Genomic DNA, 113,238 nt, shown 5'->3' on the forward strand with positions numbered 1-113,238 from the left:
TGTCCGGCTCGGCGGCGTAGGTGCGGCCGAAGGTAGTGGTGCCAACGTCGGGCAAAGCGCCCACCTGATCGGAACCGGAGGCTTGCATGCCGAACATCCGCATATCCGCACCGTCGACGATGGGGAATATGGAGCGGGACACCGACACGCGTGGGGTCCAATCGTGACCGACTTCCTTCCACACGGCACGGTAGCGGCGTATCTGGTCAGCCTGGATCTCGCCCAGAGTCGCAGCAGTGGTTTCGGAGACCAGGGTGGAAGACATCAGGTTCAGCCCGTCTTTCGCAGTCTGCTCCGCAGACGCGTGGGTGCCCGAGCCGTAGAAGATGTGCCTGCGCAGCGCGGGTGCCATGGGGAAGACGGGCAGGGCCGAGCCGGGCTGGAACATGTTGGGGTACTGACGCTCCAGCGGTGCGGCGATGGCGAACCCGGCGCCGTCGACAGCAGCCATGAAGGTCTCAAGATGGGCGCGCGCCACGTCAGCGCCGTTGGGGGCCTCGCCCTTGTAGCCGAAGACCTCCCAGCCGCGCTCGGCAACCTCGGGCGCGCCGCGAGAGACTCCCAAGGCCACACGTCCGCCAGAGAGCTGATACAGGGAGGCGGCCTCTTCGGCGAGGTAGAGCGGATTTTCGTAGCGCATGTCAATCACGCCGGTGCCCACCTCGATTTGCTTGGTGGTGGCGGCAACCGCACCAAGCAGTGGCATCGGCGCGGAAGCCTGTTGCACGAAGTGGTGGACGCGGAAGGAGGCATTGTTCACGCCGATCTCGTCCGCAGCCTGGGCGATCTCCAAGTGGATCTTGGCAATCTTCTCCGCAGATGGCCCGCGCTGGCCGCCGACGGCATAATGCCCGAAGCTCAAGAAACCGAACGCCTTCATTGCATAACCCTTCTTTTAGTGATGCGTCACCAAAGAGGGTAGCATTTCGGGTTAAGCGACATAATGTGTGCTTTTTTGGATATGGATTCCCGGTCCTGCCTGGGCCTACGGCGGGAGAGTGCTCGTTGAATCGGGATTCCCGACCGTGGACCGGAAGGTCCACCACTTCAGGCGTTGGATGTGCTATGACAGCAAGCTGTTAAACCAGCTGCATGCCAACTCAACACAGGAAGAGAAAACACAACAGGCCCCTATGCCCGGCATGCGATCACACCGCCACGAAAATGGGCACCACCTCCAGCGGAAAACAGCGATGGCGCTGTACACACTGCGGGCACACCTTCACCAACCCGAACACGGCTAAGACCAGCGCATATCGGTTTGCCATCTTCATCGACTGGATCACCGGCCAGCGTCCCCTCGACGCTGTGGCTGCTGCACACAACGTCTCCAGGCGCACATTGATCCGCTGGTTCACCTACTTCTGGTTCATCATCGTCCCATGCAAACCAGACCCGTACCGCGTCTACGACCAGCTGTTTATTGACGGCACCTACTTCCACAAAAAATGCCTGCTTGTCGCTGCAACCAGCGAACACGTCGTTGCCTGGCACTGGTGCACACGAGAAACCGCCTACGACTACGCCAAACTCTTCGACCTGATCGCCGAACCCCTAGTCGTGACCACAGACGGCTCCGGTGGCGCAAACAAGGCCATCAAGCAATGCTGGCCAAACGCCTCCATCCAACGCTGCCTCGTCCACGTACGCCGCGACACCATCAAAGACACCACACGCCAACCAACAATCACCGCGCACAAAGTACTCCTTCGCCTCGGCAACCAGCTAACCCACATCACCACCCGTGACCAGGCAATTACCTGGGTACTTCGCCTCAACCGCTTCCATGACCTCTACGGTGACTGGCTCAAACAACGCGCCTACCGCAACCAAGTCGCCCCAGAAGAGATCCCAAAACGCATCCGCGACAACCAGCAATGGTGGTACACCCACCCCAGAGCCCGCAGAGCCTACCGCCGGTTCGAGCGTCTCTACCAACAAGGCCACCTCTTCGTCTGGCTCAACCCACCACACCGCACCACAACCGAGCTGAAGACCACCACAAACAGCCTGGAAGGCGGCGTGAACGCACAGCTGAAACACCTTGCCCGAGCCCACCGCGGCGCATTTGACGAACATCAACGAATCATCATGGACTGGTGGCTCTACCTGCACACCCAACACCACGATGACCCGCTGGCGCTAGCAATCGAGCAAGACTTCGGCCGCAAAGGCTACGCACACGCCCGCCAGGCACACATGCGTGAACGCGACCAAGCCAACTCACCCGACGGCCGGCCGAAAGTCTACGACACAGGCATCGACACCGACTTCAACCCCTCCTGGGCCATCCGACACGGCTGGGCAGGACGCTCATAACCCCAGCACAGCACCCCGGGCCCGGCCCATTCCAACCCCCGAAAAGCACACATTTTGTCACTTAAATCGACACGCCGAGAAAAGCACACATTTTGTCGCTTAACCCAGCATTTCGCTTTGAATTGTCACGGGACGTGACGGGTTAAGTCGCTGGTCAAAAGCCCGCTGCAGACGCTTCTCAACGCTCGAATGTGCTGGCACGTTGCTGCCCCCAAGATGGTGCCAAAAGAGCTCAGACCGATCTATAGGACACTACGACACGACTGTCTCGCTGTACGCAGGCGGAATGAATGACAGTGCCTCTCCTTATCTGGTCCACGTGAGCAAAGCTCAAGCTAGGCCAGAAAAACCAAAACCGCCTCACCCGAACGGGCGAGGCGGTGATGAATGCAGCAGGGCTGTCTTACGGCTTGATGAACTTCTGGCCGAAAGCGAACAGGGTGCCCAGCAGACCAATGACGGCGGTAACCACGGCGATCCAGTCCTGGATCTCCTTCGGGCTCATGTCCTTCGCGGAGGACCCTTCGTCCTTCTTCTGGTTGGTCGTGTTGTTCGGCTGGTTTTGCTTTTGCGGGGTAGGAGTCGGAGTAGTTGGCTGAGTGGTGCCTTTCTTCGTTTCCTCTGCGACAGCAACGGAAACTCCGGAGGTCAGAACAGCTGCGGCGGTAGCGGCAGCGACGATGCCCTTACGGAACTGCATGCGGAAATCCAATCTTTGACGGATATCTATCGATTATGACGGGGAATATATTAACAGGGTTTGAGAATTTGGCAAGAGGTTTATTTTTCAATAGACCTACCCCTCAACGACGGCGGTTTTAATCCTGACTTCTTCGGCAGGCGCGCCATCCGGGGCACCGCCCTCAACACCCGCTTCGGCGATAGCGTCAAGCGTTTCCAAGCCAGCGTCATCAATCTGGCCGAAGTAGGTGTACAGCGGCGGCAGCACGGACGGGCCGTAGTTCAAGAAGAACTGGGAGCCATTCGTGTCAATGCCAGCGTTTGCCATGGCGATCGTGCCGCGGTCGTAGCGCTGCGGATCCTGCAGCATCATGGAGGCGTACTGGCGCTTCTCCTCATCGCTTGCGTCGTCCGGAATGCCCATCTGCGTCAGGTCAACGCTTTCAAGAGCCTCATCGGTGGGGTACTCGTTCGGGAACTGGAAGCCCGGGCCACCAGCGCCGGTGCCAGACGGGTCACCACACTGCAGCACCTTCAAGCCATCAGAAGTAGTCAAGCGGTGGCAGACGGTGTCATTGAAGTAGCCGTCCTCCGCCAAGTACTCAATAGCGTTGACCGTGCACGGCGACACGGAGCGATCCAGCGTCATGCCAATCGGACCAGCGGAAGTATCCAGGTTCACCTTGACGGTGCCCTCAGTAGACACACCTTCGGCCTGTGGCAGGCCCTTGAAGTACTCATCGCGGTCGTCTTCGGTGTAGACGCAATCCACGGTTGCCGGCAGGGCGGCTGCGCGAGCGGTTGCGACTGCCTCGTAGGAGGTTGGGTCGAACTCTTCAGCTTCCGGTGTGGTCGTTTCCGTCTCAGATGCGGTGGTGTCCACGTCATCGTTGCTTTCCTGGTTGGCCATGAAGTAGATGCCGCCGCCTAACGCTGCGATTACAGCCAGCGAGGCTGCCGCGGTGATCCACGGGCTACGTGCCTGTTTGCGGTCGCGCGCTGCCAGTTCCTTCTCTAGGTTCTGCAGCGCCTGCTTGCCGCGCTCTTCGTTGCTTGCCACCATCGCCTCGTTTCTTGAAAAGAGTAAAAGTTCGCTCAAATCCTAACAGCTCGCACGACAACCCCTAGGATTCGTACGCATGAGCACTTTGCGTATCCAGGGTTTCGCGGCCGGTCCGTACGGCACCAACTGCTACGTCTGCATTAATGAGGCAACCCGCCGCGGGTTTGTTGTAGACCCAGGTATGGGAGCTGCGCCAGTTGTGCGCAAGATGCTGGAGGAGAACAATTCCAAGCTTGAGGCTATCGTGCTAACCCACGGCCACATTGATCACATCCGTGATGCCGCCGAGCTAGGTGCACCCGTCTACATTCACCCGGCGGATGAGTTCATGCTCAGCGAAGGTATCCCGGAGCAGTCGCGGCTGCTTTTCGACGCTCACACGCTCCCCCTCCCAGACACCATCCACCACCTGGAAGACGGGGAAGCAATCACCGTTGCAGGAGAGACGTTTAGCGTACGCCATGCCCCTGGCCATTCACCGGGAAGCGTTTTGGTGGTGGGCGAGGAGTTTGCCTTTAGCGGTGACGTGGTGTTCCGGGGCTCAGTGGGGCGTACTGATCTGGATTATTCGGATGAGAGGGACATGGTGGCGTCGTTACGCGGGTGTGTCTGGGAGCTTGATGATGCACTCACATTGCTGCCGGGGCACGGGCCGGTGACCACCATGGCGCACGAGCGGGCAACCAACCCATTTATCCTGCGGGCGAATGCGGGGCGCTAAGCTCAAAAACCGTGACTGAGCAGAACTCTTTTAAGGCCCTGTCTGCCCCCAAGGGCGTACCCGATTACGTACCCCCGGCATCCGCCACGTTTATTCGCGTGCGTGATGAGTTTGCGCATCAGGCGCGCCAGGCCGGCTACCAGCACATTGAGCTGCCGGTGTTTGAGGACACGACCCTGTTCGCGCGCGGCGTGGGCGAATCCACTGACGTGGTGAGCAAAGAGATGTACACCTTTGCTGACCGCGGTGACCGCTCCGTGACCTTGCGCCCGGAAGGCACCGCAGGTGTCATGCGCGCGGTGATCGAGCACAACTTGGACCGTGGCTACCTGCCAGTAAAGCTGAACTACTACGGCCCGTTCTTCCGTTACGAGCGCCCGCAGGCCGGCCGCTACCGTCAGCTGCAACAGGTGGGCGTAGAGGCCATCGGTGTGGATGACCCGTACCTGGATGCTGAGGTCATCGCGCTTGCAGATCGCTGCTACCGCGCTGTTGGGCTCACCGGCTTCCGTCTGGAGCTGACCAGTTTGGGCTGCCGCGAGTGCCGCCCGGCCTACCGCGAGCAGCTGCAAAGCTTCCTGTTTGCGCTGCCGTTGGATGAGGAGACCCGCCACCGCGCGGAGATCAACCCGCTGCGTGTGCTGGATGACAAGCGTGACAACGTCCGTGCGATGATGGCGGATGCACCCCTAATGCTGGACCACCTGTGTGAGGGCTGCCGCAGCCACTTCGAGGCCGTCACCGGGATGCTCGACAGCATGGGCGTGGAATACGTGATCAACCCACGCATGGTGCGCGGTTTGGATTACTACACCAAGACCACGTTCGAGTTCGTCCACGACGGGCTCGGTGCGCAGTCCGGCATCGGTGGCGGAGGTCGCTACGACGGGCTCATGGCCCAGATCGGCGGCCAGGACCTCTCCGGTATCGGCTTTGGTCTTGGCGTGGATCGTACGGTGCTTGCGCTTGAGGCTGAGGGCGTGGTGCTTGAGGGCGTTGAGCGTCGCGTGGAGGTCTTTGGCGTTGGCATCGGCGAAAAGGCCCAAGAGCGGATGGCGCTGCTGATTAATGAGCTGCGCGCTGCTGGTATCTCCACCGACATGGCCTACGGCGGCCGCGGGCTCAAGGGTGCGATGAAGGGCGCTGACCGCGCTGGCGCCAAGTTTGCGCTGGTGCTGGGGGATCGCGAGCTAGACGCCGGCGAGGTTACCGTGAAGAACCTCGCGGACCACTCCCAGGTGACGGTTGTGCTGAACGCGGAGGCGGTTGCTGCGGCTGTACAGCGGTAGCGCACGTTTAAGTAACAGAAACCTGTAACGTAACTGCTTTTCCTGTTAGGTTTCTGTTGCTAAAATCATGCGCATGAGATACACGCCGACGCCCGTTCGCCGCGGGATGCGAGCGATAGGTGAGCATGTTCGCATTCAACGCAAGCTGCTGGGGCTCACCGGCGGCATGGTTGCTGAGCGTGCTGGCATTTCGCCGACTACGCTGAGCAAGCTGGAAAACGGGCAGGGCGCCGGGTTAGACGCGACGCTTGCGGTCCTCAACGTGTTGGGACTGCTCGACCGCGTGGTCACGGCAAGCGATCCCTATCTCACAGACGTGGGTCGTTTGCGGGCCGCAGAGCAGCTGCCCGAACGGGTTCGAACCCCGAAACCGGATTTCTAGGGGAGAAGGTAGTGGGCGACAGTAAGATTGCGGTTACCACCGTCATTGGCGGCAATGACGTCCTTGCTGGATATATTTACCGCACGCGGGCATCGGCATCGTTTTCGTACGAACCCTCCTTTTTGGCCCGCCCGGACGCCTTTTCCCTGGCTCCAGCGCTTGGCCTTTTCTCAGGGCCACAGCCAATCTTGCCCGTAAACCCGTTTAGCGACTCCGCGCCAGATACATGGGGCCGAAAAGTGCTCATGCGCGCAGCAGGGCGAAATCTGGACGAGGTTTCGCTGCTGCTTGGGGTCAATGACAACGGCAGGCAAGGGGCGACCCGCTTCTGGGTCGATGGAGTTGCGGTCGCAGATGGCGAAGGCGTTCCGGGTGAGCACGAACTTGCAGAGGTTTTGCGCACGGCTGATCAAGTACAGCGCGGTGACAGAGATATTCTCGAGCGCAATGTGAGGAGATTGTTCCGCGCGACTGGTTCGCTTGGCGGTGCGCGCCCCAAAGCCAACGTCCGACGTGGGCAAGAGCTGTGGCTTGCAAAGTTTCCTAAACCCCACGGGGATCAGTGGAATGTTATGGCATGGGAGGCAGCAACGCTAGGGCTGATGCAGCGAGCGGGAATTCAGGTTCCTGCCTATGAAACCCGCACCTTCATTGTCGACGGGGAGGACCGCACAGTATTGTTCCTGCGTCGCTTCGACCGCGACTTTGCAGGGGTACGCATTCCCTACATGTCTGCTATGACCGCGCTGCAAGCCGTTGACGGAGGCGGCGGTGACTGGATCGATCTCATTGAATGGTCCCAATACAGTGGCGCAGATACTACCGAGCAATGGAGACGTGCCGTTTTCGGTGTTCTTGTTGGCAACGTGGACAACCATCTTCGCAACCACGGTTTTCTTCGAAATGGCGGGTCCTGGGTCCTATCACCGGTATTCGATGTCAACCCTACCCCGCCTGCGGACGGCGATGCCTACGAGCTCACACTCGACGGCAAGTCGCAGCTATCCCTCGAGGACTTCACAGAGCCGGCAGTGCTTGACCTCTTCGGCGTATCCCTCGATAGCGAAACCAGCGAATGGCTCCGTCAGGTGCGCAGCGTCTTGGAACAAGCGCCAGCATTAGCCACCGCACATGGTGCGGACGCATTCAGCATAGCGGTCATGGAGGGCCGCTTTACGCACGCAAAAGAGCAAATTGAGCAGGTTACGTAGCTAGCACTCGATGATGTTCACCGGAAGGCCAAGCTGCACCGCGAGGCCGCCCATAGACGTCTCCTTGTACTTCGTCATCATGTCGCGACCAGTAGAGGCCATGGTTTCAACGACGTCGTCGAGGGTGACAATGTTGGTGCCGTCGCCAAGCTTGCCCAAGCGCGCCGCGTTAATGGCTTTCACACCGCCAATGGCATTGCGCTCAATGCAGGGAACCTGCACAAGCCCGCCGACCGGGTCGCAGGTAAGTCCCAAGTTATGCTCGAGTGCGATCTCGGCGGCGTTCTCTACCTGCTGTGGGGTGCCGCCAAGGATGGCGCACATACCAGCCGCAGCCATCGAAGATGCTGAGCCGACCTCGCCCTGGCAGCCAACCTCTGCACCCGAAATCGAGGCGTTGGTTTTAATAATGACGCCGATTGCGCCTGCCGTGAGCAAAAATTCGTGCACGCGGTCGCGGTCAAAATCATCCGTGAAGTCACGGCAATAATGCATCACCGACGGAATGATGCCTGCCGCGCCATTCGTCGGGGCAGTAACCACCTGACCGTGGGCAGCGTTTTCCTCATTCACCGCAAGCGCATACAGGTTGACCCACTCCATCGCGTCAAGCCCGCGTGCCGTTGACGCTTGATACTCCGCAGTCAATAGGCGGTGCAAGCGGTTCGCGCGACGTTTGACGTTGAGACCGCCTGGCAATGTGCCCTCGGTTTTTAGCCCGTGGGCCACACACTCTTGCATCACGTCCCACACAGCGTCCAAGTGCTCCTCGAGTGCGTCCCTGCCGTGCAAGGCCTCCTCGTTTGCCCGCATGACCTGGGCGATGGTTAGACCGTGCGTGGCGCACTGCTCCATGAGCTCCTGGCCGGTGTCAAAGGGGTAGGGCACGGTCTTCTCGTGCGCGACAGCAACCACGCCAGCCTCGTTCTCATGCGCGGACATGCCAGCGCGGTCAAGGATGAACCCACCACCGATGGAGAAGTACGCAACGTTCTCTGCCAGCTGGTTGCCTTGGGCATCCCAAGCGTCAAAGATGAGGCAGTTCGGGTGCTCTGGCACCGGCTGGGGGTTGAACTCCACCTCATACTCCACGCTGCCGGCAGGACCCGAGATGGTGCCGCTTTGCGGGATCTCTTCGCCCGGTTTCGGCGAAATGTCTGCACTGGTTGTCGTCGGCGTGTAGCCGACAAGGCCAAGCAGGACCGCGCGGTCGGTACCGTGGCCAACACCAGTAGCGGCAAGCGAGCCACGAAGTGTGACGCGCACCTTCGCCGGCAACTGCGCCATGGTGCCAACAAACGCCTGGGCTGCGCGCATCGGGCCCACCGTGTGTGAGGAAGACGGGCCGATGCCGATAGAAAACAGATCAAGAACGCTCACGGTGGCAGACTTGGATGGCATTGATACTTCCTCCTCCAGGGTGAGTTAGGTGTGGGCTTAGGTAACGGCAGCAAGTGCCGGAATGTCCGTTGGGCCGACTACGGCAATGGGGCGCTGGTCAGCGTTGCCGTGCTCCGTAATGATTGCCAAACGTGGCAGTGCGCCAGATTTGAGCGGCGTTGTCAACGCCTCGATGGCTGCGGCTGCCGGTGCGGTTCGCGGCAGAAACACCTGGTGGTCGTGTTGCCCGGAGAGTTTGAGCGCTTCGCTGATAGACGTTGAACCGACGGTGTCGTCATCTTGTAAAGCCACTGCAATCCAACGCGCAATGGCATTGGTGGTGAGCAGGCCGACGCACACGCCACCGTCGTAAATCGGAAACTGTGTGTGGCCTGACTCCCGGATCGCATGCAGCGCATCGCGAACCGCATCACCAGGGGAGAAGGTAACCACCTTTTGGTTCTGGCCCACCACCTCTAATGCGGTGACGGGCTTGAGCAACACGTCCCGAAAATGCTCGAGTGCTGCGACGGTTTCAGGCAACGGCTCCGCGATTGGTTTGAAGTCCCGGTACTCGCCGTGGCTGATCGCATTGCGCAGCTCAGCGTATTCCTTCAGGTCAGTGGACTGTTCCCAGGTAATCAACCCACGCTTGGCTGCCTGGGAGCACATCCACCTAAAAGAGTCGCTTTTCTTCGCGCCTAACGCCTCGCGCAGAAACCCCTCCACGTCATTGAACGCGGCGAGGAATGCAACGGCGCGATTTGGTGAATCAGCCATGATCGCGAGCGTACGCGAATTAGTCGTTGTACACGCCTCGGTTGAGGGTGTCGCAGGCAGACATCTTGCCGGTCTGGTAGCCAGCCATAAATGCGGTGCCGCGCTGCTCGGAGGAGCCGTGGGTCCACGCGTCCGGGTCGACCTCGCCGCCGGAGCGACGCTGAATGTTGTCATCACCGATGGACTGCGCGGTTTGGATAGCCTCGTGCAACTGCTCGTCCGAAACAGACTCCAAGCGTCCACCCTGCTGTGCGTAGTGCGCCCACAGTCCTGCATAGCAGTCCGCCTGCAGCTCAATAGCAACCGCAGCGGAGTCCGCGCCAGGGTTCTTGTAGTCGCTCAAACCCAGGGTGCCCTCGATGTGCTGGATGTGGTGGCCCATCTCGTGCGCGGTGGCATATGCCTGAGCCAGGGGACCTGCGCTGCCACCAAGCTGCTGCAGCTGATCGAAGAAGGACACATCCAAATACGCCGTCTCATCGCGCGGGCAGTAGAACGGCCCCGTTGCGGAAGATGCGTAACCACAGCCGGAAGCTACTTCGCCCTTGAAAATGTGCATACCTGCCGGGCGGTACTCCAAGTTGGCCTGCGCTGGCAGTACCTGGGACCACACATCATCAACGGACAGCACCGTCGCGGCGGCAAGGCAGTCGGAGTATTCGTTAGCCGCATTCGGCTGATCACAGTGCTCGAGGTTGTAGCCGCCCTGCGACTGGTACTGGCCCTGCTGGTCACCTCCAAGACCTAGGCCGCCAAGCCCACCGTTGAACAAGAACAACAGCAGCAAAACCAGGATGATGGTCCCGCCACCACCGCCGCCAAGCAACAACGGCAGGGCAAGCAGGCCGCCTGAACCGCCTTGCTGTCCGCCACGGGAACCTGAACTGGTTTGCACACGCCCGCTTGCGCCTTGGCTGGCATCTCCTCTAAACGTCATGGCTTGCATTGTGCCAAACAACCTAAGCGCATGTTGTGAGACGGTCGCGGTAGACTCTTGCGCGATACGTTTTAACGCCTTTTGGAAGGACTAGGAAAACACCGTGCTGCGCACTCACCTTGCGGGGAACCTCAATAAAGACCTCGATGGCCAGACTGTCACCCTCACCGGTTGGGTGGCGCGACGCCGCGACCACGGTGGCGTGATCTTCATCGATCTGCGTGACCGCTCGGGTATCGCTCAGGTTGTCTTCCGCGAATCTGATGTGGCGGAGGCTGCGCACGACCTGCGTAGTGAGTTCGTTGTCAAGGTCACCGGCGTGGTGGAGCCACGTCCGGAAGGCTCTGCAAACCCGAACCTGGCTTCCGGCGAGATCGAGGTCAACGCCACCGAACTGACCGTATTAAATAAGTCGGCGGCGCTGCCGTTCCAGATTGAGGATGCTTCCTCCACCGAGGTCGGTGAAGAGACCCGCCTGAAGTACCGCTACCTGGATTTGCGCCGTGAGCGTCAGGCGAACGCCATGCGTCTGCGTGCAAAAGCAAACCAGGCTGCACGCCGCGTGCTGGACAACCACGATTTCGTAGAGATTGAAACGCCGACGCTGACGCGTTCCACCCCGGAAGGTGCACGCGACTTCCTGGTGCCTGCTCGTTTGAAGCCGGGCTCTTGGTACGCACTGCCGCAGTCGCCGCAGCTATTCAAGCAGCTGCTGATGGTCTCCGGGATGGAGCGCTACTACCAGATCGCTCGCTGTTACCGCGATGAGGATTTCCGCGCTGACCGCCAGCCGGAGTTCACTCAGCTGGACGTTGAAGCCAGCTTTGTGGATCAGGACGACATTATTGAGCTTGCCGAGGAAATCTTGGTGGAGCTGTGGAGGCTCATCGGCTACGACATTCAGACCCCGATTCCGCGTATGACCTACAAGGAAGCGATGGAAAAGTACGGCTCTGACAAGCCGGACCTGCGCTTTGACATCCCGCTGGTGGAGTGCACCGAGTTTTTCAAGGACACTCCGTTCCGCGTGTTCAACGCTGAGTACGTGGGGGCTGTGGTGATGGACGGTGGCGCATCCCAGCCGCGCAGGCAGTTGGATGCCTGGCAGGAGTGGGCGAAGCAGCGTGGCGCGAAGGGCTTAGCCTACATCCTGATTCAGGAGGACGGTGAGCTGACCGGTCCGGTGGCTAAGAACATCACCGACGAGGAAAAGGCTGGTATTGCAGCGCACGTTGGCGCGAAGCCTGGTGACGCAATCTTCTTCGCAGCTGGCGACACAAAGTCCTCTCGCGCGTTGCTTGGCGCTGCTCGTGGGGAGATCGCGCGCAAGCTGGACCTGATCAAGGACGGCGACTGGGCGTTTACCTGGGTTGTGGATGCACCGTTGTTCGAACCGGCTGCAGACGCAACGGCTTCCGGTGACGTAGCACTCGGGCACTCTAAGTGGACGGCTGTGCACCACGCCTTTACCTCCCCGAAGCCTGAGTTCATGGATAACTTTGAGAACAACCCAGGCGAAGCGCTTGCATACGCGTACGACATTGTCTGCAACGGCAATGAGATCGGTGGCGGCTCTATCCGTATCCACCAGCACGATGTGCAAAAGCGCGTCTTTGAGGTCATGGGCATCACCGATGAAGAGGCAGACGAAAAGTTTGGCTTCCTGCTTGACGCCTTCCAGTTCGGCGCTCCTCCACACGGCGGTATCGCCTTCGGGTGGGACCGCATCGTCTCCTTGCTCGGTGGTTTTGAATCCATCCGTGACGTCATTGCCTTCCCGAAGTCCGGTGGCGGTGTTGACCCGTTGACGGATGCCCCGGCGCCGATTCCGGCAGCGCAGCGTGCGGAGACCGGTGTGGATTTCAAGCCGCAGAAGAAAACCGAAAAGGCAGACGGCGACAACGCCTAACGCCGGTAGAGACCAGATATGGATCGCAACACCGTAATTTCCACCGCGGAGAGTGTGCTTACGCGGCGCTACGGAGGTGCCCAAAAGCTCACCGACGTGACCGAGTTGTCTGGCTCAGGTGTGGCCGGGGTATACCGTGCGAAGGTAACTGCCAACCCGTTCCTGCAGCACAGGACTGTGGTGGTGAAGCATTCGCCCGAGACGGGTAACCTGCTCGACGATGCTGCGTTTTTGCGTGAGGTTGTGGCGTATCAGTTCACAACCTCGCTAAGTAGTGAGGTTCGTCCTGGCCCGGTGTTGTTGGGGTATGACGTGGATGCCCGGATGATCATTCTTTCGGACGTTGGCGATGCTGACACGTTGGCAACCATGTTGGAGCGTGCCGATGACATCCAACACGTGCAGATTCTGCGCAACTTGGGCACGGCCCTGGGCAAGATGCACGCCGGCACGGCAGACAAAGAAACGCAGTTCAACGCGTTGTTTGCAAGGATGACGCGATCGCGCATCGGTGCGGAGAAGGTCCAGCAGCTGCGTGATCGGTTGCTGTCTCACCGCATTCGTTTGGGCTTGGCCATTCTTGAGCAGGCTGGCTTCGAGATACCAAATGAAGTAAAGGTGACCGCGTCCAACCTGCAGACTCGCTTGCTGCGAGGCGGTGTGCGTGCGTTTACGCCGTTTGATCTGAGCCCGGACAACGTCATGTACACGGATTCAGGTACGCAGTTTTTGGATTATGAGTGGGCCGGCTTCCGCGACGCTATTTTTGACGTTGCGTTTGTTGTTGCCGGATTCCCGCTGTACATTTCACCGCGCACCTACCATGAGGATGCAATCAGTGCGTTTATTGAGGCCTGGCTGCGAGAAGTTCGTGCCACCTGGCCGCTGCTGAACCACGAGGACACCCTTCAGGCGCGTATCACTGCGGGCATGATCGGGTGGGCACTGTCCAGCCTGACTATGCTCAACCCGGTTGCGCTTGCAGAGGTTGTGGCTTCGGATGAGGACTTGGCTGCAGAGTTCGCGGCCGCAGGCGTGGACGTGAACGAGGAGATTACGGAATCCGCGCTCGGATTCGCGGATGCTGGCATTCCCAGCGGCGACATGCTGCGTCCTGCAAGCGATGGGCCGTTCACTCACGAAGAGCTCATTGTTCGTGAGGATTTGCGGGAGACATTCAACGCCCTTTCTGCCTACGCGGGTACTGGCCGCGACACTGCCTACCTGGTTATTTCCCAGTTTGCCCGTGACGTTGCGCTGCGATTGAAGTAGAGACTGAAGTAGAGACTGAAGTAGGTTGCACGGTGGCGCAGGAGGGTTTGTTTGGGGATGGGGAGGTCGGCGGGGCGTCGATAAGCAATAGAGGCTCCAGCTTTTTTGAAGTTGGGCCGCACGCACCGCTGGCTGCGCGTATGCGCCCGCGCACGATCGATGAGATCGCCGGCCAGCGCCATCTGCTGGGTGAAGGCAAACCGCTGCGCCGTCTGATCGAAGGCTCGGGGGCGGCCAGTGTAATTCTGTACGGGCCACCGGGGACGGGTAAAACCACGATTGCGTCGCTGATTGCGGCGACGATGGGGCAGAACTTCATTGGCCTGTCCGCGCTGACCTCGGGGGTGAAGGAGGTGCGCACGGTGATTGATACCGCGCGGCGTGACCTCACCCGTGGTGAGAAGACGGTGCTTTTCATCGATGAGGTGCATCGGTTTTCCAAAACCCAGCAGGATGCGCTACTTGCGGCGGTGGAGAACCGTACGGTGCTTCTCGTTGCGGCGACGACGGAGAACCCCTCATTTAGCGTGGTTGCCCCGCTGCTTTCGCGCTCGTTGCTGCTGAAACTTGAGCCACTGAGCGATGAGGATATCCGTGAGGTGCTTACTCGCGCTGTGGCTGATGAGCGGGGGCTTGCTAAGAGCATTTCGCTTGATAGCGCCGCGTTGAACCAGCTCACCCTCCTCGCCTCAGGCGACGCACGACGTGCCCTGACCTACCTTGAGGCGGCTGCGGAAGCGGTGCCAGAGGGTGGGGAAGTGACGGAAGAAGTGATCCGCAACAACGTCAACCGTGCAGTGGTACGTTATGACCGCGATGGGGATCAGCACTACGACATCACCAGCGCTTTCATTAAGTCGATTCGCGGCTCGGATGTGGATGCGGCGCTGCACTATTTGGCGCGCATGATTGAGGCCGGTGAGGACCCGCGCTTTATTGCGCGGCGTTTGGTCATTCATGCTTCAGAAGACATTGGCATGGCGGATCCCACAGCCCTGCAGACTGCGAGTGCTGCGGCCCAGGCTGTGCAGTTCATCGGCATGCCGGAGGCGCGTCTGACCCTCGCACAGGCGACGATCCACCTAGCAACTGCGCCGAAATCCAACTCCGTCATCGAAGCGATCTCTGCGGCACAAGCTGATGTGCGCGCGGGCAACGTGGGGCCTGTGCCGCCGCATTTGCGTGACGGTCACTACGAGGGTGCAAAGGCGCTTGGCCACGCCGTGGGCTACAAGTATCCGCACGATGACCCGCGCGGTGTAGTGGAGCAGCAGTACATCCCGGAAGGGTTGGAAGATGCGGTGTACTACCAGCCGACAAACCACGGTGCGGAGAAAAGGATCAGTGAATACCTTGGGCGGCTTCGCAGGATGGTGCGGGGTCGCGGGTAGAGTATTGCCGGACTAAATTTTGCTATGAGATTTTCTCGTTGAAAGGACAGGCACGTCGTGCAGACTCATGAGATTCGCGAGCGGTTTACCAACCACTTCGTGAGGAGCGGACACACTGAGGTGCCCAGCGCCTCACTCATTCTTGATGATCCGACGTTGCTCTTCGTCAACGCCGGCATGGTGCCGTTCAAGCCGTACTTCCTAGGCCAGCAGACACCGCCATTTGAAAACGGCACTGCGACCTCGATTCAGAAGTGCGTGCGTACCCTTGACATCGAAGAAGTGGGTATTACTACCCGCCACAACACGTTCTTCCAGATGGCGGGCAACTTCTCCTTTGGCCAGTACTTCAAGGAAGGTGCCATCACGCATGCGTGGTCGCTGCTGACTGGCGCTGTGGAAGACGGTGGGCTGGGTCTTGACTCGGAGCGTCTGTGGGTAACGGTGTTTACCGAGGACGATGAGGCGGCGCAGATTTGGCAGAACGTTATCGGCGTGCCGTCGCAGCGCATTCAGCGCATGGGCATGGAAGACAACTTCTGGTCCATGGGTGTGCCTGGCCCGTGCGGACCCTGCTCTGAGATCTACTACGACCGCGGCCCGGAATACGGCAAAGAGGGCGGCCCGATTGCGGACGATAACCGTTACATGGAGATCTGGAACTTGGTCTTCATGGAGTCCATCCGCGGCGCTGGTGATAAGAAGGGCGGCTTTGAGATTCTCGGCGAGCTGCCGAATAAAAACATCGATACCGGCCTGGGTATTGAGCGTGTTGCCTGCATCCTGCAGGGCGTGGACAATGTCTACGAGACCGACCTGCTGCGCCCTGTGATTGACATGGCCGAGCAGCTCACCGGCACGAAGTATGACGCTGGCACTCCAGCGGATGACGTTCGCTTCCGTGTGATCGCAGACCACTCGCGTACGTCCATGATGATCATCCTGGATGGTGTTACCCCGTCCAATGAGGGCCGCGGCTACATCTTGCGCCGTCTGCTGCGTCGCATCATCCGCTCCGCACGCCTGTTGGGTGCAACCGGTGCAGTGATGCAGCCGCTGATGGAGACGATCATGGATACGATGACGCCGTCGTATCCGGAGATTGCAGATAACCGCGACCGTATTCTGCGTGTGGCTATGGCTGAGGAGCGCGCGTTTTCCAAGACGCTGGAATCCGGCACCCACCGCTTTGATGAAACTGCCGCCGCACTGAAGTCTGCCGGTAACACCCAGATCTCCGGCGAGCAGGCGTTTGAGCTGCACGACACCTACGGTTTCCCGATTGACCTGACACTGGAGATGGCACGTGAGGCTGGGTTGGACGTGGATATGGACGCATTCCACGCCTCAATGGAGCAGCAGCGCGCTCGTGCCAAGGCTGACAACAAGGCCAAGAAGATGGGCAACCGTGATGACTCGCTCTACCGCGAGTGGGTGGACGCTAACCCGACGCAGTTCGTGGGCTTTGAGGAGCTCACCCACAGCGCCAATGTGATCGGCCTTGTCCGTGACGGTGAGAAGGTCGGCGAGGTCACCGCAGGCGATGAGGTTGAGGTGATCCTGGATGTCACCCCGATGTACGCCGAGGCCGGTGGCCAGATGGCTGACCGTGGTCGCATCGTTGTGGGCGATACCGTGCTCAACGTCAATGACGTGCAAAAGATTGGTAAGAAACTCTGGGTTCACAAGGCAACCGTGCAAAACGGAGGCCTGGACCTTGGCCAGGCGGTCACTGCTGAGGTGGATGAGGCGTGGCGCCACGGTGCCCGCCAGGCACACACCGCAACGCACCTGATCCACGCAGCGCTTCGTGAGGTGCTAGGCCCAACCGCAGTCCAGGCAGGTTCCTTGAATAAGCCGGGTTACCTGCGCTTTGACTTCAACTACACCGAGCAGCTGTCCGATGCGCAGCTGCAAGAGATTGCCACCATTACCAATCAGGCAGTGGACGCGGACTTTGCCGTCAACACCATTGAGACCAGCCTTGAGGAAGCCAAGGCTATGGGTGCAATGGCGCTCTTCGGTGAGAATTACGGCGATCAGGTGCGCGTGGTGGAGATCGGCGGCCCGTTCTCCATCGAACTGTGTGGTGGTACTCACGTCAGCCACTCTTCCCAGATCGGTCCGGTTGCCGTGCTGGGGGAGTCTTCGGTTGGCTCCGGCGCGCGCCGCATTGAGGCCTACTCTGGCCTGGAATCTTTCCGTTACTTCTCCAAGGAAGCAGCGTTGGCATCCGGCCTGGCTGCGGAATTGAAGACCCCGACAGATCAGTTGCCCGAGCGCATTGCTCAGCTGACTGAGCGTTTGCGTGCGGCGGAAAAGGAAGTGGAGAACCTCCACCGGCAGCAGCTTCTTTCCAATACCGGTGCCATTGTTGCTGGCGCGCAGGAGCTGTCTAACGGCCGCAAGCTGGCAGCCGTGCACCTGCCGGAAGGCATTAACACTGGTGACCTGCGCACGATGGCTAGCGACATCCGGGGTAAGTTCGGCGCTGCCGACGCTGTGGTGGTGCTCGCTTCCAAGGCTGGCGCTAAGGCTTCATTCGCCATCGCCGCTACTGAGGCAGCTGTGGACGCTGGCATCAAGGCTGGCGAACTGGTTGCAGCCTTTGGCTCCCACGTGGGAGGCAAGGGCGGTGGCAAGCCGGATCTAGCCCAGGGCTCTGGTAACAATCCGGAGGGTATCGATGCTGGTTTGGCAGCGTTGCGCGAGCAGTTGGACGCCTAAGATAACGAATTGATTACGTGACACGCCGAGCGCTGGGTGCGCTTCGGCGTGTTTTCGCATTAGCGTCGGTAATGCACCAGCAGTGCTTGGAAAAAGTTTTGCGAGAATAAGCACTGCTGGATAGCGCTATGTAAAGACAGTTGAAGGATCATTGCGATGAAGGTAGAGCCAGACACACCTGGTGTGGATGACCCGGGCCCCGGCCGCCGTTTAGGGGTGGATGTAGGCACGGTGCGCATTGGGGTGGCTGTCTCTGACCGTGACGCGCGTATGGCCACGCCACTAGAAACTGTTTCCCGTGTCACTGGCTTCAAAGACCGCGACGGTGAAGATATTGACCGTCTTGTTCAGCTGGCAAACGAGTATGAAGCAGTAGAGGTGGTAGTTGGGCTGCCGCGAGACTTGCAGGGCAACGGCAGCAACAGCGTCAAACACGCCAAAGAGATCGCTTTCCGCATCCGCCGACGCACAGGCCTGCCGGTGCGAATGGCGGATGAGCGGCTCACTACCGTCGTCGCAGCGTCCGCAATGCGCGCTGCTGGCACTTCTGAGAAGCAAGGTCGCAAGTTTATTGACCAAGCTGCCGCCGTGGAGATCCTCCAATCTTGGCTAGATGGGCGCAACAACAACCTGAAGGAGAACGAATCGTGACCACCCGACGAAGCGCACAGCGCAAGACGCGCAGCATCGCCGTGCTTATCGCCTCGATCCTGCTCATCATCGGGCTGATCGCCGTGATCGCAGTGTCACGCGGAAGCGGTTCCAGGGACTTTAGCGGGGAGGGCAATGGCGTGGAAGAGATCGTGGAGATCCCCGAGGGATCTACTATCTCTGCGCTTGGGCCAGAGCTGGAGGAGCGCGGCATTGTAGCCTCCAACAGTGCATTTCAAGCTGCTGCGGCGAACAACCGCGACGCGGACAACATCCACCCAGGTTTCTATCGCTTGCAGGGCGAGATGAGCGCCAAAGCTGCCGTAGCGGCGCTGGTGAATGAAGCCAACAAGATTACCCCGCTGAAGGTGTACGGCGGTGCAACGCTGATGGACATCAACGTCCTTGGTGGGCAGACTCGTTTCGGTATTTTGTCCATGATCCAGGACGTCACTTGCGGTGGTATGAACATAAGCGACTGCGTGGACATTGAGCAGCTGAATAAGGCTGCGGCGGACGCGGATCCTGCCGCGCTTGGCGTGCCGGAGTGGGCACGTGAGCAGGTGGCCCAGCGCGCAGGTGATGCGAAGCGCCTCGAAGGACTTATTGCGCCGGGCGAATACATCATTGACCCGGGTGCAAGCGCGGAAGAGATTCTGACTGAGCTGATTACTCGCTCCGCAAAGGCATACGAGTCAACGGGGATCAAGGACCGCGCTGCGGCAGTTGGCATGTCGCCATATGAGCTGCTGATCGCGGCTTCTCTGGTGGAGCGCGAGGCGCCAGCTGGTGAGTTTGACAAGGTGGCACGCGTGATCTTGAACCGTCTGGATGCGCCGATGCGTCTTGAGTTTGATTCCACTGTGAACTACGGCCTGCCGTCTGTAGAGGTGGCGACCACGGATGAGGACCGCGCTCGTGTGACCCCGTGGAATACCTACGCCAAGGATGGCCTGCCGGAGACGCCGATTGCGTCGCCGTCGATCGAGGCTATTGAAGCGATGGAGAACCCGGCGGAGGGCAACTGGTTGTTCTTTGTCACCGTGGATAAGGACGGGACGACTGTGTTTAACGACACCTTCGAGCAGCACATGGCCGACACGGTTCGCGCTATTGAAAGTGGCGTGCTGGATTCGCAGCGCTAGGTGTGAAGGCGATGAGTATGTTGCGCGCAGCCGTACTTGGCTTTCCTATTGAGCACTCGCTTTCGCCGGTACTGCACTCGGCGGGGTTTAAGGCTGCCGGTTTAGACAATTGGGAGTACACCCGTTTTGAGTGCAAGGCAGAGGACCTGCCACGCATTGTCGGTGGTGTCGATGAGAGTTTCCGCGGTTTCTCGGTGACCATGCCTGCGAAGTTTGCGGCGCTTGAGTTTGCGGATGAGGTGACTGACCGGGCACGTGAGATCGGTTCGGCAAACACGCTTGTGCGTATCGGTGAGCAGTCTTGGCGTGCGGATAACACGGACTGTGAAGGCCTGCTGATCGCTTTGGAAGAGTTGATGCGTGGTACGCCGATTCGCACTGCTGTGGTGGTGGGGGCAGGTGGTACGGCTCGTCCTGCTGTATGGGCGCTACGCCATCTCGGTGCTTCGCAGGTGACTATCTTGAACCGCTCTGACCGCGCAGATGAGTTTGCCGAGTTGACCGCAGGGATGCACGCCGCGTTTGTTCCTTTTGAGGGTGCTGATATAGAGCAGATCACTATGGCGGCGGATGTGGTGGTCTCCACGGTGCCGTCGGCAGGCATCGAGCCCTATGTGCCGGCATTAGCTCACGCCCCGGTGTTGGACGTGATCTATGACCCTTGGCCGACACCCCTTGCGGTCTGCGCCGCTTCCAATGGGTATCACGCCGTGGGCGGGCTTTCCATGCTGGCCGGGCAGTCCTACTCCCAGTTTGAGCAGTTCACCGGGGTTGAGGCTCCGCGTGAGAAAATGCGCAACGCGCTGTTCGCACACATTCAGCGCTGATAGAATCCCCGGCATGGGGATCGGGGTATTTGTTTTATGGTCGCTGGGGCTTTTGCTTATCGACGTCTGGCGTAACACCCTTCCCAACATCCTGACCCTTCCAGCTGCGGCGGTGGCAGTGGGTGCGTGTATTGTGCACCCGCAGTGGGCATGGGGGCTGGTGTGGGGGTTGGGGTATCTGGCGTTTGGGCGTGGCATTGGCGGGGGTGACATCAAACTTGCAGTTCCACTCGGGGTGGCGGTGGCCGCGATGGGTGGTTTCAGCGGGGTTATTGCCGCCATTGCGTTATCGTCGCTGCTTACGGTATGCATTGCGTTTCTTTTGCGGCGTGAAGCGGTGCCGCATGGGCCGTCGATGATTATCTCAACATGGTGTCTTGCAGCAGTCTGTGCGTTTTCGTAGTGCAGATGTGAGACAATGCTGCAATGCTTCGTTGGACTACCGCTGGGGAATCTCATGGACAGGCGCTTGTAGCGCTTATTGAAAACTTGCCGGCTGGGGTGCCGGTGACCAAGGAGGAGATTGGCCATCAGTTAGCCCGCCGCCGTCTCGGCTACGGACGTGGTGCGCGTATGAAATTTGAGGCCGATGAGCTCACCTTGCTCACTGGCGTCGTGCATGGGCGCACGATTGGCAGTCCGATTGCCATCCAGATTGGCAACACCGAGTGGCCGAAGTGGACCACCATTATGAGCGCTGAGCCGGTGGATGAGTCGGATCCGGAAGTTGCGAAGGCACTGGCTTCTGGCCGCGGCGCGAAACTGACGCGCCCGCGCCCGGGTCACGCTGACTTCGCTGGCATGGTGAAGTACGGCTTTGACTCTGCACGCCCGGTACTGGAACGCTCTTCAGCACGTGAGACGGCAGCGCGCGTTGCCGCTGGTGCTGTCGCGCGTAGCTTCCTGCGTGAAACGCTGGGGGTCGAGGTGTTCTCGCACGTAGTCTCTATCGGTGAATCCGCGGCGTATGAGGGGCAGTCTCCCGCGTTTGCGGACATTGAGGCCATTGATGCTTCTCCGGTTCGGGCCTTTACCAAGGACGCGGAGGCTGACATGGTCGCCTGCATTGAGGCGGCGAAGAAGGCTGGCGACACCCTCGGCGGCATTGTTGAGGTGATTGTGGATGGCCTGCCTATCGGTCTTGGCTCCCACATCTCCGGTGAACACCGTTTGGATGCGCAGCTGGCTGGCGCGCTGATGGGCATCCAGAGTGTGAAGGGTGTGGAGATTGGTGATGGCTTTGAGGAAGCTCGCCGTCGCGGCTCCGCAGCGCACGATGAAATGGTTCGTGAGGACGGTCAGTTGCGTCGCCTGTCCAACCGTGCCGGTGGCCTGGAAGGTGGCATGACCAACGGCGAGCAGCTGCGCGTCCGCGCAGCCATGAAACCGATCTCCACGGTGCCGCGTGCACTGAAAACTGTAGACATGTCTTCTGGTGATGCCGCAACGGGTATTCACCAGCGTTCTGACGTGTGTGCAGTGCCAGCAGGCGGTGTCGTAGCTGAAGCTATGGTCGCCTTGGTGCTTGCACGCGCTGTTACCGAGAAGTTTGGGGGAGACAGCCTCGAAGAGGTCAAACGCAATATCGGCTCTTACAAGGAGTACGTGTCTCAGCGCCTTGCATTCGGTGACGTTAAAGAGGGAGAGAACTAGATGTCTGACGCCACGCTCGCGTCGCCGGAGTCGGCGCACGTTGTGAATTCTTCTCCGCGCGTTGTCCTGGTCGGTCCGCCGGGGGCAGGTAAAACCACGATTGGTCGTAGGTTGGGCAGTGCTCTGAATTTGCCAGTGGTGGATTCGGATACGTTGATTGAGCAGGGTGAAGGCAAGTCCTGCGGTGAGATATTCAGCGAGTTGGGAGAAACAGCGTTCCGCGAGGTTGAAGCAGGCTACGTTGCTCGTGCGTTGGCTACGGGCGGCGTGGTCAGCCTTGGCGGTGGAGCGGTGCTGACTGAGTCCACCCGCACCCTGTTGCAGAACCACACGGTGGTGTGGATTGATGTCACCGTAGAGGAGGGGATCCGCCGTACCGCAGAGGACACATCGCGGCCAGTGCTACAGGCGGATGATCCTCATGAGCACTACCGCAACCTGCTAGTTACGCGTGAACCGTTCTATCGTGAGGTAGCGGATCACCGTGTACGGACGGATTCGCGGCCGCCGCAGCGGGTGGTGGCTGAGGTCTTGAGCTTTATCGATACTGAATAGATACAACAAGTACACAAGAGGTTGGGGTTAACGCGATGCCAATGATCCAGGTCACGGGACAAAGCCCGTACAACATCCACATCGGCTATGACATCACCGGCGAGGTTGCCGGAAGAGTGAAAGACATTGGCGCGCGCAAAGTGGCCATTATCCACCAACAGCCGCTCAGCGCGGTTGCTCGCGGTGTAGCCCACGACATTGAGGCGCTTGGCATCGAGGCTGTACTAGCCCCTGTACCCGACGCTGAAGATGCGAAGACGCTCACAGTTGCCGGCGAACTGTGGAACATGCTCGGTTCCCGTGGCTTTTCGCGCCAGGACGCGGTCATCGGTCTTGGCGGCGGCGCGGTGACTGACCTGGCTGGGTTTGTTGCCTCCGCGTGGATGCGTGGCATCAAGGTCATCCAGGTTCCTACCACGCTGCTTGCCATGGTTGACGCAGCAGTCGGTGGCAAGACTGGTATCAACACAGAGGCAGGCAAGAACCTTGTTGGCGCATTCCACGAGCCGGATTCGGTCATCATTGACCTTGAGCGCATGCACACCTTGCCGGAAGAGGAGATCATCTCGGGTTCTGCTGAGCTGATCAAGACTGGCTTTATTGCAGACCCGAAGATTCTTGAGCTTTATCGCGACGGTGCCGACGCGCACTGGGAGGAACTGGTAACCCGTTCCGTGGCGGTTAAAGCCAACGTGGTCAGCCAGGACCTGAAGGAGTCGGGCCTGCGTGAAATCCTCAACTATGGCCACACGCTGGGACACGCGGTTGAGCTGCGAGAAGACTACACGTGGCGCCATGGCAACGCGGTTGCCGTGGGCATGATGTTTGCGGCCAAGCTCGCGCAAAACAGGGGATTGATTGATGAGGCGCTGTTTGCCCTCCACCACGAGATTCTCTCCGCAGTAGGTCTGCCCACCACGTATGACCCTGATGCGTTTGGTGAGTTGTACGAGGCCATGGGCCGTGACAAGAAGAACCGTGACGGACGCATTCGCTTCGTAGTGCTCAACGGCTTGGGCTCGTGCACCAGGCTTGAAGACGCCACGATGGAGGAAATGCGCGCGGCCTACGAGGCAATTACCGCTACAGCGGTAGAGGTAGAGGTAGAGGAGGCATAAACCAATGGCAGACTCGTTGAAGATTGTTGTCCTCAATGGCCCTAACTTGAATCGATTGGGCAAGCGGCAGCCGGAGGTCTACGGAAGGGTGGGACTCGTGGACGTCGAAAAGCAACTAAAAGTTCGTGCTGCCGAACTTGGAGCAGAGATTGACTTTAAGCAGACCAACCACGAAGGCGAGATGATTGAATGGGTCCATCAGGCGGCTGACGATCGGGCGCCGGTGATTATCAACCCAGGAGGCTGGACGCACACGTCAGTGGCATTGCGCGACGCGCTGGCTGAGGTGGCTGACGGTGCAGGGTTCATCGAGGTGCATATCTCCAATGTCCACGCGCGTGAGGCGTTTCGGAACCACTCGTATCTTTCCCCGATTGCTATCGGCGTGATTGCAGGCCTCGGTGTGCACGGCTACACCCTGGCACTGGAACACTTGGTGGCACGGGCAAATAAGGAGGCATAACCATGGGAATGGCAGATACTCGCTTTGAAAAGCGTCGGCGGAAGCTGGCGTCTGAACTTGCGGCCAAGCGGGTGGATGACATGCTGGTCACCCACATCACGCACGTGCGTTACCTTTCCGGGTTCACCGGTTCTAACGCTGCATTGTTGGTTTCCAAAGACCGCAGCGCGGCCATTGCTACGGACGGCCGATACACCACCCAGATTGCCAGCGAAGTGCCCGATATTGAGGCAACGATTACCCGTCAGCTGGCCAAGGAGCTATTGGCCCCGGTAGTGCCGGGCCACCGAGTGGGCTTTGAGGCTGATTACGTCAGTGTGGCGCAGCTGGAGCGCATGAAGGCTGCTTGCCCTGAGGGCGTTGAGTTGGTGCCGGTAACGGGTGTGATTGAGCAGATCCGCTTGACCAAGGACAACTTGGAGCTGACCCGCCTAGCAGAGGCCGCGGAGCTTGCCACCCAGGCGCTGACCGAAATGGTGGAGGCCGGTGGGGTACGAGAAGGCCGCAGCGAGCGCGATATTGCTGCGGACTTGGAATTCCGCATGCGAATGCTCGGTGCTGAGCGCCCAAGCTTTGACACGATCGTGGCCTCGGGCCCGAATTCTGCGATGCCGCACCACTCCGCCGGTGACCGTGTGCTGGCCAAGGGTGACTTGGTCACCATTGACTTTGGTATGCACCGTTTGGGCTTTAACTCAGATATGACGCGTACCTTTGCCATTGGTGAGCCGAGTGCCACGCTGCGCGAGATCTATGAGGTCACGCTCGCTGCACAGCTTGCGGGTGTGAAGGCATCCACGCCGGGCACCGCGCTTGTTGATGTTGACGCTGCTTGCCGCGAGGTGATTACTAACGCTGGCTATGGCGACTATTTCGTGCACTCCACAGGCCACGGAGTGGGTCTTGATGTGCACGAGGCACCGTCCGCCGCAAAGACCGGCGAAGGCGTGCTGCGCGAAGACATGACGCTGACCATTGAGCCGGGCATTTACCTGCCGGGGGAGGGTGGTGTGCGTATTGAAGACACGTTGTTCATCACTTCTGGCGTGCCGCACATTATCACTAGTTACCCCAAGGAATTGATAGTGCTGTAGCATTGCGGTGTTTGATCGCAATGTCCCAAGGAGGCAAAACCCGTGGCAACTACTGCCGATTTTAAGAATGGCCTTGTGCTGAAGGTAGACGGCAAGCTGCAGCAGATCGTCGAGTTCCAGCACGTTAAGCCGGGTAAGGGCCCTGCATTCGTGCGCACCAAGCTCAAGGACGTCGTCTCTGGCAAGACCGTGGACAAGACCTGGAACGCTGGCGTGAAGGTTGACACCGCAACGGTTGACCGTCGTGACATGACCTACCTGTACAACGATGGCACCAGCTTCGTTGTTATGGATGACAAGACCTACGAGCAGTACGAACTGCCGACGGACGCGTTCGGTGACGCTGGTCGTTTCCTGCTGGAGAACATGCGCGTACAGGTGTCCTTCCACGAGGGTGAGGCGCTGTTTGGTGAGCTGCCGATCTCCGTTGACCTGAAGATTGAGCACACCGATCCGGGCCTCCAGGGCGATCGCTCCACTGGCGGCACGAAGCCGGCCACCCTGGAGACGGGCGCTGAGATCCAGGTGCCGCTGTTCCTAGAGACCGGCAACGTGGTGAAGGTTGACACCCGCACGGGCGAGTACCTCTCCCGCGTGAACAACTAATGCCTGATCACAAGCGCCACGGCGCGCGCTATCGTGCGCGTCGCCGTGCAGTAGACATTCTGTTTGAGGCGGAAACCCGCGATATCGACCCGGTGGCGATTGTTGAGGACCGGGTTGAACTGGCACGGAATCCCAACAACGCTGTAGCGCCGGTTGCGCAGTACACGCGCGACATCATCAGCGGTGCCGCTGAGCGTCTGGATGATCTTGATGATCAGATTGAGCGGTTCTTGGACCGCGATTGGGAACTCTACCGCCTGCCAGCGGTAGATCGCCAGATTCTGCGTGTAGCTACGTGGGAAATCCTGTTTAACGACGAGGTTGATGCCGCTATCGCCATCGCCAACGCGTTGGAGATGGCTACGGAGTACTCCGGCAACCAGGCTCCGCCGTACATTCATGCGATGCTGGATGGCATTGTGCAGGCCAACTCCCCGGACGCTCCGGGAGATGCGGCTGAAGACACTGACCAAAGCTAAGGAGAAGCAGTGGCAAAGCTCACCGTTGAGGAAGCAAAATCGCACCTAGTTGGGCCCAACTTTCAACTTGATGACGTTGATCCGGCTTCCACGCCCGGGCTATCAGACTCGGACGATGTGGATGAGGTTTTCAACGACCGAGACGATGAGCTAGATGAGCTGCAAGAGAAGCTCTACGCAAACGGCCGTGCCGGCAATGAGCGGGCCGGGTCAGTGCTTCTCGTGCTTCAGGGCATGGACACCGCGGGCAAGGGCGGCATTGTGCGCCATGTCATTGGCGCAACGATGGACATCCAGGGCGTGCACGTTAAGGCTTTTGGCCGCCCGACCGAAGAGGAAGCGGCACACGATTTCCTGTGGCGCTTTGAGCCGCACCTGCCCAAGCCAGGCCAGATAGCCGTGTTCGACCGCTCGCACTATGAAGATGTATTGGTACAGCGTGTGAAGCAGATGGCGCCGCCTGAGGAGATTGAGCGCCGTTACGGCGCCATCGTGGATTTTGAGGCGGAGCTTGCGGCCCGCGGCACGAAGATTATTAAGATCATGCCGCATATCTCCCGCGATTTTCAGGCTGAAAACCTGCGCAAGCGAATTGAAAACCCGAAGAAGCACTGGAAATACAACCCCGGTGACATCGAAGACCGCAAGTTGTGGTCACAGTTTATGGCGGCCTACCAGATCGCCATGACGCGTACTTCGACCGACGTTGCGCCGTGGTACTGCGTGCCGTCGGACAATAAGAAGTACTGCCGCGCAGTTGTCAAGACCTTGCTTGCAGACGCTCTTGGTTCCTTGGACCTTGAGTGGCCGGAGGCGGACTTCGATCCCGACATTGAACTCAAGCGCCTCGCAGAATCCTAGACACCGTGGACCTTACCTAGGACGGAAAACCAGGTGGGAGGCCAGGCTACTTGATCGGTAAAGAGTGATGCGGATGCCCGGTTTCTGCAATTGAACGGGCAGACTGGGTGGGTGAAAAAAATCTCTCAGCTGTACAAAGTAGCGGCAATGGCGGCCGCGTTGGGTTTGACTTTGGCGGGCTGCTCGTCCACTGGCGGTGCGCCGCTTAATGGTGACGCCAGTGGGGAGACCGCCGGTGGGGTAGACACCCCGCGATATGTTGTGGCGATGGTTACCCATGGTGCGCCGGGTGACACGTATTGGGATCTTGTACGTAAGGGGGCAGAAGACGCGGCGAAGAAAGACAATATTGAGCTGCGTTATTCCTCTGATCCACAGGCGCCCAACCAAGCAAACTTGGTGCGCTCCGCCGTGGACGCAAACGTGGACGGCATTGCCGTTACGTTGCCTAACGCTGAGGCAATCGGGCCAGCGGCTCAGAACGCTGTTGATGCGGGCATTCCTGTTGTCGGCTTAAACGCTGGCATGAACGAATACACCACGTACGGCATGACAGGCTTCTTTGGCCAGGACGAGACTGTTGCAGGTACCGCTGCGGGTGAGCGTCTTAAAGAGGAAGGTAAATCCAAGGTGCTCTGCGTTATTCATGAACAGGGCAATTCTTCCCAGGAGGCGCGCTGCAACGGTGTGAAAGAGGGCCTCGACGGGGAAGTGGAACTGCTCTACGTCAACGGACAAGACCTAACGTCGGTGCAGTCGACGATTAACTCCAAGCTTTCGCAGGACAAGTCCTTTGATACGGTGTTCGCGCTCCAGGCCCCAGTGGCAATGCGCGCAACGGAGGCCATCACCCAGTCCGGTTCTGAAGCGCAGGTGGTCACCTTTGATACCAACGCTGAGCTGGTCGACGCTATCGCAGACGGCCGGGTGGCGTGGGCTGTGGATCAACAGCCGTACCTGCAGGGCTATCTTGCAGTGGATTCGTTGTGGGTGGCTAAGCGCAACGGTGGCACCTTCGGCGGAGGCCAGCCGGTGTATACGGGTCCGAGCTTTGTTGATAAGGACAATGTGGAACAAATCGCTGAGGCTGCAAAGGCAGGTCTTCGATGACCACGGCTATTGAAGATGAGTCGACAGATTCAGGCTCTGATGATCGTCTCCGTAGCCACACTGGGTTTGCCAAACTGATTCGCCGGCCGGAGCTTGCCAGCCTGCTTGGCTTCCTCCTCATTTTGGGTCTGTTCCTCGCCGTCGCCCCAGCGTTTCGCTCCTTCGATGCGATGGCGACCATTTTGTACGCCAGCTCCACGCTGGGCATCGTTGCTCTGGCGGTGGGTTTGCTCATGATTGGTGGAGCGTTTGACCTGTCATCCGGTGTTGCGGTGACCACGGCGGCGTTGGCGGCATCGATGCTCAACTACAACCTGCACTTGAACTCCTGGGTGGGTGCGGGTCTCGCGCTCATCATTGCGCTGGCTATCGGTGCGTTGAACGGCGTCCTGGTCACCCGGACTGGTATCGATAGCTTCCTGATCACCCTGGCGGCGTTTCTGATGCTGCAGGGCTTAAACCTGGCAGTGACCAAGCTGGTGACCGGCCAGGTGGCCACCCCGTCGATTGCGAATATGGAGGGGTTTGCCTCTGCCCGCACCGTTTTCGCGGGAAGCTTCTACATCGGCAGCGTGCGTGTCAGCGTGACTGTTATCTGGTGGTTGCTCTTCGTGGCTATTGCATCTTTCGTGTTGTTCCGTACAAAGTTTGGCAACTGGATCACCGCCGTCGGCGGCGACGAGGAAGCTGCACGCGCTGTGGGTGTTCCTGTGCGCATGGTCAAGATTGTGCTGTTTATGACGGTTGGTTTCGCCGCCTGGTTCGTGGGCATGCACACGCTGTTTGCGTTCGATTCGATCCAGGCGGGCCAAGGTGTGGGCAATGAGTTCCTCTACATCATCGCCGCAGTGATCGGCGGTTGTGCAATGAAGGGCGGCCGTGGCACGGCGATTGGAACGATGATCGGTGCGCTGATCTTCGGCATGACCAATCAAGGCATCGTCTACGCCGGCTGGAATCCAGACTGGTTTAAGTTCTTCCTCGGCGCGATGCTGCTGTTCGCAGTGTTGACTAATACGTCATTCGCAAAGATTACGAAGGGGCGCTAAGCCATGGCCATCATTGAACTGCGCGACATCACCAAGTCCTATGGCACGTTTGACGCACTGCGCGGCGTAAACCTGCGTATTGAACAAGGCGAAGTCACCTGTGTGCTGGGTGACAATGGTGCCGGCAAGTCAACCTTGATCAAGATCCTTGCGGGTCTGCACGCACCAACCAGTGGGCAGCTGCTTATCGACGGCTCGCCGACCACGCTTTCTTCCCCCCGCGACGCCCTCACTGCCGGAATTGCCACTGTGTACCAAAACCTGGCGATTGTAGATGAGCTTAGCGTGTGGCGAAATTTCTTCCTGGGCCAAGAACTGACCGGGCCATTAGGAACGCTGAAGCAAAAAGAAATGCAGCGGATTTGCTCTGAGCAGCTGCTGGAAATGGGCATTGACATCCCTGACGTCAACGTTGAGGCCGGCAACCTTTCTGGCGGTCAGCGCCAGGTTGTGGCGATTGCCAGGGCTGTCTACTTCGGTGCCCGAGTGGTGGTGTTGGATGAACCAACCGCAGCCCTTGGCGTGAAGCAGTCGGGCGTGGTGCTGAAGTTCATCGCCGCTGCCCGCGACAGTGGCGTGGCCGTGGTGCTGGTAACCCATAACCCGCACCACGCCTTCCTCGTGGGGGATCACTTCACCATCTTGAAGTTGGGCCGCCAAGAGCTCGACGCCCCGCGTGAAGCAATCACGGTTGATGAACTCACACGTCAAATGTCGGGTGGAGAGGAACTTGAGGCGCTTCGTCATGAGCTGCGGATGGGTTAGTCCGAGCCTGTTAGTCCGAGCCAGGTGAAGCTTCCATGTCGTTGAGTTCTTCGAAGTGCGTGAGCATGATCTGATGACCGGTGGTGATGGCGTCAACGCCGCGTCGGAAAGCATGTTCAAGCTGCGCATCAGTGAGCCCTCCTGCAACACTAAGTTCATGCTCTGAGCGCACTACCAGGGTGTCAAAGTTGGTGACTACCAGCTGGCGGGCTAGTACGTAGGACGCATTTGCCTGATTCGCGGCCAAAAAGTAGTTGGCCTGGGCGCTTTGGGTGGGCTCATCCGTGGCAAAGTCGCTTCGGATCACCAGCACGGTTTCCAACAGCACGAAAAACAGCGGCATGCCGTTGACGTTGGCCTGAGCGGAACGGCCTGTAATCGCCTCCTCCAGCTCAATGCCGAAGTTTTCCGCGGTGGCAATAATCCGATCTAGCGTGACCTGGGTTGGGGTATTAGTGGTGCTCATTGTGGGTATCCGTCCAATCAACAAGGGTGGGCAGGGACTGCTCGATCTGGGCAAACGTTTCCAGCGTCATCTGGATGGTGCTGATGACAAAGATTTCCAACTGCTCACCAGTGAGTCCTTCCGCAGTATCGACTGTGCGGGTAGCGGAGGTAGCCAACATGCCGTCGGCGGTCTCAAGCATGCGCAGCGTCGGGGCGAAACGCGCCTGGTTGCGCTCATTGATGGTGTACAACAACTGCGGTGCCAGCTCAGGTGGAGCCATGCCGCGCCAGATGGATTCAAACACCAGGCTGTCATCACTGATAGCAAAGAAAATGGTGCAGTTTTCAAAACCTGACATGAGCTTGTCGTCGTCTACCTGGAAGTTGAGGTCACGGTCACGAAACACGTCGGCGACCGCCTCAAGTGTTACGGCGACTGGGGAAGTCGGGGGAGTCGGGGGAGTCGGGGGCGTCACAGCCATATTCTCCTTGGATATTTGGCTTGGGGGTACACATTCTCTGAGGCGATGGTAAACCACCAACCCACCACCGGTAGAGGATGCTACGCTTGGACGCGTCGTTGACACCACCTTTAAATTCCGCACTGTGAGGCGGGGAAGGAGGACCGATGAGCGACGAGAACCGCGCGACGGTTGAGCTGTTGACAGCCTCAGACGTCGGGCGCACGATCGCACGCATCGCGCACCAAATAATTGAGAAAACCGCGCTTGATGGCGAGGACGCACCAACAGTCATGCTGCTTGGGATTCCGTCCGGCGGAGTGCCACTTGCGCATCGTATTGCTGATGCCATCCAAGAGTTTGCTGGCGTAACCGTCCCCGTGGGCAGCCTAGATGTCACGCTGTACCGCGATGATTTGAGGGATAAGCCGCACAGGGCACTGCGGCCCACCAGCATTCCAGCCAACATTGATGGCACCACGGTCATCCTGGTGGATGACGTGCTGTATTCCGGCCGCACCATCCGCGCAGCGTTGGATTCGCTTCGAGATATTGGTCGGCCGAAGGTGATTCAGCTCGCGGTTTTGGTTGACCGTGGGCACCGTGAGCTGCCAATCCGCGCTGACTACGTTGGCAAGAACATCCCAACCGCAATGACGGAGGACGTGACTGTCACGCTCACGCCCATCGATGCCGTTGATGGCGTGACGCTGATAAGAGAGGGCTGAGGCTCAAGCAATGAAGCATTTAATTGACATTGCAGACTTAAGCCGTCAAGAGATTGTTGGCCTGATGGATGAGGCCGACCGCTTCCGTGAGGCGCTTGATGGCCGCGAGATCAAGAAACTGCCTACGCTCCGCGGACGCACCATTTTCACCTTGTTCTACGAGAACTCCACACGCACTAGGTCTTCATTTGAAACTGCCGGCAAGTGGATGAGCGCGGATGTGATTAACGTCTCGGCTGCTAGCTCGAGTGTGAAGAAGGGGGAGTCGCTGAAAGACACGGCGTCCACGATCGCTTCGATCGGCGCAGATGCCGTTGTCATGCGCCATCCGTCATCGGGTGCGCCGAACCTGCTACGCAAGTGGCTGCCGGAGACTTCCATCATCAACGCGGGCGACGGTCAGCACCAGCACCCGACACAGGCACTGTTGGACGCGGTGACCATGCGCCAACACATTGGTGACGTGCAGGGCAAGAAGGTTCTGATCGTCGGCGATATCTTGCACTCGCGCGTGGCCCGCTCCAACGTGGACTTGCTGTCCACCCTGGGAGCTGAGGTGGTGCTGGTCGCACCGCCGACGTTGCTGCCCATGGGCGTTGAGCATTGGTCGGCGCGTGTCTCCTATGACTTTGACGCGGAGGTTGCCCAAGGGGCGGATGTGGTGATGATGCTGCGCGTCCAGGCTGAGCGCATGGACGGCGGCTTTTTCCCCACGCACCGTGAGTACGCCACACTGTTCGGCCTGTCGGCTCAGCGTGCGGACCAGCTGGGGCCGGAAACCCTGATCATGCATCCCGGCCCGATGCTGCGAGGCATGGAAATCAACTTCGATGTGGCTGATCGCGACAACACTGTGGTGCTTAACCAGGTCTCTAACGGTGTCTACACCCGCATGGCGGTGCTGTTTACCCTGTTGAGCTCGGGGGAGGACGCGTTGGAAGGAAAGGTGAAGTAATTGAGTACCACCGCATTGACCACCGCATTGACTAACGTTCGCCCGTACGGTGAGGACGCCACCACGGTGCTGATCCGCGACGGTGTGATTGCGCAGGTCGGACCGGACGTTGACGTCAGCGACGTCGATGAGGTGCTGGACTGCGACGGCCTAGTCTTGTTGCCGGGCCTGGTAGATATGCACGTGCACCTGCGTGAGCCGGGCCGTGAAGATACCGAAACTATTGCCACTGGTTCGGACGCCGCGGCGAAGGGTGGGTTTACCGCCGTGTTCACCATGGCGAACACTAACCCCGTGATTGACCAGCCGTTTATCGCGGACGGTGTCTGGGACAAGGGACAGGCGTACGGCAAGTGTGACGTCTACCCGGTGGGCTCTATTTCCAAGAACCTGGAGGGCAAAGAGCTCACTGAGATTGGTCTGATGAGCCGCGGGCACGTCCGCATGTTTTCTGACGACGGTCGTTGCGTCAATGACCCGCAGCTGATGCGCCGCGCGATTGAGTACGCCAAGGCGTATGACGTGGTGTTGGCGCAGCACGCTGAGGATCACCGCATGACCGTCCACAGCGTTGCCCATGAAGGTGAGCAAGCTGCGCGTCTGGGTCTGACTGGCTGGCCGCGTGTTGCGGAGGAATCCGTTGTTGCACGTGACCTGATCATGACCCGTGACTACGGCGGGCGCTACCACCTGTGCCACGCCTCTACTGCTGGCACGGTTGAGCTGCTGCGCTGGGCGAAGGCGCAGGGGATTGAGATCACCGCCGAGGTGACGCCGCATCACCTGCTGCTCACTGATGAGCTGCTCGCTACTTATGACGGCAACTACCGCGTCAACCCGCCGCTTCGTGAGCACGAGGATGCGGTGGCGCTTCGCGATGCGTTGCTTGAGGGCATCGTGGATGTTGTGGCCACGGATCACGCTCCGCATGGGTCTGAAGATAAATGCGTGGAGTTTGACCACGCGAAGCCGGGCATGCTTGGCCTTGAGACGTCGCTGGCGGCAATCCACCAAGTATTCGTTGAGTCTGGTCTGGCGGATTGGCGTTTTGTGGCCAAGGTGATGAGTGAGCGCCCGGCAGAGATTCTGCGTCTGGAGGACCAGGGGCGCCCGATCGCTGTGGGGGAGCCAGCGAACCTGACACTTGTGAACCCGAATGACCCCTGGACTGCTCGTGGCGCCGATATGGCGTCGAAGGCTTCGAATACTCCCTATGAGGGCATGGAATTTTCCGCCCGCGTTGTTGCCACTTGGCTGCGCGGCACGCCGACCTACACCAACATTTAAGGAACCGATTATGAACGCACGTAAGAAGGCAGAGCTTTTGCTTGCCGACGGCACGTCTTTCCCCGGATACCTCTTCGGCGCAACACCCACCGCAGAGATCTCTGGCGCCGCCACTGTAACCACGAACATGTTCGCCTATCAGCGCGAAATGACTGATCCGGCCCGCAAGGGGCAGGTGCTCATCTTCGCTGCACCGCAGGTTGGCAACGCTGGTTGGAACGATGAGGACATAGCCAACCCAGAAGGCCGCATCACCGTTGGGACCGTAGTGGTGAGGGATCTCACCACCCGAGTTTCTAACTTCCGCTCGGTGCGCTCCTTGGAGGAAGAGATGACCGCGCAAGGCATGAGCGGTATCTACGGGGTGGACACCCGCAAACTGGTCCGACACCTGTCTCAGATGGGCAACGAAAGCGTTGTCGCCACCCTCGTAGTCAAGGAGGAAAACTAAATGAAGCGCGATGATCTCAAGCATGTGATGGTGATCGGTTCTGGCCCGATCGTCATTGGTCAGGCCTGTGAGTTTGACTACTCGGGTACCCAGGCGTGCCGCGTGCTCAAGGATGAGGGCCTGCGTGTAACGCTGGTTAACTCCAACCCGGCGACGATTATGACGGACCCGGAGTTTGCGGACCACACCTATGTGGAGCCGATCGAACCGGCGTACATTGACAAGATTTTGGCGCGCGAGGCAGAAGCCGGACACAAGGTTGACGCAATTTTGCCAACGTTGGGTGGCCAGACTGCACTGAACACCGCGATCAAACTGGATCGCATGGGTATTTTGGCCAAGCACGGTGTGGAGCTGATTGGTGCTGACATCGATGCGATTGAGCGTGGTGAGGACCGCCAGAAGTTCAAGGACATCGTGCAAAAGATCGGCGGCGAGTCCGCTCGTTCCCGCGTTTGCTACACCATGGAAGAAGTCGAAGAGACCGTAGCCGAGCTCGGTTTTCCCTGTGTGGTGCGCCCGTCGTTCACCATGGGTGGATTGGGCTCTGGCCTGGCCTACGACATGGATGACCTGCACCGTATCGCCGGTGATGGTTTGACCGCCAGCCCTGAGGCGAATGTGCTGATCGAGGAGTCCATTCTTGGTTGGAAGGAAATCGAGCTGGAGCTGATCCGCGATAAGGCGGATAACTGCATTACCATCGCCACGATTGAGAACGTCGATGCCATGGGTGTACACACCGGCGATAGCGTGACGGTGGCTCCGGCGTTGACGCTTACGGAACCCGAGGTCACCCGCCTGATTGAGCAGGGTAAGGCCATCATCCGTGAGGTTGGTGTGAAAACGGGTGGTTGCAACATCCAGTTCGCCATCAACCCGAAGGATGGCCGTTTGATCACAATCGAGATGAACCCGCGCGTGTCGCGCTCCTCGGCGCTTGCGTCCAAGGCAACGGGCTACCCGATTGCAAAAGTGGCAACCCTTCTGGCCATTGGCTACACGTTGGATGAAATCTCTAACGACATGACCGGTGGGGCGATTACGGCGCTTGAAGAGCCGACGCTGGACTACATCATTGTCAAGATGCCGCGCTTTGCCTTTGAGAAGTTCCCGGGCTCTGATGAGACGTTGGGTACCTCCATGAAGGCCGTGGGTGAGGCCATGGGTATTGGCCGCAACTACATCCAGGGCCTGAATAAGGTCATGCGTTCCATGGAGGACAAGCCCAACGGTTTCTGGACTCGTCCGGATGAGTATTTTGCAGGCGAGCGCGCAACTGATGTTGCCGCGGTGCTGGAAGATCTGAAGGTACCGACGGACAAGCGCATTTACGACGCTGAGCTGGCGCTGCGTTTGGGTGCGACCGCCGATGAGGTCTACGCCGCATCCGGTATTGACCCGTGGTTCTTGGGAGAGATGGAAACCCTGATTGATTTCCGCAAGGACCTTGAGTCTGCGCCTGTGTTGGATGCGGATCTTCTGCGTAAGGCGAAGGCCTTCGGTCTTTCAGACGCACAGATTGCTGTTCTTCGCCCGGAACTTGCGGGGGAGGACGGTGTGCGTTCCCTGCGTTGGTCGTTGAACATCCACCCGGTATTTAAGACGGTTGATACCTGCGCCGGTATGCACGAAGCAAAGGTGCCGTACCTGTACTCCGCATATGAGCTGGATCCGGATGCGGAATCTGAGGTCGTTGCTTCTTCCGCTTCCTCAGCTTCTGCTTCGAGCGATGGCGAGAAGCAGAAGGTTATCATCCTCGGCTCCGGTCCGAACCGAATTGGCCAGGGCATTGAGTTTGACTACTCCTGTGTGCACGCAGCGCTGGAGCTGTCGCGCGTTGGCTACGAGACGGTCATGGTCAACTGCAACCCGGAGACCGTTTCCACTGACTACGACACCGCAGACCGTCTGTACTTCGAGCCGCTGACTTTTGAAGACGTGATGGAGATCTACCGCGCTGAGGCTGCCTGCGGCACCGTCGCGGGTGTGATTGTCCAGCTTGGTGGACAGACTCCGCTGGGTCTTGCACAGAAGCTTGCAGACGCTGGCGTGCCCGTCGTTGGCACCACCCCTGAGGCCATCGACTCTGCTGAGGACCGTGGTGAGTTTGGCAAGGTGCTTGAGGCGGCTAACCTACCTGCCCCGGCATACGGCACGGCGACCTCCTTTGCGGAGGCACGCGAGGTTGCTAACAACATCGGCTACCCCGTGCTGGTGCGCCCGTCCTACGTATTGGGCGGTCGTGGCATGGAGATTGTGTACGACGAGGTGTCGTTGCACGACTACATTGACCGCGCCACGGAGCTGTCCCCGGATCACCCGGTCCTGGTGGACCGCTTCTTGGACTCCGCCATTGAAATTGACGTAGATGTGCTCTCTGACGGCACCGAGGTCTACCTGGGTGGCGTGATGGAACACATCGAGGAGGCCGGTATCCACTCCGGTGACTCGGCGTGTGCGCTGCCGCCGATGACGCTTGGCCCAGATGACATTGCCAATGTGCGTCGTTCCGCTGAGGCGCTTGCCCACGGCATTGGCGTAAAGGGCTTGATGAACGTGCAGTTCGCGCTGAAAGACGACATCCTCTACGTCATCGAAGCGAACCCGCGTGCGTCGCGTACCGTGCCGTTCGTGTCTAAGGCGACGGGCGTGCACCTGGCGAAGGCAGCAGCCCGCGTGATGCTGGGGGCAACCATTGCACAGCTGCGCGAGGAGGGCCTGATCCCGTCGAATTACGACGGTGGTTCGTTGCCGCTGGAGCACCCGATCGCCGTGAAGGAAGCAGTGCTGCCGTTTAGCCGCTTCCGTACGCCTGAAGGCGCAGTTCTGGACACCATCCTGGGCCCAGAGATGAAATCTACCGGCGAGGTTATGGGCTTGGCTCCATCCTTCGGTGTGGCATACGCCAAGGCGGAATCCGCAGCCTTTGGTGCGCTACCGGTTGAGGGCACGGTGTTCGTCTCCGTAGCTAACCGCGACAAGCGCACCTTGATCTTCCCAATCCAGCGGCTGTCCACTATGGGGTTTCGCGTTTTGGCTACGGAGGGTACGGCGCAGATGCTGCGTCGCAACGGTATCGAGTGCGAGACCGTTCTGAAGGCCTCCGAGGTCCGCGGCGGCGCTGAGGGTAAGTCTGTGGTGGATCGCATCACCGACGGCGAGATTGACCTGGTGCTCAACACCCCGGCCGGCTCCGCTGGTGCGCGCCATGACGGCTACGACATCCGCGCAGCCGCCGTAGCGGCGGGCGTGCCGATCATGACCACTGTGCAGGGCGTAACCGCCGCCGTCCAGGGCATTGAGGCGCTGCGCGCCAAGGAGATCACGGTGATGAGCTTGCAGGAGCTCGACCATAAGGTTGGCAATGGGGTTCGGTAACCGTCTCGTAGAGGCAGGTCGCACGCATGGGCGCCTGTGCGTCGGCATTGACCCCCATGCAGCGCTGCTTGAGCAGTGGGGACTTGCAAACACTGTCGACGGCTTGCGTACCTTCGCCATGACGTGTGTGGAAGCCTTCGGCGGCCACGTAGCGGCGATCAAGCCCCAGGTGGCGTTCTTTGAGCGTTTCGGTGCACAGGGCTTTGCCGTGCTGGAGGAAACCCTTGCAGCGACGCGTGAGCTTGGGACGATCACAATTGCAGACGCCAAACGCGGAGACATTGGGTCCACCATGGCCGGCTACGCCGCCGCATGGCTGGAACCCGGCGCACCCCTGGAGGCAGACGCAATGACATTGACGCCCTACCTCGGAGTGGAATCGCTTGCCCCAGCGATTGAGCTTGCCCAGCAACATGGCAAAGGCGTGTTCGTGATGTCAGCAAACTCCAACCCTGAGGCCGAGCGGTTCCAGACCTCCACATTGAACAGTGGGGTGACCGTTGCGCAGTTCATGGTTGATGAGTGCGCGAAGTTCAACGCGGATGCCGCTTCCCGTGGGCAAGTGGGGGATGTGGGTGTGGTGGTTGGCGCGACCGTGGATAAGCCTCCAGCCCTTGCATCCCTCAATGCTCCGGTGCTGATGCCAGGTGTGGGTGCGCAAGGAGCAAGCTTTGCGGACGTTGACCGCATTGCCGGTACGCGTGCACACCTGGTGTTTCCTAACGTTTCGCGCTCTGTGTTGCGTCATGGGCCGAAAGTCGATGACCTGCGCAATCAGGCCGTCGAGCTGGGGAAACGCACTAATTAGGAGGGGCAATTCACTACCAGGGAGAATCCCTGGTAGTTTATTGGCGTCGATGCGTTGACATGGCTAAATGCGCTAAACCGCAAACCCAAGTCAATACGGCAGCACGTGATGCAGTGCTACACTAGACCGAAGCTGGCGAGTTGCAACGATGCAATTACCCAACCTGGGTATAGAGTGCTTCTCGGCAATAACGCTGAGGACAGTTGAGCAACTGTACCAGTTGAAACTACGAATAAAATTTTGGAGGACCCATGGCACTTCCCGAGTTGACCCCGGAGCAGCGCAAGGCAGCCCTTGAGAAGGCTGCAGAGGCACGTAAGGCACGTGCAGAGCTGAAGGCTTCCCTCAAGCGTGGCGAGATCACCCTGAAGGACGTCCTGGACAAGGCTGACACCGACGAGATTATTGGCAAGACCAAGGTCTCCGCACTGCTCGAGGCTATGCCGAAGGTGGGCAAGGTCAAGGCTCGCGAGATCATGGAGGAACTGGAGATCGCTCAGACCCGCCGCCTGCGTGGTCTTGGTGACCGTCAGCGTCGCGCTCTGCTCGAGCGTTTCGGCTTCGACGCGTAAGAGAATTACGCACCCGTGGATACCGTGAAGAATGATGCAGCGCGTGGCCGGCTGATTGTTCTGGCTGGCCCGTCCGCAGTGGGCAAATCCACTGTGGTTCAGCGCCTTGTTACGGATGTGCCGAATCTGTACTTTTCGGTATCCATGACCACGCGTGCCCCACGCCCCGGTGAGGTCGACGGCAGGGATTATTTCTTCGTCTCTCCGACTGACTTCCAGGAGCGCATCGATGCCGGTGAAATGCTGGAGTGGGCCGACATTCATGGCGGTTTGCAGCGTTCCGGTACGCCGGCTGGCCCTGTGCGTGAAGCACTGGAGGCTGGGCGACCGGTGTTGACTGAAGTCGACCTGGTTGGCGCGCGTGAGATTAAGCGGTTGATGCCTGAGGCGAAGACAGTGTTCCTTGCACCCCCTTCGTGGGAAGTGCTGGTGGAGCGTCTGACTGGTCGTGGGACTGAGACTGAGGACGTGATTAAGCGTCGACTAGAAACCGCCCGAGGCGAACTTGATGCCCAGCATGAGTTTGACTCCATTGTGGTCAACGACGATGTTGACCGGGCAGTTGCCGCCATTGCGGCCCTTTTGACTGATACAACAAATGAGTAGGTGTTGAGTTGAGCAACGTCACTGATGAGCTGTCGACCACGGCCGCCGCGTCTGCGGAGCGTGTGTACGACGAACCGGAGGGCATCACGGCTCCTCCGATCGATGAGCTGCTGACCAAGGTTTCGTCGAAGTACGCATTGGTCATCTTTGCGGCCAAGCGTGCTCGCCAGATCAACAGCTTCTACCAGAACTCTGATGAGGGTGTGTTCGAGTTCATCGGCCCCCTGGTCAACCCGGAGCCAGGTGAGAAGCCGCTTTCCATCGCACTGCGTGAGATCCAGGCGGGTCTTCTGGAGCACGAAGAGGGCAACTAAGCTTTCGCACACAAGGTTCTGTAGCCGCGCACTTCGCCATATGCTGGCAGGTGTGCGGTTTTTGCGTTGCGTAGACTTTGAGCCTATGAGCAAAAGCAACGTAGTGATCGGTATTGCTGGTGGCATCGCGGCCTACAAGGCAGTCGGGCTGATTCGAGAGTTCACGGAGACTGGGGACAACGTGAAGGTGGTGCCGACACAGAACGCGCTACGCTTTGTGGGTGCCGCAACGCTTGAGGCGCTGTCTGGAAACCCTGTTGACACTGAGGTGTTTAGCCGCGTAGATGAGGTCCAGCACGTTCGCATTGGTCAGGAGGCTGGCCTGATTGTCATTGCTCCCGCAACGGCTGACTTGATTGCGCGCCTAGCTGCGGGGCGTGCTGATGATCTGTTGACTTCGACGGTGCTGGTAGCAACGTGTCCCGTTGTGTTGGCGCCTGCGATGCACACGGAGATGTGGCTTAACCCGGCCACACAGGAGAATGTGGCAACGCTGCGTCGCCGAGGGGTGACGGTGTTGGAGCCGGCACACGGCAGGCTAACTGGTAAGGACACTGGCCCAGGGCGGATGCTGGAGCCTGTGCAGATTGCGCAGCTTGCGCGCACGGTGTTAGCAACCGGCCCGATTACGCGCAGCCTGGAGGGCAAGCGCGTACTGATTAGTGCCGGCGGTACGCAGGAGAATATTGACCCGGTGCGTTTCATTGGTAACCGTTCCTCGGGCAAGCAGGGCTTTGCGCTTGCAGACGTTGCGGTGCACCGCGGAGCCGACGTCACCATTATTGCTGCCAATACTGATGCGTTGGATACGCCTGCCGGTGCCGAGGTTGTGCGCGTGCGTTCAACTAGAGAGCTGGAGGAAGCCATGAACGAACACGCTGCGCAGGCGGACGTGGTGATCATGGCCGCCGCCGTTGCTGATTATCGCCCGGAGCAGGAAGCGACGAGCAAGCTGAAGAAGGGCCAAGCCGATGACTCGCTGTCCACGCTGCACTTGGTGGAAAATCCCGATGTGCTGCGTGGGCTGGTTGAGCGCCGCCAGGCGGGCGAGACGGACGCTGTCATTGTTGGATTTGCCGCTGAGACCGATAACCCATTGGAGTTTGGGCGTGCGAAGCTCAAGCGCAAGGGTGCGGATCTGCTGATGGTCAATGCGGTCACGGGCGGCAAAGTGTTCGGTGAGTCCCACAATGAGGGTTGGATTCTTGGCGCTGATGGCTCACAAACCGAAGTGGCGCAGGGCTCAAAGCACGAGGTGGCGGTAGCAATTTGGAATGCGATTGAGGCCTACTGAAATTAATGGACCGCCCAGCTTTGCCAACTTAGACCGCTTGGTCTAGTGTGTTGGGCATGTCTGAACAGCACGAGGGAACGTTCCACCGCCTCTTCACCAGTGAGTCCGTGACTGAAGGCCACCCCGATAAGATCTGCGACTCTATCTCGGATGCCATCTTGGATGACATGCTTGCCCAAGACCCGAAGTCGCGCGTAGCGGTTGAAACCCTCGTGACCACCGGACAGGTCCACGTGGTGGGAGAGGTGCGAACCAGCGCCTATTCCAACATTGCCAAGATTGTGCGTGACCGCCTGGTGGAGATCGGCTTTACTTCCTCTGAGGTTGGCTTTGACGGACACACCTGTGGTGTCAATGTTGCAATTGGTGATCAGTCGGAGGAAATCTCCGCGGGAGTGACCACGTCCCAGGAGGTGCGTGAGCACGCCTCCAAGGAGGAGCTTGCGCAGTCCGGTGCAGGCGACCAAGGCCTGATGTTTGGCTACGCAACGGATGAAACTCCGGAGTATATGCCGCTGCCAATCGCTACGGCACACCACTTGAGCCGCCGCCTGGCTCAGGTGCGCCACAAAGGCATTGTGAGCGGGCTTCGCCCGGACGGTAAGACTCAGGTCACCTTTGCTTATGACGGGGAGACCCCGGTGCACTTGGATACCGTGGTGATTTCCACCCAGCACGACCCGGACTTCACTGGCGATGAGCTTGCCGCGGCAATGCGTAAACACGTGCTTGAGTGGGTAGTTGAAGACGCTGATCTGGGCGCCTTCTACAACGAAGACACGAAGCTTTTGGTTAACCCGTCCGGATCTTTCGTCCTGGGTGGCCCGATGGGTGATGCGGGATTGACTGGCCGCAAGATCATTGTGGATACCTATGGCGGCATGGCTCGTCACGGTGGCGGCGCGTTTTCCGGCAAAGATCCCTCAAAGGTGGACCGCTCCGCGGCTTATGCCATGCGCTGGGTTGCAAAGAACATTGTCGCCGCAGGCTTGGCCAAGCGCGTTGAGGTCCAGGTGGCCTACGCTATTGGCCGCGCGAACCCGGTGGGCTTGTACGTGGAAACCTTTGGTACGGCGGTTGACGGACAGAGCAGTGAGTCCATTCAACAGGCTGTACAGAAGGTCTTTGACCTGCGCCCAGATGCGATCATTCAGGAGCTCGACCTGCTTCGCCCGATCTACGCTCAGACGGCAACCTATGGCCACTTTGGACGTACGGATATTGACCTCCCGTGGGAGCGCCTAGACAAGGTTGAGGAGCTCAAGCGCGCAGCGGGAATCTAGGACTCCTGCTCCTCCCACTTCGCTTTTTCGGCGTCGGACTTCTTCTTGTTGCGTAACGCGACGACGCCGATGACAATGCCGATGAGTACGGGGACCCAGATTTTCGAGTACTCCAAAAGCCAAGCCACCCAGTAGGGCAGGTCCGGCAGGTCCGGCAAGGCAATATTCGGCGTTGGCAACCTCACCTGTGGAAGCTGTGGTACTGGCAAGTCAACGTGGGGTAGCCGGATCTGCGGCAGGGTGAAGTCCGGCAGATCAATATCTGGCAGGTGCTGCGCAATCCAAGCAAGAAAACGCCCGATGACAGGCGGAAGCAGCAACACAGCCAGCGCCCAACCACCTTTTCCGATGCCCTGTGCGATGGGGAAGAAGGTGCGCTTGATGTTGCTGGATTCCATAGCTTGGCGGCGGCGCGCGCCCCGCGATCCTTCCGGCGGATCAAACTCCACTACGGTTTTGCCCTCGCGGTAATCCACCTCCAGCAGTTCTTTGAATATGTTGAAAGTGAGGTTGAGATGCGGTTTCGCGCGGTCAACGCCGAAGTGCGTCATTATTTTCAGTGCATCTTTAGGGCCTTGGCCGAATAGAGGGATTCGCCCGGAATCTAGCTCCTCGTACTGTGTTTGCACCTCACCGTTAACGCGGACTTCCAGCCGCGTCGGCGGCCTGCCAAATCCCGCACGCAGTCGTTCTGCCACGCTGCCGTTTGCGGGTATGTGCTTGATCAATTCGGGATGCTCGACGAATCGCTCTGGCAGCTCACCTGGCCACGAGGGGTCGGTTTCCAAAAACTCGGTATCGTAGCCTATACGCACTTCGATCAGGCCGTGTTCGGGATGGTTGAGGCTCCAGGTTTCCACAGGTGTCCTTTCCTGGCTACTTTTGGCGCTACTTTTTGGCGCCAGCGCTTACGCGGCCACCGATCACGCCACCGAGCCAGCTGCACAGTCCAGCGATGACAACGCAACCAATGCCATACACAAAGGTTCCCTCGTTGAGGTAGAGCACCTTGGCAAGCCAAAAGCCAACCCCGCACAGTAAGGGGATGGAATACGTGGGGCGGAACAACGTGGCGTCGATAAGCGAAACAAGCCCTGCAGTGCCAAAGAGAAACGCAATCATGGCCGCGGGCGCGCTGCTGCCGGCAGCAGGAATGAGCGCGAGTGGAACCACGATATACGCTGCAAGAAGGAGATACGGCATGGCTTTAAGCCAGCCGCGGCGTGTTTGTTCCTCAGTTTCAGCCATGCGTCACAGTCTATTGGGCACTCTACGGGTGCTGCGAGTACACGCGACCCGCCTGGGGCGAAGTAATCATCTGGTCCAGCGAGACAGGGCGCAGCCCCTTGGCGCGCAGGCCATCAATCACGCACGGCACTGCGTCCACTGTGGGGCCGTGGATGTCATGCATCAACACCACAGAGCCTGGGCGCGAATTCTGCACGGCAACCGCGCACGTCTTGGTCGCGTTGCGGTGCTTCCAGTCAAGCGTGTCTACGTTCCACAGCGCGACAGCCATGCCGCGGCTTTGAGCCGCAGCGGTCACGCGCGCGTCATACTCGCCGTAGGGTGGGCGCAACCATCGAGGGGATTGGCCAGTGGTGTCGTTGATGGCCGCATTTGCCCGGTCGAGCTGGTGGTTGATGCCGTTGTGAGATAAACGTGGCAGCTCGCGGTGGTCCGCGGTGTGGTTGCCAATGGTGTGGCCGCCATTGCGGATGCGTTGCATGGTTGCTGGATATTTGCGGGCGTTGTTACCCATCACGAAAAAGGACGCTTTGACGTTCTTCTTATCCAGGATGTCCAGCAGTCGCTCGGTCTCGGGGGCTGGGCCGTCATCAAAGGTCAACGCCACGCAATTGGCACAGGAATCCGGCGCAGGTTTCGGCTCCTGGGTGCTTTCACGTTCCGGTTCCGCAGGGGGCACTGGGTACGAAGGCAGAGCTGGTTCGTACGGGCGAAGCTCGTTCGGAATCGCATTGCGTACCTGTGGGGGTAGGGCGTTGAAGCCTTGCCGCCATGCGTTGTTAACCGCCTGTGAACTGCGCACACCTAAATCGCTCGCCCCAGAGGACAGGGCATCGAACGAGGAGGCCGAAGCCTGGATCTCAGCGGTAGGTACAACAAGGGCCAGGCAGCACAATGCAGCCGCAACGGCGCGCGAAACACGATTCATCTTTAGGGCAAACTCATAGGGATAACTAACGATTTCTATCGCTCACGAGTATGCGCCTGCAACCTACTGATAGCCAATCGGAGGCAGTGCTTGAGATTCATTAGAATTTCACAGCATGTCACAAAACCAAGCCGTCTCCCAGCCCGTGGTTCGGGTGTTGCCGCTGCTTGGTTTGGCGCACCTGGACAGGGAATTTGATTACCTGGTTTCTGAGGCTGATTCGGCGTCCGTGCGCCCGGGAGTCAAGGTGCGCATCCGCTTCGCCGGCCGCCTGGTGGATGCGCTGGTGTTGGAACGTGCCTCCACCTCCACACATGAGGGCAAGTTGCGGTTCATCGAGCGGGTCATCTCTCCGGAGGTAGTGGCTCCCAGGGAGCTTCGTTTGCTTATCGACGCCCTTGCCAACCGCTACGGCGCCACCCGCTCGGACCTCTACCGTGCTGCGATCCCGGCGCGCCACGCGAAGGCCGAGGAGACGGATACCTCCACACCGTGGCCGGAGTTGGGACAGGCGCAGGAGCCGGATTTGTCGGCGTGGAGTGCCTATGAGTTCGGTGAGTCCTTTGTGGATGCGGTGTTGGGCGGCGCGGTGGCGCGTGCCGCCTGGCAGGTGGCGCCGGGGGATGATTGGGCGGCAGCTGTTGCGGCGCTTGTGGTGAAGGTGGCGCTTGAGGGTTTCTCTGCGCTGGTGGTGGTGCCGGATCAGCGTGATGTGGACTTGGTTGAGGCGGCGTTGCGGGAGTTAGTGTCGGCGAAGCAGGTGACAACGCTGACGGCGTCCCAAGGCCCGCAGGCGCGCTACTCGCGGTATCTGTCTGTTATCCATGGGCAGGCGCGGATTGTAGTGGGCACGCGTTCGGCGGCATTTGCGCCGATGCAGAATTTGCGGCTGATGGTGGTGATGTTTGACGGGGATGATTCGCTGGTTGATCCCCGCGAGCCCTATTTTCATGCGCGTGAGGTGTTGACAACGCGCTCGGGGATCGAGCATGCGTCATTGATCATTGGCGGGCATACTCGTACCGCGGAGACGCAGCTGTTGGTGGAGAGCGGTTGGATGCACAGCCTGGTGGCTCCCCGTGAGGCGTTGCGTGCGCGGATGCCACGTATTCATGCAGCGGGCGATTCTGATTTTGAGCTGGAGCGCGACCCGCGTGCACGCCAGGCGCGACTGCCGTCGGTGGCCTTTCAAGCCGCGGCACGGGCGTTGGAGCGCGACCAGCCGGTGCTGTTCCAGGTGCCGCGCACGGGGTATATCCAAACGTTGGCGTGTGGCACGTGTCGCACACCGTCGAGGTGCCGTTGGTGTATGGGCCCGCTTGGATTGCCGTCGAGTGGTGAGGCAGCGGCGCCGACATGTCGCTGGTGTGGGCGAATAGATGCGCAGCATGTGTGCCCGTCGTGCGGATCGCGCAAGGTGCGTGCCGTGGTGGTGGGTACGGAACGCACTGCCGAAGAGTTGGGACGCGCATTTGCCAAGTACCGGGTGGTCACCTCCTGGGGCGAGAAGGTGCGCGACACTGTGCCAGACAAGGCGGCGATTGTGGTGGCTACGCCTGGCGCGGAGCCGCGCGCAGGTTACGGTGCTGCGGTGTTGCTGGATACGTGGGCCCTGTTGCAGCGCCCGGATCTGCGCGCTGTGGAGGATGCGTTTGCTCGCTGGGCTGCGGCTGCCACCCTTGTGCGCCACGAAGGGGAAGTGGTGGTGGTTGCAGATCCCGCCCTGCCTGCGGTGCAGCACCTGATCCGCTGGGATATGCCTGGGTTTGCTGCCCTTGAGCTTGCGCAGCGTCGCGACGCCCGCTTCCCGCCCGCAGTGCACATTGCGCTTGTCGACGCCCCGCGGGCCGCCCTCGACGACTTCTTCAACAATCTGGACCTGCCCGCCCATGCCGAGTTGCTTGGGCCCGTGGACCTGCCGCCTGGCGAGCATTTGCCGGGCGAGTGGGACGTTGCCCAGTTTGGGCCAGCGCAGCGGATGCTGGTGCGCGCGCCGCTGGCTGGGCGAAACGCGTTGGGGATCGCGCTTCGCGCAGGTTTGGTGAGCCGTGGTGCCCGCCGGGCGGACCTGCCGTTGAGGGTGCAGGTCAATCCGATCAACATCGGATAAGTTGAAGCGCATGGTACACCGCCCTGTTCGTTTGTTGGGAGACCCCGTGCTATCAGACCCCGCGCTATCAGTCGCTGCGTCCAGCACGAGAGCGATCACCTAGACGGGGTACTGTTCCTTACACGTATGCAACCGGCAGTATGCGCGGCCGCAATGGCTGAGATTCGCGCCGCTGAATGGTCATAAAAGCAGGTTAGAGAAAGAGAAAGGCAAGAGATGCGCTTGGTATTTGCCGGCACGCCGGAGCCTGCGGTGGAGTCGTTGAGGCAGCTGATCGAATCGCAGCACGAGGTGGTTGCGGTGCTCACCCGACCGGATGCGAGGAAAGGCCGTGGCCGCACGCTGCACCCCTCGCCGGTCAAAGAGCTCGCACTGGAACATGGCATTGAGGTGCTTACCCCGGTCACGCTGAAGGACAACGAAGAGATCCGCCAGCGTTTGCGCGAGCTTGCACCTGACTGCATCCCGGTTGTGGCCTACGGCAACCTGATTCCAGAGGACATGCTGGACATCGCTCAGCACGGCTGGGTGAACCTGCACTTTTCGCTTCTGCCGCAGTGGCGTGGCGCAGCACCCGTACAGCACTCGATTTTAGGCGGTGAGACAGAAACGGGGGCGACGGTTTTCCGTATCGACCAGGGCTTGGACACCGGCGAAATCCTCAACGTGCTACCGGATGAGATTGCGTCGGACGATACGTCTGACGCGCTGCTTGCTCGCCTTGCACGCCGCGGCGCCGCAACTTTGGTGGAGACTATGGACGGGCTTGAAAACGGCACGATTACTCCGCGTCCTCAAAAGGGCGAGGCCAGCTACGCCGCCAAGATCATGGTGGATGATGCGCGTATCAACTGGGCGCACACCGCTGAGGAGATCGATCGCGCTATCCGCGCCTACACGTCTGCGCCCGGTGCGTGGACCACGCTCGGTGGGCAGCGGGTCAAGGTGGAGCCGGTAGTGCCTTCAGATACGGACTCGCTGGCACCGGGGGAGGTTGCGGCTACCAAGAAGGAGGTACGCGTAGGCACTGGCACTGCGGACCTAATATTGACGCGCATCCAGCCTCCAGGAAAGAAAATGATGAACGCGGCTGACTGGGCGCGCGGTCTTCGCGCAGATGAGCAGGTGGTGTTCGAGTGAGCGGCGGATTTCGCTCCCGTGCTGCGGGGCGCAGGCAGGAGCCGAAGCGGCCTACTGGGTTTGCAGAGCAACAAAAGCAGCAAAAATTGCAGCGTCAACAGAAACAGCAACAGCAACAGAAACAGGAGCCGAGTCCGGAAGGCACTGGTAGGCAGCGCTACAGCGTGAAATCCCGCCCAGCGTCTATCGGTGATGCGCCGCGTGAAGCAGCGTTTGAAACGGTGTTGCGCGTGACCCGTGACGGCGCATTTGCCAACCTCACGCTGCCCGGCCTGCTGCGTGAGCGCAAGATTACTGGCCGCGACGCCGCCTTTGCCACGGAGCTGACCTACGGCACCCTACGCACCATGGGTGTGTTGGATGCGGTCATTGGTGCGAACTCCTCGCGCCCACTCGATCAGATTAACCCTGAGGTGTTGGCAGCGCTTCGCCTTGGCGCCTACCAGGTGCTCTACACACGCGTGGAAAACCACGCGGCGGTGGATACCTCGGTTCGCCTGGTGGAGGCCGCGAACCAGGAGAAAGCGAAGGGCTTTGCCAACGGTGTGCTGCGCTCCATCACCCGCACTCCGGTTCAGGAGTGGCTGGCCAAGTTTGACCGCAACCATGCGCATCCGGAGTGGATTGTAAAAAGCTTTGAAGCCGCGTTGGGGGAGGCGGCCGATACTGAGCTGGACGCTGCGCTGAAGGCGGATTCGGAGCGCCCAATCGTGCACCTAGTTGCGCGCCCAGGCGAGATCACCGCTGAAGAATTGGCGCTGACCACCGGCGGAAGCCAGGGCAAGTACTCGCCGTACGCCGTCTACTTGGAAGAGGGTGACCCGGGCCAGCTGCAGGAGGTCCGCGACGGTCTTGCGGGTGTGCAGGACGAAGGCTCGCAACTCATCGCCCGCGCGCTGGCGGAAGTGCCTGTGGACAACGATCAAGGCCGCTGGCTTGATTTGTGTGCAGGCCCGGGCGGCAAAGCGGCGCTGACCGGCGCGATTGCCGCGATTGACGGTGCGCACGTTGACGCAATCGAGGTCGCCCCTCACCGCGCTGAGCTGATTCGCAAGGCGGTTGGCAACCTGCCGGTGACGGTGAAAGTTGCAGATGGTCGCGACCCGGGGCTGGAAGCCGGCAGCTATGACCGGGTACTGGTCGATGCCCCGTGTTCGGGCCTTGGTGCGCTACGTCGTCGCCCGGAAGCCCGTTGGGTGAAAGCGGAAGACGATATCGCCGAGCTGAACACCCTGCAGGCTGAACTGTTGGCGTCTGCGGTTAATCTGGCGAAGCCGGGTGGTGTGATTGTGTACTCCACGTGCAGTCCGGATGTGAGAGAGACGCGGGGGATCGTCGATAAGCAAAAGGCTCTTGGCAAAGTGGAGGAGCTCGATGCTCGCCCGTACGCCATGGACAATGTCGGCGAGGGCCCGAGCGTGCAGATGTGGCCGCACCGACACGGCACCGATGCCATGTTTTTCGCGGTGTTGCGCAAGCTACCCTAGAACCATGATTTACATTGCACCGTCAATTCTGGCGGCAGACTATGCGGCGCTTGGTGAAGACGTACGGAAGGTGGCCAACGCCGACCTGATCCACGTTGACATCATGGACGGCCACTTTGTTCCTAACCTTTCGTTCGGCCCAGACGTGACCAAGGCCGTCAATGGTGTGACGGCGCAGTTTTTGGATATGCACCTGATGATCGAGCAACCGGAGCGTTGGTTTGAAACCTATGCTGCGGCTGGTGGCGACCGGATGGTGTTCCACGTTGAGGCTGTGGATGACCACGTTGCAGCTGCACGTCTGTGCAAGGAGCTCGGCGTGCAGTCTGGTTTTGCCATTAAGCCGGGCACTCCGGTTGAGCCGTACCTGGATAGCCTTGAGCACTTCGATGAAGTCATGGTGATGAGCGTGGAGCCCGGTTTTGGCGGGCAAAAGTTCATGCCAGAGGTGCTGACGAAGGTGATGACGTTGCGTGACGCCATCGCGCAGCAGGGGCTGGACACCATCATTGGTATTGACGGCGGTATTTCCGGCGAGACCATCGCCCAAGCCGCTGCTGCCGGTGTGGATGCGTTTGTGGCTGGTAGCGCGGTTTTTGGTGCGGAGAACCCGGCGGAGGCTGTGAGGCGTTTGCGTGAGCTTGCACGTGAGGCTCGTGAATCCTGAGCGACTGACGGAAGGTATCATCGCGGCAATCCAGGCTGGTGAGTCCGTCCGCGGCACTACCTCGCCCAATCCTCCGGTGGGCTGCATGCTTATCGACGCCTCCGGCAACGCCATCGCCCACGGCGCCACGCAACCCGCAGGCGGCGCACATGCGGAGGCGGTTGCGCTGCGTAAAGCAGGCGAACGGGCACGCGGCGCAACGGCGATTGTGACCTTAGAGCCGTGCAACCACACAGGACGTACCGGCCCGTGTGCACAGGCGCTGGTTGACGCGGGCATTGCTGAGGTGGTCTACCTCGTGGCGGACCCGAACCCGATTGCCGCAGGCGGTGCGCAGTTCTTGCGTGAGCACGGCGTGAGCGTTTCCCACATGCCGACTCCGGTTGAGGCACTTGAGCCATGGCTGACGGCCACGCGCCTGGGCAGGCCAGCAGTGACGTGGAAGTATGCAGCCACCGCGGACGGATTTACCGCTGCCGCAGACGGCACGAGCCAGTGGATCACCGCTCAGGAAGCTCGTGAGTTTGCGCACGAAGACCGAGCGACGCGGGATGCGATCATCGTGGGCAGCGGCACGGCGCTTGCAGATCAGCCGAAGCTGACCGCCCGCACGCCCGATGGCACGCTCTATGACCATCAGCCACGCCGCGTGGTGGTTGGTTCGCGGGCGGCCGCCGGCGAGATCCAGGGAGATTACGAGTGCTATGCCACCCCGCAGGAAGCCCTGCAGGCGCTGTGGAATAGCGGCGCGCGCGACGTGTTGCTAGAAGGTGGGGCCAGCCTAGCCCACAGCTTCCTTGCAGCCGACTTAGTGGACACGGTGCAAGCCTACATTGCGCCGATGTTTCTTGGTGCCGGCCGGGGAGTGTTGGCAGGTCCGGTTGCGGAAACGCTGGCGGATGCCCGCCGCTTTGCCCCGGTTCGCACCATGTTGTTAGGCAAAGACGTAATTTTTGAGATGAAAAGGCAGGCGTAGATCGAATGTTTACGGGTTTGGTGGAGGAGCGCGGTCGTGTCGACAAGCTTGAGCAGCTTGAAGATGCGGTGCGGATTCACATCCACGCCCCGCTAGTGACCGCTGACGCGCGCCCAGGCGACTCGATCGCTGTGGACGGGGTGTGTCTGACGGTCGTGGACCTGGTAGAGGCCACGTTTAGCGCAGACGTGATGCGTGAGAGCCTTGAACGTTCCCGCATTGGCAGCTACCAGGAGGGTTCGGTTGTAAACCTGGAGCGTGCGCTTTTGGCTACCCAGCGTTTGGGTGGCCACATTGTGCAGGGACATGTAGACGGTACAACGCAGCTGATCAGCCGCACACCCTCTGAGCACTGGGAGGTGTTCCGTTTCGGGCTGCCGGAGGCATTGGCACACTATGTGGTGGAGAAAGGCTCCATTGCGGTCAACGGTACATCGCTGACTGTTTCCGCTGTTGGCGCTGAGTGGTTCGAGGTCAGTCTCATCCCAACCACGCTGCGCGAGACCACAGCCGGGGAGCTAGAGCTAGGCGAAACGGTCAACCTAGAAGTTGACATCGTGGCCAAGTACGTTGAGAAAATGGTGCGGAACTAAGGTTGGCCAGTATGAATGCGCCCGTCAGGTTGGATAGTGTCGAGGATGCCATTGCTGCGATTGCCCGCGGTGAGGCTGTGGTGGTTGTAGATGATGAGGACCGTGAGAACGAGGGAGACCTCATCTTCGCCGCCGAGCGTGCAACTCCCGAGCTTGTTGCGTTTATGGTGCGTTATTCCTCCGGCTACATTTGTGTGGCCATGGAGGATGAGCGTGCACGTGAGCTCGATTTGCCGCCGATGGTTGCGCAGAATGAGGATGCACGTCAGACCGCGTACGCCGTGACTGTGGATGCCGCTACTGGCACTACGGGTATTTCTGCCCGGTCGCGTGCGGAGACGATCACCCGGTTGGCCGATGCGTCGTTCGGGCCCCAAGATTTCACTCGCCCCGGTCACGTAGTGCCGTTGCGTGCGCGTAAGCATGGCGTGCTTGCACGTGACGGCCACACGGAGGCGGCGGTGGACCTTGCCCGCCTGGCAGGCCTTTCGCCCGTGGGGGCGTTGTGCGAGATCGTTTCCGAGGATGAGCCGACTGAGATGGCGCGTGCGGATGAGCTGCGGCGTTTCGCTGATACTCACGGCCTGGTCATGATTTCGATTGAGCAGTTGATTGCTTTTCGACGCCGCACGCAACCCCTTATCACCCGCACCGCCGAAACTCGCTTGCCTACGGAGTTCGGCGAGTTCCGTGCCTACGGTTACCGCAGCGATGTGGACGGGATTGAGCACGTAGCGTTAGTTGTGGGAGACGTGTCCGGGGCAGATGGGGAGCCGGTCTTGGTGCGCGTGCATTCGGAGTGCCTGACCGGTGATGTGTTTGCCTCGAAGCGTTGTGACTGTGGCCCGCAACTCCACGAGTCCATGCGCCGCGTTCAGGAAGCTGGGCGCGGTGTGGTGGTCTACGTTCGCGGACACGAGGGCCGTGGCATCGGGCTTTCCGCCAAACTGAACGCCTACCACCTGCAGGACCAGGGGCTTGACACTGTTGATGCGAACTTGGAGCAGGGGTTGCCTGTGGACGCGCGCGAGTACTCGGTTGCCGGTCACATCCTGGCAGACCTTGGCGTGGCCTCGCTGACAGTGCTGTCAAACAACCCGGACAAGGTCGCAGCACTCAGCGGCTACGGGCCTGAAGTGCGCGGTAGGGCCAGCATTGAGGTAGTCCCTTCGCACGACAACATCGCCTACCTGCGCACCAAACGCGACCGCATGGGGCACGATTTGCAGGCCGTAGGCGAGTGGTTGGCCCAGCACCCAGGTGGCGCCAACTAGGGTCGGTGGCGTGCGCGTGGTGTACACGTGGCGTCGATAAGCTAAGCGAGAAAGCAAGCTGAAAGGCAAAAAGGAGCACGAAGATGGCTGTAACCGGAGCCCCCGAGGCGTACCAGTTACGCGCTGAGGGGTTGACCCTGGCCGTTGTGGCGACGCGATGGAACGCACGCGTGGTCGAGCAGATGACCGAACGCGCGCTAGACACTGCGCGCGAACGCGGAGTGAAAACAGACCTGTACTTGGTGGACGGTGCCCTTGAGCTGCCAGTTGTCGTGCAGGCGTGCGCCAAGCGTTATGACGCGGTGGTGGCCCTCGGCTGCGTTATCCGCGGCGAAACCGCGCACTTCCAGTACGTGTGCGACTCCGTCACCGAAGGCCTGACCCGCATCGCGCTGGATGAGGAAACGCCGATTGGTAACGGCGTGCTTACCGTCGAGGAAGAAGACCAGGCGTACGAGCGTGCCGGCGGGGAAGACGCCAAGGAAGACAAGGGCGCAGCTGCAGTGCAGGCGGCGCTTAGCGCGGCCGTTGAGCTGCGCAAGGTTCGCTCCTTGCCGCTGAAAGGATAGGATCAAGCGCGTGAATACCCGGGGATTAGACGAAAAAGAACTGGCCTACCTCACAGCACTGGACCCAAACGCTGTCACCAGTACCAAGCCGTGGGAATTTGAGACGAAGTCCCCGTACTTAAAACGCGTGGCCGTGATCTGGATCCTGATTGTGATGGCAGTGCACATCTTCATGGCGGCCGTTGTGGATGTGCAGTTCACCGGTGTGACGCTCACCTGGCTGGACAAATTCGCGTTTGTGGGTGTCGGTTTGGTGATCTCGGTGATGTCTTGGATCGCCCTGAACCGTCCGCGCGTTCGCGCCAATGAAGATGGCGTGCAGGTGATCAACATTGTGGGCACCCGCTTTTACCCATGGGCATTGGTGTACGGATTGAGTTTTCCTAAAGGCAAGCGCATGGCACGCCTTGAGCTGCCGGATTTTGAATACGTTCCCCTGTGGGCAATTCAGGCTGGCGACAAGGAACGTGCGCTGGCTGCGGTGGATGGTTTCCGCGAGCTGGAAGCCAAGTACATGCCAAAGGATTAACGGGTAGCGGTGGCAAACCCAAAGGATTACCGTCCGGCGCCGGGGGCGATTCCTACGGAGCCGGGCGTGTACAAATTCCGTGACGCTTCGGGCCGCGTGATCTACGTAGGCAAGGCTAAAAGCCTGCGTGCGCGTCTGAACAATTACTTCCAGCCGCCGAACACACTCCACCCGCGCACGCGCCAGATGGTGTTTACAGCAGCCAGTGTGGAGTGGACGGTGGTTGCCTCTGAGGTAGAGGCGCTGGCGTTGGAATACACGTGGATCAAGCGCTTTGACCCGTGGTTTAACGTCATGTACCGCGACGACAAGACGTATCCCATGCTTGCCGTCAGCGTGAAGGAACGCTACCCCCGTGCGTTCTTCTACCGTGGTCCCAAGCGCAAAGGTGTCCGCTACTTTGGCCCCTACTCCCATGCGTGGGCGGTGCGCGAAACCTTAGACCTGCTCACCCGTGTGTTTCCTATCCGCACCTGCTCGAACGGTGTGTTTAACCGGCACGAGTCGCTTGGGCGGCCCTGCTTGTTGGGCTACATCGACAAATGCGCAGCACCATGTGTCGGACGCGTCAGCGAAGCAGAATACGACGAGATTGTCGCAGGCTTCATGGGCTTTATGTCCGGGCGTACGGACGCGCTGGTTCGCGGCATCACTGAACAGATGCACACGGCTGCCGAGAACCTTGAGTTTGAAAAAGCTGCCCGGCTTCGCGACGATCTCGGGGCCGTCAACAAAGTCATGGAACGACAGACCGTGGTGCTGTCCCAAGACATCGACGCAGACATCATCGCCTTTGCCACCGATGAGCTGGAGGCGGCAGTCCAGATTTTCACCGTTCGCGACGGCCGCATCCGCTCCCAGCGCGGCTGGGTTGTGGAGAAAACTGGGGATGAACCGGGATCGATGGAACGCCTTGAGGAAGGTGCGCAAGACCCCGCGCTGCCGACGTTGATGCAGAACTTCCTCGTGCAGTACTACTCGGATGCCGTTGAACGTTGTCGGCAGGAGGCCGAGGAAGATCAGCGCATTGAGGAACAAAAGGTTCGTCGCCGTGGCGTTGACCAGGAGTCACGTGCCGCCGTCAAGGCGCCAATTCCAGTGCCTCGTGAGATTTTGGTGGAGGTGTTGCCAGAGGAGACCTCCGACGTAGAAACGTTGCTGGCACAACTGCGTGGCGGACCTGTTGAGGTGCGCGTGCCGCAGCGCGGTGACAAACGCGCGCTTATGGAAACGGTGCACAAAAACGCCGCAGAGGCGCTGCACCAGCACAAACTGAAGCGTGTTGGTGATCTGACCGCGCGCAGCCAGGCACTGCAGGACATTCAGGACGCACTGATGATGGACGAAGCCCCACTGCGCATTGAGTGCACGGATATTTCGCATATTCAGGGCACGGACGTGGTGGCGTCGCTCGTCGTGTTCGAAGATGGGCTGCCAAAGAAGAACGACTACCGCCGCTACCGCATCAAGGAAGCAGCAGGTGACGGACGTTCAGATGATGTAGGTTCCATCGCCGAGGTCACGCGCCGCCGCTTTAAGCGCTACAACGAGGACAAGCTGGCAAATCCGGATGAGGTGCAAGAAGCCCAGGAGTTTGCAGACGAGGCCGATGAGACCGCGGGCGCGGCGAAGCGGTTTGCCTACCCGCCACAGCTGTTCATCGTGGATGGCGGCAAGCCCCAGGTGAACGCCGCCCAAGCTGTCTTTGATGAGCTGGGGATTGTAGACGTCCAGCTGATCGGCCTAGCCAAGCGCCTTGAAGAGGTGTGGGTGCCCGACGACGATGAGCCTCTGATTTTGCCGCGTAACTCCGAAGGCATGTACCTGCTCCAGCAGATTCGAGACGAGGCACACCGCTTTGCCATCACGTACCACCGCCAGCAACGCTCCAAACGGATGCGAGCATCTGTGCTGGACGATATCCAGGGCCTTGGGCCGACACGCCGCACGGATCTGGTGAAGCACTTCGGTTCAGTAAAGAAGCTGAAGGAAGCCTCGCTGGAGGATATCCAAGAGGTCAAAGGCATCGGGCCGAAGCTTGCCGACGTGATTTTCCAGCACCTGCAAAAGTAAGTCATGCTTACTCACCGCAGCGGTTAGGATGGGGCTCATGCGCAAACATATCCGACCGGTGATCATCACGGGCCTCTCAGGTGGTGGCCTGTCCACTGCAGCAAAGGTGTTTGAAGACAAAGGTTTCTTTGTCTCCCAGAACTTGCCACCGCAGCTGATTTTGGAGCTTGTAGATCTAGCAGCGGCTGAGGATTCTCCCGTGGAGCGTCTCGCGGTGGTTACTGATGTACGTGCGGATGACTTCAACGGGTCGATGGTTGAGACCGTGGACGCGTTGAAGGAACGCGGTCACGTCCCATTCGTCCTGTTCCTAGAGGCGCGCGATGACGTGCTGATTCGCCGTTTTGATTCGGTGCGCCGCACGCACCCGTTGCAGGGCAACGACACGCTGTCCACAGGTATTGAGCGCGAGCGCGAGATGCTTGATGAGATGCGCAATCACGCGGACGTGATCATTGATACGTCTAACCTGTCGGTGCATGATCTTCGCCGCGCGGTGGAGGCCTCCGTCGGGGAGTTGCCGGCAGACCGTCAGCATGTCACCTTGGAGTCCTTTGGTTTTAAGCACGGCTCCCCGCGCGATGCGGACATTGTGGTGGATGTGCGCTTTTTGCCCAACCCGTACTGGATTGAGGAGCTACGCGAATATCGCGGAGTGGATAAACCCGTGGCCGATTATGTGCTGTCGCAGGAGGGTGCCACGGAGTACGTAGATAGCTTTGTTTCACTGTTGACCAGCACGCTTGCAGGCTACCGTCACGAGGGCAAGGACTTCATCACCGTCGGAGTGGGCTGCACAGGCGGCCACCACCGTTCCGTTGCAGTGGCTGAGGCCATTGGGAAACGCCTGCGGCAGCAGGGCAACGTGGACGTCAGTGTGATCCACCGCGATCTGGAACGCCATTAGGCACGAGCACGCCAAAATTTAACGAAGAAAGGCTGTTTTCGTGACCGTATCTGACGCATCATCACTCGTGTTTACCTGCCTTGGGGGTGGCCACGGGCTTTACCAAACGTTGCGCGCCGCCCGTCGTGCAGGTGCTTCATTCATCAACGCTGTAGTCACGGTGGCTGATGATGGCGGCTCATCTGGGCGCTTGCGCCGCGAGATGAGCATCGTTCCGCCGGGGGATCTCAGGATGGCACTCGCCGCGTTGACGGAAGATTCACAAGGCGGTGAGGTGTGGCGCGAGGCGCTGCAGCACCGCTTCGGGGGACACGGTGCGATGGCCGGACATGCCGTGGGCAACCTCATTTTGGCTGGCCTTGCTGAGAAGTTCGGCAGCATGCAGCAGGCACTTGACGTGGTGGCTGAGTGGACTGGATCTGTCGGCAGAGTCATTCCTGTGTGCCCGACCCCGCTGGAGATTGAAGCAGATGTTGCCGGACTTGATGATGATCCGCGGGTGCTTCGCTCCGTACGCGGCCAGGTAGCTGTTGCCACGACGCCAGGTGCGGTGCGGCGAGTGCGCGTCCTCCCAGACCACCCTGCGGCGTCACCCGAGGCATTGCAGGCGATTAAGGACGCCGACGTGGTTACCATCGGCCCCGGCTCATGGTTCTCTTCCGTCATTCCGCATTTGTTGGTGCCGGATATTGTGGAGGCGCTCAACACTACAGAAGCGACGGTGGCGGTTGTCCTAAACCTCTCGCCGGAAGCGGGGGAAACTCACGGCTTCTCGGCTGAGCGCCACCTGCATGTGTTCGCGCAGCACGCGCCGAATTTGCACGTGGATTATTTCCTCGCAGATTCGTCGATAAGCATGAGCGAGGGCGAGCGAGAGTACCTGCGGCGTGCCGCAGCCAAGGTGGATGCTGAAGTACGCTTCTGCGACGTGCGTGAGCTTGATAACACTGGGGCACTGTCCGATCGGCATGATCCTCAGAAGCTGGCTACCGCCCTGCTGAAGCTATTGGACGCGCGCTAGAATTAGTGTCTGTTTTTGGCTTGGGAAGGATATAAACAGGTGGCGCTGACCGCAAAGGTGAAAGACGAGCTGCTGGGAGTACACCGGACAACGGCTGAGGCTCGGGCAGCAGAGGCGACAGCAATGATCCGCTTCGCCGGTGAGTTTTCATCCACTCCGCGGGGCATTGTTATCACCTGTGACTTTGGCGAGCGTGCGGTGGCGCAGCGCCTCGCCTCGTTCTTGGAAGAGCTGTGTAACGCGGCGTGCGAAATCGTCACCATTGAGCCAGGCACGGTGAGCCGGGAAACCCGCTACCAGCTCACTGTGACTGATGGCGCACATGACGTGATTCGCCGACTGAAGCTGGTGACTCCCTCAGGGCATGTCGTTGTTGGGATGCCGCGCCAAGTTATTTCCGGGCCGATTACGTGTGTGGAAGCAGCGTGGCGTGGGGCGTTTCTCGCACGCGGGTCGCTGAGCGAACCGGGCCGCACTGGTGCCTTGGACGTTGCATGTCCAGGTCAGGAGGCCGCGCTTGCACTCGTCGGCCTTGCGCGTCGGCTGAGTGTGGCGGCGAAAACGCGTGAGACAAGGGGAGTGGAGCGCGTCTACATTCGCGACGGCGAAACCATTGGCATCCTGCTGAGCCGCATGGGTGCCCCGCGCACGCGCATCGAATGGGATGAAAAACGCCAAGCCAAACAGACAAACGCCCATGAAGGCCAGCGCCTCGCCACCTTTGATGACGCAAACACACGCCGCTCTGCGCAGGCAGCTGCCACTGCCGCGCTGCGCGTTGAGCGTGCACTGGAGATTCTTGGAGACGATGTGCCGGAGCACCTCGCCGAAGCCGGCTTCTTGCGCGTCGAGCACCGCGTTGCCTCTTTGGAAGAGCTTGGTCGTTTAGCCGATCCGCAGATGACTAAGGATGCTGTCGCGGGCAGAATTCGGCGCTTGTTGTCGCTGGCGGATAAGCGCGCTGAAGAATTGGGAATCCCTGATACCCAGGCCGCGGTGCTGACGGCGAAGGCTGCGAAGGCTGCGAAGGATGCCAGTGAAGCCTCCTCCAAATAGGTGGTACTAATTCCTTTTTTCTTCTGCAACTATTGGGCTAGCTGACTACACTGGTTTGCGGTAATACATCTCAACATTGAGGAGTGAGAATACGCATGACCACCCGTATCGGAATTAATGGTTTTGGCCGCATTGGCCGTTCCGCGTTCCGCATCATCTTGGAGGAGTACCAGGGTGAGTTGGAAGTTGTGAAGATCAACGACCTGACCGATAACAAGACGCTTGCACACCTGCTGAAGTACGATACTGCGTATGGGCAGCTCGGCCACGACGTCACTCATGATGATGAATCCATCACGGTAGATGGCCGCCGCATCGAGGTCACTGCTGAGAAGGACCCGGCAAACCTTGGCTGGGGCGAGGCAAACGTGGACATTGTGCTTGACTGCACCGGCCGTTTCACCGACGGCAATGATGCGAAGGCTCACCTGGACGCTGGTGCCAAGAAGGTCATCATCTCCGCTCCGGGTAAGAACGTTGACGGCACCTACGTATGGGGCGTGAACCACCAGGACTACACAGGTGAGCAGAACATCATCTCCGCAGCGTCTTGCACCACCAACTCGCTTGCTCCGGTGGCAAAGGTCCTCGACGAGGCCTTCGGCATTAAGTCTGGTCTGATGACCACCATCCACGCCTACACCGGCGACCAGCGCATTCAGGACGCTCCGCACAGGGACCTGCGTCGTGCACGTGCAGCGGCGCAGAACATTGTGCCGACCACCACTGGTGCTGCTCGCGCCGTGGCGCTCGTGCTGCCGAGCCTGGAGGGCAAGCTGGATGGCTTTGCTATGCGCGTGCCCACCATCACCGGTTCCGCAACTGACCTGACGGTTGAGCTGAACAAGGACGTCACCGTCGAAGAGGTCAACGCTGCGGTGAAGGAAGCTGTCAAGGACGAGACCTTTGGCAAGGCACTGGAGTACACCGAGGATCCGATCGTGTCTTCGGACATCATTGGCAACTCCCACGGTGCAATCTTTGACGCTGGTATGACCCGTGTGATTGACGGCAACCTGGTCAAGATCATCTCTTGGTACGACAACGAGTGGTCCTACACCGCCCAGTACGTGCGTATGACCAAGCTGGTCGCTGACAACCTCTAACACCCCGTTGTTTTGGGCCCGGTGAAGTGCAACAGCGCACTTTGCGGGCCCTTTCTTTCAAGGAGAAACCTTCATGGCTACGAAGACACTGCAGCAGCTTATCGACGAAGGCGTGGACGGCCGCCACGTCCTCGTCCGCTCCGACTTCAACGTTCCGTTGGACGATAACGGCAACATTACTGACCCGGGCCGCATTGACGCATCACTGCCAACACTGAAGGCGCTGCTCGATGGCGGCGCAAAGGTGATTGTCATGGCGCACCTGGGCCGCCCGAAGGGCGAGGTCAACCCGAAGTTCTCGCTGGCACCTGTGGCAGAGGCGCTGTCTGAGCGTCTGGGCCAGTTCGTCGCGCTGGCCGGTGATGTCAGTGGTGAGGACGCACACGAGCGCGCCAACGGTCTGACTGAAGGCGAGATCATGCTGGTGGAAAACGTGCGCTTTGATCCGCGTGAGACCTCAAAGGATGAGGCTGAGCGTGCGGAGTTCGCCGAGGAGCTGGCTGCACTGGCTGCCGATGACGGTGCGTTTGTCTCCGACGGCTTCGGCGTTGTCCACCGCGCACAGACCTCTGTGTACGACGTGGCGAAGAAGTTGCCGGCCTACGCAGGCTTCCTGGTGGAGAAGGAAGTGGAAACGCTGTCCAAGGTCAAGGACGCTCCTGAGCATCCGTATGTGGTGGTGCTCGGTGGCTCCAAGGTCTCCGACAAGCTCGGCGTGATCGAGGCGCTGGCTTCAAAGGCCGACAAGGTCATCATCGGTGGCGGCATGTGCTACACCTTCCTCGCAGCCCAGGGTCATAACGTGCAGAAGTCCTTGCTGCAGGAAGACATGATTGACACCTGCAAGGAGCTCATGGCTAAGTACGGCGACAAGTTGCTGCTGCCTGTGGACGTTGCAGCTGCGCCGGAGTTTGCCAAGGACGCGGAGAAGAAGATCGTCGGCCTAGACGAGATCCCCGAAGGCTGGATGGGCTTGGACATCGGCCCGGAGACCGCCAAGAACTACGCAGACGCCATTAAGGACTCCAAGACGGTGTTCTGGAACGGCCCGATGGGTGTCTTCGAGTTCCCGAATTTCGCAGACGGTACGAAGGCTGTCGCTGACGCCATGATCGCAGCCACTCAAGACAACGGCTCCTTCACGGTGGTCGGTGGTGGTGACTCCGCAGCATCCGTACGCCTGCTGGGCTTGGATGAGGACGGCTTTAGCCACATCTCCACCGGCGGTGGCGCATCGCTGGAGCTCATCGAGGGCAAGGAACTGCCCGGCGTATCCGTTCTTTCGAAGTAAGGAGAGTAGAAGTTATGGCACGCACCCCGCTGATTGCTGGTAACTGGAAGATGAACCACGACCACTTGGAGGCGATCCAGAGCGCGCAGAAACTTGCTTTCGCGTTTCCTAAGGACGGCTACGAGTACGTCGATGTTGCCCTGATGGTGCCCTTTACGGATCTGCGTTCAGTGCAGACCCTGGTGGAGGGCGACAAGCTGTCCATCACCTACGGCGCCCAGGATGTGTCCGAGCACGACAACGGTGCCTACACGGGTGAGATCTCTGCAAGCATGCTGGAGAAGCTCGGCTGCACGTGGGTGGTTGTTGGTCACTCGGAGCGTCGTGAGTACCACGACGAATCCAATGAGCTGGTCGCGGCAAAAGCCGCAAAGGCGATTGCTCACGGTATGACGCCCATTGTGTGCGTCGGTGAGCCGCTCGAGGTCCGAGAGGCCGGCGAGCACGTTTCTTACGTTGTGGAGCAGACCCGCGAATCGCTCAAAGGCCTGGACCTGTCCAAGGTTGTGATTGCCTACGAGCCGGTGTGGGCGATTGGCACCGGCAAGGTGGCATCTGCCGCAGACGCACAGGAAGTATGCCACGCCATCCGTGGGCTGGTTCGCGAGCTTTCTGACGACGCCACAGCCGACGCCATCCGCATCCTCTACGGCGGTTCCGTCAAGGCGGACACCGTGGCAGAGATCATTGGTGAGGCCGATGTTGACGGTGGCTTGGTCGGCGGCGCGTCGCTGGATGGTCAGGATTTCGCACGACTGGCAGCTGCTGCAGCACAAGCCGTGTCTGGTTCCTAGACAAGGCTGACAGTGGTGTAGGATCTGCAGAGGTTAAAAGGTTGTCTACCCGAGGAGGGTTTTGCGCATGACGCTCACGCTGGAGATTGTGCTGGTCGTCTCATCCATTTTGATGACGGTCTTCGTACTCCTGCACAAGGGCAAGGGTGGCGGCCTGTCCAGCCTTTTCGGTGGCGGCGTACAGGCTAACCTGTCTGGCTCCACCACGGTGGAGAAAAACCTGGATCGCGTGACCGTGATCCTGGCGCTCATTTGGATCGCGTGCATTATTGGTCTGAACCTGATTCACGCGTTTGCTACGCCGGCACTGCCGTAAAGCAGCTACCGCTGTAAACGAAACTCCCCGCGCACCGTTTTAGGTGGCGGGGAGTTTCGCTTTGCCGGATACATCCAGCGAAGCAAAAACTAGGGCAGTTGGCTTGCGGCGTCGTCGGTTACGTACAGGACGGTTTCCTTCACACCGCGCGCACCGGCACACGGCCAATCAAGCGGGTCCGCGCCAGCTACAAGAGCAGCCGTAGCCTCCGCCTTCTCCGCCCCGGAAACAAGCAGCCACACACGGTCCGCAGCACGCACTGCAGGCAACGTCAACGACGCACGCTCCGCCGGCGGTTTCGGCGAATCGGTCACTGCAACGACAGTTGCGCTCTCCTCACGTACGGCATCGGTGTGCGGAAACAGCGAGTTGATGTGGCCTTCGCCACCCATGCCCAAAAGGTGCAGGTCAAAACCATCCGGAGCGAACGTTGCCACCGTACGTGCGTAAGCGTCAACGGCATCGGTCATGTCACCGCCGTCCAGGCCGTAACCGTGGATATTGTCCTCCGGGATAGCTATATGAGAAAGAAGGGCATCGCGAGCCTGCCCCTCATTGGAATCCGGGTGGCTGACGGGGACGTTTCGCTCATCGCCGAAGAAAACGTGCACGCGAGACCAATCGATTGCAGCGTCGGCGGCGGCAAGCTCAGCCACGCGCTTCAGCAACGCAATGCCGGCGGTGCCGCCGGTGAGCACGATTCGGGCTTCGCCGCCATCCGTTTGCAGGGTTTGGATGAGGGTAGTGAGGTGGGACGACGTGGCGTCGATAAGCAATGAAAGCTCTGGGAACTTATGAATCTGCATGGGTTTTCACTCCTTGTAACGCGCGGCCATACGTGGCGTCCGGACCCAGGTGTCGAAGCTCCTCGGCGAGGCACTCGGCGTCCGTACGCGCTGACATGGCCGCAAACATCGTGGGGTGGTTGGGGACGGAAACCGCGACCGTGTTGCCATCGATAGTCTCTACGGTGATGTCGCCCTCGCTAGCTCGCAAGGTCAACTTTGCAATGGGGACAGCATCCGTATTCGTGGGCGCAGTGGAGCGCGACACCGGTACTTTAAGCGCTGAAGCCAGCCAGCCAGCGGCAACATCCACACTTGGATCATCGGCCACTCCAGAGATCTCCACTGAAGAAATCTCCCGCTCAACGCAACGATCCATAGCTGAAGCCACCACAGCGCGCCAGGCAGTGATGCGCGACCACATCATGTCACTATCACCCGGGGTATATCCTTCAGCCGCAGCCGTTGCCGCGCTGTACGTAGTGATGCGCCGCTGGGCCAACGTTCCAATCTGGTCCTTGGCAGGAAAGTCTGGCGAAAAAGTTGGCCACCAAGCAACGATCGGGGTATCTGGCAGCAGTAGGGGGGTTACTACGGCGTCAAGGTGCTCGGTGAGCTCGCCATTGAGCTCCATCACAATGATCTCGGAAGCCCCAGCATCCGCACCGATAAGAAGCAGCGCGTCTATGGAGGGCTGCGCCTTCGGGTTGCCAACTAGGCACACCAGCACGCGCGCGGGGTTTTTGCGCGTGGCGTTGCGGACGGTCTCCAAGATGACGTCGACGTTGTCGTTACCATGGGCAGCAACCAGCAACGTCAGCACGCGGCCGTTAGCCACAGAAGCCTTCTCGCGAGCCTCAGCCAACGTGGCGGCGATCTGGCTTGTGGTCGTTTCCGGGAGGTTCAGAATCATTTAGGGTCGCCTCCACTCACGGCCGTCTTGCTCTAACATGCGGTGCGCGGACTGTGGCCCCCACGTGCCCGCAGCGTACTCGTCTGGTTTCCCAGCCTGAGCCCAGTACTCCAACACTGGGTCGAGGATTTCCCAGCTGCGCTCAACCTCGTCGTTGGTGGGGAAGAGGCTGGACTCATCCAACAGGGCATCAAGGATCAGACGCTCGTAGGCCTCCGGTGACTGCTCGGTGAATGCTTCGTCGTAGGAGAAGTCCATGTTGACGTCGCGGACCTCGAATGAGGAACCCGGCACCTTTGATCCGAAGCGCATAAGCACGCCCTCATCCGGCTGCACGCGGATGATTACGGCGTTATTGGTCAGCAGGTTGGTCTGGCCCTCAGTGAATGGCTGGTACGGCGGGCGTTTAAACACCAACGCAATTTCAGTCACGCGCCGACCCAAGCGTTTGCCGGTGCGTAGGTAAAACGGCACACCCGCCCAGCGTCGAGAGTTGATTTGCAGAGTGCAGGCCGCAAACGTTTCCGTGGTGGATTCAGGGTCGAATCCTTCCTCCTCACGCAGGCCCACTGCGTACTCCGAGCCTTGCCAGCCAGCGGTGTACTGGCCGCGTGCGGTCGTCTGGTCGAACGGCTCGACGGCGGTGGTTGCGCGCAGCACCTTGAGCTTTTCTGCTTTAAGACGCCTCGGTGAAAACGACGTCGGCTCCTCCATAGCCACCAACGCCAACAACTGGATAAGGTGATTTTGGATCACGTCGCGGGCGGCCCCAATACCGTCGTAGTAGCCCGCGCGGCCGCCAAGGCCGATGTCCTCGGCCATCGTGATTTGGACGTGGTCGATGTAGTGGGAGTTCCACACCGGCTCAAACATCTCGTTGGAAAAGCGCAACGCCAAAATATTCTGGACGGTCTCTTTGCCCAGGTAGTGGTCAATGCGGAATACCGAGTTCTCCGGGAAGATGGAATTGACCACCGCGTTCAGCTCCACCGCCGAGGCCTTATCGTGCCCGAACGGTTTTTCAATAATCACGCGACGCCAACGGTTGCCGCCCTGCGCGGTCCGCTGGTCAGCCATACCACTGCGGTCCAACTGATGGATGACGTTTGCGAAGTGCTCAGGCGGCACTGAGAGGTAAAACGCCCAATTGCCGCCGGTGCCGCGCACCTCATCCATCTGCTCCAGCAATGTGGCGAGGGTGTCAAAAGCTGCATCATCATCAAACGCGCCGCTGACAAACTGCAAGCCCTCAGCAAGGCGGGACCACACGTTTTCGTTGAACTCGGTTCGCGCCGATGCCGTTACGGCATCACGCACATAGTCTGCGAAATCCTGCTTGGACCATTGCCTACGGCCGAAGCCAATCAATGTAAAGCCAGCCGGCAGGAGGCCACGGCTGGCCAAGTCATAGATTGCGGGCAGAAGCTTCTTACGAGCCAAGTCACCGGTCACACCGAAAATGACCATGCCGGATGGACCAGCGATACGTGGCAGGCGCGTGTCATCCAGGGCCCGCAGCGGGTTTGCCGACGGGCCCGGGTGGGGACGTGTCACTTGAGGGTTGCCTCCATTGAATCCAACAGCTCCTGCCACGCGTCGACGAACTTCTCCACGCCCTCGCGCTCCAGCACATCCACCACGTCGGCTACGTCAATGCCAACTGCTTCGAGCTGGTCAAACACTTGTTGGGCTTCAGAGGCGGTGCCGGTGAGGGTGTCGCCGTGGACGTTATTGGCCTGCAGCACAGCGTCGATAGTCGCCTCAGGCATCGTGTTCACCGTGTTCGGTCCGGCAAGCTCAACCACGTACATGTCTGGCGGGTAATCCGGGTTCTTCACACCCGTCGACGCCCACAGTGGGCGCTGCTTATTCGCACCTGCCGGAAGCTCGGACATATCCGTGAACTCATCAAGGAAGACCTGGTAGGCCAAACGAGCATTTGCCACACCAGCCTTGCCACGAAGCGCCAGCGCCTCCTGAGAGCCGATTGCTTCTAGACGGTTGTCTACCTCCGTGTCCATGCGAGAAACGAAGAAAGACGCAACCGAATAGATAGCAGCGACATCGTGGCCATTGTCCGCAGCCTGGCGGATACCAGCCTTGTAGGCGGCAATGACTTCACGGTAACGCTCCACAGAAAAGATCAGTGTGACGTTGACCGAAATACCAGCCGCAAGCGAGGCAGTGATTGCTGGCAGCGACTCATCGGTCGCCGGAATCTTGATCATCACATTCGGACGACCTACCTGTTTCCACAGCTCAGCCGCCTGGGCAACAGTCTGCGCCTCATCTGCAGCAAAGCGAGGATCCACCTCGATGGACACCCGGCCGTCTTCGCCGTTGGTTGCTTCATAGGTGGGTAAGAACAGATCACAGGCGTCTTGGACGTCCTTGATGCTCATGGCGTACACGGCAGCGTCGACAAGCGAACCAGCCCTACGCAACTCATCAAGTTGCTCATCGTAGGCATTGCCCGTGGACATGGCCTTGGCAAAAATCGCCGGGTTGGTGGTCACACCCACGATGGACTTAGACGCCCTGATTTCCTCCAAGTTCCCAGTCGAAATTCGCTCACGGGAGAGGTCATCAAGCCAGGTAGAAGTACCAAGCTTAGCCAGATCATCAATGGCAGTCATGCTATTCCTTTCTGCAGGTTGCAGGGTGGATTACTTGCCGTCGCCGCGAGTGGGCTCAGCCTCGGTGTCTCCAACACGCTGCGAGGTAGGCACCGAACGGCCATGAGCCACGCAATCTAAGGTCTCACGAGCAACGCGGACAACGTTGTCGGTGGTGAAACCGAAACGCTCAAACAGTTCCGCACCCGGTGCAGATGCGCCAAAGTGCTCCAAGGACACGGCACGTCCGTACTCGCCGAGGAAGCGGAACCACGGCATAGAAAGGCCAGCCTCGACGGAGACGCGTGCCTTAACCTCAGCCGGCAGGATTTCATCAATGTAGGCATCATCCTGCTCGATGAACCAATCCATGCACGGCACGGACACGACGCGGGTGGCAGTGCCTTCAGCTTCAAAGACCTTGGCGGCTTCAACTGCGTACTGGACCTCAGAGCCGGTGGCCATGATGATCAGGTCCGGGGTCTCCTTGGAAGCCTCAACCAACACATAGGCACCGCGGGCAACGCCATCAAAAGCCTTCTCGCGGGTGCCTTCCAACACCGGCAGGTTCTGGCGAGACAGGGCAAGTGCCTTCGGCTGCTCCTTCGCCTCAAGCACAGCCTTCCACGCGGCAGACGTCTCATTGGCATCCGCGGGGCGAACTACCGCAAGATCCGGGATGGCGCGCAGCGCGGTCAAGACCTCGACCGGCTGGTGCGTCGGGCCGTCCTCACCCAAGCCAATGGAATCGTGCGTAAACACGTAGTAACCGTCAATGCCGGACAGAGCAGCGACGCGGATAGCGGGGTAGAGGTACTCCGAGAAGATCAAGAAGGTACCGCCATAGGCACGCGTCGGGCCGTGGAGGGCGATGCCGTTGAGCACAGCACCCATCGCGTGCTCACGGATACCGAAGTGCAAGTTCCGACCGTACGGCTCAGCGGTGAACATCTCGGTAGAGATAGTCTCCGGGCCAAATGACGGTGCGCCCTTGATCAGCGTGTTGTTGGAACCAGCGAGATCGGCAGAACCACCCCATAGCTCCGGCAGGGCCTTTGCCGCGACCTGGATAGCAGCCTCGGAAGCCTTGCGGGTTGCTACGCCCTTTGCATCCGGCTCATAGGTTGGGAAGGCGAAATCACCCTCGCCCCAGCCCTCCGGCAGCTCGCGTGCAAACAGACGGTCGAAGAGTGCCTTGGCCTCAGAGTTAGACTTCGCCCACGCCTCAAACTTCTCGTTCCACGCCGCACGCTTCGCTGCAGCACGCTCACGCAGCTTGCGGGTGTGGGTAATCACTTCCTCCTCTTCCGGGAAGCGCACCTGCGGATCAAAACCCAGTGCTTCTTTCACACGCACGATCTCCTCAGCGCCAAGTGCTGCGCCGTGGATCGCACCGGTGTTCATCAGGGTCGGGGCAGGGAAGCCGATAACGGTCTGAACGCGAATAATCGTCGGTTTGGCAGTTTCAGCCTTCGCCTTGGCAACAGCCGCCTCGATAGCAGCAACGTCTTCACCGGAGGCCACAGTAAGCGTCTGCCAGCCATAGGCTTCGTAGCGCTTCATGACGTCCTCAGTGAACGCGATCTGCGTGTCGTCCTCAATAGAGATACGGTTGTCGTCCCAGAACAGAATCAGGTTGCCCAGACGCTGCGTACCAGCCAGGGAGGATGCCTCGGCGGTAACACCCTCCTGCAAGCAGCCGTCTCCAGCTACGACGTAGATGAAGTGGTCAAACGGCGACTCACCCGCCGGCGCTTCTGGGTCAAAAAGCCCGCGCTCACGACGGGCGGCCATGGCCATACCAACTGCGGAGGCCAACCCCTGACCAAGCGGGCCAGTGGTGATTTCAACGTGGTCGGTGTGGTTGTACTCCGGGTGGCCCGGGGTCTTGGAGCCCCAAGTGCGCAACGCCTTGAGGTCTTCCATCTCAAGGCCGAATCCGCCAAGGTAGAGCTGGACGTACTGCGTCAGCGAGGAGTGGCCGTTGGACAACACAAAACGGTCGCGGCCCACCCAATCCTTATCAGCAGGATCCACATTCATAACGCGCTGGAATAGCGTGTACGCCAGGGGAGCCAGCGACATCGCGGTACCGGGGTGGCCGGAGCCACAGTTTTCCACGGCGTCTGCCGCCAAAATACGGGCGGTATCCACTGCCCGTGTGTCAGTCTCCGTCCAATCTTCCGGGTAATTGCGAACGGTCATAGCCTGAAGTTCTGGGGGCAGCGTTTGCTGAGTCACTGAAAAGTCCTCGCTTGTTGTAGTCAGAGCAGAGTTGGTCTTAAAGAATCCTACCGTGGGGGTGCAAGCGCGGGGCGGAACGCTCGATTCTCCGCATTGCGGCTTTGGGGACTAGTATCAACCAAAGGAATGATGCCGGGGGCAGCGTTCAAAAAGCGTTCAAAGGCGTTCAAAGAGTTTTAAAGGAGCACAGTTGGAGACCATCAAGGCATATTTCGCGTTGACGAAGCCGAGGGTCATCGAGCTACTCCTGGTCGCCGCGATCCCCGCGTTGCTGCAGGCAGATCGCGGCGAGGTACACCTGTGGCTCATTTTGGGAACACTGTTCGGTGGCTGGATGGGCGCTGCAGCAGCCAGCGCCTTCAACATGGTTGCGGACTATGACATTGACCAGCTGATGGGACGCACCCGTGCGCGCCCACTGGTGCGCGCACGCATTACCAAACAAAAGGCACGCATTTTCGCCTGGAGCCTGCTCATTGCATCTGTGCTGTGGCTGGGGCTTTTGTGCAACTCCTGGTTGGCGGCCGGGTTTATCATCTTCACGAACTTTTTCTACATCTTCATTTACACGAAGTGGCTAAAGCGCACGACGTGGCAAAATGTCATCTGGGGCAGCGTGGCCGGCAGTATGCCGGTGATGGTTGGCTGGGCCGTTATCCGTGACAATGTCAACGACGGCACCCCAGACCAGTGGTGGCAGCCTTTTGTGCTGTTTATGATCATCTTCTTCTGGCAGCCGCCGCACACTTGGGCGCTGGCCATGAAATACAAGGACGATTATGCACGCGCAAACGTGCCGATGCTGCCGGTCGTGGCTTCTGCCGAGCAGACCACCAGGCAGATTGTCTTGTACTCCTGGCTGACCGTGATCACGTCGTTCGCGCTCGTCCCCGCGGCGTCCTGGATCTACCTCGCAACTGCGGTTGTCTCGGGTGCTGCGTTCTTGATCGTGGCAACCAAGCTGCACATGGATGTCAAGGGCGGCGCCAAGGTCAAGCCGATGAAGCTGTTCATCCTGTCCAACAACTACCTGGCAGCCCTGTTCCTCGCGCTGTCTATTGACGCAGTGCTTGGGCTGCCCACCCTGCTATAGCTACGTATCCAGCGCTGGACGTAGCTAACGCTGGACGTAGCTAACGCTGGACGTAACTAGCGCTGGACTTCCAAGACCACTGAACCAGTAGTCTTGCGCGCCTGGAGATCCTCGTGTGCCGTACGGGCTTCAGACAACGGGTACGGCGGGTGAATACGGATGTTCAGCGTTCCCTCTTCCACAGCCCTAGCGACAGCTTGGGCGCGCATGCGGAACTCATCATCAGTAGCGGTGTAGTCGTCCAACTTCGGACGAGTGAGAAATAACGAGCCAGCCTGATTGAGCTGCTGGATAGAAAATGGCGGCACATCGCCAGAGGCTGAGCCAAAGGAAGCAACCATGCCGCGGGGGCGGCACACCTCCAACGCGAAATCGAACGTATCCGCGCCGACGCCATCGAAGACAACATCCACGCCTTCGCCGCCATTGGCTTCCTTAATCTGAGCCGCTAAATCATCGCCGTAGCGAAAGACCTGCGTGGCCCCGGCTTCAGCCGCCAACGCTTCCTTTTCGGCGGAGGAGACCACTGAGAACACGCGGGCCCCCTTGGCCGCTGCCATTTGCGTGAGCATCAGCCCCACACCACCGGCGCCAGCAGTGACAACCAAAGACGTCTCATTGGTAACTGGATAGACGGATTCCACCAAGTAGTGCGACGTCATGCCCTGCAACAGCATTGATGCGGCAACAGGCTCGCTGACGCCCTCAGGCACGGCAACCACGCGGCCGCGGTCTACAACCACCTGTTCGGCGTAGGAACCAGGGCCCCGGTTCCACGCGACAACGGTTCCCTCGGCGATTTCGCCCAAGGGGTCGTGCACCACACGACCACAGCCCTCAGAGCCGGGGATGTACGGCACCTCTTGAGGGTAGGTGCCGGAGCGGAAATAGGTGTCGATGTAGTTGATGCCGGCATACGTGACGTCGATAAGCAACTGCCCCTTCGACGGATTCGGAGCCTCTACATCGGTGTACTCGAGGACTTCAGGGCCGCCGTGGCGGCTAACCAAAATAGCTTTCATGTCACACAAGGGTAGGCAAACGGCGCCGCCCATGTGCGTAAAGGAATGCGGAAAATGCCACGACTGCGGAACTCATCGCAATATGCGCAGGAATAGTCCAGCGCGGAACACCCAACTGGAACTGGATAACACCGATAGCCCACTGCACCAGAATCAGCAGGATGAGCACGATCGCCGTGTTATATGCATCCTTCGGGCCCTTATTCCTACGCAGCAGGAAGAAGGCCACCAGCGTGAAGATCAAGTAGATGTACATACACGCGGCGTGAACGTACGCCAGCATCGCGGTGTCAAGCTGCAGACGGCCCTCCATACCCACGCCGGAGTCGCCCGAGTGCGGGCCAGAGCCCGTGACCATCGTGCCGGTAACCAAGACAAAGCACAGTGCGATAGCAGCGGCCAGTGCCATCCAGCGAATTGGCTCGGGGTAGCGCTGCGTCGGGGTAGCGGAGTCCGTCTCAGCGATGCGCATGTACAAAATCGCTGCGATCCATACAAGCACCATGGACGGCAGGAAGTGGATGGCCACAGCCCACCACTTCAAATCCAAATGCACGGAAATGCCGCCGATGACAGCTTGGAGTACTACGCCGATGAAGGACGCCCACGCGAGGTTCTTAATCGTCTTGGAACGCTTCGCGTTGACTACTGCAATGAGTACTGCCACTGCAGCGGCGGCAACCACAAACGCCAGCAAACGGTTACCAAACTCGATGGCCTGGTGGATCCAGGGCGCAGCACCTTCCACTGGGACAAGTGAGCCTTCGTGGCACAGTGGCCACGTATCACAGCCCAAGCCGGAGCCGGTGACGCGTACCAAAGACCCTGTGACGGTAATGCCGCCCTGGCAAATCAGCAGAATCAAAGCAAGGATGCGCTGAAAGCGAACCGTTGGATTCTGCCATACGGCTAACAGCGGGGAGCGGTTATTGTGTTCGGCGACTGGCGCGGTCACAGGGGGTCCTTTCAAACTTTCGGACGATAGTTTCGTCGTTGGTTGAAAGTGTATCGGACCTTAGCCGTCGAAACGGAACCAGCGCGCTGCAGCTGTAACACCAATGGCCGCCCACACTGCAAGGGAGATCCACGCCAGGGTGTTGAATCCACCTTGCAACGCCTGCGTAAGCGCGCTGGCAAGCGCAACCGTGGGCACGGCGTTCCACCAGCCTGCGTGGGCAAGATCACCGGAATAGGCCACCCAGCCGAGAACGCCCATTAACACGATCCAGAACAGGTTGGCCAGCGCAAGCACCATTTCAGACGACAGTGTGCCGCCCATGAGCAAGCCGAGTGAGGTAAATACCGCAACGCCGACTAACAGCGTGGCAAGGCCCAAAACCGCACCAGCGATGCCGACGCGCCAACCAAGGAAAGCGGCAATCGTGCCCAAGATCACTAACTGTAGCCCCACCATGGACAGCACGCCGATGATCTTGCCAGCGATGATCACCCACGGCGGCACGCCAGAAGCCCCGGCGCGCTTCAACGCCCCGTATCTGCGGTCAAATGCCAGCGAAATGGCTTGGCCTGTAAAACCGGCGGAGGTTGCGGCGACGGCAAAGACCATGGGGACGAGCTTGTCAAAGCCCGTGTCGCCAAAAATGGGCACAACTGCCGCGGCGATGAGCAGGCCGGCAGGCACTATGACGTTGAGTAGCAGTTGCTCCCCGTGGCGCAGCATGAGCTTGGACTCGATGAGCCCCTGAGCTGCGGCCATCTTGCCAAAGCTGGCGCGTTGTGGCTGTGGTGTGAAGATGCCGTCTTCCAAGGTGGTGTGGTGGGCCATGGTTAGCTCCTCAGCTCTCGTCCGGTGATGTCCAAGAAGACGTCTTCTAGTGTGCGGTGGGCAACCCGCAGGTTGCGGATGAGTACCTTCTGGTTTGCCGCTTCAGCAGCGACGGCGGCAATGACATCCGGGCAAGCCTCGCCCAGAATGCGGTAGTGCATTTGGCGGCTTTGCTCAGCTTGCAGGTTAAAACCTTGCAACGACGCGTTCAATGCGGCCAAGTCCAGGTTCTCCGATGTGGCAAAGGTGACGACGGGGAAGTCCTGGTGGTTGGTCAGTGCGGCCGGGGTGCCTTGGGCGACGACCTGGCCGCGGTCCACGATCACGACGTAATCAGCAAGGCTTTCAGCCTCATCCATCAGGTGGGTGGTGAGGATGACCGTGGTGCCGTCGCGACGCAGCGCGTCAATAATGTCCCACACCGCCATCCGGGATTGTGCGTCCATGCCTGCAGTCGGCTCGTCCAGAAACACCAGCTCCGGCCTGCCGATAATGGCAAGGGCGAGTGAGAGGCGCTGCTGCTGCCCGCCAGAAAGCCGCCGGTAGGTGGTCTTCGCAGCTCCCTGCAGGCCAAGAAGTTCAAGCAGCCAGTCGGGGTCGTGTGGGTTGACGTTGTAGGAGGCTGCGAGGTTGAGCATTTCGCGCACCGTTGTTCCGGAGTAGGAGCCGCCTCCTTGGAGCATGATGCCGATGCGCTCGCGCACTGCCTGCGGTTGCGTCGCCGGGTTAAGCCCCAGCACGCTGATGGTGCCGGATGTTGGCTTTGAAAAACCCTCGCACATGTCCAGGGTGGTGGACTTGCCTGCCCCGTTTGGTCCTAAGAGTGCGAGGACTTCACCGCGTGTGGCGGTGAAACTTAGGTTATTCACCGCGGTTTTTTCACCGAACCGTTTAACTACGGAATCGACTACGAGCGCTTCTGCCATGATTGGCTATCCTAACTAGCCGCATCAGAAATACTCCAATAACGCACAGTGTTGCGGTTAGCAGGTAAATCGCGGCAACTTCGGTTGGTTCGAGTGCCTGGCCTCGCGGCAGTGCCAGGAAGCAGAACAGCACTGATGGTGCGATGAGCTTTTTGCTTCTCGACGCCACGTGCAACCCCCATCCCGCCAACACCACTATCGCCCACAACGGATACCAGGGCTGCACAACGGGAAAGAGTGCAACCATGCCGAGGTTGGCCAAACCAAGGCCGCCTAATGGGTGGATGCGTGCGTGGTAGGTGGCGAAAAGCGCGGCACCCATGACCGCGCCTGCCAGCACAAGGCCTATGGCTTGTACAGCATGTTGATGCCCTAGTGCGCGGCCGATAAGTGAGGTTATAGACAACCAACTGTTTGTCTGCGCCGATGCAGTTTGGGCGGCGATCCAGCCGAAGCCGGTGCCAGTCATCGCGGAGGTGCCAAACGCAGTACCGGCAAAGACTGAGGCTTCCACAGCTGCAGCGACGAGGATGGGCGCTGGAATGCTGCGGCGTTTGAGCCGGCGAGCCATCACCATGCCGGCAAAGCCAAGAGCGGGCAGACCTGCCGACTTTACTAATCCTCCAGCTGAGATGAGTGCCGCGCCGCCAAGGGCACTGGGAGGTGAGGAGTGGCGCAGCGCGATTTTCAGGCCGACAAGCACAAATGCAAGCATGAGCGCGTCATTATGTGCACCGCCCACAAAATGGATCAGCGCCAAGGGGTTCAACACACCCAACAGCAGCGCGCGTGGGGATTTCAGCGACCACGCGATAGCTAGGGTTGCGCCGAAGGCTACCGCTCGATGTAGGGCAATTCCCGCGATCATGTGCTCCTGACTGAGCGTTGCTATCACCCCGGAAATGCCGGTAGCAACCGGCCCATAGGGGCTTGGTGTTGTTGCCCACAAACTGTCTACGGCCTGCGCTAACGGGTCGTGTGTGCCAAGGAGGGCTAGTGGGCCCGCAGCGTATGGGTCTAGACCGCGAGCAACCGCAGCACCTTGCGCAAGGTAGGAGTAGACGTCGCGGGAGAACAGTGGCGCTGCGACAAGCAGGGGAGCGGCCCACCAGAAATACGTCACCATGAGGCTGCGGCGAGAGTGCCCTTTCTGGCCCAGCAGCATCAACCACGCCAAGCAGAGAAGGACTACGCCGAAAAGGGTAATGGCGGAGGTGGGGATCAACGTGGCGTCGATAAGCAGAGGCTCTGGCAATGCGCCAGAGGACCAACTGGAAACCGCAACAAGCCCACTGCTAATGGTGCCCAACCAGCGAGGGTGGGCGGATTGCAGCAGCGAGCGAGACACGACGGCGATTGTAGGATGCCCTTAGGGACGGAATGAATTAAGACACACTAGTGTTGTGGAAAGTGCCCAGACAGTACATGCGAAGGAAGGTGGAACGATGGTGGACCGCAGCCGCAGCGTTGGCGGCGACACACGTCGGGAAGTCATGACGCAATTGCTTGGGCGCGGGCCTGTCAGTGCCTCTGAACTTGGAGAGGTTCTTGGTCTCTCAGCCGCCGGAGTGCGTAGGCACCTCGACGCGCTGGTAGAAGAGGGACTGGCGCAAATCTGCGAACCAAACGCCGTAGCCGGTGCCGAAGTTGGGCGAGGCCGCCCAGCGAAGCACTACCGGCTTACGCAGCTGGGGCGCAGCCAGTTTGGCAATAGCTACGACGTGCTGGCGCTCGACGCGCTTGACGCGCTCGAGCAGCTCGGCGGGGAGGAAGCGGTGCGTGCGTTTGCAAGACGCCGCGCTGAAACCATCCTCGGCGGCGTCGATGCCAACGGTGACGTGGAAGATGTGGTGGACCAAGTAGTCGCGGCTTTTGAGGCACACGGCTACACGGCAACCGCGAGCCGCGCAGCCGGAGGCGTGCAGATCTGCCAGCACCACTGCCCAGTACAGTCGGTCGCTGCGGCCCACCCTGAGCTGTGCGAGGCTGAGCATGAAGCGATCTCTGAGCTGGTGGGCAGCCATGTGCAACCACTAGCTCTGATTGCGGACGGCAACGGGCTTTGCACCACAAACATCCCGCTGAACACGGGGAACTACCACACAAATAATGAAAGCTAAGGAGCGGAAACGATGACGAAAGCGACTCCCGCACCCGGCCTTGAAACGCCGATGAATGATGATGAGATCATTCAGTCCATCGGTGCTTACAACTACGGCTGGCATGACTCTGACGTCGCTGGCGCCTCAGCGCGTCGCGGCCTGAATGGAGAGGTTGTGCGTGACATCTCCGGCATTAAGGAAGAGCCGGAGTGGATGCTCGACCAGCGTCTGAAGGCACTCGAGATCTTTGAAAAGAAGCCGATGCCGACTTGGGGCGCTGACTTGTCCGGCATTGACTTTGACAACATCAAGTACTACGTCCGCTCGACGGAGAAGCAGGCGACCAGCTGGGAAGACCTGCCTGAGGATATTAAGAACACCTACGACAAGCTGGGCATTCCGGAGGCGGAGAAGCAGCGCCTGGTTGCAGGTGTTGCCGCGCAGTATGAGTCTGAGGTGGTCTACCACCAGATCCGTGAGGATCTGGAGGAAAAGGGCGTCATTTTCGTCGATACCGACACCGCGCTTCGTGAGCACGAAGAGCTGTTCAAGGAGTACTTTGGCTCCGTTATTCCCGCTGGTGACAACAAGTTCTCCGCCCTGAACACCGCAGTTTGGTCCGGTGGCTCCTTTATTTATGTGCCGCCAGGCGTGCATGTAGACATTCCGCTGCAGGCGTACTTCCGTATCAACACGGAGAACATGGGCCAGTTCGAGCGCACCCTGATCATTGTGGATGAAGATGCGTACGTGCACTACGTCGAGGGTTGCACGGCCCCGATCTACAAGTCTGACTCCCTGCACTCTGCCGTGGTGGAGATTATTGTGAAAAAGGGCGGGCGCTGCCGTTACACCACCATTCAGAACTGGTCGAACAACGTGTACAACCTGGTAACCAAGCGTGCACGCGCCGAGGAAGGCGCGACCATGGAGTGGGTCGACGGCAACATTGGCTCCAAGGTCACCATGAAGTACCCGGCCGTGTGGATGACCGGTGAGCACGCCCGCGGCGAGGTGCTGTCTGTGGCGTTTGCTGGTGAAGGCCAGTTCCAGGACACTGGCGCGAAGATGGTGCACCTGGCGCCGCACACGTCCTCTTCGGTGGTGTCCAAGTCCGTGGCGCGTGGTGGCGGCCGTTCCGCATACCGCGGCCTGATTCAGGTCAACGCGAACGCGCACCACTCTGCGTCCAACGTTGAATGTGACGCCCTTTTGGTTGATGACATTTCGCGTTCGGACACCTACCCGTACAACGACATTCGTAATGACCGTGTGACGCTCGGCCACGAGGCGAAGGTGTCGCAGGTGAGTGAAGAGCAACTGTTCTACCTCATGTCCCGCGGTATTGCGGAGGAGGAGGCAATGGCGATGATCGTGCGCGGCTTTGTTGAGCCGATTGCGAAGGAGCTGCCGATGGAATACGCGCTTGAGCTCAACCGCCTGATTGAACTGCAGATGGAAGGATCGGTAGGCTAAGTTGACTTCGACCAAAACCGTTATTGACCCTGTTGGTAACGCAACGACGCACAACAACAAGGGTGATTTGTTCCAGTCCTTCAACGTGGAGGATTTCCCAGTTCCGGGTGGACGCGATGAGGTGTGGCGTTTCATTTCGCTGCGCAGGATCCGCGGTCTGCACGACGGTACGTTCCCCACGCAGGTTTCGGAGCAGCTGCGTATCGACGCTCCGTCGAACGTAACCATCGAAAAGCTGGCAAACGACGATGGGCGTCTGCGTGTTGCTGGCGGACCGGTAGACCGTGTTGCCGCACAGGCGTGGAGCGCAGCCGAGCACGGAACGCTGATTTCCGTACCGGCGGATGCGGTGCTGGATGCGCCGATTGAGATCACCATCACCGGCGCAGGCGTTGACGCGACGACGTTCAGTACCATTCTGGTGCAAACCGGCCGCCACTCCCAGGCGACCGTGATTGTGCGCTACGAAGGTTCCGGCACGCACGCAGATAATGTGAACTGGCACATCGGTGAGGGCTCACATGTCAACGCGATTGTGGATACGGAGTGGCAGCTGGATGCTGTCCACATTGGTCAGCAGTCCATCATGGTTGAGCGCGACGCTGTGCTGCGCCACATCGTTGCCGCGTTCGGCGGCGAGGTTGTACGCCTCACCCCACGCGTGACCTTTGAGGCCCCGGGCGCGGATGTGGAGCTGACGGGCGTCTACTTCGCTGATGCTGGCCAGTACATTGAAAACCGCATGCTGGTGGACCACTCGGTGCCAAACTGCCGCTCTAATGTGCTGTACAAGGGCGCACTGCAGGGCAATAAAGAATCCGGCCTGCCGGAGGCACGCACCTGCTGGGTTGGCGATGTCCTGATTCGTGCAGAAGCCAAAGGCACTGACACCTACGAAACCAACCGCAACCTGGTGCTGACCGATGGGGCTCGTGCCGATGCGATCCCGAACCTGGAGATTGAAACCGGCCAGATTGCGGGTGCAGGCCACGCCGCTACCGTTGGTCGTTTTGACGAGGAGCAGATCTTCTACCTGCGCTCCCGCGGTATCCCGGAGCAGGAAGCAACGCGCCTGATCATCCGCGGCTTCTTCAACGAGGTCCTGAACCAGATTCCGGTGGAATCCGTGCGTGATGAATTGATTGCACGTGTCGCCGGCGAGCTCGAGCTGAACAACAACTAAAGGAAACGTTTATATGTCCACTCTGGAAATCAAGAACCTGCACGCCAACGTCCTTCCCACCGAGGAAGGCCAGGAACCCACTCCGATTCTGAAAGGCGTAAACCTGACCATCAAGGGCGGCGAAACGCACGCCATCATGGGTCCAAATGGCTCCGGCAAGTCCACACTTGCGTACACCATTGCTGGCCACCCGCGCTATGAGGTCACCGAGGGCGAGGTGCTTTTGGACGGCGAGAACATCCTGGACATGGATGTTGACGAACGCGCACGCGCTGGCCTGTTCTTGGCCATGCAGTACCCGGTGGAGGTGCCGGGCGTGTCCTCTTCGAACTTCATGCGCTCCGCTGTGACCGCTGTGCGCGGTGAGGCTCCGAAGCTGCGCGAGTGGGTTGGTGAGCTCAACGCTGCCCGTGACGCGCTGCACATGGATGCGTCGTTCTCCGAACGCTCCGTGAATGAGGGTTTCTCCGGTGGCGAGAAGAAGCGCCACGAGGTTATGCAGCTGACGATGTTGAAGCCGAAGTTCGCTGTTATGGACGAGACCGACTCCGGTCTGGACGTTGACGCGCTGCGTATCGTCTCCGAAGGGATCAACCGTTACCAGGAGGAGACCAACGGTGGCGTACTCATGATTACGCACTACAAGCGCATCCTGAACTACGTGCAGCCGGACTTCGTGCATGTGTTTGCAAACGGCAAGATTGTTACCACCGGTGGTGCTGAGCTTGCCGACCAGCTTGAGGCTGAAGGCTACGAGAAATTCATCTAATGGCTTTAGACGTTCACGCAATCAGGAAGGAATTCCCCATCCTGGGTCGCACCGTCCGCGGCGGCAAGCCCTTGGTCTACCTGGATTCCGGGGCGACCTCCCAGCGGCCGTTGCGAGTGTGGGAGGCGGAGCGCGACTTTGTGCTGGGCTACAACGCGCCAGTGCACCGCGGCTCCTATCAGCTTGCGGAGGAAGCCACTGACGCCTATGAGTCCGCCCGCGCGAAGATTGCGGCGTTTGTGGGTGCAGACAACGATGAGATCGCGTTTACCAAAAACGCCACCGAGGCGCTGAACCTTGTCGCATACGTGTTGGGTGATAGCCGCGCGGGCGACTTGGCAGTTGGTGAGGGCGACACGATCGTGGTCACGGAATTGGAGCACCACGCGAACCTCGTGCCGTGGCAGGAGCTCGCGCGTCGCACTGGTGCGACGTTGAAGTGGTACTCTATGACTGCCGACGGGCGCATCGACCTCGACTCGCTCGAACTCGATGAATCTGTCAAGGTTGTTGCTTTTACGCACCAGTCCAATGTGACCGGTGCGCAAGCAGATGTGGAGGAAATGGTGCGCCGTGCCAAGGCGGCCGGTGCGCTGACCGTGTTGGATGCCTGCCAATCGGTGCCACACATGCCCGTAAACTTCCGGGCGTTGGACGTTGACTTCGCGGCGTTTTCCGGCCACAAGATGTGCGGTCCGAGCGGTGTTGGCGCGGTTTACTCGAAGCACTTGCAGGACCTGCCGCCGTTTTTGACCGGCGGTTCCATGATCGAGGTTGTGCGTATGGAGGAATCCACCTACGCTCCCGCCCCGCAGCGTTTCGAGGCCGGAACGCAGATGACCTCCCAAGTTGTCGGGCTCGGCGCCGCAGTCGACTTCCTCACTGAAATCGGGATGGGGGAGATCCAGGCCCACGAGCGCGAACTCACCGCATATGCTCTTGAGCAGATGCAGCGTATCGACGGCTTATCTATCGCAGGCCCCTTAACCACCGATCAGCGCGGCGGATCGATTGCGTTTACCGTCGACGGTGTTCACCCTCATGACCTCGGCCAGGTGCTGGACTCCGAGGGTGTGGCAATCCGCACTGGTCACCACTGCGCGTGGCCGGCCCACCGGGGGCTGAATCTGCAGTCCACATCGAGGGCGAGTTTCTACCTCTACAACACGTTGGAAGAGGTTGATGCGTTGGTGGCGTCGATAAGCAAAGCGAAGGAGTTCTTTCGATGAACCTTGAATCGATGTACCAGGAAGTCATCCTGGATCACTACAAAAACCCGCAGCATGCGGGCCTGCGCGAGCCGTACGAGGCCGAGGTGCACCACGTTAACCCGTCGTGCGGTGATGAGTTAACCCTGCGCATCCACCTTTCCGACGACGGCGAGACCGTCGAAGACGTCTCCTACCACGCCGAAGGCTGCTCAATTTCCCAGGCATCTACGTCTGTGATGGCCGAGGAGATCGTGGGCAAGCCGATTGGTGAGGCCTTTAAGAAACTGCAGGCCTTCGAGGAGATGATCACCTCCCGCGGCACCGTCGAAGGCGACGCCGAAATGATTGGTGACGGCGTGGCTTTTTCCGGCGTGGCTAAGTTCCCTGCCCGCGTGAAGTGCGCCTTGCTGGGGTGGAAGGCATTCGAGGCGGCAAGCGCCGAGGCTTTAAGCAAGACCGGTAAAACCGTAGAGACGAAGGAGGACTAGCCGATGGCTGAAGAAACACAGCGCCCAGCGCAAACCGAAGAGCAGCTCAAGCTTGTCGGCGAAGTGGAGGAGTACCTGCACGACGTCATCGACCCAGAGCTTGGCATCAACGTTGTCGACCTCGGTTTGGTCTATGACGTGTGGGTTGAAGAGCGTGACGGCGCTGACGTCGCCGTGGTTAATATGACACTGACTTCGCCGGCATGTCCGCTGACCGATGTGATTGAGGAGCAGGCGCGCGCGGCGGTTGTGAACAACACCGGCGCCGAAGACCTGGAGATCAACTGGGTGTGGATGCCGCCGTGGGGCCCGCAGTTCATCACAGAAGAAGGCCGTGAGCAGCTGCGAGCCCTCGGATTCGCGGTGTAACACGCTAATTGGCAGGAGTTTTTCGGCAGCTTGACCAGGCTTGTAAGGTAACAAGCCGTGATTGTCACTAATGATCTCGAGGTCCGCGTCGGGGCTCGCACGTTGTTGACCGCACCTGGTCAACACCTGCGCGTCCAGCCGGGCGACCGCATCGGACTGGTGGGCCGCAACGGTGCAGGCAAAACCACCACCATGCGCATCTTGGCGGGGGAGACCGAGCCCTACGGCGGAACGGTAACCCGCTCGGGTGAGATCGGTTACCTCCCGCAGGATTCAAAAGAAGGTGACATCGAGCAGACTGCGCGTGAACGTGTGCTCTCCGCCCGCGGCCTGGACGCAATCCAACGCTCCATGGCGAAACAGCAGGCCATCATGGAAGTCACCGAGGGCGCTGAGCGCGACAAGGCGATTGCCAAATACTCACGTTTAGAGGAGCGCTATCAGGCGCTCGGGGGATACGAAGCGAATGCGGAGGCTGCCCAGATCTGCGACAACCTCGGCCTGCCTGGTCGCGTGCTGGACCAGCAGCTGAAGACTCTTTCCGGCGGTCAGCGCCGTCGCGTGGAGCTTGCCCAAATCTTGTTTGCCTCCCGCTCCGGTTCAGGCAAGTCCGCTACCACATTGCTTCTAGACGAGCCGACGAACCACCTCGACGCCGACTCCATCACTTGGCTGCGTAGCTTCTTGTCCAAGCACGAAGGTGGGTTGATCATGATCTCCCACGACGTTGAGCTGCTGGACGACGTATGTAATAAAGTCTGGTTCCTCGATGCGGTTCGTGCCGAGGCAGACGTGTACAACATGGGTTTCAGTACCTACCAAAAAGCGCGCGCTGAGGACGAGGCGCGCCGTCGCCGCGAGCGTGCCAACGCAGAGAAGAAGGCCTCCGCGCTTCAGAAGCAGGCCGCCAAACTCGGAGCGAAAGCCACCAAAGCCGCCGCTGCAAAGCAGATGCTGGCGCGTGCAGACCGCATGATGAGCGAGCTTGATGAGATCCGCGTGGCGGACAAGTTCGCGTCCATCAAATTCCCCGAGCCAGCGCCGTGCGGCAAGACGCCGCTGTACGGCAAGGGTCTGACCAAGATGTACGGCTCGCTTGAAGTGTTCGCCGGTGTTGATCTGGCCATTGATAAAGGTTCCCGAGTCGTTGTCTTAGGCACCAACGGTGCAGGTAAAACGACGCTGCTCAAGCTACTGGCTGGTGTTGAGCGCACCGACGGCGAGGGCGGCCTCGTGTCGGGACACGGCCTGAAGATTGGGTACTTTGCGCAGGAACACGACACAATTGACAGCGACAAGAGCGTCTGGGAGAACACCATCGAGGCCTGCCCAGATGCTGGTCAGCAGGACCTGCGCGGCTTGCTCGGCGCCTTCATGTTCTCTGGCGACAAGCTCGAGCAGCCGGCCGGCACGCTCTCTGGTGGTGAGAAGACGCGCCTTGCGCTCGCCACGCTTGTTTCCTCCCGAGCGAACGTGCTGCTGCTTGATGAGCCCACAAACAACCTCGACCCACAATCACGCGAGCAGGTGCTAGACGCGCTGAAAACGTATACCGGTGCCGTCGTTCTGGTTACGCACGACCCGGGTGCCGTGCGTGCCTTGGAGCCGGAGCGCGTGATCATCATGCCGGAGGGTGACGAGGACCTGTGGAGTGACGAATATATGGAAATCGTGGAACTGGCATGAAACTCCCTGTGAATTAGTGCAAAGGCATGTCTTCGTATGCTCGTCGTGTTGGCACGCTGGCGGGCGAGTGCACGATTCAGCAGGGTCTTTCTTTCCGACAAGGCCGGCAAACGCATGCAGAAAGCCATCTCAGCCGGCACAATCGAAAAATCGCCCAACTACGACCCGAAGACGGACGCGAACGATGGGGCGATTATCCGCTGGAAAGACGGCGTGACCATCAACTCCAACACCTTGGACCGCGACGGCATCGTCCCGATCAGCCAGCTGCACAAGAGCCAACAAGAGCCAAGAAGTGTGCTTCCACGGCCACACCACCCACGGTACGAGTAGCAGTGCGGACTGCGACGAGATCATTGCCACCCTGGGCAACAAGATCATTGTTGAAACGCCACGGGGTACGCGAAAAGGAGACTCTGGTGGCCCGGTACCTTCCAGGCGGCGGGCTGGTCGGAGTCTTGTCCACCAGCTACCTCGGTGCCCGCGTTCACCTGCTTGAACACGAAATCGCTCCGGGAAGCTCACTTATTGAAGGCCTGTTGGATACCGGATCCAGCGACGCCGAAGGCGCTGCCATTGGGCTTATTGTGATCAGCGCGCTGCTGGGTGGTCTAGCGATCGGCGGCATGATCAACAACGCTTTCTTCTAGTCCCTTGGCGCTAGACCGCGACGTAGAATCAACAGATTCAACAGACGTACAATCAACACATGACTGTTAACAAAATTCTCACCACGCTGCGTGAGTCTTGGGACGACCTTTCCACCGACCAGAAGACGATTGTCGGTGTCCTTGCCGCAATTGACACTGCCGCCAAGGCATGGGCGTTGCGCGACCTTGTGCGCACCGATGCCCGCCATATCCGCGGCCCGAAGTGGCTGTGGACGCCGATTATTGGCGCAGTGAACACGTTGGGCTGGGTTGGCTACTTCGTCATTGGGAAGAAGCGCTAGGAACCGCGGCAGTGTCTCCGCGATAGAACCGGATCTGCCTGATGGTTTGAGGGGCGGGTCGGTGCCACGGGTATCGGTCGGGGTAGGCCAAGACGTCCTCAGTTAGGCAGATAAGTGTGTCCGTCCCAGCGGGCCCACCGAGAGTGAGCACTCCATCAGCGATCTCGATTGTTGAAGAGTGAGAGGATCTGTCTACCACGCTGCGAATGGAAGTCGTTGGCAATTCCGCAAATGACGTTCGCCCACGCCGGAAAACAACGATGTTGTCATCAAAATAGCTAGGGCGAATCCGCTCTGCGGCGATGAGCCCCCAAACATAGACAACGGCCCACAGCGACAGCAGCAGCGCAACGATACGAATGGTCCCTGCAGGCAGTACTAGGTGGACAACGACTGCCTCGATCACGAGTACTGCTGAGATCATTGCCAGCATTTGCAATCGTCCCGGTTGATGGGGCAGCGCGGTGGCGCCTGCGGGGACGAGAGTCTTTCGGCGAGCCCAGCGCATGAGATCTCGGTAAAGCCCGAGTTCATACCTGGCCAGCTTGAAGCCGGGGTGTTTGTGAAGAAGGTGCACGAACCTACGCAGAGGGATCACCTGCCAAGGCTCGAAGAGCTACCCCTTGGGCTTCCGTTGTCGGCACATCGGACAGCGCAAGTGGTACGTCACCTGGGGTGAGAGTCGGGAAGATGTCTCGCATCAGGCCGGCGTGCGCCAGCGCTTGTAGCGTTCGGATCACGTCGTCAACGGCAGGGGCTGTTGGCTGCATTTCACCGAGGTTTTGCCACAACACCGCTGACTTTCGCGCTGCAGTGAGACAGCTGGGATCTTGAAGATTCTTTCGAAGCTGCTCCCACGTTTCCGGCGTGGCAACGCCGGTCAGCGCCATGAGATCCCACGAGTCCAACTCTGTTTCTAATAGCGATGGATCGTCATAGAGGGATCCGAGGGAAGTGCGGATGTCCTCTGGCATTCCATAGGGTGACGTCAACAGAGCGAGAAGGCGACGTTTTTGGCGCTGAAGAAGTGTGATGCGCTCGTCGAGAAGCCTAAGTGATCGCTCAATGGCATTCGGGGTTTGGACAGCTGAAACTGGCACTCCAGCGTCAACGAGTGCTCTGACCCGAACGACCGCCGCGAGGTCGGAAATTGAATAGTTGCGGTAGTTTCCGCTCGTGCGAGCTGGCTCGGGGACTGCGCCACTCGTATGAAGGTGACGCACAGCCCGAACGGAGCAGCCGGCGACTGCGGCGACTTCTGAAATCTTCACACAACCATTCTGGACCCTGACACTGTGTCAGGGTCAAGAAGTTTGGGAACAAACTAGTTCCTGAACCCGTGTACGGGGGCGGGGATGAAGCCGCCGCGGCGAATGAACGCGTCGTTGCCAACCTGGGAGACCGGGATGACCGGCGCGTAGCCGAGTAGGCCACCGAAGTTCACTTCGTCGCCAGGCTTGGTGCCTGGTACGGGGATGAGGCGTGCTGCGGTGGTCTTATGGTTCATGACACCGATGGCAGCTTCGTCGGCGATCATGCCGGAGATCAGCTCCGCAGACGTGTCGCCAGGAATGGCGATCATGTCAAAGCCTACTGAACAAATTGAGGTCATGGCCTCCAGCTTGTCCATGGTGATGCTGCCGGCACGCACTGCGTCGATCATTCCCTTATCCTCAGAGACCGGGATGAAGGAGCCGCTCAAGCCGCCGACGCGTGAGCAGGCCATCATGCCGCCTTTCTTGACAGCGTCGTTAAGCAGTGCGAGTGCTGCTGTCGTCCCGTGGGTACCTACCTGGTCCAAGCCCATGTGTTCAAGGATGTGGGCTACAGAGTCGCCCATCTCTGCAGTCGGCGCCAACGACAGGTCCACGATGCCAAACGGCACCCCGAGACGTTCTGCGGCCATATTGCCCACGAGCTGACCTGCGCGGGTGATTTTGAAGGCGGCTTTCTTGACTTCCTCGGCGACGTCGTTAAGCGTGGCCCCCTCAAGCGAGCCCAACGCGTTGTTAACCACTCCAGGGCCGGACACACCGACGGACACGACGGTGTCGGGCTCCTCGATGCCGTGGAAGGCGCCGGCCATGAACGGGTTATCACCAACGGCGTTGGCAAATACGACCAACTTCGCACACGCGATGGATGACTCGGTGGCTGTCAGCTCCGCGGCGCGCTTGATCACGTGACCCATCTCCGCCACGGCATCCATGTTGATGCCGGCGCGCGACGTTGCCACGTTTACAGACGAGCAGATCTTGCTGGTTTCCGCCAGCGCGTCAGGGATCGACGCGATCAGACGAGCGTCGCCAGAGGTAGCACCCTTTTCAACTAGGGCGGAGTAGCCCCCGATGAAGTCGATGGCCAGCTCATCTGCTGCACGGTCCAAGGCTTTAGCCACCAGCACCGGGTCGCCCTCAACACCCGCAACAACCAACGCGATGGGGGAGATGGACACGCGTTTGTTCACAATCGGGATACCTAGCTCGCGCTCAATGCCTTCGCAGACTGGGACCAAGTTGCGGGCGCGGGTGACCACCCGGTCGTACACGGCCTCTGCGGTGGCCTCCATGGTGGCGCGCGTGCAGCCGATGAGAGAGATGCCCATGGTGACCGTGCGGATGTCCAGGCGGTAGTCCTCGATCATGTGGATGACGTCGAGGATGTGTTTGGACTTGAAGTCAAAGTCGATTGCTGCAGCCATGCTAGATCTCATTCATTGCAGTGAAGAGGGCTTCGGACTGCAGGCGAACCACCACGCCGAGGCGCTCGCCAACCTCGGCGAGATCGGACTGCAGGTCGCCCACGTTGGCGCCTTTTGGCACTTCAACACGCATGATCATGGTGAAGAAGTTGTCCATGAGTGTCTGGGAGACGTCGATGATATTCAGGTTGCGGTCGGCTGCGGCGTTTGCCACGCCGGCGATGATGCCGACGCGGTCCTCGCCCGTGGTCGTGATAATTGCATGCATGGGCAAAGATAGTACCCACTGCGATACGGTGGGCGTATGCATGACGCACGTTCTTACGTTTTGGTCCTTGGCGCCGGCGGCAAAGTATCTGCTTACACGGTGCCTTTGCTTATCGACGCCTCCCACCACGTCTCCGCCCTCGCCCACAACCCCAAACACGCCGAGCGCCTTGCCGAAACAGGTGCAACCGTTATCATCCAGGACCTAACCAAACTGGATAGGGAGGGCTGGGCACGTCTGCTCACGCCATTTGACGTAGTGGTTTGGTCCGCCGGTGCTGGCGGCGGCGATCCGGAGCGAACCTATGCAGTGGATCGTGACGCGGCGATGGTGATGATCGACGCACTTGAAGAGCTCGGCGAATTCGCGCCGCTATTGATCAACGTCTCCTACGCCGGCGCCCAAGACGGCAAGGCAAAAGACGACGGGTCCTCTTGGTCCGCCTACGTGGAGGCGAAAAAGGCGGTGGACCTGCGACTGCTCTCCAGCGAGATCGACCAGGTCATTCTGGGGCCAACCTTGCTCACCGATGAACCAGTGACCGGCATCAAGGTCCTTAACAGCCTGCCGCAGCAAGGGTCAAAGACGTCCCGTGAGCTGGTTGCTCAGGTGATTGCAGAGATCATTAACCGGGGCGAGTCCTTTGATCAGAACCCGTTTGAGTTTGAAGACGGCACCCAGAAGCTGCAGGACTTGTAGCTAACGCTTGGTTGTTAAACGCTTGGTTGTTAGGAGCGCACGTATTGCGCAAACGTGCGCATCAGTCCGTTTGCCGCGGACACGTCATGGTGCGGCAGATCTGCGACGATGCGTGCGTAGTCTTCAGGCGCGAAGTAGCCGTAGTCGTGGTAGAAGTCCATGCGCGTGCGCATGGCGTCTGCGTTCATCTCCGCGTGGAACTGCGTGGCCCATACGTGGTCGCCGTAACGAACCATCTGCGTCATCCCGCCCGGGCCGGTAGCCAACACGGTCAACTCGGCAGGCACCTCTTCAGGTGCCTCGGTGTGGCCGGTGAGTGCAGCGAAAGTCTGCGGAGCGGCGCCCAGCAGGACGTCTGTGCGCCCAGCTTCGGTGAGCTCTACGAGGGTTGGTCCGGAATCCTCAGCGTGTGAATGTCCGATTGTCCCGCCGACGTGATCAACAAGCCAGGACAGGCCGAAGCAAACGAAAAACACAGGCACGCCAGAGTCCAGTACTTGTGTGAGCACCTCACCTACGTGGCGTTGGTAGTCGTCGTAGGTTTCATTGCTCACGTTTAGCGAACTGCCGCCCACGATCACGCCATCAATGCCGTCAAGCGGGCCAAGCTCGGTGGCAGGGGAGTCAATCACTCGGTGAACAAGTTCGACTTCTTCTAATCCCGTAGATGCCAGCGCATCGTGGTACTCGGCACGAGCTACATCAGGGCCAAGCTCGCCGTTGCGGAGGGAAAGAAAAAGCAGTGTAGACATGCGCGTCATTCTATACCGCTTGGTCTACTTTGAGACAATTAGCCGCGAATCGACTGCTCCACCACATCCAACATGGCATCTAGGCGCTCCGGCGATTCGCCCGCAGCCAGCCTCGTAAGAACTCCTTCGAGCACTGTCTCGAGGTAGGTGTGGAGGACGTTCACGTTGACGTCGTCACGCAAATGCTCATTCGAGCGCAAACGCTCAAGCACTGCCTGATCCAGCACATCTTGGTGTTCACGCCAACGTGCTTCAAAGACTGGGTCGGTACGGAGCTTACGAATGATCTCGCTTCGGGTGGCAAACCAACCGTGCTCAGCAGGGTTACGCAGAATCTCGCGCATTACCTCGACAAGACCGTTCTGGGAAACCACCTCGGCCTGACGCTGCGCGTCCGCACTCACGATGGCAAGAAACAGCGTTTCCTTGTCACCAAAATGGTGGAAAATCGCACCACGTGTTTTTCCCGTGGCTTCTTCCAAGCGAGCGACGGTAGCCCCCTCAAAGCCATACCTGGCGAAACAGTCGCGGGAGGCGTCAATGATCTCTTGCTGGCGGCGCGCCAGCTCATCTTCGCTAATAATTGGCATGGCTTTTACGGGGGCTTTCTTGCTTATAGACGTCCACGTGAAAAGGCCACCCGCACACGTGCGCAGGCGGCCTTTTCATTCCTTTAGCTACAAGCTACGTGCGTAGCTAGTGGCCTTAGCTCTTCACCATCTGGCGCAGCACGTACTGCAGGATGCCACCGTGGCGGTAGTACTCCGCCTCACCCGGGGTATCCACGCGTACAACTGCGTCGAACTCAACGGTCTCGCCGCCGTCCTTCGTCGCGGTGACGTGAACGGTAGCCGGGATCTCATCGCCCTCGTTGAAGGCGGTGATGCCGCTGATGGCGAAGGTCTCGGTGCCGTCCAGACCCAGGGAAGCGTGGGACTCGCCCTCCGGGAACTGCAGCGGCAGAACACCCATGCCGATCAGGTTGGAGCGGTGGATACGCTCGAAGGACTCTGCGATCACGGCGCGAACACCAAGCAGGTTGGTGCCCTTTGCAGCCCAGTCACGGGACGAGCCGGTGCCGTACTCCTTGCCGGCGAGAACAACCAGCGGGATGTTCTTCTCGGCGTAGTTCATCGCAGCGTTGTAGATGAAGTCCTGCGGAGCGCCTTCCTTGGTGAAGTCGCGGGTGTATCCACCCTGCTCGTCCACCAGCTCGTTGCGCAGACGGATGTTGGCGAAGGTACCGCGCACCATGACCTCGTGGTTACCACGGCGGGAACCAAAGGAGTTGTAGTCGTGGCGTGCAACTCCGTGTGCATCCAGGTAGTCCGCGGCCGGGGTGCCCGGCTTGATGGAGGAAGCGGGGGAGATGTGGTCCGTGGTCACGGAATCGCCCAGCTTCGCCAGAACGCGTGCACCAGCGATGTCGGTGACTGCCTCCGGCTCCTCCGGCATACCGTTGAAGTACGGTGCCTTGCGGATGTAGGTGGAGTCCTCGTTCCAGTCGAAGGTCTTGCCGGTCGGAATGTCCAGACCCTGCCACTGCTCGTCGCCCTTGAAGACGTCGGCGTAGTCAGCCTCGTACATCTCGCGGGAGATGGTGGAAGCGATGGTGGACTCGATCTCCTCGGTGGACGGCCAAACGTCCTTCAGGAAGACGTCGTTGCCGTTGGCATCCTGACCCAGCGGCTGGGTCTCGAAGTCGAAGTCCATCGTGCCGGCGATCGCGTATGCGATGACCAGCAGCGGAGACGCGAGGTAGTTCATCTTCACGTCCGGGGAAATGCGGCCTTCGAAGTTACGGTTACCGGACAGCACTGCGGTTGCGGTCAGGTCGTACTCGTTGATTGCCTCGGAGATCTCGTTCGGCAGCGGGCCGGAGTTACCGATGCAGGATGCACAGCCGAAGCCAGCCAAGTAGAAGCCGACAGCCTCGAGGTCCTTCCACAGGTCTGCGCGCTCGTAGTAGCCGTCAACAACCTGGGAGCCCGGAGCCATGATGGTCTTGACCCACGGCTTCGCCTTCAGTCCCTTCTCTGCAGCCTTGCGAGCCAACAGGGCAGCGCCGACCATCACCGACGGGTTGGAGGTGTTGGTGCAGGAGGTAATAGCAGCAATTGCTACGGCACCGTGGTCAAGCGTGAACTCGCCACCTTGCGGGGACTCGATGACAACCGGCTTGGATGCGCGGCCCTCAGCGCCAGCAGCGGCAGACTCGCCGTTGCCCGGCCAGGACTGGTTGTATTCCACGGAGTCAACCTTCGGTGCGCGAACCGGCTCGAAGGTCTCGTTGCCCGCGGTGTTGTACTCCGGCAGCTGTTTGCGGAAGGTCTCCTTGGCGTCTGCCAAAAGGATGCGGTCCTGCGGGCGCTTCGGGCCAGCGATGGACGGCACAACGGTGGACAGGTCGAGCTCGAGGTACTCGGAGTACTCAGCTTCAGCAGCGTCCTGCTCCAGCCACATGCCCTGAGCCTTGGCGTATGCCTCGACGCGGTCGATGTCCTCCTGGGAACGGCCGGTGAGGTGGAGGTAGTTGATGGTCTCCTCGTCGATCGGGAAGATCGCACAGGTGGAGCCGAACTCTGGGGACATGTTGCCGATGGTGGCGCGGTTTGCCAGCGGAATCTGCTTGACGCCGTTGCCGTAGAACTCGACGAACTTCTGAACTACGCCGTGCTCACGCAGCATCTCGGTGATAGTGAGCACTACGTCGGTTGCGGTTACGCCGGCCGGGATCTCGCCAGTGAGCTTGAAGCCAACCACGCGCGGGATCAGCATGGACACCGGCTGGCCGAGCATTGCAGCCTCGGCCTCGATGCCGCCGACGCCCCAGCCCAGGATGCCCAGGCCGTTTTCCATGGTGGTGTGGGAGTCCGTACCAATGCAGGTGTCCGGGTACGCCACGCCCTCGTTGTCAAAGACAACGCGGGACAGGTACTCGATGTTTACCTGGTGAACAATGCCGGTTCCCGGCGGGACAACGCGGAAGTTGGAGAAGTTCTCAGCACCCCAGCGCAGGAACTGGTAGCGCTCCTCGTTGCGCTGGTATTCGATCTCTACGTTCTTAGCCTCAGCAGCCTCGGAACCGAATGCCTCGATGATCACAGAGTGGTCGATGACCATTTCAGCCGGGTTCAGCGGGTTAACCTGGTCTGGGTTGCCGCCGAGGGAGGAGACAGCCTCGCGCATGGTGGCAAGGTCAACAACACACGGCACACCGGTGAAGTCCTGCATCAGTACACGTGCAGGGGTGAACTGGATCTCAATGGACGGCTCTGCCGACGGATCCCAGTTCGCGATTGCCTTGATGTGGTCTTCGGTGACGTTCTTGCCGTCCTCGGTGCGCAGCAGGTTCTCACCCAGAACCTTGAGGGAGTAGGGAAGCTTCTCCATGCCTTCTACGGCGTCGAGTGCGAAGTAGTCATACGACTTCCCGCCGACCTCGAGCGTCTTCTTGGCGTTGAAGGAGTTCTTGCTTTCAGCCACAGTGAGCTCCGTTTCTCGTTGATTTGTGGGGTACATGACCCGTGGCGGTCAACCATTAATCATATGCCAGGCGCCACAGTTCTACTGCCATATTAACAGTACGAGCGTTATGTTTTGGTTTTTGGCGTAGGTTATTTACCTATGCGCAGCGCTGACATCGATGTTTCCTCCCTTATTTACCAGCTCCGCGAGGACAATATTGCCCTCGAAGTGGCTAACGAGGGGCTTGAAAAGGATATTGCGGAGGCGTTGCCTGAGAATCACGGGGTCGTTGTTTTGGAGCACACGCCGCCGCATATCCCTAACGTGCGGGACCTGGCGCAAGATCTGGCAAATGAAACGGGTATTGACACCGTCATTGTCCGCACCCCTGACGTTGCCATTGCGGTAAGTAGCTCATTGACTCGTGCCCAGGTAGAGCAGGGGGAGCGGGCGATGGTTGCGCAGCCCGACTATGGGGACGGGCTCAGGGCTTTCTTGTCGACGTCCACGCAAACCCAACCCGCGTGGCTTCCCATCGTCCTTGCCATCGCTTTTGTCGCTGCTGTCGTGGTTGTCGCCTCCTGGCGTGCCGCAAAACGTTCCATCGGGCAGGATGTGTGACAAACTTCACACTATTTCTCGGCGTGTCTAAACGGCCAGCTAGCTGCGTTGGCTAGTCACGTCAAAAGCCTTGACTGCTGTTGCGGTTGGTAAAGAATGTGAAACAAGTTGATCTCGTGACGTATGGTTCTGCTGTCGGCTCGTGAGCCGAAGGTTGTCATACCGTTACCCAATAGCAACATGACGGTGGCACGCTCTAGTCAAGCTGCCATCGCTGACCGATACGGGCATGTGGGGAAGCACGCTACGTAATCGCCACGTTGTTAGGGGGCCGGTTTCGTCCGCCTTCGGCCTGCGTGCCCGCATCAGTAGTCAACTTTGGAATGACCGCGCGTCAAGGCTTAACGCTTGTCAAGACTGGGCCTAGTCAGCCCGTGTGCTCTGGCGTGCGGTGTGAGGAGCACCTTCGTGGGCAACCCATTTTTGAAGGCGAGCGCCGCAGTGGCAGTCACCGCTGCATTGACATTCGCCAGTGCAGCGCACCCCGTGCGCGCAACCGAATCCACCGCGGAGCTTGTCGCCGCTGTTGCGCGCGCCCAAGCAAACGTGGATGTACTCACCCTTGGCCTCGGTGACCTCCAGGAGAGCGTCAACCGTGCACTGGTCGACCTGCGCGATGCTCAGGCACGTGCCGAACAGGCTCGCCGCGGTGTGCAAAACGCGGATGAGCGCCTCAAAGCTTCCGAGGAAGCAGTGGCAAAAGCGCGCGAAGAACTAAGCAACATCACCCGCTCGCAGTACCGCGGCGCAGGGCAGTCCAGCGTGCTCAATACTTTGAGTTCTGGCAGCGGACAACGCGAAGTTCTCGAGCGCTCGCAGTTTTTGAAGCAGCGCTCCAAGGAGAAGCAAGAGGCGCTCGAGGCCGTTGAGCGCGCTCGCATCGAGGCCGCCAACGAAGCGTCCGTGGCACGTGAGGCTGTCAAGCTGGCGGAAGCGGCAGCGGGTGATGCCGCTGACGCTGAGTTCAACGCCCGACAGCTGCTTGAAGATAACGCACAGGCCCTCAACGAGCGCAACGCTGCACTCGCCGAAGCCCAGGCTGCGCTTGATGCGGCTGAGGGGCAATTGGGTGAGGTGCGTCCGGAGGCCGTCGAAAAGCAGGAAGCTCCGATTTACGAGGCGCCTGAGGTTGACCAGGAAATCGTAGACGAAGTCACCGAGCGCGTAGCCGAGATCGCCCCAGAGGCGCCAGCACCGGAGCCCGAGGTCATCGCACAGGCTGTTGCTGCTGCCCAGATTGCTTCGCCTGACAACGCGGTCGAGGAAGCCTCTAACATCGCAGCATCTGCGGCGCTGGTCGGCTCGACACAGACTCCTCACGCAACCTTCGCAGACCCGTACGCGGGTGATACTGCCATGAGCTCCTCTTCTGAGCTTTTGGACATCATCTCCGCCTTCGCCGGCGGCCTGCAAACCGGCTTAGGCGTTTCCGATACTGCGGGTCAAAACGTCTCGGACTCCCTCTCCAAGCTCTTGCCTGCCGTGGAAACAGCCGAATCCATCACCGAAGAAATCCAGCAGGCGGTTGCTCCAGCCAATTCCGGGTCCGTGGAAACCGCGATCGCTCGTGCCATGTCCGTCGTGGGCACGCCGTATGTGTGGGGCGGCGGCGACGCTAACGGCCCGACCACCGGCGTCAATGGCGGCAGCGTCAAAGGCTTCGACTGCTCCGGCCTCGTGCTCTATGCCTTCGCTGGCGCCGGTGTCTCCTTGCCGCACTACACCGGTTACCAGTACCAGCGCGGCACCCAGATCGATCCCAGTCAAGCACAACGAGGCGACCTGCTGTTCTGGGGCCCTGGCGGCTCTCAGCACGTGGCCATCTACCTTGGCGACGGCACCATGATCGAAGCCCCCCAATCGGGCCAAACCGTATCCGTAGTGCCAGTGCGTTGGGCGAACATGTCCCCGAAGGCTGTGCGACTGCTTTAATGCCTACGGGTACGCTGAGTACCCATGGCCTTTCATGACTACGATGCAATCCTCGTATTGTCCTTCGGGGGTCCCGAGGGAGAAGACGAGGTTATTCCATTTTTGGAGAACGTAACGCGCGGCCGTGGCATCCCGCGTGAGCGTCTGGCGAAGGTCGGTGAGCACTACTTTCACTTCGGTGGTGTTAGCCCCATCAACGCCCAAAACCGTGAGCTCATCGCAAATATTGAGACGCAACTTGCAGCCCGCGGCATAGACTTGCCAGTTTATTTTGGGAACCGCAACTGGTACCCGTTTGCAACTGAAACTGCGGAGCAGATGCTTGCCGACGGCCACCGCAACATCCTCGTCTTCGCCACCAGTGCCTGGGGCGGCTACTCCGCGTGCCGCCAATACGACGAAGACATCCAGCGTCTTCGCGAGGTTACCCCGGAGATTAATTACACCAAGCTGTGGCAGTTCTACGGGCACCCTATATTTGTGCAGCTGATCGCCGACAAACTGCGAGCCGCCGTTGCACGCGCCCCTGAAGGTGCGACTGTCCTGTTTACCGCGCACAGCGTGCCGACCGCCGCTGATGCGGCCGCCGGTGGTGCCGAAGACCCACACCTGTATTCGCGCCAAGTCGCTGAGGCTGCGCGGCTCGTGGCCGCACAGGCAGGCGTGAGTGACTACGAGGTGGTGTGGCAATCTCGTTCCGGCAACCCCGCCACCCCGTGGCTAGAGCCCGACGTGGTGGATCGCACTCGCCAACTGCATGCCGAAGGCGTGATGCAGCACCTGATCTGCGTGCCAATCGGGTTTATTACTGACCACATGGAGGTGGTCTGGGACCTCGACACGGAACTGAAGCAGGCGTGTGACGAAATTGGCGTCGGCTTCGAGCGCGTCGGAACCGTTGGTTTGGAGACGCAGTTCGCGTCGATGATTGTGGACTTAATCGAGGCAGTCGCAACCGACGTCAAGCCGGAAACCTTGTCTGCTGTGGACACGTTGGGCTGCACGGTCAATGGCGAGCCCTGCAAGGTGGACTGTTGCGCGCCGGTGCGATCCCCACACGCTGGTCCCGCCCAGGTCAGGACTGTGTAGGTCAGCACCACGCACGACGATAATCAATAACCGCATCCGCAACCCCCGCCATGCGGGCGCTGCGCACGTGGCGCCACAAAGCGAAGAGTTGCGGGTCAAATGAATGGTCGCCCAGTCGGTCGGTCACCGTCTCAATAGTTGCCGCCACCCGGTCTGCACGCGCGAACAGTTTCGCTGCGCGCGGCGTGACCCCGGCGGGAAGTCCTGGGGTGTCGTAGAAATCCGCAAGCGTTCCCACCGTTAATCGCGGATTCGGGAGGTCCTGCCTCGTGCCGCCCGCAGCCTCAATTAGCACCGCGGCCTCATCGGTAGCTCGCGACAACAACTGGTCAGCCTCCCCAGGAGACATCCACTCAGGCTCCGGCAACGCGTCATCCTCCACAAACCACCGCCACTGCACCTGACCTGGCAGATACTCCGGTACTAAAATGTGCTGCGCGTCTAAACCTCGCAACACAATCGCACCGGCCTGCGTGAGCGCAACCATGGCTGGCGAGCCCGCCCGAAGACGCGCCGCCTGGCCGGGGCCCCACAGCACGAGGCGTACGACGGGGTCGGGGGAGGTGAGGTTGGAGTGCGTGCGGACGTCGGCAAGCAACTGCCCAACAGGCGCCCCACCGAAACTGTGCCGACCACCCAAATCGCGCAGCGCATCAAGCGTTTCATCCGTCGACTCAACGCCATACAACCACGCCCCCAACCAGACAGCAGTGTTTTGTAGCGGAGAATAGACTTGAGCGCGCGTGTGCATTCCGGTCAGTCTAGCCAGGCCGATACAATACGGACACACTATGGGAGACAGTCGCTACAGCGGAGATATTTTCAGCGGACATTCGCGCACAAGGCGCCCGACCTACCCGTCAGTGCCAGCCGAGCCAGGAATCATTGTGGAAATCGTGGGCAACGATTTCGTCGGCGCCGTCGTTGGATTTGAACGCACCTATGACGGCGACTTCATCCGGCTGGAAGACCGCTACGGTACCCAGCGCCTCTTCAAAATGCTGCCAGGCGCCTTCATGGTCGAAGGCCAGCGCGTAACCCTGACGAGGTACGTGCCCAAGCGTGACAATGGCCCGGCGCGCTCCAACTCCGGCTCACGCAAAGTGGCAAACGTCCAAGCAAAAGTGGCCCAGCCGAGCCGCATCTGGGTAGAAGGTATTCACGACGCCGCGATCGTTGAGAAGGTGTGGGGCCACGACCTACGCGTCGAAGGTGTTGTGGTGGAATACCTCGAAGGCTTGGACAACCTGCCGGAGAGACTCGCCGAGTTCCAGCCGGGGCCGGGCCGGCGTATCGGCGTACTGGCAGACCACCTGATCGAAGGCACCAAAGAATCGCGCCTGGTCGAGGACGTCGGGCCGCACGTGCTTGTTACCGGCCACCCCTACATTGACATCTGGGCAGCCGTGAAACCCGCAAGCGTAGGAATCGCCGCCTGGCCTGAGGTGCCCTACGGCGAAGACTGGAAAACCGGTACCTGCCAGCGCCTCGGCTGGTCCGACACGAAGGAAGGCTGGCACCGCGTGTACTCCTCAGTCAATACCTTCCGCGACCTGGACTACACCTTGATCGGAGCCGTCGAGCGGCTCGTGGATTTTGTGACCAATCCTGAGCTAAGCAAAACAGATATGTAGCATGGCCGCCATGGGTCCATTGATATGGTTCGCGGCAGCCGTGGTGCTTGCCATCCTTGAAGTTTTTGTTGGCGAAATGACCCTGCTCATGATCGCCGCCGGCGCGCTGACAACAGCGGGTTTCTCACTGATCGGCATCCCGCCTGCTGCTGAAGTTGCCATCTTTGCTGCATCCTCCGCCGCCTTTTGGTTGTTCCTGCGCCCGTACTTGCGGCGTCGTTTGGAATCGCCGAAGGCATACGACGAATCACCTCGCGCACTCGTCGGCTCACGTGCCGAGGTGGTTAAAGACATCACCCCAGTGGGGGGACAGGTGCGTTTCGACGGCAGCATCTGGTCCGCCCGCGCCCTCGACCCAGGGGAGACCTATACGGTGGGTGACGTAGTAACTGTCTCTGCAATTGATGGCCCAGTCGCGGTCGTCTGGAAGGACTAGAGCATGCCAGGTCTGTTTCTATTTGGCGTCATCCTCATCCTTGTGGTGTCGCTGCTTTTTGCATCCGTAAAGCTGATCCCGCAGGGCGAAGCCGCTGTAGTTGAGCGTTTAGGCCGCTACACACGCACCGTCTCTGGTGGATTGACGCTTCTGGTGCCCTACATTGACCGAATCCGTGCGCGTGTTGATACGCGTGAGCGCGTGGTCTCGTTCCCACCGCAGGCGGTGATCACGCAGGATAACCTGACCGTGGCAATTGACACGGTGGTGACATTCCAGATCAATGATCCCGCTAAGGCGATTTATGGCGTTGACAACTACCTGGTTGGCGTAGAGCAGATTTCTGTGGCTACGCTGCGCGACGTTGTTGGTGGTATGACGCTGGAGGAGACGCTGACGTCTCGCGAGACTATCAACCGCCGCCTGCGCGGTGAGCTGGATGCGGCAACCGCCAAGTGGGGTTTGCGCATCAGCCGTGTGGAGCTGAAGGCGATTGATCCGCCACCGTCCATCCAGCAGTCCATGGAGATGCAGATGAAGGCGGACCGCGAAAAGCGTGCCATGATCCTGACTGCTGAAGGTAAGCGTGAGTCCGACATCAAGACCGCTGAGGGGGAGAAGCAGGCACGCATCCTGTCTGCGGAGGGCGAGAAGCACGCCGCCATCCTGAACGCGGAGGCCGAGCGCCAGGCCATGATCCTGCGAGCCGAGGGTGAGCGTGCCGCGAAGTACCTTGAGGCTCAAGGTGAGGCACGTGCGATTCAGAAGGTTAACGCCGCTATTAAATCTTCCGGCGTGACCCCTGAGCTGCTGGCATACCAGTATCTGGAGAACCTGCCGAAGATTGCGAACAACGAGGCGGCGACCATGTGGATGATCCCGTCCCAGTTTGGCAACTCGCTGGAACAGTTTGCTAAGGCCTTTGCCAACAAGGACGACGACGGCGTGTTCCGCTACGAGGCGCAGCGCGTTGACCAAGACACCAAGGACCTGGCATCCGAGGGGGATACGGATCAGTGGTTTGACACTTCGACTGACCCGGAGCTGGCTCGTGCACTGGCGGAGGCGCGTGCGGTTGCGAACAAGCACGTCGACGAGCCGGATCCGACGCAGCACCGTGCGCCGGAGACACCTATCGTAAACCCGCTGGAAATCGAGCGACCTAGCGACCTTCCTCAGCCCGAGTAATCAGGTTCAGCGCTAGACGCCATCCCGCCTGTTCCGCTTGCCACCCTGCGGCCTGGAGACGCTGACTCATCGCCTGTTTGGAGATGCCCAGCTCCTGGGCCGCTCCGTTTTGGTTCATGCCGCGGCGCACTAGGGCAGTGGCCTCCCGGCCCTCAAGGGTGCGTTTCTGTAGAACATGGCCTACAAGCGCGAACGCTGCAGCGATGTCTTCGGCGGCGGTACCCGGGTTGCGGGTATCTACGCCAACTTTCACCTGTGCTGGGCGCGTGCCCACGGCCTCCGTTGCGGCATGCACACCACGCCCGTGTGAGGTAATGCCTAGGCCAATGGCCCAGTCACCGTCCGAAAGCAGGGCCATCACCAAGTTCAGCGCATGCTCAGGCGTATCAACGTCCGCGCGAATATCCTCAACGCCCACCACCTCAAATTCCGCTACCCCCGGCAGCGACGACAGCGCTTCGGCTGAGCGCGCGACGTATTCGCCGCGTCGCCGCTCGCGGCCCCGATACCTTGCATGTACGCCAATCACGCCAGCAATCCTAGCGTGAAAGTATTAGCGGTCTACCTTGGGGGCTTGACGGATGGGTTGGGGGAGGTTGGCGTCGAGAAGCAAACCGAAAAGCCCTACGACGGTAAGTGCCACGGTTGCGACGATGACGGTGGGGCTGGCGTGGCCGCTGAGGGTGTCGCCAAGCAGGACCGTGACAATCGTGCCGGGCAGGGAGCCTGCAAACGTGGCTGCCGCAAACGGCACAACGGGAACGCGGGTCAGCGCGCACGCGTAGTTCATGATGCTGAACGGGACAAATGCGACCATGCGCAGGCTTGCCACCGCCAGCCAGCCGCGGGACTCTAGGCGGGCGTTGATGCGCTCCACCGAAGGGTGAGTCAGCCGAGGTGCGACAAAATCACGAAGCGTATACCGCACAACCAGCAGCGTGATGACCGCGGCAACCGTTGTCGCGCTAATGGCGATCACAATGCCCAACACGGGACCAAACAAGAGGCCAGACGACACCGTCAAAATCGTGCGCGGAATCGGAAACAGCGTGATGCCAACGTAAAGCAGCCAAAAGACCACCGGGAACCAAACACCGGTGGTCTCCGCCCATGAGCGGAGGGTGGAGGGCGTCGGGACGTCGAAAAGCCACCAGCCCAATGCAAACACGATCAGTGCCGCAATGAGGAGTAGCTGGCGATGCTTCACACAACCTCCCATACGAAAAACACCCCGCAACATGCGCAGGGTGATAATTGTGCCCGGAGGGGGACTTGAACCCCCACGTCCGTTAATAGGACACTAGCACCTCAAGCTAGCGCGTCTGCCATTCCGCCACCCGGGCTTTGGGTGTTTCGACCTTTTTCGGCCAGGCACTCGCATAACTATAGGTCCGCTCTACGCCCCGGCCAAATCGCCAGCACAACGGGCTATATCTGCTAAATTTGCCCGTGTGTTACCACCGCCTAAAAGAATGATGACGTACCGCTGGCTCGTCCCTCCGCAGCCACCGGCGAACGACACTCAACATCTCACGCCTAGCTCGTGGACCGCAGGCCGTCGCGTGGTTAGCGACATGTTGTTTGCCTACCCGGGCGTATTGACGTTGCATGTTTTGAGTTATCTCATCGGCTCCGGCATCGGGGCGTTTGTTCCCGTCGTGGTGGGCAAGATTGTGGACGGCCTTCTCGGTGATGCTGCCTTTGACGCTTGGTGGCTGTTTGGGGTGCTTATCGCGATCTTCTTTGTGCAATTTCTTGGCGAGGCCACCGGCGACGGCGTTTCCGCAGCGTCCGTGGGTCGCGTGCGTCACTTGGCGCAGCAAAACTTGACGTTGGGTGTGATGCGCAACGGGACGGGCTCGATGAGTCCCGGCACGGTGCTCAACACCATCGACGCTGACTCCAGCACGATTGCGACCTACCGCGAGTCACTTTCGTTTCCGCTCATGGCGCTTGGGTACTCCACGGGTGCAGTGGTGGCGATGTGGAACGTTTCGCCGTGGATTTCATTGGCCGTGCCGGTGTCCATTGTGGATATTGCGCTGTTTTCGGCATGGACGTCACGTCCGATTACTCGGATTTCGCTAAAACGACGCGCTGCGGAGGCAGACGTTGCGGGTCTTGCTACCGACGTTGCGCAGGGGATTCGTGCTGTGAAGGGGCTTGGCGCTGCTACCGCAGTTACGGGCCGATTTAGCACCTCCACGCAGCGGGCCCGCGGACTGAATCTGCGCTTTTTGGTTGTGGATGCGTGGTTAAGCTTTGCGCGTCAGGCTGTCGCGTGGGTGTGCAATGCGTTAATCATTGTCTTTGCTGTCCGACTGACGTTGCGAGGCGAGATCACTCCAGGCCAGATGGCTTCCGTGGCGCTTTTGCTGCCGCCAGCGTTGAATATGGCGGGCTTCGCGTTCGGCGACTTGGCTGGCGGATGGGGTCGCGCAGTAGCCAGCGGCCAGCGCGTATCTGAGCTGTATAACGCGAGTGAAACGTCGACTGTGCTCGATGCGGGTGTTGCGGTCGAGGTGCCGGGCCCTGGACTGTGGGTGCTACCGCCTGATCAGGAATCGTATGACGTGGCCACGCAGTGGGCCAACCGCGAAGGCGTGTTGTTCCCGCCGCACACCGTCAACATCTTCGAGGGAACGATTGAAGACAACGTGAATCCGCGCGGAGAGTACTCGGACACGGCGGTGAAGGAGGCGCTTGCGGCGGCGCACTGCCAGGACATTTTGCGTCGCCTCGGCGGGATCGGGGCGGCCGGCGAATTGCCAACCGCACCGCTTGGCGAGGCTGGTTTGAACCTCTCCGGTGGCCAACGCCAACGCGTCGCTCTCGCCCGCGCCCTAGCGGCCAACCCGGATGTGCTGATTCTCGACGACCCGACGACGGGTCTGGATTCCGTCACCCAAGCCAACGTGGTCGATGCGGTCAAAGCTTTGCGCGCAGGCGCAACAACTGTCGTGATAACTGGCAACGCCACGTGGGCTGCGGCAGGTCAAACGTGGGAGGTACAGTAAATGCAGCGTGAATATGAGCGCACTGATGCGGTTGCTCCGGCAACTGTTACAAAGACCTTCGCTTACCTGTCGCAGCTTCCGAATGCGTTGAGTCGGCGCTGGTGGGTGTTGTTGTTGAGCATCCAGCTGTTGATTGTTTCTGCCTATGCGATGCAGGCGAATCTTTTTGGCCGAAGTGTTGATCCTCTGACTGGCACGCCTGTGCCGTTCCTTGGCACTGGTAATCGCGCGTTTGTGGTGACGATAGCGCTTGCCATGGCATGCATGTTGGTCGACGTGGCGTTGCGGATGTTGAGCTTCTACATCGTTGGCTCAAAGGTTGCGCGGGCATCGGTGGACCTGAGGCGTCGCTGTTTGGATGCGGTGCTACGTGCGCCGGTGCCGCGGGTGATGGAGCTGGGGACCGGCAACGTGATTACCCGCATGACCAAAGACATTGACGAGGTTGTTCGGATCATCACGGCTATCGGTTCGCGCGTATTGACCACGGTGTTTGTGTTCCCAATCTCGTGCGTTGGGCTTTTGCTTATCGACGTCCGCTTTGCCCTCATCCTCATCATCCTCATCATTTGTGCTTACCCGTTTGCCCGCGAAATCATTCGGAGCATCCCGGCTGCCTCGAATGCGGTGAGTGTCGCTGAGGCGAAAAGGAACGCAGCGTTGCTTGATACGGTCCGCGGGCTGCCTACGCTGCGTGCGTTTGGATTGCAGAACTGGGCGCTTGGGCGAATGCGTCGGGCATCGTGGGCAGCGGTTGAGGCGACGATGGATCGCGTGCCCTGGTTTATCCGACTTATGGGGTTGGGCCAGTTTGTGTTCGCCGCGTGGCTGCTTATAACGCTTGGGGTGAGCGCATGGTTGGTTGCTGGTGGTTCAATTAGTCCTGGTCAGGCAAGTGCCGCGGTGTTCTTGGTAGTGCGCGCAGAGGCGGTGGTGTTCAATGCCCTGTTTTTCGTCGGAGAGCTGCAAAGCGCGGCTACGTCTGTCGGACGTGCGGTGAGTTTGGCTACGTTGGCAGACGGTCGTGAGGCAGCGGCGCTGCCTGAAGATCTGCACTCGGTGGTTGATGTTGAAGTGGATAACGTCTCGTTTGCCTACCCGGGCGGCGCGAACGTGTTGGACAGCCTCAGTGTCACGTTGGCTGCGGGTACAACGACGGCGCTGGTCGGTACTTCTGGTGCGGGCAAGTCGACACTGGCTGCGCTGATTGCGGGTCTTGTGGAGCCGACCGCGGGCCGCATCCGCGTGGGCGACGTGGATACAACCCAGGTCAGCGACTTGTGGACGGCCAAGAACGTGACACTCATGACCCAAGACGTACACATTTTCGCGGGTACGCTGCGCGAGGATCTAGCAATGGCCGATGAGACCGCGTCAGACGCAGACCTGTTGGATGCTCTCAAGCGCGCTGGTTTGGATCCCGAAAGCACCCAGTTTGCGCGTGTGTTCCCGCAGGGGCTGAACACCCTGGTTGGTGCCGGTGCCGAGGATCTGCCGCCGGAAACGGCTCAGCAGGTGGCGTTGGCGCGCGTTGCACTTGCGAAGCCGAAGGTGCTGATCTTGGATGAAGCCACCGCAGAGGCAGGAAGTGATGACACTAACGCCTTGGAAGCTGCCGCCGCGGCGATTACCAAGGGAACTACGGCACTGGTTGTGGCGCACCGCTTGGATCAAGCTGCGGCTGCGGACCGCATTTTGGTTATGGACGAAGGCCGGATTATTGAGGACGGCACCCACGCTGAGCTCTTGAACCTAGATGGGAGATATGCGCAACTGTTTGCAGCGTGGAGTGGCGAAGGTCACTAAGTCTCGGGTAGTAATGGGGCCATGACTGCTTCATATGTTTCTGATCGTTTTCCTGGCCCTGACCCGTATGCACCGCTGAAGGACGTGCCGTCATTTGACATCTCGTCCAACGACATTGTGGATGGCGAGCGCCTCCCAGACCACCTTGCCGGCGATAACGCCACCAGCCCACACCTTGCCTGGGCAAACGCGCCTGAGGGCACGAAGACGTTTGCTGTGACCTGCTTTGACCCGGATGCGCCCACTGCTTCTGGTTTTTGGCACTGGTCTGCCTTCAACATTCCTGCTGACGTCACGGAGCTTCCCGCCGGCGCGGGTGCTGAGGACGGCATGGGTGTCGGTGCGGTAGTGCTTGCTGGCGATGCTGGAGTAAAGGGCTACTTCGGTGCAAAACCACCCGCCGGTCATGGTCCACACCGTTACCTGTTTGTGGTGCACGCTGTGGATACGGAGTTTGACGCTGACAGCATTGCAAACCCGACGCAGCTTGGTTTTAACCTTTACTTCCACACGCTTGGCCGTGCCTTAACGTGGGGTTGGTACGAGAACAAGTAACCTCAGCGCAATGGTTCCAATTCAGTTGCGTGCCGGCGGCGCCTTTATGGCGCTGGCGGTTGTCTTGTTTATTTTCGCGTTTCTCGCGTTCATGCGCGGGGACCAAACGTATGCGCTCACGTTGCGTTTTGTCTTGACGTGTGTGGCGTCGTTGATTTTTGGTGCGTTTGCAACCACTAACACCGCCACAGGCGGCTCGCGGAAGCAGCTTGTTGCGTTGGGAGTGGCTGTAGCGGTGATCGCCGTGGGCATGGCCGTGCCGAACCAGGCGCTGACTATTGTGCCCACCACCTCACTTGCATTGTGGGGCGGCGGAGCACTGGTGTGTGCGTTTATTTTGCGTCGTTTTTCCAGGTAAGCCCGCTACCCACGGCTTGGCTGATGTTGCTCAGGCCGTGGAGCTTCAGCTGCTTATCGACGTCCACGTGCACCCCACGCACCCACCCCAGCCCTCCATAGATGAACGGGGTGTACCCCTGCAACAGGCTTGCACCTGCGGTGATGCGCTTCCACGCCTCCTTAGCGTCCATGATGCCGCCGGAGCTGACGAGAACAAGCTTGTCACCGACACGTGCATGCAGGCGTTTGAGGACCTCGTAGGAGCGTTCGGTCAGCGGCGCACCGGAAATGCCGCCGGCGCCCATCGCTGCCACCTCGTCGGCGGGGGTTTTCAGTCCATCGCGGGAGATTGTGGTGTTGGTGGCCACGATCCCTGCAAGACCAAGCTCGACGGCTAGGTCTGCAACGGCGTCGATGTCCTCGTCTGAAAGATCGGGGGCAATCTTCACCAACACTGGGGTTTCGGTGGAGTCTTTGACAGCGCCCAGGATCGGACGTAGTTCTTCCACTGCCTGGAGATCACGCAAACCCGGGGTGTTGGGGGAAGAGACGTTGACCACCACGAAGTCCGCAAGTGGCCCGAGCAGCGTCGCGCCTGCGCGGTAATCGACTACAGCGTTAGCGGCAGTCTTGTTTTTGCCGATGTTGATGCCGACGACATCCTTTGATTTGCGCTTACGCAGGCGGCGGGCAACGTCGAGCGCGCCGTCATTGTTAAAGCCCATACGGTTCAAGATGGCTTTGTCCGCAGGTAGGCGAAACAGGCGCGGGGTGTCGTTGCCCGGTTGCGGTTGCGGGGTGACTGTGCCAACTTCTGCGTAGCCGAAGCCGATCGCGCCCCAGGCGTCCAACGCGGTGGCGTTTTTATCAAAGCCCGCAGACAGCCCCAGCGGCGCAGGGAATCGAACCCCGAAAAGCTCCTGCTCAAGACGCGGGCTGTGTACGCGCACAACCTTTTCCATCCCGCGATTGACCGGTGTAAGCGTGTTGAGCACCCCGAGTGCACCGGAGATGATGCCGTGGATGCGTTCCGGGGGGAGGCGGAACATGAGTTTCAGCGCGGTGTCGTAAAGCGTCATCATGATTCCTTTACAGTGTGTTCTTCACAATTTGGATGCCGTCGCCGGTGGCGGAGCCGATGATCAACGCAGCGTCGTCAAGTGAAATGATGCTCTGCGGATCCGCAACTGTCGACACCTGCGCCTTTTGCACCGGGACACCACCTGACAGATCGTAACCGGTGGCAGTGTTCTCAGCAGTAGACGTGATCCAAGCGAGCTTGTTCGCCGCATCCCACGTCACATCCCACGCGCCTACTGCCACCGGCGCCTTCTGGTGCAGGCGGATGATGTCCATGGTGTTGTAGACAAACAGCTGGGAACCGGTCGCGTCGGCGGCGAGCACCACACCATCGGCGCCGTCGATCTTGCCCACGCCAAGGCCTACGCGCAGCGTGCCGCCTTGGCGGCCATCAGCCCAGTCGACGTCTTGAACCGTGGTATCGAAGCGGTTGATGCGCACCACAGCATCGTCCTGATCAGGCAATTCCATAGCGATCAGCTGGTCGGTTTCGCGCGCAACGGAGATCGTGTCCACTTTCTTACCGTCGCGGTACACCCATACCTTGCGTTGCGCATCACTTGCAGTGATCACTTCGCCACTGGAGGTGACCACTGCGGCGGTTGCCGGATCTTCAACGCTCAACGTCGTCTCGCCATCGGCGTTGAACAACCGCACCTCGTCGCCACATGCCAGGGCGAACGTGCCAGCGTTGGCGCTGACCTCGCCGCAGGAGGCGTCGGTGGGGTAGGCCACGGCAGCGTCGTTACGCAGCTGCTCAACTGTGCCTACATAGACCGCATCATCGGTACGAACCGCAACCAGATCCCCAGTAGTATCCAGATCGCGGACCGGAGCAAACGCGATTACCTCACCATCAGGATCTGTCGCAGGCGGCGATGCAACAGGGGAGGCACTACCCATGTTCTGCGCCAAATCATCAGCAACCTCAGTCGGGGACGTACAAGCGGCAAGTGAAAGCGCAACAGTCAGCACAGCCGCCGACGCCACGCGTGTGGACAAGGGTTTCATAGCATCCCAGAGTAGTGTTGCAACGCGTGAACGAAACCATGAGCTGGCTCCAAGTAGTCGTTTTATCCATCGTGCAGGGACTCACCGAGTTCCTCCCGGTGTCATCATCGGGGCATTTGCGCATTGTTTCCGAACTGTTCTGGGGGCAAGACGCCGGTGCAAGTTTCACCGCCGTCATCCAGCTCGGCACCGAAGCTGCTGTGCTGGTGTTCTTTGCCAAGGACATTTGGCGCATCCTCAGCGCCTGGTTTGCTGGATTGTTTGACCCTCAGAAGCGGGGGCTGGATTACCGCATGGGCTGGATGGTCATCGTTGGCACCATCCCAGTCGGCGTTGCCGGGCTGCTACTTAAAGATTTGATCCGAGAAAACTTCCGCAATTTGTGGATCACCGCCACAGTGCTCATCCTGTTTTCGCTGGTGTTCATCGTGGCGGAACGCGTAGGCACGAAAAAGCGTGGCTTCGAAGAGCTCACCATGCGCGACGCCATCGTTATGGGATTGTGGCAGTGCCTCGCACTCATCCCGGGCGTGTCGCGCTCGGGCGGTACCATCTCCGGCGGCTTGATGCTGAACCTCGATCGCGAGGTGGCAACGCGCTTTTCCTTCCTATTAGCCATCCCGGCCGTGCTGGCATCGGGGCTTTTCTCGCTTCCCGATGCATTCGCTCCCCAAGCCGGCCAAGCCGCCACCGGCATGCAGCTGCTCGTTGGCACCGGCATCGGGTTTGTCCTGGGCTATGTCTCTATTGCGTGGCTTTTGAAGTTTGTCTCCCACCACTCGTTCGCCTGGTTTGCCGCCTACCGGATCCCACTAGGCCTTATAGTGATGATCTTCCTTGCAACTGGGGTGATGCAGGCCGGGTAGGGTGGCCCGTATGCAATCTTGGCCCGAACCCTCTGTATCCACCGTCCCTGGGACCGCAGTCCCGCTGTCGCTCTACGACACCGCTGACCAACGCGTTAAACCCGTGGACACAAGTGGTGAAGAAGTAGGTATGTACGTCTGCGGCATCACACCCTATGATTCAACGCACCTCGGGCACGCCGCGACCTATCTCACCTTTGACCTGGTGTACCGCCAGCTTCTGGCGAACGGCCACCAGGTGCACTACGTCCAAAACATCACCGACGTAGACGACCCGCTTTTCGAGCGCGCGGATCGCGACGGAGTGGACTGGCGCGAGCTTGGCACCAGCCAGATCGATCTGTTCCGCAGCGACATGGAGACGCTGTCTGTCATCCCTCCCCGCGACTACATCGGTGCGATGGAGGCGGTTGATGAAATCATCGTGATGATCCAACGCCTGTTGGATGCAGGTGCCGCATACAAGCTGGATCACGGCGATATCTACGCTCCTATCGACGCCACCGCACAGTTCGGTTACGAATCCAACCTGGACCGCGCAACCATGCTGGAGTTTTTCGCTGAGCGCGGCGGCGACCCGCAGCGCGAAGGCAAGCGCGACCCGTTGGACGCGTTGCTGTGGCGCGGACACAGGGAAGGTGAGCCTGCCTGGGAATCCCCGTTCGGTCCTGGTCGTCCGGGTTGGCACGTGGAGTGCTCCGCGATTGCCACAAACCGTCTCGGCGCCACGTTTGCCATCCAGGGCGGTGGCAGCGACTTAGCGTTTCCACACCACGAGTTTTCCGCCGCTCATGCCGAAGCGGCCCTCAACACGCAGCGTATGGCTGGCCACTACGTGCACAGCGGCATGATTGCGCTCGACGGGGTGAAGATGAGTAAGTCCTTGGGCAACCTCGTGTTTGTTCATAAGCTCACCGAGGTCGGACACGACCCTTCTGCGATTCGCCTGGCGGTATTCGCTGGTCACTACCGCGACGATCGTGACTTTACGTATGAGGGTCTCGATGCCGCGGGCGCCCGTCTGGCTAGGTGGCGTGAGGCGTTGGCGAATGAGGGTGAGGTGGAAGAGGTGCGCGTGGGCGTCGATAAGCTTAGGGATGCCCTGGCAAACGACCTGGATACGCCAGCTGCCCTGCGGATCATTGATGCTGCGACCGGAGACGCCGACGGCATGCTCGCCGCAGCCATCGACGGGCTGCTCGGTGTGCGGATCTAGGAGCCGTAAGGAAAGATTGCCCCCATGACCACGATTCGTGAGAAGTTTCAAGCAGACGTCGATGAATTCATCGAGGATCTGACTACTTTTGCATCCGGCTCCTATCTGTCAGATGAGGACAAAGACCTTTGGGAAGAGCCCTTCGATCCTGCAGTTCTGCCCGATCTGAAACACATTCTGGAGATGTTTTTGGACGCGCTAGAGCAGTGCGGTGACGACCCGACCGGCGAGATGCTTGTAAAGGTTGTCGCGCCGTTTTACGCAAACCTGGCTGAGTTCAACGCGAAGCATGCCGACGCGGTGCTGGAGCCGGAGGAGAAGGCCGACATCGAGTCGCTCGTGTTGCGCGCTGCCGCCGCGGCTGGTGCGACCGATGAGTCGGTGGGGGAGTTGCCTGAACTTGAGTAGTCTGCCAGCGGCGGTGTTTTGGGACATGGACGGCACCCTCGTGGATACGGAGCCGCTGTGGGGTATCGCTACCTATGAATTGTCCGAGTATATGGGGCGCCGTATACCGCCGGAGGTGCGTGCGGAAACCGTCGGTGGTTCGTTTGAAAACACCGTGGGTATCCTGTCGCGTTACACGGGCTATCAGCTTGACGACGCCCGCGTCAACCGCCTCCGCACCATCATGCACACCCGCATGGCGCAGCTAATGGGCGAAGGTGTCGATCTCAACCCAGGTGTCGGCGACCTGCTTGCAGCGCTGCATGAGCGCGGGGTGCCAATGTACGTAACCACGAACACCCCGCACGTGCTTGCGGACCGGTGCATCGCGGGCATCGGCGGGAAGTACTTCGTAGACATCATCACCGGCGAGGACGTTGCGCAGTCGAAGCCCGCCCCCGACATGTACGTCGAGGCAGCACGTCGTGCTGGTACGGAGCGGGGAAATTGCCTCGTGTTCGAGGACTCATGGACCGGCATGAGCGCCGCAGCCGCCGCAGGTTGTGCGGTGCTAGGCCTTGCAGAAACGGTGCCTGAGGGGGTCTTAAAGTTCGACCCAACGGGGTTTGTTGGTGCAGAAGCGGAGGATATTGCGGACTGGTTCGCACGCGCAGGCGCCATGGTGGGCTAGCATTACCCACCGTGAAACACTTCGACGATCTTTTTGCTGAACTCACCGCCAAAGCCGCCGAGCGTCCCGCTGGCTCCGCCACCGTGGAAGCGCTGGACAAAGGTGCCCATTTCATTGGGAAGAAGATCATCGAGGAAGCTGGCGAGGTATGGATCGCCGCCGAGTATCAATCCGACGCTGAGCTGGCGGAGGAAATGAGCCAGCTCATCTACTGGACGCAGGTGATGATGCTCAAGCGCGGCCTGACTCCAGACGACATTTACAAGTACCTCTAACGCTTTTTAAGGAACACCATGATCCGCATTGCTGTGCCCAACAAAGGGTCACTGTCCGAGCACGCTGTCCAGGTACTGAAAGAAGCTGGCTACAAGGGTCGCGGCATTACCAAAGCTCTGAACGTTGTTGATGAAGCCAATGACGTTGAGTTTTTCTTCTTGCGTCCGAAGGATATCGCGATCTACGTCGCGCAAGGTCACCTTGATTTGGGTATCACGGGCCGGGATTTGGCCGCTGATTCGCGTGCGTCCGTTGAGGAGGTTTTGGACCTCGGGTTTGGTGCGTCAACGTTCCGCTTTGCTGCGCCGCAGGGCGAGTCGTGGACTGTTGAGGCGTTGGAGGGCAAGCGCATTGCAACGTCGTATCCGCACTTGGTTGAGGATTACTTGGCCGAGAAAGCTATTACGCCTAGTTCAGTGATTCGTCTGGACGGTGCGGTGGAAATTTCCATCAAGCTGGGAGTGGCGGATGTGATTGCGGATGTTGTCTCGACGGGGGCGACGCTGCGTCAGCAAGGATTGGCCCCGTTTGGTGAGCCGATCATGACCAGCTGTGCCGTTGTGGTCAAGCGTCAGGGCATGCAGCTTAACGACGCCCACCGTCGCGTCCTCGGCCGCATCACCGGCATCCTGACCGCACACAACTACCTGATGATTGACTACAACGTGGCAAGGGCCGACCTGGAGCAGGCGTTGGCGTTGACACCAGGCATTACCGGACCGACGGTCTCCCCGCTGCACCGGGATGATTGGGTGGCGGTACGCGCAATGGTTGAGAAATCTGCCGCAAACCGGGTGATGGATGAACTTTCTGCACTTGGTGCCCAGGGTGTTCTGGCTACCGAGCTGCAAATCGCACGCCTGTAAGCAGCATTTTGGCGTGGCTATAGTGGGGGTCTATGAGCACTCGCACTGAAGAAGACCTGCTTGGTCGCCTCGACGTTCCCAACGATAAGTTCTACGGTATCCACACGCTGCGCGCTGTGGACAATTTCCAAATCTCTGGCACCACCATGAACCAGTTTCCGGAATTTATCCGGGGCATGGTCGAAGTGAAGAAGGCGACGGCGATTGCGAATCGCCGCCTGCATACGCTGCCAAAGTATAAGTCTGAGGCGATTGTTGCTGCTTGCGACAAGATCCTCAATGAGGGCTACTGCATGGATCAGTTCCCCTCTGACGTGTTCCAAGGTGGCGCGGGCACGTCGGTGAACATGAACACCAACGAGGTTGTGGCCAACGTTGCCCTCGAGCTGTTGGGGGAGCCGAAGGGCGCTTATGACGTGATTAACCCTAACGATGACGTCAATATGTCGCAGTCCACCAACGACGCGTATCCGACGGGCTTCCGCCTCGGCGTGTTTTACGCAGTGCAGGGACTGATGGCGCAGCTTGATGAGCTGCAGAAGGCATTGCGCGCAAAGGGCGACGAATTCGCGGACATCATCAAGATGGGTCGCACCCAGCTTCAGGACGCTGTGCCGATGACTCTTGGCCAAGAGTTCACCGCGTTCGGCGCCAACCTCGCAGAGGAGCAGCGCACCATCAACAGTGCTGCAGATTCGCTTTTGGAAGTGAACCTTGGCGCCACCGCGATCGGCACTGGAATTAACACTCCGACGGGATACCGCGACCAGGTGGTCTCCGCGCTGCGTGAGGTGACTGGGCTAGACATTCAGGCATCCCCGGATCTCATCGAGGCCACCTCTGACACCGGCGGCTATGTCATGATGCACTCCGCGCTCAAGCGTGCTGCGATGAAGTTGTCGAAGATCTGCAACGATCTGCGTCTCCTGTCGTCTGGTCCACGTGCCGGGTTGAATGAGATCAATTTGCCAGAACGTCAGGCGGGCTCTTCGATTATGCCGGCAAAAGTCAACCCTGTTATCCCGGAGGTAGTCAATCAGGTCTGCTTCAAGGTGTTTGGCAACGACGTGACCGTTTCCATGGCGGCTGAAGCCGGCCAGCTTCAGCTCAACGTGATGGAGCCGGTGATCGCGCAGTCCTTGTTTGAGTCGATCAACCTGCTATCCAACGCGGCCAAGACGCTGCGCGAGAAGTGCGTCGTGGGCATTACCGCTAACAAGGAGGTCTGTGAGGCCTACGTGACGCGTTCCATTGGCATCATCACCTATCTGAATCCGGTGATCGGCCACCACATGGGCGACGTCATCGGCCGCGAGGCCGCAGCAAGCGGCAAGAGCGTTTACGATCTGGTGCTGGAGCACGAACTAATGACTGAGGATGCACTGAAGAAGGTGCTGAGCAAGGAAAACCTCATGCATCCGGAATACCGCGGCAAGCTCTACATTGACGAAGATTAGAGCCTGCAGCTGCTGTATTCTTGGGGTTCATGAGGACCGATGTTGAAATTGCTCAAGCTCACACTCTAGACCCCATCACGGACATCGCTGATCGCGCAGGTGTATCGGCCGACGCCCTAGTGCCGTACGGCCGCTATATGGCGAAGGTCGACA

The 113,238-nt window shown here is 59.8% G+C and carries 114 protein-coding genes, 1 tRNA gene and 3 pseudogenes (1 of these 118 only partly in view); 84 read left to right on the forward strand and 34 right to left on the reverse strand.

Going from position 1 to position 113,238, the window contains the following annotated elements:
- On the reverse strand, positions 1-880 hold an 880-nt coding region (locus HMPREF3101_RS11625; protein ID WP_246816601.1), incomplete at its 3' end, for an LLM class flavin-dependent oxidoreductase.
- Positions 881-1,092: 212 nt separating this feature from the next.
- Between HMPREF3101_RS11625 and HMPREF3101_RS01580 the strand changes: the two genes are divergently transcribed.
- The gene (locus tag HMPREF3101_RS01580; protein WP_083280021.1) at positions 1,093-2,319 is read left to right on the forward strand and encodes an IS1249 family transposase; all 1,227 of its coding nucleotides are present in this window, start codon (positions 1,093-1,095) and stop codon (positions 2,317-2,319) included.
- A gap of 403 nt (positions 2,320-2,722) precedes the next feature.
- Here the strand turns inward: HMPREF3101_RS01580 and HMPREF3101_RS01585 are convergent, their stop codons facing one another.
- Positions 2,723-3,019, reverse strand: a complete 297-nt coding sequence (locus tag HMPREF3101_RS01585; RefSeq protein ID WP_070462171.1) for a hypothetical protein — start codon at positions 3,017-3,019, stop codon at positions 2,723-2,725.
- 96 nt (positions 3,020-3,115) lie between these two features.
- On the reverse strand, positions 3,116-4,060 hold the full coding sequence (locus HMPREF3101_RS01590) for a peptidylprolyl isomerase (RefSeq protein WP_070462347.1): 945 nt from the start codon (positions 4,058-4,060) through the stop codon (positions 3,116-3,118).
- An 88-nt stretch (positions 4,061-4,148) separates the two neighbouring features.
- Here HMPREF3101_RS01590 and HMPREF3101_RS01595 point away from each other — a divergent pair, with 88 nt between their 5' ends.
- The 4 genes from HMPREF3101_RS01595 to HMPREF3101_RS01610 all read left to right on the forward strand — a co-directional run bounded on the left by HMPREF3101_RS01595 (position 4,149) and on the right by HMPREF3101_RS01610 (position 7,666).
- Entirely contained in the window at positions 4,149-4,784 is a 636-nt protein-coding gene (locus tag HMPREF3101_RS01595; protein ID WP_210386149.1) for an MBL fold metallo-hydrolase, read from the forward strand.
- Positions 4,785-4,795: 11 nt separating this feature from the next.
- Complete coding sequence (hisS, locus tag HMPREF3101_RS01600) at positions 4,796-6,073, forward strand: histidine--tRNA ligase (RefSeq protein ID WP_070462173.1); 1,278 nt, start codon at positions 4,796-4,798, stop codon at positions 6,071-6,073.
- 73 nt (positions 6,074-6,146) lie between these two features.
- Positions 6,147-6,455, forward strand: coding sequence for a helix-turn-helix domain-containing protein (locus tag HMPREF3101_RS01605; RefSeq protein WP_070462348.1), 309 nt, complete (start codon positions 6,147-6,149; stop codon positions 6,453-6,455).
- An 11-nt stretch (positions 6,456-6,466) separates the two neighbouring features.
- Positions 6,467-7,666: a type II toxin-antitoxin system HipA family toxin gene (locus tag HMPREF3101_RS01610; protein WP_070462174.1), complete on the forward strand. Its 1,200-nt coding sequence runs from the start codon at positions 6,467-6,469 to the stop codon at positions 7,664-7,666.
- Here HMPREF3101_RS01610 and HMPREF3101_RS01615 read toward each other — a convergent pair whose 3' ends face one another.
- Genes HMPREF3101_RS01615 through HMPREF3101_RS01625 form a run of 3 tightly spaced genes read right to left on the reverse strand, consistent with a single transcriptional unit; the run spans position 7,667 to position 10,763 of the window.
- Positions 7,667-9,067, reverse strand: a complete 1,401-nt coding sequence (locus tag HMPREF3101_RS01615; RefSeq protein ID WP_070462175.1) for an L-serine ammonia-lyase — start codon at positions 9,065-9,067, stop codon at positions 7,667-7,669.
- 36 nt (positions 9,068-9,103) lie between these two features.
- Positions 9,104-9,826, reverse strand: a complete 723-nt coding sequence (locus HMPREF3101_RS01620) for a CBS domain-containing protein (RefSeq protein ID WP_070462176.1) — start codon at positions 9,824-9,826, stop codon at positions 9,104-9,106.
- Between the two features lie 19 nt (positions 9,827-9,845).
- Positions 9,846-10,763 carry a KPN_02809 family neutral zinc metallopeptidase gene (locus HMPREF3101_RS01625; protein ID WP_070462177.1) on the reverse strand — a complete coding sequence of 306 codons (918 nt, stop codon included), beginning with the start codon at positions 10,761-10,763 and terminating at the stop codon, positions 9,846-9,848.
- Between the two features lie 103 nt (positions 10,764-10,866).
- Between HMPREF3101_RS01625 and aspS the strand changes: the two genes are divergently transcribed.
- The 19 genes from aspS to HMPREF3101_RS01720 all read left to right on the forward strand — a co-directional run bounded on the left by aspS (position 10,867) and on the right by HMPREF3101_RS01720 (position 30,438).
- Complete coding sequence (aspS, locus tag HMPREF3101_RS01630; protein WP_070462178.1) at positions 10,867-12,672, forward strand: aspartate--tRNA ligase; 1,806 nt, start codon at positions 10,867-10,869, stop codon at positions 12,670-12,672.
- Between the two features lie 18 nt (positions 12,673-12,690).
- Complete coding sequence (locus HMPREF3101_RS01635) at positions 12,691-13,944, forward strand: protein kinase family protein (protein WP_070462179.1); 1,254 nt, start codon at positions 12,691-12,693, stop codon at positions 13,942-13,944.
- Between the two features lie 32 nt (positions 13,945-13,976).
- A complete protein-coding gene (locus tag HMPREF3101_RS01640; protein WP_070462180.1) occupies positions 13,977-15,335 on the forward strand; it encodes a replication-associated recombination protein A in 1,359 nt (452 codons plus the stop codon).
- Between the two features lie 57 nt (positions 15,336-15,392).
- Positions 15,393-18,062: an alanine--tRNA ligase gene (gene alaS / locus HMPREF3101_RS01645; RefSeq protein WP_070462181.1), complete on the forward strand. Its 2,670-nt coding sequence runs from the start codon at positions 15,393-15,395 to the stop codon at positions 18,060-18,062.
- A gap of 156 nt (positions 18,063-18,218) precedes the next feature.
- Entirely contained in the window at positions 18,219-18,713 is a 495-nt protein-coding gene (ruvX, locus tag HMPREF3101_RS01650; RefSeq protein ID WP_070462182.1) for a Holliday junction resolvase RuvX, read from the forward strand.
- Positions 18,710-19,858 carry an endolytic transglycosylase MltG gene (gene mltG, locus HMPREF3101_RS01655; protein ID WP_070462183.1) on the forward strand — a complete coding sequence of 383 codons (1,149 nt, stop codon included), beginning with the start codon at positions 18,710-18,712 and terminating at the stop codon, positions 19,856-19,858. The genes ruvX and mltG overlap by 4 nt, the downstream gene beginning before the upstream one ends.
- Before the next feature lie 17 nt (positions 19,859-19,875).
- On the forward strand, positions 19,876-20,685 hold the full coding sequence (locus tag HMPREF3101_RS01660; RefSeq protein WP_210386150.1) for a shikimate dehydrogenase: 810 nt from the start codon (positions 19,876-19,878) through the stop codon (positions 20,683-20,685).
- Positions 20,686-20,698: 13 nt separating this feature from the next.
- Positions 20,699-21,088: an A24 family peptidase gene (locus HMPREF3101_RS01665; protein ID WP_070462185.1), complete on the forward strand. Its 390-nt coding sequence runs from the start codon at positions 20,699-20,701 to the stop codon at positions 21,086-21,088.
- 23 nt (positions 21,089-21,111) lie between these two features.
- A complete protein-coding gene (aroC, locus tag HMPREF3101_RS01670; protein ID WP_070462186.1) occupies positions 21,112-22,338 on the forward strand; it encodes a chorismate synthase in 1,227 nt (408 codons plus the stop codon).
- Positions 22,339-22,893, forward strand: a complete 555-nt coding sequence (locus HMPREF3101_RS01675; RefSeq protein WP_070462187.1) for a shikimate kinase — start codon at positions 22,339-22,341, stop codon at positions 22,891-22,893.
- Positions 22,894-22,928: 35 nt separating this feature from the next.
- Positions 22,929-24,011: a 3-dehydroquinate synthase gene (gene aroB, locus HMPREF3101_RS01680; RefSeq protein WP_070462188.1), complete on the forward strand. Its 1,083-nt coding sequence runs from the start codon at positions 22,929-22,931 to the stop codon at positions 24,009-24,011.
- Between the two features lie 16 nt (positions 24,012-24,027).
- Positions 24,028-24,474 (forward strand): type II 3-dehydroquinate dehydratase, encoded by a 447-nt coding sequence (gene aroQ / locus HMPREF3101_RS01685; protein ID WP_070462349.1) that lies wholly within the window; start codon positions 24,028-24,030, stop codon positions 24,472-24,474.
- 2 nt (positions 24,475-24,476) lie between these two features.
- On the forward strand, positions 24,477-25,568 hold the full coding sequence (locus HMPREF3101_RS01690; protein WP_070462189.1) for an aminopeptidase P family protein: 1,092 nt from the start codon (positions 24,477-24,479) through the stop codon (positions 25,566-25,568).
- A 42-nt stretch (positions 25,569-25,610) separates the two neighbouring features.
- On the forward strand, positions 25,611-26,174 hold the full coding sequence (efp, locus tag HMPREF3101_RS01695; RefSeq protein ID WP_052204104.1) for an elongation factor P: 564 nt from the start codon (positions 25,611-25,613) through the stop codon (positions 26,172-26,174).
- Positions 26,174-26,653 (forward strand): transcription antitermination factor NusB, encoded by a 480-nt coding sequence (gene nusB, locus HMPREF3101_RS01700; RefSeq protein WP_070462190.1) that lies wholly within the window; start codon positions 26,174-26,176, stop codon positions 26,651-26,653. The genes efp and nusB overlap by 1 nt, the downstream gene beginning before the upstream one ends.
- A gap of 9 nt (positions 26,654-26,662) precedes the next feature.
- On the forward strand, positions 26,663-27,514 hold the full coding sequence (locus tag HMPREF3101_RS01705; protein WP_070462191.1) for a PPK2 family polyphosphate kinase: 852 nt from the start codon (positions 26,663-26,665) through the stop codon (positions 27,512-27,514).
- 111 nt (positions 27,515-27,625) lie between these two features.
- Positions 27,626-28,624, forward strand: a complete 999-nt coding sequence (locus HMPREF3101_RS01710) for a substrate-binding domain-containing protein (RefSeq protein ID WP_070462350.1) — start codon at positions 27,626-27,628, stop codon at positions 28,622-28,624.
- On the forward strand, positions 28,621-29,673 hold the full coding sequence (locus HMPREF3101_RS01715) for an ABC transporter permease (RefSeq protein WP_070462192.1): 1,053 nt from the start codon (positions 28,621-28,623) through the stop codon (positions 29,671-29,673). Before HMPREF3101_RS01710 ends, HMPREF3101_RS01715 begins: the two co-directional genes overlap by 4 nt.
- Before the next feature lie 3 nt (positions 29,674-29,676).
- Complete coding sequence (locus HMPREF3101_RS01720) at positions 29,677-30,438, forward strand: ATP-binding cassette domain-containing protein (RefSeq protein ID WP_070462193.1); 762 nt, start codon at positions 29,677-29,679, stop codon at positions 30,436-30,438.
- Between the two features lie 10 nt (positions 30,439-30,448).
- Here the strand turns inward: HMPREF3101_RS01720 and HMPREF3101_RS01725 are convergent, their stop codons facing one another.
- Together HMPREF3101_RS01725 and HMPREF3101_RS01730 are read right to left on the reverse strand one after the other, a co-directional pair.
- Positions 30,449-30,904 (reverse strand): YbjN domain-containing protein, encoded by a 456-nt coding sequence (locus HMPREF3101_RS01725; RefSeq protein ID WP_070462194.1) that lies wholly within the window; start codon positions 30,902-30,904, stop codon positions 30,449-30,451.
- Entirely contained in the window at positions 30,891-31,367 is a 477-nt protein-coding gene (locus HMPREF3101_RS01730) for a YbjN domain-containing protein (RefSeq protein ID WP_070462195.1), read from the reverse strand. The genes HMPREF3101_RS01725 and HMPREF3101_RS01730 overlap by 14 nt, the downstream gene beginning before the upstream one ends.
- 146 nt (positions 31,368-31,513) lie before the next feature.
- On the opposite strand from HMPREF3101_RS01730, the gene pyrR reads away from it, so the two are divergent.
- The 11 genes from pyrR (at position 31,514) to metK (ending at position 43,025) form a co-directional block, all read left to right on the forward strand.
- On the forward strand, positions 31,514-32,074 hold the full coding sequence (pyrR, locus tag HMPREF3101_RS01735; RefSeq protein WP_070462196.1) for a bifunctional pyr operon transcriptional regulator/uracil phosphoribosyltransferase PyrR: 561 nt from the start codon (positions 31,514-31,516) through the stop codon (positions 32,072-32,074).
- Between the two features lie 10 nt (positions 32,075-32,084).
- A complete protein-coding gene (locus HMPREF3101_RS01740) occupies positions 32,085-33,029 on the forward strand; it encodes an aspartate carbamoyltransferase catalytic subunit (protein ID WP_070462197.1) in 945 nt (314 codons plus the stop codon).
- On the forward strand, positions 33,030-34,316 hold the full coding sequence (locus tag HMPREF3101_RS01745) for a dihydroorotase (RefSeq protein ID WP_070462198.1): 1,287 nt from the start codon (positions 33,030-33,032) through the stop codon (positions 34,314-34,316).
- Positions 34,317-34,326: 10 nt separating this feature from the next.
- Positions 34,327-34,767, forward strand: a complete 441-nt coding sequence (locus tag HMPREF3101_RS01750) for a carbamoyl-phosphate synthase domain-containing protein (RefSeq protein WP_070462199.1) — start codon at positions 34,327-34,329, stop codon at positions 34,765-34,767.
- Entirely contained in the window at positions 34,768-38,148 is a 3,381-nt protein-coding gene (carB, locus tag HMPREF3101_RS01755) for a carbamoyl-phosphate synthase large subunit (protein ID WP_070462200.1), read from the forward strand.
- Entirely contained in the window at positions 38,135-38,956 is an 822-nt protein-coding gene (gene pyrF, locus HMPREF3101_RS01760) for an orotidine-5'-phosphate decarboxylase (RefSeq protein WP_070462201.1), read from the forward strand. The genes carB and pyrF overlap by 14 nt, the downstream gene beginning before the upstream one ends.
- Before the next feature lie 251 nt (positions 38,957-39,207).
- Positions 39,208-39,528: an integration host factor, actinobacterial type gene (mihF, locus tag HMPREF3101_RS01765; RefSeq protein ID WP_070462202.1), complete on the forward strand. Its 321-nt coding sequence runs from the start codon at positions 39,208-39,210 to the stop codon at positions 39,526-39,528.
- Between the two features lie 24 nt (positions 39,529-39,552).
- Positions 39,553-40,134, forward strand: coding sequence for a guanylate kinase (gmk, locus tag HMPREF3101_RS01770; protein ID WP_070462351.1), 582 nt, complete (start codon positions 39,553-39,555; stop codon positions 40,132-40,134).
- 8 nt (positions 40,135-40,142) lie between these two features.
- Positions 40,143-40,448 (forward strand): DNA-directed RNA polymerase subunit omega, encoded by a 306-nt coding sequence (gene rpoZ, locus HMPREF3101_RS01775; RefSeq protein ID WP_052204135.1) that lies wholly within the window; start codon positions 40,143-40,145, stop codon positions 40,446-40,448.
- Positions 40,449-40,533: 85 nt separating this feature from the next.
- Positions 40,534-41,742 carry a bifunctional phosphopantothenoylcysteine decarboxylase/phosphopantothenate--cysteine ligase CoaBC gene (coaBC, locus tag HMPREF3101_RS01780; protein WP_070462352.1) on the forward strand — a complete coding sequence of 403 codons (1,209 nt, stop codon included), beginning with the start codon at positions 40,534-40,536 and terminating at the stop codon, positions 41,740-41,742.
- A gap of 56 nt (positions 41,743-41,798) precedes the next feature.
- Positions 41,799-43,025 carry a methionine adenosyltransferase gene (gene metK / locus HMPREF3101_RS01785; RefSeq protein WP_070462203.1) on the forward strand — a complete coding sequence of 409 codons (1,227 nt, stop codon included), beginning with the start codon at positions 41,799-41,801 and terminating at the stop codon, positions 43,023-43,025.
- Here the strand turns inward: metK and HMPREF3101_RS01790 are convergent.
- Genes HMPREF3101_RS01790 through HMPREF3101_RS01800 form a run of 3 tightly spaced genes read right to left on the reverse strand, consistent with a single transcriptional unit; the run spans position 43,022 to position 45,201 of the window.
- Positions 43,022-43,885 (reverse strand): hypothetical protein, encoded by an 864-nt coding sequence (locus HMPREF3101_RS01790; protein ID WP_070462204.1) that lies wholly within the window; start codon positions 43,883-43,885, stop codon positions 43,022-43,024. The two genes, metK and HMPREF3101_RS01790, sit on opposite strands and share 4 nt — an antisense overlap.
- Positions 43,886-43,913: 28 nt before the next feature.
- On the reverse strand, positions 43,914-44,273 hold the full coding sequence (locus HMPREF3101_RS01795; protein ID WP_070462205.1) for a hypothetical protein: 360 nt from the start codon (positions 44,271-44,273) through the stop codon (positions 43,914-43,916).
- A gap of 22 nt (positions 44,274-44,295) precedes the next feature.
- The gene (locus HMPREF3101_RS01800; RefSeq protein WP_070462206.1) at positions 44,296-45,201 is read right to left on the reverse strand and encodes a polysaccharide deacetylase family protein; all 906 of its coding nucleotides are present in this window, start codon (positions 45,199-45,201) and stop codon (positions 44,296-44,298) included.
- Between the two features lie 115 nt (positions 45,202-45,316).
- Between HMPREF3101_RS01800 and HMPREF3101_RS01805 the strand changes: the two genes are divergently transcribed.
- The 18 genes and pseudogenes from HMPREF3101_RS01805 (at position 45,317) to secG (ending at position 63,110) form a co-directional block, all read left to right on the forward strand.
- Positions 45,317-47,311, forward strand: coding sequence for a primosomal protein N' (locus HMPREF3101_RS01805; protein ID WP_070462207.1), 1,995 nt, complete (start codon positions 45,317-45,319; stop codon positions 47,309-47,311).
- Between the two features lie 66 nt (positions 47,312-47,377).
- Positions 47,378-47,497 (forward strand): annotated as a pseudogene (locus HMPREF3101_RS11845) (peptide deformylase); the annotation flags it as partial.
- Positions 47,498-47,527: 30 nt separating this feature from the next.
- Positions 47,528-48,451 (forward strand): methionyl-tRNA formyltransferase, encoded by a 924-nt coding sequence (fmt, locus tag HMPREF3101_RS01810; RefSeq protein ID WP_070462208.1) that lies wholly within the window; start codon positions 47,528-47,530, stop codon positions 48,449-48,451.
- Positions 48,448-49,938: an RsmB/NOP family class I SAM-dependent RNA methyltransferase gene (locus tag HMPREF3101_RS01815; RefSeq protein WP_070462209.1), complete on the forward strand. Its 1,491-nt coding sequence runs from the start codon at positions 48,448-48,450 to the stop codon at positions 49,936-49,938. The genes fmt and HMPREF3101_RS01815 overlap by 4 nt, the downstream gene beginning before the upstream one ends.
- Positions 49,939-49,942: 4 nt before the next feature.
- Entirely contained in the window at positions 49,943-50,605 is a 663-nt protein-coding gene (gene rpe, locus HMPREF3101_RS01820) for a ribulose-phosphate 3-epimerase (RefSeq protein ID WP_070462210.1), read from the forward strand.
- On the forward strand, positions 50,574-51,581 hold the full coding sequence (ribD, locus tag HMPREF3101_RS01825; protein ID WP_246816603.1) for a bifunctional diaminohydroxyphosphoribosylaminopyrimidine deaminase/5-amino-6-(5-phosphoribosylamino)uracil reductase RibD: 1,008 nt from the start codon (positions 50,574-50,576) through the stop codon (positions 51,579-51,581). The genes rpe and ribD overlap by 32 nt, the downstream gene beginning before the upstream one ends.
- Positions 51,582-51,586: 5 nt before the next feature.
- A complete protein-coding gene (locus HMPREF3101_RS01830) occupies positions 51,587-52,174 on the forward strand; it encodes a riboflavin synthase (protein ID WP_070462211.1) in 588 nt (195 codons plus the stop codon).
- Positions 52,175-52,185: 11 nt separating this feature from the next.
- On the forward strand, positions 52,186-53,448 hold the full coding sequence (locus HMPREF3101_RS01835; protein ID WP_070462212.1) for a bifunctional 3,4-dihydroxy-2-butanone-4-phosphate synthase/GTP cyclohydrolase II: 1,263 nt from the start codon (positions 52,186-52,188) through the stop codon (positions 53,446-53,448).
- 83 nt (positions 53,449-53,531) lie between these two features.
- Positions 53,532-54,017: a 6,7-dimethyl-8-ribityllumazine synthase gene (gene ribH / locus HMPREF3101_RS01840; RefSeq protein ID WP_070462213.1), complete on the forward strand. Its 486-nt coding sequence runs from the start codon at positions 53,532-53,534 to the stop codon at positions 54,015-54,017.
- 10 nt (positions 54,018-54,027) lie between these two features.
- Entirely contained in the window at positions 54,028-54,546 is a 519-nt protein-coding gene (locus HMPREF3101_RS01845) for a PH domain-containing protein (RefSeq protein WP_371327058.1), read from the forward strand.
- A gap of 9 nt (positions 54,547-54,555) precedes the next feature.
- Positions 54,556-56,619 (forward strand): excinuclease ABC subunit UvrC, encoded by a 2,064-nt coding sequence (uvrC, locus tag HMPREF3101_RS01850; RefSeq protein WP_070462215.1) that lies wholly within the window; start codon positions 54,556-54,558, stop codon positions 56,617-56,619.
- A gap of 28 nt (positions 56,620-56,647) precedes the next feature.
- On the forward strand, positions 56,648-57,526 hold the full coding sequence (gene rapZ / locus HMPREF3101_RS01855; protein WP_070462216.1) for an RNase adapter RapZ: 879 nt from the start codon (positions 56,648-56,650) through the stop codon (positions 57,524-57,526).
- Positions 57,527-57,566: 40 nt separating this feature from the next.
- A complete protein-coding gene (gene yvcK / locus HMPREF3101_RS01860) occupies positions 57,567-58,547 on the forward strand; it encodes a gluconeogenesis factor YvcK family protein (protein WP_070462217.1) in 981 nt (326 codons plus the stop codon).
- 39 nt (positions 58,548-58,586) lie between these two features.
- Positions 58,587-59,603 (forward strand): DNA-binding protein WhiA, encoded by a 1,017-nt coding sequence (gene whiA / locus HMPREF3101_RS01865; protein WP_070462218.1) that lies wholly within the window; start codon positions 58,587-58,589, stop codon positions 59,601-59,603.
- Between the two features lie 95 nt (positions 59,604-59,698).
- On the forward strand, positions 59,699-60,709 hold the full coding sequence (gene gap, locus HMPREF3101_RS01870) for a type I glyceraldehyde-3-phosphate dehydrogenase (protein ID WP_070462219.1): 1,011 nt from the start codon (positions 59,699-59,701) through the stop codon (positions 60,707-60,709).
- Between the two features lie 73 nt (positions 60,710-60,782).
- The gene (pgk, locus tag HMPREF3101_RS01875) at positions 60,783-62,000 is read left to right on the forward strand and encodes a phosphoglycerate kinase (RefSeq protein WP_070462220.1); all 1,218 of its coding nucleotides are present in this window, start codon (positions 60,783-60,785) and stop codon (positions 61,998-62,000) included.
- Positions 62,001-62,014: 14 nt separating this feature from the next.
- Positions 62,015-62,794 (forward strand): triose-phosphate isomerase, encoded by a 780-nt coding sequence (gene tpiA, locus HMPREF3101_RS01880; protein ID WP_070462221.1) that lies wholly within the window; start codon positions 62,015-62,017, stop codon positions 62,792-62,794.
- A 67-nt stretch (positions 62,795-62,861) separates the two neighbouring features.
- Positions 62,862-63,110 carry a preprotein translocase subunit SecG gene (gene secG, locus HMPREF3101_RS01885; RefSeq protein ID WP_070462222.1) on the forward strand — a complete coding sequence of 83 codons (249 nt, stop codon included), beginning with the start codon at positions 62,862-62,864 and terminating at the stop codon, positions 63,108-63,110.
- An 89-nt stretch (positions 63,111-63,199) separates the two neighbouring features.
- Here secG and pgl read toward each other — a convergent pair whose 3' ends face one another.
- From pgl to tkt, 5 genes are all read right to left on the reverse strand, one after another.
- Positions 63,200-63,916, reverse strand: a complete 717-nt coding sequence (pgl, locus tag HMPREF3101_RS01890; RefSeq protein ID WP_070462223.1) for a 6-phosphogluconolactonase — start codon at positions 63,914-63,916, stop codon at positions 63,200-63,202.
- A complete protein-coding gene (locus HMPREF3101_RS01895) occupies positions 63,903-64,808 on the reverse strand; it encodes a glucose-6-phosphate dehydrogenase assembly protein OpcA (protein ID WP_070462224.1) in 906 nt (301 codons plus the stop codon). The genes pgl and HMPREF3101_RS01895 overlap by 14 nt, the downstream gene beginning before the upstream one ends.
- A complete protein-coding gene (gene zwf / locus HMPREF3101_RS01900) occupies positions 64,809-66,275 on the reverse strand; it encodes a glucose-6-phosphate dehydrogenase (protein ID WP_371327062.1) in 1,467 nt (488 codons plus the stop codon). It abuts the gene before it with no gap.
- Positions 66,276-66,358: 83 nt separating this feature from the next.
- Entirely contained in the window at positions 66,359-67,444 is a 1,086-nt protein-coding gene (gene tal / locus HMPREF3101_RS01905) for a transaldolase (protein WP_070462226.1), read from the reverse strand.
- A 30-nt stretch (positions 67,445-67,474) separates the two neighbouring features.
- Complete coding sequence (gene tkt / locus HMPREF3101_RS01910; RefSeq protein WP_141737310.1) at positions 67,475-69,628, reverse strand: transketolase; 2,154 nt, start codon at positions 69,626-69,628, stop codon at positions 67,475-67,477.
- Positions 69,629-69,833: 205 nt separating this feature from the next.
- Here tkt and HMPREF3101_RS01915 point away from each other — a divergent pair.
- A pseudogene (locus HMPREF3101_RS01915) lies at positions 69,834-70,760 on the forward strand (heme o synthase); the annotation flags it as partial.
- A gap of 56 nt (positions 70,761-70,816) precedes the next feature.
- Here the strand turns inward: HMPREF3101_RS01915 and HMPREF3101_RS01920 are convergent.
- The 5 genes from HMPREF3101_RS01920 to mptB are packed head-to-tail and all read right to left on the reverse strand — an operon-like array spanning position 70,817 to position 75,842.
- Entirely contained in the window at positions 70,817-71,782 is a 966-nt protein-coding gene (locus HMPREF3101_RS01920) for a quinone oxidoreductase family protein (RefSeq protein ID WP_070462228.1), read from the reverse strand.
- Position 71,783: 1 nt separating this feature from the next.
- Positions 71,784-72,737 carry a COX15/CtaA family protein gene (locus HMPREF3101_RS01925; protein ID WP_070462229.1) on the reverse strand — a complete coding sequence of 318 codons (954 nt, stop codon included), beginning with the start codon at positions 72,735-72,737 and terminating at the stop codon, positions 71,784-71,786.
- A gap of 60 nt (positions 72,738-72,797) precedes the next feature.
- On the reverse strand, positions 72,798-73,568 hold the full coding sequence (locus tag HMPREF3101_RS01930; RefSeq protein ID WP_070462230.1) for an ABC transporter permease: 771 nt from the start codon (positions 73,566-73,568) through the stop codon (positions 72,798-72,800).
- A gap of 2 nt (positions 73,569-73,570) precedes the next feature.
- Positions 73,571-74,494, reverse strand: a complete 924-nt coding sequence (locus tag HMPREF3101_RS01935) for an ABC transporter ATP-binding protein (protein ID WP_070462231.1) — start codon at positions 74,492-74,494, stop codon at positions 73,571-73,573.
- Complete coding sequence (gene mptB / locus HMPREF3101_RS01940; RefSeq protein ID WP_141737312.1) at positions 74,460-75,842, reverse strand: polyprenol phosphomannose-dependent alpha 1,6 mannosyltransferase MptB; 1,383 nt, start codon at positions 75,840-75,842, stop codon at positions 74,460-74,462. Before mptB ends, HMPREF3101_RS01935 begins: the two co-directional genes overlap by 35 nt.
- Positions 75,843-75,939: 97 nt before the next feature.
- Here mptB and HMPREF3101_RS01945 point away from each other — a divergent pair, with 97 nt between their 5' ends.
- The 11 genes from HMPREF3101_RS01945 to HMPREF3101_RS01995 all read left to right on the forward strand — a co-directional run bounded on the left by HMPREF3101_RS01945 (position 75,940) and on the right by HMPREF3101_RS01995 (position 84,730).
- Positions 75,940-76,614: a helix-turn-helix transcriptional regulator gene (locus HMPREF3101_RS01945; protein WP_070462233.1), complete on the forward strand. Its 675-nt coding sequence runs from the start codon at positions 75,940-75,942 to the stop codon at positions 76,612-76,614.
- A gap of 12 nt (positions 76,615-76,626) precedes the next feature.
- Entirely contained in the window at positions 76,627-78,072 is a 1,446-nt protein-coding gene (gene sufB, locus HMPREF3101_RS01950; protein WP_070462234.1) for a Fe-S cluster assembly protein SufB, read from the forward strand.
- 1 nt (position 78,073) lies between these two features.
- Positions 78,074-79,255 (forward strand): Fe-S cluster assembly protein SufD, encoded by a 1,182-nt coding sequence (sufD, locus tag HMPREF3101_RS01955; protein WP_083280026.1) that lies wholly within the window; start codon positions 78,074-78,076, stop codon positions 79,253-79,255.
- A gap of 13 nt (positions 79,256-79,268) precedes the next feature.
- Positions 79,269-80,024 carry a Fe-S cluster assembly ATPase SufC gene (gene sufC, locus HMPREF3101_RS01960; RefSeq protein ID WP_070462235.1) on the forward strand — a complete coding sequence of 252 codons (756 nt, stop codon included), beginning with the start codon at positions 79,269-79,271 and terminating at the stop codon, positions 80,022-80,024.
- Positions 80,024-81,253: a cysteine desulfurase gene (locus HMPREF3101_RS01965; RefSeq protein WP_070462236.1), complete on the forward strand. Its 1,230-nt coding sequence runs from the start codon at positions 80,024-80,026 to the stop codon at positions 81,251-81,253. Before sufC ends, HMPREF3101_RS01965 begins: the two co-directional genes overlap by 1 nt.
- Positions 81,250-81,723, forward strand: coding sequence for a Fe-S cluster assembly sulfur transfer protein SufU (gene sufU / locus HMPREF3101_RS01970; RefSeq protein ID WP_070462237.1), 474 nt, complete (start codon positions 81,250-81,252; stop codon positions 81,721-81,723). The genes HMPREF3101_RS01965 and sufU overlap by 4 nt, the downstream gene beginning before the upstream one ends.
- A 3-nt stretch (positions 81,724-81,726) precedes the next feature.
- Positions 81,727-82,092, forward strand: a complete 366-nt coding sequence (locus HMPREF3101_RS01975) for a metal-sulfur cluster assembly factor (protein ID WP_070462238.1) — start codon at positions 81,727-81,729, stop codon at positions 82,090-82,092.
- A gap of 57 nt (positions 82,093-82,149) precedes the next feature.
- Entirely contained in the window at positions 82,150-83,778 is a 1,629-nt protein-coding gene (locus HMPREF3101_RS01980) for an ABC-F family ATP-binding cassette domain-containing protein (protein WP_070462239.1), read from the forward strand.
- A gap of 114 nt (positions 83,779-83,892) precedes the next feature.
- Entirely contained in the window at positions 83,893-84,111 is a 219-nt protein-coding gene (locus HMPREF3101_RS01985) for a S1 family peptidase (RefSeq protein WP_141737313.1), read from the forward strand.
- A gap of 86 nt (positions 84,112-84,197) precedes the next feature.
- On the forward strand, positions 84,198-84,428 hold the full coding sequence (locus HMPREF3101_RS01990; protein WP_070462241.1) for a hypothetical protein: 231 nt from the start codon (positions 84,198-84,200) through the stop codon (positions 84,426-84,428).
- A 59-nt stretch (positions 84,429-84,487) separates the two neighbouring features.
- Positions 84,488-84,730, forward strand: coding sequence for a PLDc N-terminal domain-containing protein (locus HMPREF3101_RS01995; RefSeq protein ID WP_083280027.1), 243 nt, complete (start codon positions 84,488-84,490; stop codon positions 84,728-84,730).
- A gap of 581 nt (positions 84,731-85,311) precedes the next feature.
- Here the strand turns inward: HMPREF3101_RS01995 and HMPREF3101_RS12355 are convergent.
- The 4 genes and pseudogenes from HMPREF3101_RS12355 to HMPREF3101_RS02015 all read right to left on the reverse strand — a co-directional run bounded on the left by HMPREF3101_RS12355 (position 85,312) and on the right by HMPREF3101_RS02015 (position 87,699).
- Positions 85,312-85,704, reverse strand: a complete 393-nt coding sequence (locus HMPREF3101_RS12355; protein WP_246816615.1) for a hypothetical protein — start codon at positions 85,702-85,704, stop codon at positions 85,312-85,314.
- A 114-nt stretch (positions 85,705-85,818) separates the two neighbouring features.
- A pseudogene (locus HMPREF3101_RS12485) lies at positions 85,819-86,001 on the reverse strand (MerR family transcriptional regulator); the annotation flags it as partial.
- Between the two features lie 53 nt (positions 86,002-86,054).
- Positions 86,055-87,431 (reverse strand): PFL family protein, encoded by a 1,377-nt coding sequence (locus HMPREF3101_RS02010; protein WP_070462243.1) that lies wholly within the window; start codon positions 87,429-87,431, stop codon positions 86,055-86,057.
- 1 nt (position 87,432) lies between these two features.
- On the reverse strand, positions 87,433-87,699 hold the full coding sequence (locus HMPREF3101_RS02015; protein ID WP_070462244.1) for an ACT domain-containing protein: 267 nt from the start codon (positions 87,697-87,699) through the stop codon (positions 87,433-87,435).
- A gap of 36 nt (positions 87,700-87,735) precedes the next feature.
- Here HMPREF3101_RS02015 and HMPREF3101_RS02020 point away from each other — a divergent pair, with 36 nt between their 5' ends.
- Complete coding sequence (locus HMPREF3101_RS02020) at positions 87,736-88,398, forward strand: NAD(P)H-binding protein (RefSeq protein ID WP_070462245.1); 663 nt, start codon at positions 87,736-87,738, stop codon at positions 88,396-88,398.
- A gap of 29 nt (positions 88,399-88,427) precedes the next feature.
- Here the strand turns inward: HMPREF3101_RS02020 and HMPREF3101_RS02025 are convergent, their stop codons facing one another.
- The 3 genes from HMPREF3101_RS02025 to acnA form a co-directional block, all read right to left on the reverse strand.
- Positions 88,428-89,150 (reverse strand): glutamine amidotransferase-related protein, encoded by a 723-nt coding sequence (locus HMPREF3101_RS02025; RefSeq protein WP_070462357.1) that lies wholly within the window; start codon positions 89,148-89,150, stop codon positions 88,428-88,430.
- A gap of 38 nt (positions 89,151-89,188) precedes the next feature.
- A complete protein-coding gene (locus HMPREF3101_RS02030; protein WP_070462246.1) occupies positions 89,189-89,740 on the reverse strand; it encodes a TetR/AcrR family transcriptional regulator in 552 nt (183 codons plus the stop codon).
- 115 nt (positions 89,741-89,855) lie between these two features.
- Positions 89,856-92,636, reverse strand: a complete 2,781-nt coding sequence (acnA, locus tag HMPREF3101_RS02035; protein ID WP_210386147.1) for an aconitate hydratase AcnA — start codon at positions 92,634-92,636, stop codon at positions 89,856-89,858.
- Positions 92,637-92,777: 141 nt separating this feature from the next.
- On the opposite strand from acnA, the gene HMPREF3101_RS02040 reads away from it, so the two are divergent.
- The 3 genes from HMPREF3101_RS02040 (at position 92,778) to HMPREF3101_RS02050 (ending at position 96,260) form a co-directional block, all read left to right on the forward strand.
- Positions 92,778-93,239, forward strand: coding sequence for an Rv1476 family membrane protein (locus HMPREF3101_RS02040; RefSeq protein ID WP_070462248.1), 462 nt, complete (start codon positions 92,778-92,780; stop codon positions 93,237-93,239).
- Between the two features lie 408 nt (positions 93,240-93,647).
- Positions 93,648-95,171, forward strand: a complete 1,524-nt coding sequence (locus HMPREF3101_RS02045) for an NlpC/P60 family protein (RefSeq protein WP_246816604.1) — start codon at positions 93,648-93,650, stop codon at positions 95,169-95,171.
- Positions 95,172-95,195: 24 nt separating this feature from the next.
- Positions 95,196-96,260, forward strand: a complete 1,065-nt coding sequence (locus HMPREF3101_RS02050) for a ferrochelatase (RefSeq protein ID WP_070462249.1) — start codon at positions 95,196-95,198, stop codon at positions 96,258-96,260.
- Position 96,261: 1 nt separating this feature from the next.
- Here the strand turns inward: HMPREF3101_RS02050 and HMPREF3101_RS02055 are convergent, their stop codons facing one another.
- Positions 96,262-97,011: a hypothetical protein gene (locus HMPREF3101_RS02055; RefSeq protein ID WP_070462250.1), complete on the reverse strand. Its 750-nt coding sequence runs from the start codon at positions 97,009-97,011 to the stop codon at positions 96,262-96,264.
- Positions 97,012-97,051: 40 nt separating this feature from the next.
- Here HMPREF3101_RS02055 and HMPREF3101_RS02060 point away from each other — a divergent pair, with 40 nt between their 5' ends.
- The 3 genes from HMPREF3101_RS02060 to HMPREF3101_RS02070 are packed head-to-tail and all read left to right on the forward strand — an operon-like array spanning position 97,052 to position 99,518.
- Positions 97,052-97,894, forward strand: a complete 843-nt coding sequence (locus tag HMPREF3101_RS02060; protein ID WP_070462251.1) for a DUF3097 domain-containing protein — start codon at positions 97,052-97,054, stop codon at positions 97,892-97,894.
- Between the two features lie 10 nt (positions 97,895-97,904).
- The gene (locus tag HMPREF3101_RS02065) at positions 97,905-98,330 is read left to right on the forward strand and encodes an NfeD family protein (RefSeq protein ID WP_083280041.1); all 426 of its coding nucleotides are present in this window, start codon (positions 97,905-97,907) and stop codon (positions 98,328-98,330) included.
- Between the two features lie 3 nt (positions 98,331-98,333).
- Positions 98,334-99,518, forward strand: a complete 1,185-nt coding sequence (locus HMPREF3101_RS02070; protein WP_070462253.1) for an SPFH domain-containing protein — start codon at positions 98,334-98,336, stop codon at positions 99,516-99,518.
- Here HMPREF3101_RS02070 and HMPREF3101_RS02075 read toward each other — a convergent pair.
- From HMPREF3101_RS02075 to HMPREF3101_RS02085, 3 genes are all read right to left on the reverse strand, one after another.
- Positions 99,493-100,047 (reverse strand): MarR family transcriptional regulator, encoded by a 555-nt coding sequence (locus HMPREF3101_RS02075; protein ID WP_070462254.1) that lies wholly within the window; start codon positions 100,045-100,047, stop codon positions 99,493-99,495. The two genes, HMPREF3101_RS02070 and HMPREF3101_RS02075, sit on opposite strands and share 26 nt — an antisense overlap.
- Before the next feature lie 24 nt (positions 100,048-100,071).
- Positions 100,072-100,725 carry a TVP38/TMEM64 family protein gene (locus HMPREF3101_RS02080; protein WP_246816605.1) on the reverse strand — a complete coding sequence of 218 codons (654 nt, stop codon included), beginning with the start codon at positions 100,723-100,725 and terminating at the stop codon, positions 100,072-100,074.
- Between the two features lie 50 nt (positions 100,726-100,775).
- Positions 100,776-100,861, reverse strand: a tRNA-Leu gene (locus HMPREF3101_RS02085).
- 132 nt (positions 100,862-100,993) lie between these two features.
- Here HMPREF3101_RS02085 and HMPREF3101_RS02090 point away from each other — a divergent pair.
- The 4 genes from HMPREF3101_RS02090 to HMPREF3101_RS02105 are packed head-to-tail and all read left to right on the forward strand — an operon-like array spanning position 100,994 to position 105,254.
- Positions 100,994-102,535, forward strand: coding sequence for an ABC transporter transmembrane domain-containing protein (locus HMPREF3101_RS02090; protein WP_371327059.1), 1,542 nt, complete (start codon positions 100,994-100,996; stop codon positions 102,533-102,535).
- Positions 102,536-104,341, forward strand: a complete 1,806-nt coding sequence (locus tag HMPREF3101_RS12550) for an ABC transporter ATP-binding protein (protein WP_070462256.1) — start codon at positions 102,536-102,538, stop codon at positions 104,339-104,341. It begins immediately after the preceding gene.
- A 21-nt stretch (positions 104,342-104,362) separates the two neighbouring features.
- Positions 104,363-104,896, forward strand: coding sequence for a YbhB/YbcL family Raf kinase inhibitor-like protein (locus HMPREF3101_RS02100; RefSeq protein WP_070462257.1), 534 nt, complete (start codon positions 104,363-104,365; stop codon positions 104,894-104,896).
- Positions 104,897-104,906: 10 nt separating this feature from the next.
- Positions 104,907-105,254, forward strand: a complete 348-nt coding sequence (locus HMPREF3101_RS02105) for a hypothetical protein (protein ID WP_070462258.1) — start codon at positions 104,907-104,909, stop codon at positions 105,252-105,254.
- Here HMPREF3101_RS02105 and HMPREF3101_RS02110 read toward each other — a convergent pair.
- Positions 105,229-106,314, reverse strand: a complete 1,086-nt coding sequence (locus tag HMPREF3101_RS02110) for a quinone-dependent dihydroorotate dehydrogenase (RefSeq protein WP_070462259.1) — start codon at positions 106,312-106,314, stop codon at positions 105,229-105,231. The two genes, HMPREF3101_RS02105 and HMPREF3101_RS02110, sit on opposite strands and share 26 nt — an antisense overlap.
- Positions 106,315-106,324: 10 nt before the next feature.
- Entirely contained in the window at positions 106,325-107,326 is a 1,002-nt protein-coding gene (locus HMPREF3101_RS02115) for a hypothetical protein (protein ID WP_070462260.1), read from the reverse strand.
- A gap of 38 nt (positions 107,327-107,364) precedes the next feature.
- On the opposite strand from HMPREF3101_RS02115, the gene HMPREF3101_RS02120 reads away from it, so the two are divergent.
- The 8 genes in view from HMPREF3101_RS02120 to HMPREF3101_RS02155 are tightly spaced (at most 32 nt apart) and all read left to right on the forward strand, a layout consistent with a single transcriptional unit that may run on beyond the window.
- Positions 107,365-108,192: an undecaprenyl-diphosphate phosphatase gene (locus tag HMPREF3101_RS02120; RefSeq protein ID WP_070462360.1), complete on the forward strand. Its 828-nt coding sequence runs from the start codon at positions 107,365-107,367 to the stop codon at positions 108,190-108,192.
- A gap of 10 nt (positions 108,193-108,202) precedes the next feature.
- On the forward strand, positions 108,203-109,408 hold the full coding sequence (mshC, locus tag HMPREF3101_RS02125; RefSeq protein WP_070462361.1) for a cysteine--1-D-myo-inosityl 2-amino-2-deoxy-alpha-D-glucopyranoside ligase: 1,206 nt from the start codon (positions 108,203-108,205) through the stop codon (positions 109,406-109,408).
- Between the two features lie 24 nt (positions 109,409-109,432).
- Positions 109,433-109,816 carry a hypothetical protein gene (locus HMPREF3101_RS02130; RefSeq protein ID WP_070462261.1) on the forward strand — a complete coding sequence of 128 codons (384 nt, stop codon included), beginning with the start codon at positions 109,433-109,435 and terminating at the stop codon, positions 109,814-109,816.
- On the forward strand, positions 109,809-110,486 hold the full coding sequence (locus tag HMPREF3101_RS02135) for an HAD family hydrolase (protein ID WP_246816606.1): 678 nt from the start codon (positions 109,809-109,811) through the stop codon (positions 110,484-110,486). Before HMPREF3101_RS02130 ends, HMPREF3101_RS02135 begins: the two co-directional genes overlap by 8 nt.
- Positions 110,487-110,497: 11 nt before the next feature.
- Positions 110,498-110,761 (forward strand): phosphoribosyl-ATP diphosphatase, encoded by a 264-nt coding sequence (locus HMPREF3101_RS02140; protein WP_070462263.1) that lies wholly within the window; start codon positions 110,498-110,500, stop codon positions 110,759-110,761.
- Between the two features lie 18 nt (positions 110,762-110,779).
- On the forward strand, positions 110,780-111,628 hold the full coding sequence (gene hisG, locus HMPREF3101_RS02145) for an ATP phosphoribosyltransferase (protein ID WP_070462264.1): 849 nt from the start codon (positions 110,780-110,782) through the stop codon (positions 111,626-111,628).
- A 32-nt stretch (positions 111,629-111,660) separates the two neighbouring features.
- A complete protein-coding gene (aspA, locus tag HMPREF3101_RS02150; protein WP_070462265.1) occupies positions 111,661-113,085 on the forward strand; it encodes an aspartate ammonia-lyase in 1,425 nt (474 codons plus the stop codon).
- Positions 113,086-113,114: 29 nt separating this feature from the next.
- Positions 113,115-113,238 carry the 5' portion of a formate--tetrahydrofolate ligase gene (locus HMPREF3101_RS02155; protein ID WP_070462266.1) on the forward strand. Its footprint extends 1,532 nt past the window's final position, so the window shows 124 of its 1,656 coding nt (coding positions 1-124); the start codon lies at positions 113,115-113,117; its stop codon lies beyond the right edge, outside the window.

Origin of the sequence: Corynebacterium sp. HMSC29G08, from assembly GCF_001806875.1 — a bacterium.
Classification (GTDB): Bacteria; Actinomycetota; Actinomycetes; order Mycobacteriales; family Mycobacteriaceae; genus Corynebacterium.

Coding starts and splice junctions, on each gene's coding strand:
- gap (WP_070462219.1), top strand. CDS start 59,699: ATGACCACCCGTATCGGAATTAATGGTTTTGGCCGCATTGGCCGTTCC.
- HMPREF3101_RS01895 (WP_070462224.1), bottom strand. CDS start 64,808: ATGATTCTGAACCTCCCGGAAACGACCACAAGCCAGATCGCCGCCACG.
- HMPREF3101_RS01965 (WP_070462236.1), top strand. CDS start 80,024: ATGGCTTTAGACGTTCACGCAATCAGGAAGGAATTCCCCATCCTGGGT.
- HMPREF3101_RS01920 (WP_070462228.1), bottom strand. CDS start 71,782: ATGAAAGCTATTTTGGTTAGCCGCCACGGCGGCCCTGAAGTCCTCGAG.
- HMPREF3101_RS01715 (WP_070462192.1), top strand. CDS start 28,621: ATGACCACGGCTATTGAAGATGAGTCGACAGATTCAGGCTCTGATGAT.
- HMPREF3101_RS01975 (WP_070462238.1), top strand. CDS start 81,727: ATGGCTGAAGAAACACAGCGCCCAGCGCAAACCGAAGAGCAGCTCAAG.
- sufU (WP_070462237.1), top strand. CDS start 81,250: ATGAACCTTGAATCGATGTACCAGGAAGTCATCCTGGATCACTACAAA.
- aroB (WP_070462188.1), top strand. CDS start 22,929: ATGCCAATGATCCAGGTCACGGGACAAAGCCCGTACAACATCCACATC.
- HMPREF3101_RS02065 (WP_083280041.1), top strand. CDS start 97,905: ATGGGTCCATTGATATGGTTCGCGGCAGCCGTGGTGCTTGCCATCCTT.
- HMPREF3101_RS01805 (WP_070462207.1), top strand. CDS start 45,317: ATGTCACAAAACCAAGCCGTCTCCCAGCCCGTGGTTCGGGTGTTGCCG.
- HMPREF3101_RS01935 (WP_070462231.1), bottom strand. CDS start 74,494: ATGGCAGAAGCGCTCGTAGTCGATTCCGTAGTTAAACGGTTCGGTGAA.
- HMPREF3101_RS01750 (WP_070462199.1), top strand. CDS start 34,327: ATGAACGCACGTAAGAAGGCAGAGCTTTTGCTTGCCGACGGCACGTCT.
- tal (WP_070462226.1), bottom strand. CDS start 67,444: ATGACTGCCATTGATGATCTGGCTAAGCTTGGTACTTCTACCTGGCTT.
- HMPREF3101_RS01615 (WP_070462175.1), bottom strand. CDS start 9,067: ATGCCATCCAAGTCTGCCACCGTGAGCGTTCTTGATCTGTTTTCTATC.
- HMPREF3101_RS01585 (WP_070462171.1), bottom strand. CDS start 3,019: ATGCAGTTCCGTAAGGGCATCGTCGCTGCCGCTACCGCCGCAGCTGTT.
- HMPREF3101_RS01580 (WP_083280021.1), top strand. CDS start 1,093: ATGCCAACTCAACACAGGAAGAGAAAACACAACAGGCCCCTATGCCCG.
- HMPREF3101_RS01620 (WP_070462176.1), bottom strand. CDS start 9,826: ATGGCTGATTCACCAAATCGCGCCGTTGCATTCCTCGCCGCGTTCAAT.
- HMPREF3101_RS02055 (WP_070462250.1), bottom strand. CDS start 97,011: ATGCACACGCGCGCTCAAGTCTATTCTCCGCTACAAAACACTGCTGTC.
- HMPREF3101_RS02020 (WP_070462245.1), top strand. CDS start 87,736: ATGCATGACGCACGTTCTTACGTTTTGGTCCTTGGCGCCGGCGGCAAA.
- HMPREF3101_RS02120 (WP_070462360.1), top strand. CDS start 107,365: ATGAGCTGGCTCCAAGTAGTCGTTTTATCCATCGTGCAGGGACTCACC.
- zwf (WP_371327062.1), bottom strand. CDS start 66,275: ATGGTCATTTTCGGTGTGACCGGTGACTTGGCTCGTAAGAAGCTTCTG.
- HMPREF3101_RS02040 (WP_070462248.1), top strand. CDS start 92,778: ATGCGCAGCGCTGACATCGATGTTTCCTCCCTTATTTACCAGCTCCGC.
- HMPREF3101_RS12355 (WP_246816615.1), bottom strand. CDS start 85,704: ATGCCAGAGGACATCCGCACTTCCCTCGGATCCCTCTATGACGATCCA.
- HMPREF3101_RS02130 (WP_070462261.1), top strand. CDS start 109,433: ATGACCACGATTCGTGAGAAGTTTCAAGCAGACGTCGATGAATTCATC.
- HMPREF3101_RS01720 (WP_070462193.1), top strand. CDS start 29,677: ATGGCCATCATTGAACTGCGCGACATCACCAAGTCCTATGGCACGTTT.
- HMPREF3101_RS02060 (WP_070462251.1), top strand. CDS start 97,052: ATGGGAGACAGTCGCTACAGCGGAGATATTTTCAGCGGACATTCGCGC.
- HMPREF3101_RS01725 (WP_070462194.1), bottom strand. CDS start 30,904: ATGAGCACCACTAATACCCCAACCCAGGTCACGCTAGATCGGATTATT.
- HMPREF3101_RS01675 (WP_070462187.1), top strand. CDS start 22,339: ATGTCTGACGCCACGCTCGCGTCGCCGGAGTCGGCGCACGTTGTGAAT.
- HMPREF3101_RS01665 (WP_070462185.1), top strand. CDS start 20,699: ATGGGGATCGGGGTATTTGTTTTATGGTCGCTGGGGCTTTTGCTTATC.
- HMPREF3101_RS01605 (WP_070462348.1), top strand. CDS start 6,147: ATGAGATACACGCCGACGCCCGTTCGCCGCGGGATGCGAGCGATAGGT.
- sufB (WP_070462234.1), top strand. CDS start 76,627: ATGACGAAAGCGACTCCCGCACCCGGCCTTGAAACGCCGATGAATGAT.
- aspA (WP_070462265.1), top strand. CDS start 111,661: ATGAGCACTCGCACTGAAGAAGACCTGCTTGGTCGCCTCGACGTTCCC.
- HMPREF3101_RS01660 (WP_210386150.1), top strand. CDS start 19,876: ATGTTGCGCGCAGCCGTACTTGGCTTTCCTATTGAGCACTCGCTTTCG.
- HMPREF3101_RS01730 (WP_070462195.1), bottom strand. CDS start 31,367: ATGGCTGTGACGCCCCCGACTCCCCCGACTCCCCCGACTTCCCCAGTC.
- pyrF (WP_070462201.1), top strand. CDS start 38,135: ATGGGGTTCGGTAACCGTCTCGTAGAGGCAGGTCGCACGCATGGGCGC.
- HMPREF3101_RS01795 (WP_070462205.1), bottom strand. CDS start 44,273: ATGGCTGAAACTGAGGAACAAACACGCCGCGGCTGGCTTAAAGCCATG.
- HMPREF3101_RS02105 (WP_070462258.1), top strand. CDS start 104,907: ATGGTTCCAATTCAGTTGCGTGCCGGCGGCGCCTTTATGGCGCTGGCG.
- HMPREF3101_RS01995 (WP_083280027.1), top strand. CDS start 84,488: ATGACTGTTAACAAAATTCTCACCACGCTGCGTGAGTCTTGGGACGAC.
- rpe (WP_070462210.1), top strand. CDS start 49,943: ATGATTTACATTGCACCGTCAATTCTGGCGGCAGACTATGCGGCGCTT.
- aroC (WP_070462186.1), top strand. CDS start 21,112: ATGCTTCGTTGGACTACCGCTGGGGAATCTCATGGACAGGCGCTTGTA.
- HMPREF3101_RS02030 (WP_070462246.1), bottom strand. CDS start 89,740: ATGCCAATTATTAGCGAAGATGAGCTGGCGCGCCGCCAGCAAGAGATC.
- mshC (WP_070462361.1), top strand. CDS start 108,203: ATGCAATCTTGGCCCGAACCCTCTGTATCCACCGTCCCTGGGACCGCA.
- HMPREF3101_RS02115 (WP_070462260.1), bottom strand. CDS start 107,326: ATGAAACCCTTGTCCACACGCGTGGCGTCGGCGGCTGTGCTGACTGTT.
- HMPREF3101_RS01690 (WP_070462189.1), top strand. CDS start 24,477: ATGGGAATGGCAGATACTCGCTTTGAAAAGCGTCGGCGGAAGCTGGCG.
- HMPREF3101_RS01835 (WP_070462212.1), top strand. CDS start 52,186: ATGAATGCGCCCGTCAGGTTGGATAGTGTCGAGGATGCCATTGCTGCG.
- coaBC (WP_070462352.1), top strand. CDS start 40,534: ATGAGCAAAAGCAACGTAGTGATCGGTATTGCTGGTGGCATCGCGGCC.
- pgk (WP_070462220.1), top strand. CDS start 60,783: ATGGCTACGAAGACACTGCAGCAGCTTATCGACGAAGGCGTGGACGGC.
- sufC (WP_070462235.1), top strand. CDS start 79,269: ATGTCCACTCTGGAAATCAAGAACCTGCACGCCAACGTCCTTCCCACC.
- tpiA (WP_070462221.1), top strand. CDS start 62,015: ATGGCACGCACCCCGCTGATTGCTGGTAACTGGAAGATGAACCACGAC.
- HMPREF3101_RS02090 (WP_371327059.1), top strand. CDS start 100,994: ATGACGTACCGCTGGCTCGTCCCTCCGCAGCCACCGGCGAACGACACT.
- rapZ (WP_070462216.1), top strand. CDS start 56,648: ATGGGGCTCATGCGCAAACATATCCGACCGGTGATCATCACGGGCCTC.
- HMPREF3101_RS02015 (WP_070462244.1), bottom strand. CDS start 87,699: ATGCATGCAATTATCACGACCACGGGCGAGGACCGCGTCGGCATCATC.
- HMPREF3101_RS02070 (WP_070462253.1), top strand. CDS start 98,334: ATGCCAGGTCTGTTTCTATTTGGCGTCATCCTCATCCTTGTGGTGTCG.
- tkt (WP_141737310.1), bottom strand. CDS start 69,628: ATGACCGTTCGCAATTACCCGGAAGATTGGACGGAGACTGACACACGG.
- HMPREF3101_RS02010 (WP_070462243.1), bottom strand. CDS start 87,431: ATGGCTGCAGCAATCGACTTTGACTTCAAGTCCAAACACATCCTCGAC.
- pyrR (WP_070462196.1), top strand. CDS start 31,514: ATGAGCGACGAGAACCGCGCGACGGTTGAGCTGTTGACAGCCTCAGAC.
- HMPREF3101_RS01625 (WP_070462177.1), bottom strand. CDS start 10,763: ATGACGTTTAGAGGAGATGCCAGCCAAGGCGCAAGCGGGCGTGTGCAA.
- ribH (WP_070462213.1), top strand. CDS start 53,532: ATGGCTGTAACCGGAGCCCCCGAGGCGTACCAGTTACGCGCTGAGGGG.
- secG (WP_070462222.1), top strand. CDS start 62,862: ATGACGCTCACGCTGGAGATTGTGCTGGTCGTCTCATCCATTTTGATG.
- HMPREF3101_RS02050 (WP_070462249.1), top strand. CDS start 95,196: ATGGCCTTTCATGACTACGATGCAATCCTCGTATTGTCCTTCGGGGGT.
- mihF (WP_070462202.1), top strand. CDS start 39,208: ATGGCACTTCCCGAGTTGACCCCGGAGCAGCGCAAGGCAGCCCTTGAG.
- HMPREF3101_RS02025 (WP_070462357.1), bottom strand. CDS start 89,150: ATGTCTACACTGCTTTTTCTTTCCCTCCGCAACGGCGAGCTTGGCCCT.
- HMPREF3101_RS01635 (WP_070462179.1), top strand. CDS start 12,691: ATGGATCGCAACACCGTAATTTCCACCGCGGAGAGTGTGCTTACGCGG.
- HMPREF3101_RS01740 (WP_070462197.1), top strand. CDS start 32,085: ATGAAGCATTTAATTGACATTGCAGACTTAAGCCGTCAAGAGATTGTT.
- pgl (WP_070462223.1), bottom strand. CDS start 63,916: ATGCAGATTCATAAGTTCCCAGAGCTTTCATTGCTTATCGACGCCACG.
- HMPREF3101_RS01945 (WP_070462233.1), top strand. CDS start 75,940: ATGGTGGACCGCAGCCGCAGCGTTGGCGGCGACACACGTCGGGAAGTC.
- fmt (WP_070462208.1), top strand. CDS start 47,528: ATGCGCTTGGTATTTGCCGGCACGCCGGAGCCTGCGGTGGAGTCGTTG.
- HMPREF3101_RS01930 (WP_070462230.1), bottom strand. CDS start 73,568: ATGGCCCACCACACCACCTTGGAAGACGGCATCTTCACACCACAGCCA.
- metK (WP_070462203.1), top strand. CDS start 41,799: ATGTCTGAACAGCACGAGGGAACGTTCCACCGCCTCTTCACCAGTGAG.
- hisG (WP_070462264.1), top strand. CDS start 110,780: ATGATCCGCATTGCTGTGCCCAACAAAGGGTCACTGTCCGAGCACGCT.
- ruvX (WP_070462182.1), top strand. CDS start 18,219: ATGAAGGTAGAGCCAGACACACCTGGTGTGGATGACCCGGGCCCCGGC.
- HMPREF3101_RS01985 (WP_141737313.1), top strand. CDS start 83,893: ATGCAGAAAGCCATCTCAGCCGGCACAATCGAAAAATCGCCCAACTAC.
- HMPREF3101_RS02110 (WP_070462259.1), bottom strand. CDS start 106,314: ATGACGCTTTACGACACCGCGCTGAAACTCATGTTCCGCCTCCCCCCG.
- HMPREF3101_RS12550 (WP_070462256.1), top strand. CDS start 102,536: ATGCAGCGTGAATATGAGCGCACTGATGCGGTTGCTCCGGCAACTGTT.
- HMPREF3101_RS02100 (WP_070462257.1), top strand. CDS start 104,363: ATGACTGCTTCATATGTTTCTGATCGTTTTCCTGGCCCTGACCCGTAT.
- HMPREF3101_RS01800 (WP_070462206.1), bottom strand. CDS start 45,201: ATGAATCGTGTTTCGCGCGCCGTTGCGGCTGCATTGTGCTGCCTGGCC.
- HMPREF3101_RS01830 (WP_070462211.1), top strand. CDS start 51,587: ATGTTTACGGGTTTGGTGGAGGAGCGCGGTCGTGTCGACAAGCTTGAG.
- carB (WP_070462200.1), top strand. CDS start 34,768: ATGAAGCGCGATGATCTCAAGCATGTGATGGTGATCGGTTCTGGCCCG.
- nusB (WP_070462190.1), top strand. CDS start 26,174: ATGCCTGATCACAAGCGCCACGGCGCGCGCTATCGTGCGCGTCGCCGT.